Raw genomic sequence first — 111,415 nt, forward strand, 5'->3', positions numbered from 1 at the left:
TTCGGCATCTTGCGCACCCAGATCGGCGCCAGCGTGCAGTTTTCCAGGATTGTCAGATGCGGGAAGAGGTTGAAGTGCTGGAACACCATGCCGACCTCGCGGCGCACCTCGTCGATTTTCTTGAGGTCGTTGGTGAGCTCCACGCCGTCGACGACGATCTGGCCCTTCTGGTGTTCTTCAAGACGGTTGATGCAGCGGATCATCGTTGACTTGCCGGAGCCCGACGGCCCTGCGATGACGATGCGCTCGCCATTCATGACCTTGAGATTGATGTCGCGCAACACGTGGAAATCGCCGTACCACTTGTTCATGTTGACGATGTCGACGGCCACATCGGTCGCGGAAACGGTCAATTTCTTTGGTTTGATCTCAGCCATGCGTGTTCCCTCATTCTTGTTGCTTGCGGCCTATCGTCTATAACCCGTATCGAGATGGCGTTCCATGAAACCTGAATAGCGCGACATTCCGAAGCAGAACAGCCAGAAAACGAAGCCTGCGAAGATTAGGCCCGTCATCGGAGTGACGGCTGTCGCCCAGTTGGCGTCGGAGAAGTTCAGCTTCACGATGCCGAGCAGGTCGAACATGCCGATGATGGTGACCAGCGAGGTATCCTTGAAGGTGCCGATGAAGGTGTTGACGATGCTCGGGATGACCAGCTTGATGGCCTGCGGCAGGATAATCAGCCGTGTCTTCTGCCAATAGCCGAGACCAAGCGAATCCGCACCTTCGGATTGTCCCTTCGGGATGGCCTGCAGGCCGCCGCGGATGACTTCGGCCATGTAGGCCGACGTAAAGATCGACACGCCGATCAATGCGCGCAGCAGCTTGTCCACTGTCCAGCCGGTCGGCAGGAAGAGCGGCAGCATGACGCTTGCCATGAACAGCACGGTGATCAGCGGAACGCCGCGGATGACCTCGATGAAGGTCACGCTCAGCATCCGGATCACGGGCATCTGCGATCGCCGCCCAAGCGCGAGCAAGATCCCGCAGGGAAGCGACACGGCGATGCCAACGAAGGACAGGATCAGCGTCACCATCAATCCGCCCCAGAGCGGTGTATCCACGACTTCGAGACCCAGTCCACCGTGGAGCAGCCAGAAGGCGACGATCGGAAACACGATGAAGAGCAGAATGGCGTTCAGTCCCTTGCGCGGCACCGAGGGGATCAGCATCGGCACAAGAAGGAGAACGAAAAGGATGCCGACGATGGTCGGTCGCCAGCGATCGGCAAGCGGATAGCGCCCGAAGATGAACTGGTCGTATTTGGCACTGACGAACGCCCAGCACGCTCCGCTCCAGCCTTCCGGTTGCACGCCGCCCTGGACGGTCGTTGCGCAGAATGTGCGATCTGGTCCGGTCCAGACGGCCTGGACGAACAGCCAGTTGATCAGGTGCGGCACGCACCATGCAAGCAGGCCAACCGCGAGGATAGTCAGCACCACGTCCTTGGGTGTCGCGAGCAGGTTCTTGCGGATCCATGCGTTTGCCCCTTTTTGGCTCGACGGAGCCGGCTCGGGGGCAATCATGGCCGATCTGACGAAGGAATGATTGGATACGGACATCTATCTCTCCACCAGCGCCATTTTGGCATTGAACCAATTCATGAACAGCGAAGTCAGGATGCTCAGGCCGAGGTAGACGATACCCCAGATACAGACAATCTCGATCGCCTGGCCGCTCTGGTTGAGAATTGTCCCACCGACGGCCACGAGATCCGAAAAGCCGATCGCGATAGCGAGAGACGAGTTTTTTGTCAGGTTCAGATACTGGCTGGTCAGCGGCGGAATGATGATGCGCAGGGCCTGCGGCACGACAACAAGTCGCGTGACGCTCGACGCATGGAGCCCAAGCGCGCCGGCTGCCTCGGACTGCCCCTTCGGCACGCCGCGAATGCCGCCACGAACGATCTCGGCGATGAACGAGGCGGTGTAGAAGGACAGGGCAAGGAAGAGCGACATGAACTCCGGACCGATGACCGAACCGCCCGTCAGGTTGAACTTTCCGGCGATCGGCATGTCGAACGAGAGCGGAAGGCCGGACAGGAGAAAGACCACCAGCGGCAATCCGATGATCAGACCGATCGACGCCCAGACCGTGTGGAACGGCTGGCCGGTGGCGGCCTGGCGTCGGTGAGCCCACCGCGCTATGAAGAACACGGCGACGACGGCGAGCAGCAAAGCGATGCCGACGGCGATCATGCCGGTCCCGAAGATGGCCTTCGGAAATGCGAGACCTCTGTTGTTCAGGAACATGCCGAGCGGCAATGCCACGGATTCGCGAGGCTGCGGCAAAACGGAGAGAACCCCGAGATACCAGAAGAAGATGACCAGCAGCGGCGGGATGTTGCGGAACACTTCGACATAGACCGTGCACAACTTGGCGATCAGCCAGTTGTGCGACAGACGCCCGATGCCGATGATGAAGCCAATGATCGTCGCCGTGATGATGCCGGTGACGGCCACGAGCATGGTATTTAGTATCCCGACCAGCAAGGCGCGACCATAGGTAGCGTCGCTGGAATAGGAAATCAGCGACTGGCCGATTTCGAAGCCGGCACGGCCGCGAAGAAATCCGAAACCCGATGCGGTATTGCTGCGCGCAAGATTTGCCGCGGTGTTATGCGCAATCCACCAAACCAGGCCGACCAGTATCGCCAGCGTCAAGGCCTGAAAGAAGATACTCCGATACTTCGGGTCGTACATGGCCGACCTTAAATTCCAGCCGGTCCCGGGCAAATGTGTCGATTCCACTGCCTCTTGCGTCATGCCGTGCCATTCCCCTAGGTGCCCGTTTTCGGGCTTCTTTTTTGGAAGAGGAAAGGCGATGGCTCGCCTTTCCGGGCTTTCGTTGGTTCGATCAGCGAACCGGTGGGGCGTACTGGATGCCGCCCTTGTTCCACAGGGCGTTCAGGCCGCGTGCTATCTTGAGCGGGCTGCCTTGGCCGATGTTACGCTCGAAGATTTCGCCGTAATTGCCGACGCCCTTGATGATGTTGTAGGCCCATTCGTTGGTGAGGCCGAGGTCGGTGCCGATCTTGGTGTCGGTTTCAGTGCCGAGGAATCGCTTGATGTCGGGGTTCGGAGAATTCTTCAGCTCGTCGACATTGGCCTGTGTGATGCCGAATTCCTCGGCATTGATCAGGGCGTAGAACGTCCACGAAATGATGTCGAACCACTGGTCATCACCCTGGCGGACTGCCGGGCCAAGCGGCTCCTTGGAGATGATTTCCGGAAGGATGACGTGCTCGTCAGGATTCTTGAGCGTTAGGCGCAGCGAATAGAGACCGGACTGGTCGGTCGTGTAGACGTCGCAGCGGCCGGCGTCGTAAGCAGCGTTGACTTCAGGAAGGTTTTCGAAAACCACCGGATTGTACTGCAGATTGTTGGTCTTGAAGTAGTCGGCGAGGTTGAGCTCGGTCGTCGTGCCGGCCTGTACGCAGATTGCGGCGCCGGAGAGTTCGAGAGCCGACTTCACGTTCAGGCTCTTTCGAACCATGAAGCCCTGACCGTCGTAGTACGTGATCGGGCGGAAGTTGAAGCCGAGTGCGGTGTCGCGGTTGATGGTCCACGTCGTGTTGCGCGACAGAACGTCGATTTCGCCCGACTGCAGAGCCGTGAAGCGCTCCTTGGCGTTGGTCGGCGTATACTTGACCTTGGTCGGATCACCGAAGACGGCGGATGCCACGGCCTTGCAGAAATCGACGTCGAAACCGGCCCAGTTGCCGGAGGCGTCAGGCGCGGCGAAGCCGGTGAGGCCGGTGTTGACGCCGCATTGGACGAACCCCTTTGCCTTTACGTCTTCCAGAGTGGTGGCCGAAGCTGCCGAAGCGCCAAGTGCGAAAGCTGCGCCGATTGCGGCCGACAGAAGCTTAATCTTCATTTTTCCCAACCTTTTCCTTTGTCTTATCTTTTCTTGTGGGAGCGTCGGCTGAAGCGCACAAACCTCCCAAGCGACCCGACACCCTCCCGGCGCGAGCGGTTCTATCACAGTCGCAAATGTCACTATGGTCAAGTGTCGCGCCGCAATATTGCGTGATAATTCGGCAATTCGCTTAGCGGGACGCGCAAAACAAGCAGATGACTATCCAATAGGCAGCATTTGGCGAAAAAATCCGCTAAAACGCACTGATATATCTAGTGGATTCATCTTGCCGCGACGTACCCCGCCGTTCGCGCCGGGGTTGACCGCACCGTCGGGCAGGTCCAAGAGTTTGGCAATTGCATCCCACCCCCAAAGGCTACTTCCGACATGAGCGACAGAGTCGGCCTGCTTCAGAACGCAGGCATCAATACCCGCCTTTCCCACCTCGGCAACAATCCCGCCGATTATCATGGCTTCGTCAACCCGCCGGTCGTGCACGCCTCGACGGTGCTTTTTCCGACGGCCAAGGCGATGGAAACGCGCGCGCAGAAATACACCTACGGAACGCGCGGTACGCCGACCACCGACGCGCTCTGCGAAGCGATCGATGCGCTTGAAGGATCGGCCGGTACCATCCTGGTGCCGTCCGGCCTCGCGGCCGTCACCGTTCCGTTCCTCGCGTTTCTGTCGGCGGGCGACCATGCGCTCGTCGTCGATTCGGTCTACGGTCCGACGCGCCATTTCTGCGATACGATGCTGAAGCGTCTTGGCGTGGAGGTCGACTACTACTGCCCGATGGCCGGCGCGGGCATCGAAGCCCTGATCAAATCGAACACGAAGCTCGTTCATACCGAAGCTCCGGGCTCCAACACCTTTGAAATGCAGGACATCCCGGCAATCGCCGCGATCGCGCACAAGCACGGCGCGGTGGTGACGATGGACAATACGTGGGCGACGCCGATCTATTTCAGGCCGCTCGGCTTCGGTGTCGATATCTCGATCCACGCGGCCACGAAATATCCATCCGGTCATTCCGACATTCTCATGGGAACGGTCTCGGCCAACGCCAAGCATTGGGAGCAGCTCCATGAGGCGAATATCACGCTCGGGATCTGTGGCGCGCCCGACGACGCCTACCAGATCCTGCGTGGTCTGCGGACCATGGGCGTGCGTCTCGAACGCCACTACGAGAGTGCTCTGACCATCGCCAAGTGGCTTGAGGGCAGGGAAGACGTCGCCGCAGTTCTGCACCCCGCTCTGCCGAGCTTCCCGGGACATGATCTCTGGAAACGCGACTTCAAGGGCGCGAGCGGGATCTTTTCCTTCGTGCTGAAGGCTGACACGGCCAGCGGTTTCAAGCCCAAGGCGCATGCCTTCCTCGACGCCTTGCAAATATTCGGTCTCGGTTGGTCCTGGGGAGGCTTCGAGAGCCTTGCGGTTCACGTGGGCCTAAATGATCGCCGTGTCGCCAAGGCGCCGACCGAAGGACCTGTTATCCGCCTGCAGATCGGTCTGGAGGATATCGACGATATCAAGGCCGATATCGAGCGGGGCTTTGCCGCCGCAAAAATGGTTTGATCAGTCGACGGCACGGTAGCCATAGATCCAATCGAGATCCGCCGCGAGACTTTGCGGCGGTTTCAGCGACAGCACGATATCACGTCCGATGCGGATCGGGCCGCGGGCGTGATAGGCAAACCTGTTGAAGGCGCCGCGCTGTCGCAGCCGGTTTATGCGCGGCATGCGATGCGCCTCGAAGAGTGGCAGGGCCTCGGCTGCGGGGCGCGTGGCGAGAAATGCGGCCAGTTCATAGGCGTCCTCGATCGCCATTGCGGCCCCCTGCGCTGCAAATGGCATCATCGCGTGCGCCGCATCGCCGATTAGCACGGTATCTCGACCGTTCTGCCAGTTACCGGCCGTCGCTTCGTAGAGCGGCCAGAAGGTCATGTCGTTGGCCGCAGCGAAAAGCGAAACAAGCGCGCCGCTCCAGCGTGAGAACTGCGACATCAGCCGCTGCCGCTGGGCCTCTGTCAGTTGCCCCAGCCAAGCAGGCGTCTCGTCCTGCCCGGCGGTGATCGCCACCATGTTGAAGCTTTCGGTTTCCCTGAGGGGGTAACAGATAAGGTGGGCCGACGGCCCTAGAAAGGCAGATACGCTGTTGCGATCGAGGAATGCAGGCGCACTCGCCGCAGCAATCGTGAAACGGTAGGCAACACAACCGGAAAAGCGCGAGGAGGGGCTGCCGGCGATCAGCCCGCGCGCCTTCGACCAGACGCCGTCTGCGCCGATCAAAACATCCGCCTTGCGGATCGCGCCGGGCAATTCGCCGTTTGCGATGCCTGCGCCGAGATGGAGCGTGCAGTGCGGGTTCTTCTGAACTGCATCGAGCAAGGCTGCCTGCAGGGTCGCGCGATGCAGCACGCCATAGGGGGCGTTCCAGCGCGTGCGCGCAAACTGGCCCGAGGGAACCGCCGCGAGCTCGCGGAGCGATGTGCCTGATATCAGTCGAATTGACTGCGGCTCGAGCCACACTTTGGTCAAGCTCTCGACAATGCCGAGCTTGTCGAGAATTCTTGTCGCGTTGGGCGAGAGCTGAAGGCCTGCGCCAACCTCCGTCAACACTGGTGCCTGTTCGAAAATCTCAGAGCTTCTACCGTGCTTTGCCAGGGCGAGCGCCGCCGTCAGGCCCGCGACGCCAGCGCCAATGATGGCGGCATGTTCGACCGGCATCGCGGGTCCGATCTCCAGGGCGCGGCGGCTTTACGCCGCCTTGACGTGGAAGACGCAGCCGGCAGGGTTGGTCTGGTTTGCCTTGAGCGAGCTGTTGAAGCGGTACAACGTCGAGCAGTAGGAACAGACCTTCTCGTTGTCGTCGCCCATATCGATGAAGATATGCGGGTGATCGAAAGGAGCAGAAGCGCCGGTGCACATGAATTCCTTCACGCCGACTTCGACAACGCGGTGTCCGCCGTCGTTCTGGAAGTGGGGAATGTTGTGACCGGCCATAGTGATCTCCGAATGCTTTGAATTGTGCGCGGACCTTATAATCCTTCGCCGCAAATGTGTAGAGCCAAAGCGACGCACTCCGGACAGTTTTTGGGCGGGGCAGGGGTTCCCGTTCGCCGGTCGATAAAATATGGTCCCGTCGAAAAACAGGACTGCCTCGATGAATTTGAATACGCCTGCCTTTTCCAGCTTCACGCATGATGGGCTAAGACTCGCCTATTTCGATGAAGGCGATCCAAGCGGCGCCCCGGTGCTGCTGATTCACGGCTTCGCGTCGACCTCAAGTGTGAACTGGGTGCATCCCGGGTGGCTGAAGACGCTCGGCGATGCCGGTTACAGGGTGATCGCCATGGACAATAGGGGCCACGGCGCCAGCGACAAGCCGCATGACGCCGAGGCCTACCGGCCGTGGCACATGGCTGGCGACTCGATTGCGCTCCTCGATCATCTCGCTATCCCGGAATCGAACGTCATGGGTTACTCCATGGGCGCACGCATTTCGGTGTTCGCCGCGCTCGCTCGCCCCGATCGAGTGCGCTCGCTGGTGCTCGGAGGGCTCGGCATCGGCATGACCGATGGCGTCGGCGACTGGGATCCAATTGCCGATGCGCTGCTCGCCCCCTCTCTGGATGATGTAAGCCATGAGCGCGGTCGCATGTTCCGTGCCTTCGCCGAACAGACGAAGAGCGACCGCCGGGCGCTTGCTGCCTGCATTCGCGGTTCGCGCGACCTCGTGGCGAGAACCGACATGGGAAAGATCGATGCACCGACACTGATCGGCGTGGGAACCAAGGACGATATTGCGGGATCCGCTGAGGAGCTTGCCGCGCTGATGCCGAATGCCCAGCCGCTCGACATCCCCGGACGCGACCATATGCTGGCTGTAGGTGACAGGGTGTTCAAGAAAACCGTGCTCGAGTTTTACGACGAAGTCGCCAGGGGGTGACATCGCGATCATCGGTTGTGGCGGCCGAAACATCCGGGAAACCATTCTCGCATAAGCCATTTATGTCAGCGGTATTTTGCCGTATATAGAGCCATTCAGACGGCATACGAGGAGGCCTTCCATGGTCGCAAAGACAGACATTCGTCCTCTTGAGACGGCAAGCTCGCTCAAGGTGATGGATCCGATCTGGGACAGCCTGCGCGAGGAAGCGCGCGTCGCCGCCGAAAACGATCCGGTGTTGGCTGCGTTTCTCTATTCGACCGTGCTCAACTATCGCTCGCTGGAAGAATGCGTGATCTACCGCATCTGCGAGCGTCTCGACCATCCCGACATGCAGGCTATCCTGCTTCGCCAGACCTTCGACCAGATGCTGGAAGACTGGCCTGAATGGGGCGCGATCCTGCGCGTCGACATACAGGCGATCTATGATCGCGATCCCGCATGCCTGCGCTTCATGGAAGCCGTACTCTATTTCAAGGGGTTCCATGCGCTGCAAACGCATCGCCTGGCACACTGGCTCCTCAACCGCGGACGCCGCGACCTTGCCCTCTATCTGCAGAGCCGCTCTTCGAGCGTATTTCAGACGGACATCAATCCGGCCGCGCGGATCGGCCGCGGCATCTTCCTCGATCACGCGACCGGCCTCGTCGTCGGCGAGACGGCGGTAATCGGCGACAACGTTTCGATCCTCCATGGCGTGACACTGGGCGGTACCGGCAAGGAAGGTGCAGACCGGCATCCGAAGATCGGCAGTGGCGTACTGATCGGTGCCGGTGCCAAGATCCTCGGCAACATCGAGATCGGCTATTGCTCCCGCATCGCCGCCGGGTCGGTCGTTCTCAAGGCGGTACCACCGAAGACCACGGTCGCGGGCGTGCCTGCCAAGGTGGTCGGAGCGGCAGGGTGTTCGGAACCGTCGCGGATCATGGATCAAGTAATCGGCGCCGACATCTAAGGCTTCAAGCGACCCCCTATATCTAAGGTATTGTATGTCGCTTGCAGCTAGGAGCCTGCGCGGAGAACGGCGGGGATAGCGATGATCATCGATCCCCGCGCCTTTACAGCGCCGTCTTTCCCGTGCAAAAAGCGGCCAATCGAGATCGCTCAGGAGATGCAGTGTGAAGCCCGAAGAAATCAAGAAACTCGACGCGTATTTCAAGCGCACGTTCAACCCGCAGATCGTCGTTAAGGCCCGTCCGCGCAAGAACGATTCCGCTGAGGTGTACCTCGACGAAGAGTTTCTGGGTGTCGTCTATATCGATGACGAGGACGGTGATCGCTCCTACAATTTCTCGATGGCGATCCTTGACGTCGACCTGACATGACATCAGGCGCTGGGCCGTGGCTCATGCGCGGACGAAGATACAAGCCGCAGTACATGCGGCTTGTCGACAGCCGGCCCGGTAGCGTCGGCGTCATCGAAATATCCGACCTCCCCGAAATAGCTGAAACATCACGCTGACCTCCGTTCAAAGGCTTATCGAAAAGGGAATTCGTCTCTGGACCAACTGGCGAACCGCTCCATCTTGAGTGGTGAGCATGTGCTCAATTGCCAGCAAGGGGATGTTGAGAATGGGTATTTTCGACAAGATCAAGCATGCCATTTTCGGGGGCGAGGCACAGGCTGTCCCGGTTACGCAGGCCGCAGCGCCGAAGATAGAGCCGGCACAGGCACCTGTTTCACCTTCTGCCGCGCCGTCGCCGGCGCCGAGTGCAGCGCCCGCGCCTTCAGTGGCTGTGGTCGATATTGTCCCGGTGCTCGATGCGGCGGTGAAGAAAAGCGGGCAGAAGCTCGATTGGCGCCGCTCGATTGTTGACCTCATGAAAGCCGTGGGAATGGATGCGAGCCTTGCGGAGCGCAAGGAACTGGCCGCCGAGCTCGGCTACACCGGAGACACCCACGATACCGCGACGATGAACATGTTTCTGCACAAGGCGCTGATGAAGCGGCTTTCGGAAAACGGCGGCAAGGTGCCGGCCGATCTCCTCGATTAGCCGTTTGGGTGCCGCAAACCGGATTCTTTGCAAAATCTCCGGTTGCGGCTCTCTGATATATTTTAGTGAAATCAATTATCGAGGCGAGTCGCCTGCAGCCATTGGAATTTGAGATGTTCCGAATGCAAGCGGTGATTGTTTTGCGATGCACAAGATCGCTTGATCTTTGGGTGCGGTGCGGCTACCTTTTGGGCTTCCGAGCACAAGGAGGATTTTCATGCTGAACTTTGATGACGCCACTGGAAAGAGCAAGGAAGCCATCGAAACGATATTGAAGAGCTATTCTGAGACGACAAAGGGATTTCAGGCAATCGCCACGGAGGCGACCGAGTATTCCAAGAAATCTTTCCAGGATGCAGTCACGCATTTTGAGACGTTGTCCGGCGCGCGCAGTTTCGAAGCTGTCCTCGAACTGCAGACCGGCTATGTGAAGTCTGCATACGAGAGTTTTGTCGCTGAAGCGACGAAGTTGAGCGAAATGTATGCGGATCTCGCCAAGAGTGCCTACAGGACCTACGAGGCGCCGGCGGCTGCGGCCGTTGCGAAAGCTGCCAAGCCTGCGGTGGTGACGCCCGCCGCGGCATAGGAGCGGGCGGTGCATAAGCTGCATACCTCTTGAAAAACGAAGGCCGGCTACGCATCTGCAGCCGGTCTTTTCGTTTTTCACGAGATGCTTCACGTCCGCGTCGCTAGTTTTTGTGTCTTTGCGTCATGTCCGGTTGAATTGTGATTGCAGTGTGGAGCGAGGGGCTTAAAATCGCTCTACAATGAACTAAGTTAGTAATTCAGATATTCGGCGGGTAAAGCAGGCCTCCCATGCACCGCCGGATTGATCGGGGAATGAATGAATATGATCGTACAGCCGATCCGGATGCAAAATGACAGCGAAAGGAACGGGGACAACGGAAATCGCGGCACCTCGGTCATCACGCGCACAAAGCCTAAGACGAAGAAACCCAATCTGTACCGTGTGCTGATTCTGAATGACGACTACACGCCGATGGAGTTCGTCATCCATATCCTGGAGCGTTTTTTTCAGAAGGACCGTGAAAGTGCCACCCGTATCATGCTTCATGTCCATAATCATGGCGTCGGCGAATGCGGAATATTTACATACGAGGTAGCGGAGACCAAGGTGAGCCAGGTGATGGACTTCGCCCGACAGCACCAGCATCCGCTGCAATGCGTCATGGAAAAGAAGTGAGGATCTGAACGTGCCAACATTTTCGCCTAGTCTTGAGAAGGCGCTCCATCAGGCACTGACCTTTGCCAACGAGCGGCATCACGAATATGCAACGCTCGAGCATCTGCTGCTCGCCCTGATCGACGATGCCGATGCGGCCGCGGTCATGGGCGCCTGCAATGTCAATCTCGACGCGTTGCGCAAAACGCTTATTGAATATGTCGATAACGAACTCTCCAATCTGGTCACGGGTTATGACGAGGACTCCAAGCCGACATCCGGCTTCCAGCGCGTCATTCAGCGTGCGGTCATTCATGTTCAGTCGTCCGGTCGCGAAGAAGTGACGGGAGCAAACGTGCTCGTCGCCATCTTTGCCGAGCGCGAAAGCCATGCTGCTTATTTCCTGCAGGAGCAGGAAATGACCCGTTACGATGCGGTCAACTACATCTCCCATGGGATAGGCAAGCGCGCCGGATCGTCTGAAACTCGGACGCCGCGTGGTGCCGATGATGGCGAGTCGGAGAGCAAGCCGGTATCGCGCGGCAGCGGCGAACAGGAAGAAGGCGGCGCCAAGAAGCAGCAGGACGCCCTTAAGGCCTACTGCGTGAACCTCAACGAGAAGGCCAAGGTCGGCAAGATCGATCCGTTGATCGGGCGTCATGCCGAGGTTAACCGCACGATCCAGATCTTGTGCCGCCGTTCGAAGAACAACCCTCTTTATGTCGGAGATCCCGGCGTCGGCAAGACGGCGATCGCCGAAGGCCTGGCCAAGCGCATCGTCGAAGGCAAGGTGCCGGAAGCACTGGCTGACGCCACCATCTTTTCGCTCGACATGGGCACGCTGCTTGCCGGCACACGTTACCGTGGCGATTTCGAAGAGCGTTTGAAGCAGGTCGTCAAGGAACTCGAGGAGTATCCGGGTGCGGTTCTGTTCATTGACGAGATTCACACGGTCATCGGCGCCGGCGCCACCTCGGGCGGAGCGATGGATGCCTCGAACCTCTTGAAGCCGGCTCTGTCTTCAGGCGCGATCCGTTGCATCGGGTCGACCACCTACAAGGAATACCGTCAGTTCTTCGAGAAGGACCGGGCTCTGGTTCGCCGCTTCCAGAAGATAGACGTCGCCGAACCGTCGATCGATGATGCGATCGAAATCATGAAGGGCCTGAAGCCCTATTTCGAAGAGTATCACCATCTGCGCTACTCGAACGAGGCGATCAAGACAGCCGTCGAGCTGTCGGCACGCTACATCTCCGACCGCAAGCTGCCCGATAAGGCAATCGATGTGATCGACGAGACCGGGGCGGCCCAGATGCTGCTGCCCCCGTCCAAGCGTCGCAAGCTGATCACCGAAAGGGAGATTGAGGCCACGATTGCCACGATGGCCCGCATTCCGCCGAAGACCGTGTCGAAGGACGACGAAGCCGTTCTCGCCAATCTCGAGCAGGAACTGCGTTCGGTCGTCTACGGTCAGGATACGGCGATCGAAGCCCTGTCGACCTCGATCAAGCTGGCGCGTGCCGGCCTTCGCGAGCCGAACAAGCCGATCGGCTCCTACGTCTTCTCAGGCCCTACGGGCGTCGGCAAGACCGAGGTGGCCAAGCAGCTGGCGTCGTCGCTTGGCGTCGAGCTTCTGCGCTTCGACATGTCGGAGTACATGGAGCGCCACACGGTTTCACGTCTGCTGGGTGCGCCTCCCGGCTATGTCGGCTTCGATCAGGGCGGTCTCCTGACCGATGGCGTCGACCAGCATCCGCATTGCGTGGTGCTGCTCGACGAAATCGAGAAGGCACATCCCGACATCTACAATATCCTGTTGCAGGTCATGGATCACGGCACACTGACCGACCACAACGGCAAGAAGATCGACTTCCGCAACGTCATCTTGATCATGACGACCAATGCGGGAGCGTCTGAGATGGCCAAGGCGGCATTCGGCTTCGGTTCGTCCAAGCGGACGGGCGAGGACGAAGAGGCGCTGAACCGCATCTTCACGCCAGAGTTCCGCAACCGTCTCGACGCGATTATTCCGTTCGCGCCGCTGCCGACTGTCGTCATTCACAAGGTCGTGCAGAAGTTCATCATGCAGCTCGAGGCGCAGCTTTCCGAGCGGAACGTTACCTTCGACCTGCACGACGATGCGATCGCCTGGCTGGCTGATAAGGGCTACGACGAAAAGATGGGTGCCCGCCCGCTGGCGCGTGTCATCCAGGACGTCATCAAGAAGCCTCTGGCCAACGAAATTCTCTTTGGCAAGCTGAAGAAGGGTGGCGTCGTCAGCGTTACTGTCGGCCCGAAGGAAGATGGCAAGCCCGGCATCATCCTTGAATCGGTATCGGACAGTGCACCGATCAAGCCGAAGCCAGAAGCCGAGGTCATCCACCCCGAGGGGGACGACCAGGATGACGGCGAGCTGACGACCAAGACGCGTCCGAAGAAGGCGGCGGCCGCTGTGAAGAAAGCGAAGGCGGCAGTCGCCGAGCCCCAGGTCAAGATTCCGCCCAGGAAGGGCAGCGCGGTCCCGCGTGTGCCGAAGAAGTAAAGTAAAGAAAAGCGGCTTTCGGGCCGCTTTTTTTTGTCGTATCGGACCGCGCTTAGGCGAAATTTAAGTGCAATCGACTATGCCAGGCTTCAGCAAGGAGCCGATCCATGGTGTTTCTGCCCGCCGAACGTTTTGTTATCGCTATCTTGGGCACTTTGGCGTTGCTCGATGTTACTCTGCTGTGGTGGAAAGGTGTTGGTGTCGACGTCGCATATGCGACCATGGTGGGCTGCGGCCTGTTCGCAATAGGCCTAGGTCAGCTTTATCGAACAGTTCGGCGCAACGACCGCATCGCGGCGACAACGACCGCCGCCGGTCTTTTCATTCTGTTCACGATCTTGGGATCCGTCTTCAACTATTTGCTGTTGCCGGTGTATTTCAACCCGATCGACGACAGGTTGATGCAGCTGGACCAAGTGTTCGGCTATTCCTGGCCGCATCTGGTTGCATGGACGGCCCGGCGCCCGACCGTCGGTCTGGGATTGCACGTGGTCTACATGAGTTCGCTGTCGCAGTTGCTCGTCGCAATATTCGCCCTAGGCTTCACGGGAAGGCTCCAGGCGCTGCACCATTTTCTGATGACAGGTGTTATCGGTGCGTTGTTGGCGATCGTCATTTGGTTTTTCGCACCATCAATCGGGCCATCTGCCTTCCATCAATTGCCGCAGGAAGTCCTCGACGCGATGCCGCTGGCCGTGGACAATCATTACGGGGCCGAGTTGTCCCGCTTGTTGCGGGAGGGGACGATCTACCTGACGCCGAGAAACGTTCTGGGCCTGATTGCATTTCCATCGTTTCACATGGTCATGGCGTGCATGTCGGTCTGCTTCCTCGCGCGCGTGCGGTTCTTGTTTCTGCCCACGCTCGTGTTGAACGCCGCGATGATCCCTGCCATCCTCGTCCATGGAGGGCATCATCTGGTGGATCTGATCGGTGGTGCAGCAACGTTCGCCATTGCCTATGCGCTCGCGGCGCGCGTGCTTAAAGAGGTGACGCAAGACAGCGCGCGCCAGGATACAGGCGGCGCCCAACATCCGTGATCAAAGCTCGGCTTTGATCTTCTCGGCATTTGCGGCGAGAACGGCGTTGTCCTCCATGGTGCCTGAATGCGGACGCAGCGCCACGCCCTCGTGGCGGGGGATGACGTGGAAGTGCAGGTGGAAGACGGTCTGGCCCGCCGCCGGCTCGTTGAACTGGCAGACGAAGACGCCGTCGGCATCGAAGGCCTCCTTGACCGCATTGGCGATCTTCTGGACGACCGGCAGGGTCCGTGCCAGCGTCGCCGGATCGGCATCGAGAAGGTTGCGCGATGGTGCCTTGGGGACAACGAGAACATGGCCAGACGCCTGTGGCATCACGTCCATGAACGCGACGGTGTTGTCGTCCTCGTAGATGCGGTGCGAGGGAATTTCGCCACGGAGAATCTTTGCGAAAATATTGTTGCTGTCATAAGCGGCGCTGGTCATGCGAACTCTCCTCATTGCTGCCTTGTTCGGGTAGCGCGGCAAAGGCGAGGGCGTCAATCCTCCTGAAGCCGGTCGCCTTTGCGGAATGGGCTGTGCTCTGCCAGAATTTCGTTCATGTGCTCGACGTCGTCGCGCTCGCGCGCGAGATAGTCCGCGATCGCCCGGCGAAGGCCCGCATGGGCGACATAGTGGGCGGAATGCGTTGTCACCGGCAGGTAACCTCGCGCCAGCTTGTGCTCACCCTGCGCTCCGGCCTCGACGCGTTTGAGACCTTTCGCGAGAGCGAAGTCGATCGCCTGATGATAGCAGACCTCGAAATGCAGGAATGGATGATCCTCGATGCAGCCCCAATGCCGGCCATAAAGCGTATCGCCACCGATAAAGTTGATCGCACCGGCGACGTAGCGTCCGTTGCGCTTCGCCATAACCAGCAGGATGTCGTCGGGCATGCGCTCGGCGATCAGCGAATAGAACCGGCGCGTCAGATACGGCCGTCCCCATTTACGGCTGCCGGTATCCATGTAAAAAGCGAAGAACTGGTCCCAGATGCGCTCCGTCAGATCGCTGCCGGTCAGCCAGTCTATGGTGATGCCGTTTTCCAGCGCCGTGCGGCGTTCCTTGCGCAGCGCCTTGCGCTTGCGCGAAGCGAGTGTTTCGAGAAACGCCTCGTGATCGTCATAGCCCTCGTTGATGAAATGGAACTGCTGATCGGTTCGATGCAGATAGCCATCGGTCTCGAAGACGTCAATCTCGTCCTCCGGAACAAAGGTGATGTGCGCTGAAGAGACGCCCAGCCGTCGAACGACCTCCTTGAGGCTTTCGGCCATTGCGTCCTGAATAGGTCGGCGCTCCAAACCCGCTGCCACGAGCAGGCGCGGGCCGGTTGCGGGCGTAAACGGTATCGAGCACTGGAGCTTGGGATAGTAGCGACCGCCCGCGCGTTCGAAGGCATCCGCCCAGCCGTGATCGAAGACATATTCGCCCTGGCTGTGATTTTTCAGATAACCGGGCAAGGCACCGACCAGTCGGCCGTCGGCAGCCTGAAGCAGCATGTGATGCCCGAGCCAGCCCGTCTCGGCGGTGGCCGATCCCGATTCCTCGAGTGAGGACAGGAAGGCGTGCGAGACGAATGGATTGTACGCTAGCGCGTTATCGGCTTTCGTGGCCCCGGAAAGCCGCGACCAGCTCTCCGGAGAAATATCGCTAAAAGACCGCTCGATGCGGATTGAAAGTTCGTCTGTCATGAAGCGAGTGCGAGACCGTTGGGGAGGATAATGGGGCTCCGGTCCAGTCTGCGCATGATCTTGTCCAAAAAGCGAGCCTCAAACCGAAACGCGCGGATCAAATCCCTCGAAGGTCATCTGGTCGGCATTCTCGAAAGTGTGCTTGCGCGCGTTCTCGTCCCGGACAGTCCAGGTGATGACGACGATGTCCTTCTCGCGCTGCGCCGTGATGAAGGGGTTGGGAAGATCGGCGAAGAAGTAGGAGATGAAGTCGAGGCCGAGCTGCATCGCCTGTTCATTCACGTCGAATTCCTCGGGCTTGTTGCCGCCCGCCGTCAGACCGAGCGGGTAGGGGGCATCGATGGCCTTGAGCTCACGCAGCAGCCAGTGGTCGAAGCTCATGAGCGCCACCTTGCCTTCGTAGCCCTCCAGCACTTCCAGAACAGTTTCTACGAAGCCTGCGTCGTCGGCTTCGCGGCCCTTGAGCTCGATCACCAGCGGAACCTTGCCCTGCACGAGATCGAGAAGCTGTCGCAGCGTCGGAATCTTGTCGCTCGTGCCGCCGATCGAAAGCAGCCCCAGTTCCTGGGACGTCCGCTCCCGAACGTCACCCTTCAGATTGCACAGGCGCTCCAGGTCCTCGTCATGGAAAACCACCGGCACGCCATCAGAGGCATAGTGCAGATCGCACTCGATGGCGAAGCCGGCCTCGACGGCACGCGAGAATGCGGAGAGGGTGTTTTCCCATACCTTTTTGTTGAGGTCATGATAACCGCGATGAGCGACGGGCAGTTCCTTGAGCCATGCTGCAGATGTCATGATGCAACTTCCATGACGGCATCGATTTCGACTGCAGCGTTCATCGGTAACGCCGCCATGCCGACGGCGGCACGGGCATGCTTTCCGGCCTCGCCGAGGACTCCCGCGATCAGGTTCGACGCGCCGTTGATCACGAGGTGCTGCTCGACGAAGTCGGGCGTAGATGCGACGAAGCCGTTCAGTTTGATGACCCGCTTGACGCGGCCGAGATCGCCGCCGAGCGCAGCCTTGGCCTGCGCGAGAATATTGATGGCGCACAGCTCCGCTGCTCGTTGGCCCGTCGGCACATCGACATTTTTGCCGAGGTGGCCGGAAACGGCGATCTTGCCGCCTTCAAGCGGCAGCTGTCCGGAAATGTAGAGAAGGTTGCCGTTGATCACGTAGGGAACATAGTTTGCGGCGGGTGCGGCAGCCTCTGGCAGGGATATCCCCATCTCTTTCAGCCGCGCAGCGATTTGATCGGACATTTTCCTCTCCGCTTTTATTGTCAATAGTTCTAAAATTATGCATCAAGGCTTGAATCCATTTTGTGACACGATCGAGCCTCGATTTGGCCGAAAGCGTTCTTATAACATCGCAGGCGAGTCCAACAGGAGATTATCAATGGTCCGATCGAGTCTTGCCGCACTCTTACTAGCAGGCGTTTCGGCAAACGCCTTCGCGGCGGCACCGGTAACCAGCGCGGCAATTGCCACGGGCCTGGTCGCTCATCGCGCCGTCTATGATCTAGAGCTGAAGGATGCATCCGAGCGCTCCGGCATATCAGGCATGTCGGGGCGCATGGTCTACGAGTTCGACGGCGACTATTGCACCGGCTACACCACCAACTTCCGCTTCGTGACCCAGATCGATACCGGCGACGCGGTGCGTCTCAGCGATCAGCAGACGAAAACCTTCGAGAACCTCAAGGACCGGAAGTTCACGTTCGACACGAAGTCGTTCACCGACGAACAGCTCGACAAGGAAGTCAACGGCGCGGCTCAGGATCTGGCTGAGGGCGTGAAGGTCGATTTGAAGCAGCCTGCAAGCAAGGAGCTTCAGTTGGCGGCGAGCCGCTTCCCGACTGAGCACATGCTCGACGTGATCCAGAACGCAAAGGCCGGCAAACGCTTGTTCGAGGCGCGCGTCTTCGACGGCTCCGACGATGGCGACAAGGCGCTTGCCACGACCACGGTCGTCGGCAAGCAGGTGACGCCTTCCAAAGACGAGACGGATGCAAGCAATGCCGGCGCCTTCTCCAAAACGGCTTTCTGGCCGGTGACCATTTCCTACTTCAACGAAAACACCAAGACGGACGCATTGCCCGTCTACCGCATGTCGTTCAAGCTCTACGAGAACGGCATCACACGCGACCTGACGATGGACTACGGCGACTTTGTCCTCTCGGGGAAGCTGTCGAAGCTCGAGCTGCTCGACGCCAAACCTGTCGCCTGTAAGTAATTGCTAGCATTGTACGATCGGCGAGCGATCAGACGATTGCCGATGTATCCAGCAAGACGTCCTCTATGCTAGGAGTCGGTTTGCGATTGATCGATGACCGCGGGATGGAGTGAGGATCTTGGGTGCAAGTTATACTGTGGCATTGATTGCCATGTTGGGTGTGACCGTGGGGGCGATGGCCGCGGCATCCTGCAGTTCTGCCTTTGCCGCGGATTGCGGCGTGACGCCGTCCTCGGGTATCGACTGGGGCGGCTGCAACAAGAAGAACCTGATGCTGGAGGGAGGCGACTTCCAGAATGCCAATCTTGTCGACGCCGACTTCACCTTGACCAATCTGAGCGGAACCAATCTCACCTCGGCAAATCTCGAAAAGGCAACGCTGGTGCGTGCCTGGTTTACAGGTGCGCAGGTGGACAAGGCGAATTTTGCGAAGGTCGAAGCCTATCGTTCCGGCTTCGAGAACGTCTCCGCCCAAGGTGCATCCTTCGCAGGCGCGGAGCTGCAGCGGTCCAATTTCAATGGCGCGAGGCTGACCGGTGCCAATTTCGAAAAGGCTGAACTCGGCCGTGCAACTTTCAGCAAGGCAGTGTTGACAGGGGCAAGCTTTTCACTCGCTAACCTGTCGCGCGCCGATCTCAGCGGTGCGACGTTCGAAGGCCCCATTTCGTTCGACCGCGCCTTCCTGTTTCTGACGCACATAGGCGGTCTGGATCTTTCCAATGCAACTGGCCTGGAGCAGGCGCAGATCGAGCTTGCATGCGGCGATTCGAATACCAAGCTGCCGTCTGGGCTGACGATACCGCAGAGTTGGCCCTGCGATTCCGATTGAGGAGCGCCGTACTCGGCTCTTTTGATCTCTCCGCGGTGAGGAGTTGCGTTATTTTCGCCAAAAGCCTTGCTTTTCCCTCGGAGGAAGGTTAAGGCCACCCGCATTCCACACGTAAGGCATGGGGTTGTCCGGGAGAAATCCGGATTATTCCGCCCGGTGGCATCTTCGAAGAGGATGCTGTTCGCCTTGCGGAGGTTCAACCGGAAAAGGATAACAAGGCATGGCATTGCCCGATTTTTCTATGCGCCAGCTCCTAGAAGCAGGCGTCCACTTCGGCCACCAGACGCACCGCTGGAACCCGAAGATGAAGCCGTACATTTTCGGCGATCGTAACAATATCCACATCATCGACCTAGCGCAGACGGTTCCGTTGCTGTCGCGCGCGCTGCAGGTTGTCAGCGACACCGTTGCCCGTGGCGGCCGCGTTCTGTTCGTAGGCACCAAGCGCCAGGCTTCGGAGCTCATTGCAGACTCTGCAAAGCGCTCTGCCCAGTACTACGTCAACTCGCGCTGGCTCGGCGGCATGATGACCAACTGGAAGACGATCTCCAACTCGATCCAGCGTCTGCGCAAGCTCGACGAGATCCTCAATGGCGATGCCCAGGGCTTCACCAAGAAGGAACGTCTGAACCTTGAGCGCGAGCGCGAAAAGCTCGACAAGGCCCTCGGCGGTATCAAGGACATGGGCGGTACGCCGGACCTGATGTTCATCATCGACACCAACAAGGAAAAGATCGCGATCGACGAAGCCAAGCGCCTCGGCATCCCCGTCGTCGCGATCATCGACTCGAACTGCGATCCGGACCTGATCGACTATCCGATCCCGGGCAACGACGACGCATCGCGTGCAATCGCTCTTTACTGCGACCTGATCTCGCGCGCTGCCATCGACGGCATCGCTCGTCAGCAGAGCTCGTCGGGCCGCGACCTCGGCGCATCGATCGAAGCCCCGGCTGAGCCGGCGCTCGACGAAACCGGCGCCTGATAAAAGAAGCAGGCGGGCTGAATGCCCGTCATGCTTTCCAGAGATTGGGAAAGGCCGCTCGCGACTCTTGGAAGTTCGGCGGCCTTGACCGTTTCAGGCGGGGGCGTTGCGCCCGTCGCCATACGAGTTTCGTTATGACGCGTCTTTCATCACGCCGTCATACATACAGGTACAATTCGTGCCTCAATCCGGTGCCGCGCCGCGTATTGCGGGCCACCGTTTGAACCGACAAGAGGAAGCTTATGACCGAGATTACGGCTGCATTGGTGAAAGAACTGCGCGAAAAGTCCGGCGCAGGTATGATGGACTGCAAGAAGGCGCTGACCGAAAACAACGGCGATATCGAAGCGGCGATCGACTGGCTGCGCGCCAAGGGCATCTCCAAGGCCGACAAAAAGTCGGGCCGTACGGCCGCTGAAGGCCTGATCGGCATTGCCGGCGCCGGCCACAAGGCAGTTGTCGTCGAACTCAACTCGGAAACCGACTTCGTTGCGCGCAACGATGCTTTTCAGGATCTCGTTCGCGGCATTGCCAACGTTGCTCTGGCGACCGACGGCAAGGTTGAGGCCATTTCGGCTGCGACCTATCCGGCATCCGGCAAGCCGGTCGCCGATACCATCAAGGACGCGATCGCGACCATCGGCGAGAACATGACCCTGCGTCGCTCATCCAAGCTGGAAGTCGAGCACGGCGTTGTTGCAACCTACATCCACAACGCCGCAGGCGACGGTATCGGTAAGCTCGGCGTTCTGGTTGCGCTGAAGTCGATTGGCGACAAGGCGGTTCTGACGTCGATCGGCCGCCAGGTCGCCATGCACATCGCTGCGACCAATCCGCTCGCCATTCGCGCCGACGAAGTCGATGCTGCCGTCGCCGAGCGCGAACGCAACGTTTTCATCGAGCAGGCCCGCGAATCCGGCAAGCCGGAAGCCATTATCGAAAAGATGGTGGACGGCCGCATGCGCAAATTCTTTGAAGAAGTTGCCCTTCTCTCGCAGGCTTTCGTGATCAACCCCGATCTGACCGTCGGCGCGGCGATCAAGGAAGCTGAAAAGGAAGCCGGCGCGCCGATCGAAATCACCGGCATGGCCCGCCTCCTGCTCGGCGAAGGCGTCGAAAAGGAAGAGACGGACTTCGCTGCCGAAGTCGCTGCTGCTGCCAAGGGCTGATGGCCGTATACATGTGAAAACCGAAGGGCATCGCGTGACAACGCGATGCCCTTCGTGTATCCGGCAGTCAACGGTCAAAAACGAGGAGCCAAGATGTCGTCAGAACCTGTCTACAAGCGCGTTCTACTCAAGGCTTCCGGCGAAGCCCTCATGGGCAGCCAGGGATTTGGAATCGATGTAGCTGTTGCCGATCGCATCGCGGCTGATATCGCCGAGGCGCGACAGATGGGTGTGGAAGTCGGTGTCGTCGTTGGCGGCGGCAACATTTTCCGCGGCGTGGCCGTTGCCTCAAAAGGCGGCGATCGCGTGACGGGCGACCACATGGGAATGCTCGCCACCATCATCAACGCACTCGCGCTGGCAACGTCGCTGCGCAAGCTCAACATCGATACCGTTGTTCTGTCCGCTATCGCGATGCCCGAGATCTGCGAGAGCTTTTCGCAGCGCGCCACGCTTTATCACCTGTCGCTTGGTCGGGTCGTCATCTTCGCCGGTGGCACGGGCAACCCGTTCTTCACGACGGACTCTGCCGCAGCATTGCGCGCCGCGGAAATGGGCGCCGAAGCGATCTTCAAGGGAACGCAGGTCGATGGTATCTATTCTGCCGATCCGAAGAAGGAACCGGATGCCACGCGCTTCGATCGACTGACACACAAGGAAGTTCTCGACAAGGGGCTTGCCGTCATGGACGTTGCAGCTGTCGCGCTCGCGCGAGAGAATTCCATTCCGATCATCGTCTTCTCGATCCACGAGAAGGGCGGTTTTGCTGAAATCCTCAAAGGCGATGGCCTCAAGACCATCGTCTCCGATAATTGATTTGAGTGCGGCAGCAGTTGGCCGCAGCTTCTACCGAGACGGGAGCTCTGACATGAGTGAAGGCATCGACATCAAGGAACTCAAGCGGCGCATGGATGGCGCCATTTCCTCGTTCAAAAGCGATATTGCATCGCTGCGCACCGGCCGCGCTTCGGCCAATATTCTCGATCCTGTGACGGTCGAGGCTTATGGATCGCGCGTACCGCTGAACCAGGTCGCCAATATCACGGTCCCGGAACCGCGCATGCTGTCGGTTTCGGTGTGGGACAAGTCGATGGTTTCTGCGACTGAGCGTGCGATTCGCGAATCGAGTCTGGGCCTCAACCCCATCATCGATGGGCAGAACCTGCGCATTCCACTGCCGGAATTGAACGAAGAACGTCGCAAGTCTCTCGTCAAGGTTGCGCACGACTATGCCGAGAAGAGCAAGGTCGCGATTCGCCACGTGCGCCGAGACGGCATGGACGGCCTTAAGAAAGCCGAAAAGGACGGTGCCATTGGCCAGGATGTAAGCCGGGCGCAGTCGGATCGTGTGCAGAAGATGACGGACGAGACGATTTCTGAGATCGACCGCTTGCTTGGCGACAAGGAAAAGGAAATCATGCAGGTCTAAGGCGCTGTGCGCCTGCGCCTTGGGCTGGAAGAACCGGACGGGAAATGTCTGAACGAACATTTTTGACAGTGCCAGAACACGTTGCCATCATAATGGATGGCAACGGCCGATGGGCCAAGCAACGCGGATTGCCGCGCACGATGGGCCATCGCAAGGGCGTCGATGCCGTGCGCGAGACAGTGCGCGCGGCTGGTGACGTTGGCGTCAAGTATCTTACGCTGTTCGCCTTCTCATCGGAGAACTGGCGCCGCCCGGAAACGGAAGTTACCGACCTTCTTGGCTTGCTCAAGGCATTCATCCGGCGCGACCTGGCGGAGTTGCACCGCCAGAATGTCCGCGTGAAAGTGATTGGCGACAGATACAGCCTGCAAAGTGACATCCTCGATCTCCTTGTCGATGCCGAAGAGCGGACAAAGGGCAATAGCGCGCTGACGCTGGTGATTGCCTTCAATTATGGTTCCCGCGACGAGATTGCTCGCGCAGTCGCAAGTCTTGCGAGAGAAGTTGAAGCAGGTTCGTTGCGGGCGCAGGACATTACGCCTGCGCTGATCGATGCTCGGCTCGACACCGCAGGAATTCCGGATCCCGACTTGATCATTCGAACGAGCGGGGAAGAGCGCCTGTCGAATTTCCTCCTTTGGCAGGCCGCCTATTCGGAATTTATCTTCGTTCCGGAATATTGGCCGGATTTCAGCCGAGAGATATTGTATTCCGCGCTCGAGACATTCGCGTCGCGCAATCGCCGCTTCGGCGGACTGGTCCCGCAGACGGCCGCGGCAGTTGGCATCTGATGCATCAGGAATTACGGCTTCGAATTGTTTCCGGACTGGTTCTGGCGATCATCGTTCTCGGCGCCACGTGGGTCGGCGGTCTCGCATTCAGCGTTCTAGCGGCGTTGATCGCTCTGTTGATCTACTATGAATGGTCCACTATCACGCGGCTGCGGACGGAGCAGCCCGTTGCCAACGCCGTTGGCTGGATAGGGCAGGCCTCGATTGGCGTGGCGGTCGTCGCGGGCACCGTTGGCTATTCGCTCGTTCTCCTGGTTTTGTTCTTTGCCCTGGCACTTGGCTTTGCAGCCGTGCGCGGCACGCCGCGCTGGTTTCCGGCGGGCACGGTTTATGCCGGGCTAACTGGAATAGCGCTGTCTGGCATCCGCGGCGCAGACACCGCCGGGCTTTATGCCATGCTGTTCGTGTTCGCTGTCGTCTGGGGGACCGACATCCTGGCTTATTTCGTTGGCCGGGCCATCGGCGGCCCGAAGCTTGCACCGAAGATATCACCGGGGAAAACGTGGTCGGGTGCGATTGGGGGCGCCGTGTCTGCTGTCGTCGCCGGTAGCGTGGTTGCCTACCTGACGGTCCCCGAAAGTGTTCTTTTGGCCGCGCCGATCGCGTTCATCCTGTCGGTCTGCAGCCAGGCTGGCGATCTCTTTGAATCGTTTATCAAGCGCCGCTTCGGGGTGAAGGATTCCAGCCGTCTTATTCCGGGACACGGAGGCGTCATGGACCGCGTCGACGGGCTCATTTTCGCCTGCTTTGCGGCGTTCTTGCTAGCAGGACTTTTTTCGCTGATAAAGGGCGGTGAAATGACGTCGCTCGGTGCAGCCCTGTTCGGCGTTTGATGTCTGCACAGGCTGGCGGAAAGAACTTATGGCAGGCTTGACCGGAATTTTTGCGTTTCTGACGGGATATATCGTTCCCTTCGTTCTCGTGCTGTCGTTGCTGGTCTTCGTGCACGAGATGGGCCATTATCTCGTCGGCCGCTGGAGTGGCATCCGGATATTGGCGTTCTCGGTCGGATTCGGACCAGAACTCGTCGGTTTCACCGATCGACATGGAACGCGATGGAAGATTTCGGCAATCCCCCTTGGCGGCTATGTGCGTTTCTTCGGCGACGAGGATGCATCGAGCAAGCCCGATGAGGGCAGGCTTGCTACAATGTCGGACGATGAGCGAGCGCGCTCTTTCGCCGGCGCCAAGCTCTGGAAGCGGGCCGCCACGGTCGCTGCAGGTCCTATCGCAAATTTCATCCTGGCGATCGCGATCTTTACCGTGCTCTTTGCCATCTACGGCCGTTCCGTCGCCGATCCGGTTGTAGCCGAGGTCAAGCCGGGCAGTGTTGCAGCCGAGGCAGGCGTCGTCCCGGGCGACTTGTTGATCGCCATCGACGGCACAAAAGTCGAGACCTTCGACGACGTCCGTCGCTATGTCAGTATTCGCCCTGAGCAGAAGATCGTGGTGTCGATCGAGCGAAACGGCGAGAACCTTGATGTCCCCATGGTTCCGACAAGGACCGACATGACGGACCAGTTCGGCAACAAGATCGAGATCGGCCTGATCGGTATAGTGACAAATCAGGAGGTTGGCCACTTCCGCCTGCAGACATACTCGCCGCTGGAGGCTCTCAAGGAGGGCACGATCCAGACCTGGCACATTGTCACCGGCACTTTCAAATATATCGGCAACCTGGTTTCTGGCTACATGAAGCCCGACCAGCTGGGGGGACCGATCCGGGTCGCGCAGGCTTCGGGGCAGATGGCGACGCTCGGCGTTGCAGCTTTGCTTCAATTGGCTGCCGTCTTGTCGGTTTCTATCGGATTACTCAACCTGATGCCGGTTCCGGTACTTGATGGCGGCCACCTGATGTTCTATGCGATTGAAGCGGTAAGGGGAAAGCCGTTGGGTTCGTCGGCACAGGAGATTGCATTTCGCATCGGACTGGCCATGGTTCTGGGCCTGATGGTTTTTGCTACCTGGAACGATATAAGTGCACTGATTGGCTGATTGCAGGACGAAGGAAAATTACCGTTTATTTACGATGTTTCAAAGCTGTAGTGGCGAATGCGTCACGCTTCGAAATGAAGTAAACAGAAATTAACTTGCTCCCTTGCTTGTATGTCAAAAGCGGGTAAAACGACACACGTGACCGGAATCGGGGGACACCTGAGGCTGGGGACGAGAAAAAAGGTAATGGGTGAAATGAAGGCTGGTTCAAGATTTTTGAACGCAGTATCGGCGGTTGCGCTGTCTGCTGGTATTGTTGCTTCGGGAGCAGGTGCAACTGTATTCGTGTCTGCAACGACAGCTGAAGCTGCGGTCATCCAGCGCGTCGATGTGCGAGGCGCGAGCCGCGTCGGCGCCGAGGCCGTGCGCTCCAACCTGACGATTTCGCCTGGGAAGAGCTTCTCGAACACCGATATCGATGACTCCGTCAAGCAGCTTTACGACACGGGCTATTTCTCCGACGTCAAGATTTCTGTTTCGGGTAGCACGCTGGTCGTCACGGTCGAGGAAGCTCAGCTGGTCAATCAGGTTGTCTTTAACGGGAACCGCAAGATCAAGGACGACAAGCTTGCGGCTGTCGTGAAAACCCAGCCGTCGGGTCCGTACAGCGAAGCGCAGGTCCAGGCTGACATTCAGGCTATCAAGGACGCCTATGCTGCAACCGGCCGCAATGAAATCGAGGTGACGACCCAAGTTGTTCCGCTCGGTGAGGGGCGCGTCAATCTGGCGTTTGTGATCAACGAAGGTGATCGGACCAAGATTGCCGCGATCAATTTTGTCGGCAACAACGCCTACAGCTCCGGACGTCTGGCTTCGGTCATTAATACCAAGCGTTCGAATTTCTTGTCCTTCCTGACTCGCAAGGACGTTTACAGTGACGACAAGCTGCATGCCGATGAGGAAGCGCTTCGTCAGTTCTATTACAATCGCGGTTACGCCGATTTCCGCATCGTTTCGTCGGACGCCGCATTCGATGAGGCGACCAACAAATACACGCTGACCTTCAACGTCGAAGAAGGACCGCGCTACGATTTTGGTGCAATTTCGGTGCAGTCGACCGTTCAAGGTGTTGATGGCGCGCAGTTGCAGAGCCTCGTGCAGACGCAGGAAGGCGATGTCTACAGCGCCAATAAGGTACAGAAGTCGATGGAAGCGATTTCTGAACAGGTGGCGTCTGCCGGCTATCCGTTCGCTCGCGTCACGCCGCGCGGCAACCGCGATCTGAACAGCAACACGATCGGTGTCGAGTACTTGGTCGACCAAGGCGAGCGCGCCTACGTCGAGCGTATCGAGATCCGCGGCAACAGCCGTACGCGTGACTTCGTCATTCGCCGCGAGTTCGACATGAGCGAAGGCGATGCCTTCAACCAGCAGATGATCACCAGAGCCAAGCGTCGCCTTGAAGCTCTCGGATACTTCTCGTCGGTCAGTATCACGACGCAGCCGGGCAGCTCGGCGGATCGTGTCATCATCGTCGTCGATGTTCAGGATCAGTCGACTGGTGCGTTCGGTATCGGCGCGGGTTATGCCGCAGGCGGCGATGGCTTGATGCTCGAAGCGTCGATCGAAGAAAAGAACTTCCTAGGACGCGGTCAGTACATCAAGGTGACGGCCGGCGGCGGTCAGGAAGGTTCGCGGACCTACGGCCTGAACTTCACCGAACCTTACTTCCTCGGCTACCGTCTGGCGGTCGGTTTCGACCTCAATCACAGCGAGACGTCGAGCAACGACAACTATGACTATGAGGAAAACAACGTTGTTCTGCGCGCAACGGCGCCGATCACGGAAGACCTCGCGACGACGTTCCGTTACAACTACAAGCAGATGAAGTACGATCCGGACGGTTCGCTGGATTCGTTGTCTGAGCCTTATCAGAATCTCGTCGAAAACAGCCCCTGGGTGAAGTCTTCTGTCTCGCAGACGCTGACTTACAATACGCTTGATGACATGATTCTGCCGCGCGAAGGTGTTTATGCGAGCGCCACGCAGGAAATCGCCGGCCTTGGCGGTGACTCTCAGTTCTACAAGCTTTACGGCAAGGCGCGTTATTTCCATCTGCTGGCTGACGATGCCGATATCATTGGTTCGGTCAGCGGTTCCGCAGGCTATGTTATTGGATTTAATGATAATCTGAATGTGTTCGATCAGTTTTCGCTGACGAATGGCGATATCCGCGGCTTTGAAAATAAGGGTATCGGTCCACGCGTCGGCGGCGGCCCGGACGATCCTTTGGGCGGTACGACCTATTTCACGGTCTCCGCAGAAGCGTCGTTCCCACTTCCGGTTGTACCGCGTGACTTCGGTCTGCGTGGCGCGGTGTTTGCGGACGCCGGTACGCTGTTCGGGAATAAGGTGTCGGTGAATTCTCCTGAATTTGTGAACGGCGAAGACGCAGCGCTTCGCGCGTCGGTCGGGGTTGGTCTGATCTGGAACTCGCCATTTGGCGCGTTGCGTGTCGACTACGCCCTCCCGGTTCTCAAGGAAGACTTCGACAAGGTTCAGCACTTCAAGTTTGGCATAAACAACCAATTCTGATATCGGCAGTCCGGAACAGTACAATCGAATTCCGTTCTGGAGATTTGCCGATGGAGCAAACTGGTTTTTTTCTGCCCCATGATGGCGTGAAGCTCTGGGAGCTGGCGCAGTATCTTGGGGCGGAACTTGCTGACCCCAAACATGCCGATGTCTTGATTCGTTCGGTTTCGCCCGTTAGCCGGGCGAAACCGGGCGACCTGTGCTATGTCATCTCGAAAAGAAGCAAGGACGAACTTGCGACTTGCGAGGCGTCAGCCGTACTCTGCAGCTCCGCGCTGCAAGCCATTGTGCCCCCTGACGTGCCGGTTCTCGTATCCAAGAACGCGCATGCCGCGTTTGCGATGGCGGGTGGCCTTCTGTATCCCAAGGCGCTTCAGCCGCTGACGCTTCTGTCGGACGGTTCGGGTATATCCGACCGCGCCGTCGTCGATCCGACGGCGAGGCTCGAGAACAACGTCGCCGTCGAGCCCTTCGCAGCCATCGGTGCGCACGCCGAGATAGGCGAGGGTACCCGAATCGGCGCAGGGGCAATTATCGGACCTGGAGTTAAGATCGGCCGCAACTGCTCGATCGCGGCCGGCGCCAGCGTTCTCTGCGCACTCGTTGGAAACGGTGTGATCATCCATAACGGCGCCCGGATCGGGCAGGACGGATTCGGATACGCACCGGGTCCGCGTGGAATGATCAAGATCGTCCAGATCGGGCGCGTCATCATCCAGGACCATGTCGAGATCGGCGCCAATACGACGATCGACCGGGGCACGATGGACGACACGGTTATCGGCGAAGGCACCAAGATCGATAACCTGGTACAGATTGGTCACAACGTTCGCATCGGGCGCCATTGCGCCGTCGTCTCGCAGGTCGGTATCGCCGGTAGTGCCGTGATCGGTGACGGCGTACAGATCGGTGGCCATAGCGGCATAAAGGGCCATATTACGATTGGCGACGGGGTCCAGATCGCCGCAATGAGCGGTGTCATTTCCGATATCCCCGCCGGCGAACGCTATGGAGGCATACCGGCACGGCCGGTACATGATTTCCTGCGCGAAGTTGCGACAGTGATGATGCGGACGACGAGCGCCAAGAAAACAGGAGAAAAGAATGACTGAGGACGTCAAGAAGTCGCTTTCTTCGGCGGATATCGTGGAGATTATGAAGCTTCTGCCTCATCGCTATCCCTTCTTGCTGGTCGACAGGATCATCGATATCGACGGAGACAATTCAGCGATCGGTATCAAGAACGTTACGGCAAACGAGCCGCATTTTACCGGACATTTTCCGGAAAAGCCGATCATGCCGGGTGTTCTTCTTGTCGAGGGCATGGCCCAGACGGCGGGTGCGATCTGTGCGAAGAAGGAAAGCGAAGGCGGCAATCTGGTCTACTTCATGACGATCGACAATGCCCGTTTCCGCAAACCGGTGGTACCTGGCGACCGCGTCGAGTATCATGTGAAGAAGCAAAAGCAGCGCGGGAACATCTGGAAATTCCATTGTGACGCCAAGGTTGACGGAACGCTCGTCGCCGAAGCCGACATTGGTGCGATGATCGTTCGCAAGGAACAAGCATGAGCAGAATTGCAGACAGTGCCAGCATTCATGCCATGGCGGTCGTCGAGGATGGCGCCGTCATCGGTCAAAACGCTAAGATAGGTCCTTTCTGCCACGTTGGACCGCATGTCGTTCTTGGTGACAACGTAGAGCTGCTCGCGCATGCCGTCGTGGCCGGTAGGACGACGATCGGCAACGGCACCCGCATTTTCCCAATGGCCGTCGTTGGTGGTGATCCGCAGAGCGTTCATCATGGCGGCGAAGAGACGACGCTTTCGGTGGGCGACAATTGCACGATCCGCGAGGGCGTCACGATGAATACCGGTACTGCCGATTTCGGCGGCAAGACGATTGTCGGCAACAATAACCTCTTCCTCGCAAATTCGCACGTCGCCCATGATTGCCGCGTTGGCGATAATGTCATCATGTCGAACAACGTCATGCTTGCCGGTCATGTGGTCATCGAAGACCGAGTCATCCTTGGCGGCGGCTCGGCGGTTCATCAGTTCACGCGCGTCGGACGGCACGCGTTTGTCGGCGGTCTTTCCGCCGTCAGCTATGATGTCATACCGTATGGCATGCTGAACGGGAATCCGGGCTTGCTGGGGGGACTCAATGTCGTCGGTATGACGCGCGCCGGCGTCGATCGCGCTACCATCCACACCGTTCGCCGTGCCTACAAAGCAATCTTCGAAGGCTCGGGATCCCTGCGCGAGAACGCCGCCGCCATCCGCGAAGAGTATGCCGATTGCGAGCAGGTCATGCATATCCTCGATTTCATTGCAGTAGAAAGCGACCGCGCTCTTTCCTCTCCGACCAGGGGACAGAAAGGGTGAGTTTTGTCTCTGGTCAGCGATAAGGCGAAAGGCCGCCTGGCAATTATCGCAGGTAGCGGCTTCCTGCCCTCCTATGTCGCCGCGGCGGCGCAGAGCGCGGGCGAGAATCCTCTCATCATAGCGCTAACGAATGAAACGGATCGCTCCTGGGATGGTTTCGAGCACGTTGTCGTCGGCGTGGGGGACTTCGCAGCTATCGACCATTTGCTCGAGGTCAACCGTATCGAGCGTGTTGTAATGTCGGGTGGCGTCAGACGTCGCCCAGAATGGCGCGAGGTCCGTCCGACGCTGAAGACATTGGCCAAGGTTCCTTCCATCGTTCGTACTCTGATGTCTGGTGGCGACGACACCGTACTGCGCATGGTGATCAAGCTGATCGAGAAAGACGGTCGCCGGGTCATCGGGGCGCAAGAAATCGCGCCGGACCTGCTGGCGACTGTGGGGCCGCTCGGTGCCGTTGTGCCGAATGCAGACGACCTGAAGGACATCGCAAAGGCTGGTGAGGCAGCCGATACCCTCGGACGACTCGATGTCGGCCAAGGTGCCGTTTCAGTCGGCGGACGCATCGTCGCGCTCGAGGGCGTGGAAGGCACGGACAGCATGCTGGAACGCGTCGCGGGTCTGCGCGCCGGAGGTCGAATTTCCCAGCGCCGCCGCGGCGTTCTGGTGAAGCTCTGCAAGCCCCAGCAGGATATCCGCGCCGATTTGCCCTCCATCGGAATTTCCACGGTCGAGAATGCCCGTAAGGCGGGGCTCGCGGGTGTCGCCGTTGACGCGGGACGCTCGTTGATCCTCGATCGGGCGGCTGTAATCGCAGCCGCCAACGAGGCCGGTATCTTCGTCTGCGGCCTGGATCGCGGATTGCCTTCCTGGGGACTTGAATGAGTGCTCGCACGTTGAAGGTTGCAATCATAGCCGGTGAGGTCTCGGGCGACCTGCTCGCCGCCGATCTCATCGCAGGCATGAAGCGTCAATATGCGGGTCCGGTGGAAGTGATCGGCGTTGGCGGCGAGGGGATGGAGGCGCAGGGTTTGCGGTCGCTGTTCGAGTTTTCCGAATTGTCGATCATGGGCATCACTCAGGTTCTTAGCAACCTGCCCAACCTTGTCCGTCGCATTCGCCAGACGGCCGCCGCGATCATTGCCGCGAGACCGGACGTCCTGGTGATCGTCGACAGCCCGGACTTCACCCACCGTGTCGCCAAGCGGGTGCGCGCAGCGTTGCCTGATCTGCCCGTGGTGAACTACGTATGCCCGAGCGTGTGGGCCTGGAAGGAATACCGGGCGCAGCGCATGCTACCTTATGTCGACCACGTGCTCGCCGTGCTTCCGTTTGAACCGGAAATCATGAGGACTCTCGGTGGACCGCCGACGACCTATGTCGGTCATCGTCTGACGGCCGAACCGGCGCTTCTGGAAGCGCGGCGCCGCAGGGCCGAGACAAAACCACGCAGCGCTATCGATCGAAAGACGATCATGCTGCTGCCGGGCTCTCGCACCTCCGAAATAACCAAGCTGCTGCCCTATTTCGGCGATGCCGTCAGCGAACTTGCAGGACGCAACTGCGAGACGCGCTTCGTCTTGCCCACGACGTCGCGCAGGGAGGCACTGGTTCGCCAAATGGTCAAGGATTGGGCGATAAAGCCTGATATCGTCACCGGAGCGGATGCGAAATGGCAGGCATTTGCCGAAGCCGATGCGGCCATGGCTGCCTCCGGCACGGTCATCCTTGAGCTGGGGCTGACTGGGGTTCCCTGCGTCTCTGCCTACAAGACTGACTGGATCATCAAGCTGCTGACAGGACGCATCAAGATCTGGACTGCAGCCATCCCCAACCTGATCGCCGACTACGCCGTTGTCCCCGAATACCTCAACGAGGTCGTGCGCGGCGCAAGTTTCACACGGTGGATGGAGAAGCTATCCTCCGATACCCTCCCGCGCAGGGCAATGATGGAAGGCTACGATCTCGTCTGGGAGCGGATGCGAACAGAAAAGCCGCCGGGCGACCACGCCGCCGAGATCGTTCTGGACGTACTTCGAAAGAAGAAACCCGGCCATTTCTGACCGGGTTTTTTGTTGGCTTATGATGCCGAGTGACGCCTTTCGGCCGACTAGCGCTTGGAAACCGGGACGTAGTCGCGCTGCGGCTCACCGATGTAGAGCTGGCGTGGGCGGCCGATGCGCTGCTGGGGATCCTCGATCATTTCGTTCCACTGGGCGATCCAGCCGACGGTGCGGGCAAGAGCGAAGAGGACTGTGAACATGGTCGTGGGGAAGCCTAGAGCCTTCAGGGTGATGCCGGAGTAGAAGTCGATGTTCGGATAGAGCTTCTTCTCGATGAAGTAGGAATCCGTAAGCGCAATGCGCTCCAGTTCCATCGCCACGTCGAGCAGCGGATCGTCCTTGATGCCGAGTTCGCCGAGAACTTCGTGTGTCGTTTTCTGCATGATCTTGGCGCGCGGATCGTAGTTTTTGTAGACGCGGTGACCGAAGCCCATCAGGCGGAACGGATCATTCTTGTCCTTGGCGCGGGCGATATATTCCGGAATACGATCGACCGAGCCGATTTCGGTCAACATGTTGAGTGCTGCTTCGTTAGCGCCGCCGTGAGCCGGACCCCAGAGGCAGGCAATGCCGGCCGCGATGCACGCGAATGGGTTAGCGCCCGAAGAGCCGGCGAGGCGTACGGTGGAGGTCGACGCGTTCTGCTCGTGGTCGGCGTGCAGGATGAAGATACGGTCCATGGCGCGGGCAAGCACCGGATTGACGACATACTCTTCGCATGGAACGGCAAAACACATGCGCAGGAAGTTCGATGCGTAGTCGAGATCGTTTTTCGGATAAACGAAGGGCTGGCCGACATGGTACTTGAAGGCCATTGCAGCGAGCGTCGGCATCTTGGCGATCATGCGCAGGCTGGCAACCATGCGCTGATGCGGATCTGTGATGTCGGTCGAGTCATGATAGAAGGCCGACAGGGCGCCGACACAGCCGCACATGACAGCCATCGGATGCGCATCGCGGCGGAAGCCGGTGAAGAAACGCGACATCTGCTCGTGCACCATTGTGTGGTGCGTAACGCGATAGTCGAAATCCTTTTTCTGTGCAGCGGTCGGCAGTTCGCCATAAAGCAGCAGGTAGCAAACCTCGAGAAAGTCGCCGTGCTCGGCCAGTTGCTCGATCGGATAACCGCGATGGAGCAGGACGCCCTCGTCGCCGTCAATGTACGTGATTTTCGATTCACAAGACGCGGTCGAGGTGAAACCAGGATCATACGTGAAGGAAGCCGTGTTTTTGTAGAGGGCGCCGATATCGATGACGTCAGGGCCAATCGTGCCGCTTTTTACGGCGAGGTCGACCGACTTGTCACCAAGTTTCAGTGTTGCGCTTCGATCCGTCATTATGATCCTCCAAACTGGCGGGTGGCACCATAAAGGCGCCATAGGGTTAAGCGTCGTCAGCGATAGCTATATGATCGCGCGGTTAATGCCAAGTTCTCTTGATGCCATTTTGTGCATTGCAGTATTAACTTTTAAGCAGCGCAGCGATGCCCTTCGCGCATAGCGGAAGCCAATGATTATCCTCGTCTTTTCCGCGTTCCGATTTCTCTTCGGAATTCAATCGATTATTGTTGCGTGAAGCGTCCGAAGCTTGCATTCTGGTTGCGGATGAGGGCGGCGTCCGCGTGCAGGTGTATGCCGGTGTTGCAAACGATTGAAGCGGGTCGACAGCGTCTCAGGCGGCGCACGCGATCTTTATGCGCGCTCTTCCCCATGAAGGCGCCTGTGTCGTAAGGGTACGGTCCCGCGGCAGACGCCAATCGGCATCTCGCTGGACGACAAGAACCGAACGTGCCGCAGATATATTGCCGCCGGCCGCCTCGAGCGGGTCGAGGAATTCGGCCAGGGACGTTACTTCCTGATCTCGCAGGTCCTTCTCGGAGCCGGCGCATTCGTGGTTCACGTTCGAGGCCGCTGTGCCGCGGCTTGGGGTGTGCATCGCAGCTCTGCTGCTGGTCATTCTGGCGGCACGATCCGGCGCATGATCCTCAGGCGACCGCTCTCGCAGGCTTTCTGGTGGCGGTTTATGCGAGTTGCTGAGCGCCTACGGGCTGAAGGCGAACCTGATTGCCGTGCACTCATTTCGTTCGTTGTGTTACCGATGGGGGATGCTCGCCTTGCTGCTGGCGCCGTCCCGGCTCGACGTGCGCTGCCGTGGAAGGTAGCCGGGGTCGGTCTGGACGTGGTCATTGCCATCGCCAAGATGGTGTTGGGATGGGGCGGTACGGTGGACATGGCGCGCCTCCCTGAATGGCGGTTTCCTGCTGACGCGATTTCGCGGTCTCGGCAACCACTAGCCGGCGTGCCGAAAAGGAAGACCGATGGAGAAGCCGCAGCAACAGCAGAAGGCCCGCAGCATGATGCGTCGCGTCGCCAACGCAGCCGAGGATGGTTTTGTCAGCCTGAACATGGCGTGTGGCGATCCACGACAGCGGCTATGTGGTCGCCACGCTTGAAAACGCCGCCTGCCTCGGCCCGCCTGCGACGGAGCCGATATCACAATCACACCGGTTCGTCTCCGCTCAGGATCGATGCTGCTGACGGGCGAAAGCCTGCGTGGTCGGGAGCCTTTGAAATACGCGTATTGACGACCAAGGGACGCCGATCGTCACCGCTGCATATGACCGGCTAGACTTGGCGCAGCGGTCGCTTCGCCGACAGAGCAATTCGGATCAATGATAACGCCGGATAAGGCCGACGAGCTTGCCCTGAACCTTGACGCGGTCCGGCCCGAATATGCGGGTCTCATAGGCGGGGTTCGCAGCTTCGAGCGCGATCGAGGCACCCTTCCGCCGAAAGCGCTTCAGTGTCGCCTCTTCGTCATCGACGAGCGCGACGACGATATCGCCTGGATTTGCGGTGCTGCCGTTGCGGATGATGACAGTGTCGCCGTCGAAGATACCGGCATCGATCATGGAGTCGCCCTTGACCTCCAGCGCGTAGTGTTCGCCGGAACCAAGCATGTCGGCTGGAACCACGATGTCATGGGTGTTGTTCTGGATTGCCGAAATCGGAACGCCGGCTGCGATGCGTCCCATGACAGGGACGGAAGCGGAATTGCCATTGTCGGAATTTGGAGCCGGCTTCGGTCCGGCGGGAGCAACAATCTGCGGCTTTCCGAGGCTGCCTTCGATGACGCTCGGCGAGAAGCCACGTCGCTGTTGAAGGCTCGGATTGTACGCTTCCGGGAGCTTGATCACTTCGAGTGCGCGGGCTCGATTGGGCAACCGGCGAATGAACCCCCGCTCTTCGAGCGCCGTGATCAGCCGGTGGATGCCCGATTTCGACGCCAGGTCGAGCGCATCCTTCATTTCGTCGAAGGAAGGGGGAACGCCGGACTCCTTCATTCGCTCGTGAATGAACAAAAGAAGTTCCTGTTGCTTGCGTGTGAGCATGGAAGTCAACCCCAGAGTCGTGAAACAAAGCCAGAACAGACACTATATGTTCCATATGTGTTCCGCAAGTGCCTAAATTTTCGTGAAACTTGGCCCGTATTTGTTGCGTTTTGCACTTCATTCGACCTATGCCGCTCACACCTCTTGCATTGTCACGAGAGCCAGCGCACACATTTGCGAATTTCGGAAGAGGATTTGCCATGAGTGAAGTCCATCCGCTCGACCATGTTGTCCTGCCTGTCGCCAATGTCGGTTTGGCGAGGGAACGCCTTGGCAAACTCGGCTTCACCGTGGCGGCCGATGCGCGGCACCCGTTTGGAACCGAAAACGCCTGCATTTTCTTCGCCGACAAAACATACCTCGAGCCGCTCGCCGTTGCGAGCGCGGAGGCCTATGAGGCGTCGATCAAGAGGGGTAACGTATTCACGGCGCGCGATCGCGCCTTTCGTTTCCGTTGCGGCGAGAACGGCCTCTCGGCGGTTGTTCTGGCGACGACGGATGCCGATCGCGACCACGCGCGTTTCCATGCCGACAGGATAAGCGGCGGCGACATGCTACAGTTTGAGCGTCCGATGAAGATGCCCGATGGTTACGAGACCACCGCGGCTTTCAGGCTCGCCTTTGCTGCGGACCTTCGTGCACCCGATTTTTTTATCTTCACCTGCCAGCGTATCAATGCGCTTCCCGCAGACCGCAAGACACTGGAAACGCATGCGAATGGGGTGATCGGGATCACCGAGATCGTGCTCGCCGCGCCGGACCCGAAGGCGTTCGGTCTGTTCCTGCGCTTTTCCTCTGCGGCGCCGTTGGTCCGGGACGAAGCGTTCGGTATCAGCCTTGCCACGCCAAATGTTCGGATCAGCATTCTTTCGCCGGATGGACTGAATGCCTATTTTGATCTTGCCGCGCCCGGCACCGATCGTGGCCTGCGCGGCGTCGCCATCGTGTTCAAGGTCGGCGATCTTGCCGTGACAGAAGCGCATTTGGCTGCTAACGGGATCACCTACACCCGCAAGAACAATCGAGTTCTGGTGAAGGCTGCGTCCGGGCAGGGCGCGCTCTTTGCCTTCGAGGAGAAACGATGAGCCAGACAAACTCCGAAGTCGCAATCGGCGAGGGTGCCGGCGCGGTTGTGTTTTCAAATAGCGGCAAGCTGTCGCTGATTGCCGGCCCCTGCCAGATGGAGAGCCGCGATCACGCGTTCATGATCGCCGGCGTCCTCAAGGAGCTGTGTGACAAGCTTGGCATCGGGCTCGTCTACAAATCCTCCTTCGACAAGGCGAACCGCACTTCGCTTTCGGCACAACGCGGCATCGGCCTGGAGACGGCGCTTGAAGTCTTCGCCGATCTCAAGAAGGAATACGGCTTTCCCGTTCTGACCGACATCCACACGGAAGAGCAGTGCACCGAAGTGTCGACCGTTGTCGATATTCTACAGATACCAGCTTTCCTCAGTCGCCAGACGGATCTTTTGGTCGCTGCCGCCAGGACCGGCCGCGCGATCAACGTCAAGAAAGGCCAGTTTCTGGCGCCATGGGATATGAAGAACGTACTCAACAAGCTGAATTCGACGGGCAATCCGAACATTCTGCTGTGCGAACGCGGCGCCTCCTTCGGCTACAACACGCTGGTCTCCGACATGCGTTCGCTGCCGATCATGGCGGCCATGGGCGCACCGGTGATTTTCGATGCGACCCATTCGGTCCAGCAGCCCGGCGGGCAGGGCGGCTCAAGCGGCGGCCAGCGAGAGTTCGTCGAAACGCTGGCTCGCGCGGCCGTTGCCGTCGGCGTTGCCGGCGTGTTCGTCGAGACGCATGAAGATCCTGACAACGCCCCTTCGGACGGTCCGAATATGGTGTTTCTCAAGGACATGCCGCGACTTCTTGAAAAGCTCCTGGCCTTCGACGCGATCGCCAAGAACTGACGTTCAAAAGACTGACATGATCATATAATAGGCCTCGCACGACGATCGTCATTGAGGACGCGCAAACCGCCATTGTATTTTGCGCATCTTCGGCTAATACGAATTTCAAACGATTTATCCACCCTTGAGCAGGAAGAGCCGATGACCGCAATTACCGATATTATCGCCCGCGAAATTCTCGACAGCCGTGGCAACCCCACCGTCGAAGTCGATGTCTATCTTGAAGATGGCAGCATGGGCCGTGCGGCTGTTCCGTCGGGCGCTTCGACAGGCGCGCACGAAGCCGTCGAAGTTCGCGATGGCGGCAAGCGCTACCTAGGCAAGGGGGTCGAAAAGGCAGTCGAGGCAGTCAACACAGAAATCTTCGACGCAATCGGCGGCATCGATGCCGAAAACCAGATCCAGATCGACAATCTGATGATCGAGCTGGACGGAACTGCGAACAAGTCGCGCCTCGGCGCAAACGCAATCCTCGGCGTTTCGCTCGCCGTCGCAAAGGCTGCGGCCGAAGCCTCCGGCCTGCCGCTCTACCGCTACGTCGGCGGCGCCAGCGCCCACCTGCTGCCGGTTCCGATGATGAACATCATCAACGGCGGCGCGCATGCCGACAACCCGATCGATTTCCAGGAATTCATGATCCTCCCGGTTGGCGCCGATTCGATCCGCGAAGCGGTCCGCATGGGTTCGGAAGTCTTCCATGTCCTCAAGAAGGAACTGTCGGCGCAGGGCCACAACACCAATGTCGGCGACGAAGGCGGTTTCGCGCCTGGCCTGAAGAGCGCGCCTGAGGCCCTCGACTTCATCATGAAGTCGATCGAGAAAGCCGGCTACACGCCGGGCGACGACATCGCACTCGGCCTCGACTGCGCCTCGACCGAATTCTTCAAAAACGGCAGGTACGTACTCGAAGGCGAAGGCCGCACGCTGGAGCCGGGCGCCATGGCCGAATACCTGGCCGAACTTGCAGCGAAATACCCGATCATCTCGATCGAAGACGGCATGGCTGAAGACGACTGGGACGGCTGGAAGGCGCTGACCGATCTGGCTGGCAAGAAGGTCCAACTGGTCGGCGACGATCTCTTCGTCACCAATTCCGCCCGTCTGCGCGACGGCATCCGCATGGGCGTTGCCAACTCGATCCTAGTCAAGGTCAACCAGATCGGCTCGCTGACGGAAACGCTGGACGCCGTCAACACCGCCCACAAGGCAGCCTACACCGCCGTCATGTCACACCGTTCGGGCGAAACCGAAGACTCGACGATTGCCGATCTCGCGGTTGCCACCAACTGCGGCCAGATCAAGACCGGCTCGCTCTCTCGCTCGGACCGTCTCGCAAAGTACAACCAGCTGATCCGCATCGAAGAGGGTCTCGGCCCGCAGGCCCGCTACGCCGGCCGGTCGATCATCCGCGGTTAATTCCGCCTGATTTCAACCATCTGCAACCCGCGCCGGCCTGGCGCGGGTTTTTTGGTGCGTCGCGTTCATAGTCAACGGACGGTTAATCTCTCATCGGTAGTCTCACTCGCAAAGGTAATGCGTTTCGAGAATGCGTGTATGTGGACAAAGCATCATAAGAAGAAAAAGATCGGCCGGTTCGTCGTTCCCGCCATGACTGTCGCCTTTCTTTCCTATTTCGGCTACCATTGCATCCATGGCGATTACGGTCTGCGCGCAACCGAAGTGTTCGAGCGCCAGCGTGTCGCGCGGGAGAGGGAGCTGGCGGTTCTGAAGGGTAAGCGCGAGCATCTTGAAAATCAGGTCGCGCTGTTGAGTGACGGTTCGATGGATAAGGATATGCTGGACGAGAAAGCGCGTCTGCAGCTGAATTTTTCGCGTGCCGACGAGATCGTCATATTCAATCATTATTCAAATTAACCGAAAACAAGTTAATTGGAATAAGTGTAAGTTAATCAATCATTTAACACAGAATATGAGCCATGCATTTATGGCATTGCTGTGGCGAAATTTCTTCCCTATGGTACGCGCCACCTAAGAACCGATAAACCCATAGGGAGGGTTGAATGGCGCCGCGAAAGAACGCGACCGTTTCCAGCCGCAAAACCAGCGCGAAACCTGCACGCAAAGACTCGAACGGAGGCCCCATCGCCGACTTCGATCGTGATGACGAGCTGAAGGCCTATCGCGAGATGCTTCTCATCCGCCGCTTCGAGGAGAAGGCGGGTCAGCTTTACGGCATGGGCTTCATCGGCGGTTTCTGTCATCTCTACATCGGCCAGGAAGCTGTCGTCGTCGGCATGCAGATGGCGCAGAAGGAAGGCGATCAGGTCATCACGGCCTATCGCGACCACGGTCATATGCTGGCCACCGGCATGAGCGCCCGCGGCGTCATGGCGGAACTGACCGGACGCATCAGCGGCTATTCCCGGGGAAAGGGCGGCTCGATGCACATGTTCTCCAAGGAGAAGCATTTCTACGGCGGTCACGGTATCGTTGGTGCCCAGGTGTCTCTCGGCACCGGCCTGGCTTTCGCCAATCGCTATCGTGGCAACGACAGCGTTTCGATCGCCTATTTCGGCGACGGTGCCGCTAACCAGGGCCAGGTTTACGAGAGCTTCAATATGGCTGCTCTCTGGAAGCTGCCGATTATCTACATCGTCGAGAACAACCGCTACGCCATGGGTACCTCCACAGCGCGCGCTACGGCTCAATCGAACTACTCGTTGCGTGGCTCGGGCTTCGGAATTCCCGGCATTCAGGTCGACGGCATGGACGTTCGCGCCGTCAAAGCTGCCGCCGACGAGGCACTTGAGCATTGCCGCTCAGGCAAGGGTCCTATCATTCTCGAAATGCTGACCTATCGTTATCGCGGTCACTCCATGTCCGACCCGGCGAAGTACCGCTCGAAGGACGAAGTGCAGAAGATGCGTTCGGAACACGACCCGATCGAGCAGGTGAAGGCGCGCCTCATCGAGAAGGGTTGGGCATCAGAGGACGACCTGAAGGCGATCGACAAGGATGTCCGCGACATCGTCGCCGACAGCGCTGATTTCGCCCAGTCCGCTCCGGAGCCGGATGCGTCCGAGCTTTATACCGACATTCTGCTTTAAGGGGAGGGTTGACCCATGCCAATCGATATTCTCATGCCCGCCCTCTCTCCCACGATGGAAGAAGGCACACTGTCAAAATGGCTCAAGCAGGAAGGTGACAAGGTCACCTCCGGCGACGTCATTGCCGAGATTGAAACCGACAAGGCGACGATGGAAGTCGAAGCCGTAGACGAAGGCGTCATCGGCAAGCTTTTGGTTCCTGCCGGAACGGAAGGCGTGAAGGTGAATGCCAAGATCGCCGTGCTCCTCCAGGACGGTGAATCGGCGTCTGACATTTCCGCATCCGCTCCCGCGGAGGCTCCGGCCGCTGCGCCGCAAGGTGACGAAAAGAAGGTTGCCGGCGCAGCACAGGCTCCGGTGCCGGCCGAACCAAGGGCTTACGTGCCGAACGATCCTGAAATTCCGGCTGGTACTGAAATGGTCTCCATGACTGTTCGCGAAGCACTCCGCGACGCGATGGCTGAAGAAATGCGCGCGGACGAAAATGTTTTTGTCATGGGCGAAGAAGTTGCTGAATACCAGGGCGCCTACAAGGTCACCCAGGGTCTTTTGCAGGAATTCGGACCACGCCGAGTTGTCGATACCCCGATCACCGAGCACGGCTTTGCCGGTGTCGGCGTGGGTGCTGCGATGTCCGGTCTGAAGCCGATCGTCGAGTTTATGACCTTCAACTTCGCCATGCAGGCGATCGACCAGATCATCAACTCCGCTGCCAAGACGCTCTACATGTCGGGCGGCCAGATGGGCGCGCCGATCGTCTTCCGCGGGCCGAACGGCGCTGCGGCCCGCGTTGGTGCCCAGCACAGCCAGGACTACGCTTCGTGGTACAGCCAGATCCCGGGCCTCAAGGTCGTCATGCCCTACACGGCATCCGACGCCAAGGGCCTGCTCAAGGCTGCCATCCGCGATCCGAACCCAGTTGTCTTCCTTGAAAACGAAATTCTCTATGGTCAGCACTTCGACGTGCCGAAGCTCGATAATTTCGTTCTGCCGATCGGCAAGGCCCGCATTCACCGTCCGGGCAAGGACGTCACGGTCGTCTCCTTTGGTATCGGCATGACCTATGCCACCAAGGCTGTTGCCGAACTCGAAAAGCTCGGCATCGACGTCGAACTGATCGACCTTCGCACGATCCGTCCGATGGACCTGCCGACCGTTATCGAATCCGTCAAGAAGACCGGTCGTCTGGTCACCGTCGAGGAAGGATATCCGCAGAACTCGGTTGGCACCGAAATCGCCACCCGCGTCATGCAGCAGGCATTCGATTATCTCGACGCGCCGATTCTGACCATCGCCGGCAAGGACGTTCCGATGCCTTACGCCGCCAACCTCGAGAAGCTAGCGCTTCCGAATGTCGGTGAAGTCGTCGATGCCGTGAAGACCGTTTGCTACAAGTAACAAGGGGAGCGTATTTCGATGCCTATCAACATCACGATGCCTGCCCTCTCTCCGACGATGGAAGAAGGCAATCTGGCCAAGTGGCTCGTCAAGGAAGGCGATACTGTTAAGTCTGGTGATGTGATCGCCGAGATCGAAACCGACAAGGCGACGATGGAGGTCGAGGCCGTCGATGAGGGCACCGTCGCCAAGATCGTCGTTCCGGCCGGCACCGAAGGCGTCAAGGTCAATGCGCTGATCGCGGTTCTGGCTGCCGAAGGCGAAGATGTGGGCGCCGCCGCGAGCGGTGCGGGCGCTGCCGCTCCGGCTCCAAAGGCCGAAGCTGTCGGTGCGCCGAAGGCTGAAGCCGCAACGGCGCCGTCTATGTCCGTCGCTGCGACTAGTCGGGTCAGCACCGGGGCGCCCGTTGAAAACACCAACCGCACCTTCTCCTCGCCTCTCGCGCGTCGTCTGGCGAAGGAAGCCGGTATCGACCTGTCGGCAATCGCTGGTTCGGGTCCGCATGGCCGTGTCGTCAAGAGCGACGTGGAAGCTGCCGCCGCAGGCGGTGGCGCCGAGGCTGTTCCGGCACCTTCAGCCGCTGCCCCCCAGGTTGCTGCTGCTCCGGCCGCCGCAGCGCCGAAGGGCGCTTCGGAAGAGGCCGTTCTCAAGCTGTTCGAACCTGGCTCCTACGAACTCGTGCCGCATGACGGCATGCGCAAGGTCATCGCCAAGCGCCTCGTCGAATCCAAGCAGACCGTCCCGCACTTCTACGTCACCGTTGATTGCGAGCTCGATGCGCTGCTGGCACTGCGCGCCCAGCTCAACGATGCGGCTCCCCGCAAGGATGGCGGCGCCTCCTACAAGCTGTCCGTCAACGACATGGTCATCAAGGCCATGGCGCTTGCGCTGCGCGATGTTCCTGATGCCAACGTCTCCTGGACAGAAAGCAACATGGTCAAGCACAAGCATGTCGACGTCGGCGTTGCCGTCTCGATCCCGGGCGGCCTGATCACCCCGATCATCCGCAAGGCCGAGGAGAAGACGCTGTCGGTCATTTCCAATGAGATGCGCGATCTCGGTAAGCGCGCCAAGGATCGCAAGCTGAAGCCCGAGGAATTCCAGGGCGGCACGACCTCGGTCTCCAACATGGGCATGATGGGCGTGAAGCAGTTTGCAGCAGTCATCAACCCGCCGCATGCTACGATCCTGGCGGTTGGTGCAGGTGAACAGCGCGTCATTGTCCGCAAGGGCGAGATGGCCATCGCAACCGTGATGAGCGTCACGCTGTCGACGGACCATCGCTGCGTCGACGGCGCTCTCGGCGCCGAGCTGCTGCAGGCATTCAAGGGCTATATCGAAAATCCGATGGGCATGCTCGTCTGAGACGGAAGCGGAGACGCAAATGACGAAGACCGTTCTTTGCTACGGCGACTCGCTGACCTGGGGTTATGACGCCGTTTCCATCGGCCGTCACGATTACAAGGACCGTTGGCCGAGCACGCTGCAGGCAGCGCTCGGCAACGAGGTCAGGATCATCGCCGAGGGCCTGAACGGTCGCACGACCGCATTCGACGATCATCTCGCCGATTGCGATCGCAACGGTGCACGCATCCTGCCGACGATCCTGCAGACGCATGCGCCGCTCGATCTCGTTATCCTCCTTCTCGGCACCAACGACATGAAGCCAGTTGTGGCGGGGTCGGCTTTTGCAGCCTGCCAGGGAATCGCTCGGCTGGTCAGGCTGATCCGCAATCATGCCTGGCCTTTCGAATTCGACGCTCCGGACATTCTGATCGTTGCACCGCCGAAGGTCTGCGAGACGGCAAACGTACCGTTCGCGGCGTCCTTCGTCGGAGGCATCGAGGAGTCCGCCAAGCTTGCGACCCTCTACCGCGATCTTGCCGACGAACTGGGCTGCGGCTTCTTCGATGGCAATTCTGTTGCCAAGACGACGCCGCTGGACGGCATACACCTTGATGCGGAGAATACCCGCGCTCTCGGGCGCGGTCTGGAATCGACCGTGAGGATGATGTTGGGGCTTTGACCATGGGGTCTTTCGTGACGCTCCGTCCCGCGGTGCGGGAGGATGCGGCCGAACTGGCGGTTCTCGCGGATATAGCCTCGCATGGCCTTGCTTCGTGGCTCTGGCTGACCGACCTTGGAAACGGCGGCGGTGACACGCCGATGGAGCTGGGCCGGCGGAAAATGCGCAGCGACGAAGGTCATGGCACCTGGGGCGATGCCGTCCTCGCTGAGGCCTATGGCGAGATTGCCGGAGCGGCGATCGGTTACGGTCTCGGCGAAGACATACGGAACATCCAACCGGATCGCCCGGCCCTCAAGCCGGCAATCGATCTGCAGAAGATGGTGATTGGAAGCTGGTTTATCGGGACGCTCGGTGTCTACAGCCACTTGCGCGGCATCGGGATCGGCAACCGGATACTGGAAGATCAGATTGAGCGAGCGGGAGAACTGCCGGTCAGCCTGATCACCGCGAGCGACAACGAAGCGGCACTGGCGCTTTATAAGAGGAATGGATTTTCGGAAAAGGCGCGCGCCGACGCGGTGTCTTTTTTCGAAAGCAGCAGGAAACACGAGTGGGTGCTTCTCACCCGCGACGCCCGATAACAAAGGCAGGAAAATATGGCTGAGAATTACGACGTCATCATCATCGGCTCCGGTCCGGGCGGCTATGTCGCCGCAGTGCGCGCCAGCCAGCTGGGTCTCAAGACCGCGATCGTCGAGCGCGAGCATCTCGGTGGCATCTGCCTGAACTGGGGCTGTATTCCGACCAAGGCGCTGCTTCGCTCGGCCGAGATTCTCGACCATTCCAACCACCTCAAGGACTATGGCCTCGTTCTCGAGGGCAAGGTCAGCGCCGATGTGAAGGCTGTCGTCGCCCGCTCGCGCGACGTCTCCGCCCGCCTCAATACCGGCGTCGGCTTCCTGATGAAGAAGAACAAGGTGGATGTGATCTGGGGCGAAGCCAAGATCACCAAGCCCGGTGAAGTCGTCGTCACAAAGTCCAGCAAGCCCGCCGTCGAGCCGCAGCACCCGCTGCCGAAGAACATCAAGAGCGCCGAGGGAACCTACACTACCAAGCACATTATCGTCGCTACCGGCGCCCGTCCGCGCGCTCTGCCCGGCATCGAGCCGGATGGCAAGCTGATCTGGACCTATTTCGAAGCGCTGAAGCCGGATGGCCTGCCGAAGTCGCTGATCGTCATGGGCTCGGGCGCGATCGGCATCGAGTTTGCAAGTTTCTATCGTTCGATGGGCGTTGACGTCACGGTCGTTGAGGTCATGCCGACCATCATGCCGGTCGAAGACGCGGAAGTTACCGCGATCGCCCGCAAGCAGCTGGAAAAGCGCGGCCTGAAGATCTTCACTAGCGCCAAGGTCACCAAGGTCGAAAAGGCTGCAAACAGCGTAACCGCGCATGTCGAGACCGCGGACGGCGAGGTTCAGCAGATTACGGCGGACCGGATGATTTCGGCCGTGGGCGTACAGGGCAATATCGAAAACCTCGGTCTCGAAGCCCTTGGCGTAAAAACAGACCGCGGCTGCGTCGTGATCGACGGCTATGGGAAGACCAACGTGCCGGGCATCTACGCCATCGGCGACGTCGCCGGCCCGCCGATGCTTGCCCACAAGGCCGAGCATGAAGGCGTCGTCTGCGTCGAAAAGATCGCGGGTCTGCCGAACGTGCATCCAACCGACAAGAGCAGGGTTCCGGGCTGCACCTATTGCAAACCGCAGGTCGCCTCCGTGGGCCTCACCGAAGCCAAGGCCAAGGAGCAGGGCCGCGACATCCGCGTCGGCCGCTTCTCGTTTGCAGCCAACGGCAAGGCGATCGCACTTGGAGAAGACCAGGGTATGGTCAAGGTCATCTTCGACAAGAGGACCGGCGAGCTGCTCGGCGCCCATATGGTCGGCGCGGAAGTGACCGAACTGATCCAGGGATTCGTCGTCGCGATGAACCTCGAGACGACCGAAGAAGAACTGATGCACACGATCTTCCCGCACCCAACGGTGTCCGAAAGCATGAAGGAAGCCGTTCTCGATGCTTACGGCCGTGTTCTGAACGCTTGATAGCTTTCTTCGCCGCCCCTCTATCCGGGGGCGCGAGCATCCCAGGTTGGCGAAAGTCTTACCGGCAGGGGTGGAAAAAGCGAAAGGAAATCGTCATGTACTCAGGCATTGCTTGTCGTTCTCCTGCTTCGGTCTGCTCGCGGGCTTTCTCGCCAGTCTAATCGTCGGTGGAGGCGGATTGATACGATGCCCGCTCAGCGGCATCATCGGCGCGTTCGTCGGAGGGTTCCTCTTCAGCAGGCTCCGGATTTCGCTGGGAATTGAAAATGGGATCGTGGTGCAGATCATTCACGCGACCGTCGGTGCCGTCATCGTGGTGCTGGGCGACAGCGTAAGGGACAGGGACAGGGACAGCATGGAAGGCGTAGGCTGGATTGCCGCAATCATCATCGGCGGTTTTGCAGGTTGGCTCGCGGGCAAGCTGATGGATGCCCGTTACGGCATATTGCTGAACATCGTGCTCGGGATCGTCGGCTCGGTGGTCGCGACCGCCATCTTGGCTCAGTTTCATCTTGAAGTGGCCGGCGGCAGGCTCGACTACTTCATTACGGGTTTCCTTGGTGCCTGCCTGCTGATATTCGTCGCGCGGCTTGCACGCCGATAGGTCCTTGCCGCATGGGGCGGCGGAGAGTTGAACTGCTATGGTAACCATTCTCGACACGATCAATCCCGACGCAAAACGCGTGCGGCATCCGGAAAAGGCGCATCGCCCCGACACGGAAATCCTGCGCAAGCCGGACTGGATCCGCGTCAAGGCGCCGACCTCCAAGGGTTACGCCGAAACCCGCTCGATCGTGAAGGAGCACAAGCTCGTCACCGTCTGCGAGGAAGCCGGGTGCCCCAATATCGGCGAGTGCTGGGACAAGAAGCACGCGACCTTCATGATCATGGGCGAGATCTGTACGCGCGCCTGCGCCTTCTGCAATGTCGCGACAGGCAAGCCCAATGCGCTCGACATGGCCGAGCCCGAAAACGTCGCGAAAGCCGTCAAGCAGATGGGCCTCAGCCACGTCGTCATCACCTCCGTCGATCGCGACGATCTGGCAGATGGCGGCGCCGAGCATTTCGAGAAGGTGATCTTGGCCATCCGCGCTGCGTCACCGGCAACCACGATCGAAATCCTGACGCCGGACTTCCTGAAGAAGCCCGGCGCGCTGGAGCGTGTCGTTGCTGCCAAGCCCGACGTCTTCAACCACAATATGGAAACCGTGCCGGGCAACTACCTGACGGTTCGCCCGGGCGCCCGCTACTTCCACTCCATTCGCCTGCTCCAGCGCGTGAAGGAGCTGGATCCGACGATGTTCACCAAGTCGGGCATCATGGTCGGTCTCGGCGAAGAGCGCAACGAAGTGCTGCAGCTGATGGACGACCTGCGCACCGCAGACGTCGACTTCTTGACGATCGGCCAGTACCTGCAGCCGACCCGCAAGCACCACGCGGTCATGAGCTTCGTCACGCCCGAGGAATTCAAGTCCTACGAGACCGTGGCGTATACCAAGGGCTTCCTGATGGTCGCTTCGAGCCCGCTGACGCGCTCCTCGCACCACGCCGGCGACGACTTCGCCCGCCTCAGGGTCGCGCGCGAGAAGAAACAGTTGATCGCCGCCGAGTAGGCCCGGTTGTTTAATATTTTAAGTTGTGTAAATTGAGCGGCTCCGATTTCTGGAGCTCCCGCATGCCCAACAACATCTCAGCGGTCGAGGATGCTGCTGAAGCCCTGCGGCGGGCGCGCCGAGTTGCCGTCTTCGGGTGCTCCGGCGGCGGCAAGAGCACGTTTTCGCAAAAACTGGCGCCGATTTCTCGGCGTCAGCGACGACCGCGAGGTTTACTGGTTGCCCGGCTGGGCTCCGAGAGCGCGGCCCGAACAGCGGGAGTTGATCGCCGGGATCGTCGACGAAGACAGCTGGATTATCGACGGCAGCACTCCCAAGTCGCTCAATCTACGATTGCCGCGCGCGGATGTCGTTCTCTGGCGCGCATGCCTCGCTGGCTCTGCCTCTGGAGCATCGTCAAGCGCGGCGTCGTATATCGTGGAAAGATCCGGTCCGACATGGCGCCGGGGTGTCCCGAGAGGATGCCGGACCTGGAGTTTCATCACGTATGTCTGGAATTTCGAGAGAGACGAAGTCCCCGAATTCATGGAAGGTATCCGGCTCCACGGTCCCTTTGTTCCCATCTTCCGGCTCACGAGCAGGACTGAGATGAGCCGCCTTCTCAATTTGTTGGGTCCTAAAGCGTGCAGCACTTCGATTCGATAGATGTTTCAGGAATGGAAACATGCCGAATTTTATCACCGATTTTGGTCACGCGGCCGCTCTCCTGAACGGTGCCGACCGAATCCTGGTGATCGGATGCTCCGGTGGCGGAAAATCGACCCTTTCGCAGGCGATCGCTGCACGTTTCCATTTGGCCTATATCTCCATCGACCGCGACATCCGCTGGCTGCCCGGGTGGAATCAACGCAGCAAGGAGGAGCAGCGACAGCGCATTGTCGAGAGGATCGCTCCAGACCGGTGGATCATGGACGGCACCAGCACGTCCAGTTTCGATATTCGCGTCCCGCGCAGCGATATCGTCATCTGGATGCGTATGCCGCGTCTGCTTTGCATATGGGGTGCTGTCACCCGCTGGCTGAAGTTTATCGGACGCACGCGGCCGGAAATGGCGCCGGGTTGCATCGAGAAGGTCGATTGGGAGTTCCTGGAATTCATTTGGACCTTCGAGACCAGGTACACACCGCATATCGTCGCTGGTATGGCGGCTTACGGCCCCCTTAAGCCGGTTATCGAACTAAAATCCCGCCGTCAGATGCGCCGCCTTCTTGATCTTCTCGGCGCTCCCGCTTAATTGCCGATCATGCCTCAGTTCGAAACGCATCGACCCGTTCCCCACTCCGCAGATCAGATGTTCGACCTCGTCGCAGACGTCGAGCGCTATCCGGAGTTCCTGCCTCTTTGTGAAGCCCTTTCCATCCGCAGCCGCAAGGAGCGCGACGGCAAGATACTTCTGATTGCCGACATGACCGTCGGCTACAAGGCGATCCGCGAGACCTTCACGACACAGGTCCTGCTCAACAAGGCCGAGCGTATAATCGACGTCAAATACATCGACGGGCCGTTCAAGTATCTCGACAATCGTTGGCGATTCGAGGACACGGCAACGGGTTCCAACGTGCACTTCTTCATCGACTATGAGTTCAGGAGCCGCATCCTCGGCGCGCTCATGGGCTCGATGTTCGACCGGGCTTTCCGCATGTTTTCCGAAGCATTCGAGACGCGTGCCGGGAAGATCTACACCTGAGTCAGTTGCCTGAGCATGGCGAGTGCCGTTCTGACGGTTGCAAGCCGCACCTGATCGCGGCCGATATCCCCGTAGAGCATCTTTCGATGAGCAAGCCCGGACGTGCGTGACTTAGCCGCAAGGTGAACAAGGCCGACCGGCTTCTCCGCCGATCCTCCGCCTGGACCGGCTACGCCGGTCACCGCGATCGCTATGTCGGCATGTGAGCGGAAGAGGGCGCCGTGCACCATTTGCCGCGCCGTCTCTTCCGAGACCGCACCATAGCGGGCGAGCGTGTCTTCCTGGACGCCTAGCATCTCGGTCTTTGCCTTATTCGTATAGGTGACGAAGCCCCGGTCCACGACCGCCGAAGAGCCAGCGATCTCCGTCAGGGCGCCGGCAATCAGGCCACCGGTGCAGGATTCTGCCGCCGAGATCATCAATCCGGCAGCCGTGAAGTCGCGGATGATTGCTTCGGCCTCCGCGATAATGTCGGCAGGGAACGGGCTCATGGCTTGGCACCTCGATACACGACGGTGGCAGTGGCGATCGCAGCGATGCCCTCGCGGCGGCCGACGAAGCCGATCGTCTCGTTGGTGGTGGCCTTGACCGAGCACCGGTCGATCGAAATGCCGAGAAACTCTGATAGCTTGGCGCGCATTGCATCGCGGTGCGGACCGACCTTCGGTGCTTCGGCGATAAGCGACACGTCGGCGTTCATGATAGTACCGCCGCGCTCCCGCACGATCCTGGCGGCATGCTCGATGAAGATGCGCGACGGGGCACCTTTCCACCTCGGATCCGATGGCGGGAAATGGTCGCCGATATCGCCGGCGCCACAAGTGGCAAGCAGGGCGTCCGTCAGTGCGTGAAGCGCAACATCGGCATCTGAATGTCCCTTCAGCGTCTGGTCGTGCGGAATGAAGACGCCGCACAGCGTCACGCCGTCGCCGGCCTCGAGCTGGTGTACGTCGTAGCCGTTGCCGGTGCGCACATCGGGAAGGTGCGTGCCTGAAAGTCTGTTGTCCGCCATCGCGATGTCACGCCTCATTGTCAGCTTCACGTTGTCCACAGTTCCTTCGACGATGATAACCGGAATGCCCGCCCATTCGGCAATGGCAGCGTCGTCGGTGAAATCGGCACGCCCCGCGCTCGCTGCTTTCTCGTGCGCGGCAAAAATAGGTTCGAAGGCGAAGGATTGCGGCGTCTGTGCGGCATAAAGCTGCGCGCGGGGAACCGTTTCAATCACCGTCCCGCTAGCATCGGCGCGTTTCAGGGTGTCCGCAACGGCCATCGCCGGTAAAACGGCATCCGCGCCGTCCGATAGGGCGTCGGCGATACGAGCGAGGAGGTCGTGCTCGAAGAACGGCCGCACCGCGTCGTGGATCATGACATGCGTAACCGCCTTTGACTTCAGATGACGCAGGCCTGCCAGAACCGACTGCTGGCGCGTGGCACCGCCGTGAACGACATCGACCGGGACACCGGATGCAAGTTCGCCGGCAGCCTTGGCAAAGAGCGCCTCGTCGTCAGGATGAATCACCACGACGATCTGTCGTGCCGCATGCCATGCGATGAATTTTTCGAGCGTATGTGCAATGACCGGCTTGCTGCCGATCAGGCGATACTGTTTCGGCCCGTCTTCAGACGCGCCCGCGCGTTCGCCGCGTCCGGCGGCGACGACGACAATTCCGATCGATATCGGTTGCGTTTGATGCATTTGCGGCATAAATCCCCAAAAAGCAGAATTTGCACTGGTGCTCTAACGGCTTGGCGCACCGAATTCCAGCATTTGCCCGAAAAATATCAATTCGGGCTCTGCCCCCTTGGCAAGCCATTTAAACCTGTCTAAAAATAGTGCACCTGTCCGGCGTGCCTGAAAGATAATCATTTGTCTGAAGTAGACCTCGCATCCCCTTTGCGGATCGGAACCGTCACGGTGCGCAACCGCGTCGTGCTGGCACCGATGTCCGGCGTAACCGATATGCCCTTCCGCCAGTTGGCGTCGCGCCATGGTGCCGGCCTGGTCGTGACGGAAATGGTGGCAAGCCGCGAACTTGTCAACAATACCTCCGAATCCTGGGCGCGACTGGAGGCCGCGGGCTTCCAGCCGCATATGGTGCAGCTTGCGGGGCGTGAGGCGCATTGGATGGCGGAGGCTGCAAAAATTGCCGCAGACCACGGTGCCGACATCATTGACATCAACATGGGCTGTCCTGCCAAGAAGGTGATCGGCGGCTACTCCGGTTCCGCCCTGATGCGCGATCCCGAGCATGCGCTTGGTCTCATCGAAGCGACCGTCAAGGCAGTCAATGTGCCCGTGACGCTGAAGATGCGGCTAGGCTGGGACGAGAATTCCATCAACGCCCCTGAGATCGCCAAGCGCGCCGAGGATGCCGGCGTTCAGCTCGTGACCATTCACGGCCGTACGCGCATGCAGTTTTACGAGGGGCGCGCCGATTGGGATGCGATCCGCGCTGTCCGCGACGTCCTCTCCATTCCGTTGGTCGCCAACGGCGATGTCGAGACCGTTGAGGATGCACATGAAATTCTGCGGCGCTCCTGCGCAGACGCAGTCATGATCGGTCGCGGGTGCCAAGGGCGGCCTTGGCATGCGGGCGTGCTTGCCGGAGGGGAGGCGCCGCAGGGCCGGGAGATCGCCGATATTGCTGCCGAGCACTATCGGACGATGCTTGAGTTCTATGGCGAGGGGGTTGCCGTACGCCATGCGCGCAAGCATCTCGGTTGGTATCTGGAGCGCTTCGCTCCGGCAATCGCGGCGGCCGACAAAGCTGCGATCATGACTGCGCGGGATCCCGCTGAGGTTTCGCAACGATTCTACGATGCCCTGACAGCCGCGGCATCTGACAACGAGACCCGGGAGGCCGCATGACAAACGATATGCCGCTATCGGCCGACCATGCCGGCAGCGCCGTTGCCATGGCGGTGCTCAACGCCATTCAGAATCCGGTTGTCATGGTCAATGAGGCCGGGCTTGTGGTATTTGCCAATTGGGAAGCCGAGGCGTTCTTCGGCGCCAGTGCCTCGCATCTTGCTCGCTACAAGATCTCGACATTCATTCCGTTCGGAAGCCCGCTTCTGGCGCTGATCGATCAAGTGAGGGAACGCCGCGCACCGATCAACGAGTATCGCGTCGACCTGAGTTCGCCCCGGCTTGGCCAGGACAAGCTGGTGGATATTTACGTGGCACCGGTGGTTAGCGAACCCGGCTCCGTCGTGATCGTCTTCCAGGAGCGCTCGATGGCCGACAAAATCGACCGGCAGCTGACCCATCGCGCGGCGGCCCGCTCGGTGACCGGCCTGGCCTCGATGCTTGCGCATGAGATCAAGAATCCGCTCTCGGGGATTCGCGGCGCAGCACAGCTTCTCGAGCAGTCGGCAGACGATGAAGATCGTGCCCTTACGCGTCTTATCTGCGACGAAACCGACCGTATTGTTTCGCTTGTCGATCGCATGGAGGTGTTCTCGGACGAGCGCCCGGTCGATCGCGTGCCGGTCAACATTCATTCTGTTCTCGATCATGTGAAGGCGGTCGCCAAGGCAGGCTTCGCGCGTCATCTCCGGATCACGGAAAGCTACGACCCGTCGTTGCCATCAGTCTATGCCAACCGCGATCAGCTCGTTCAGGTTTTCCTCAACCTCGTCAAGAATGCCGCAGAGGCGGTCGGCGACCGGCCGGACGGCGAGATCGTGCTGACGACCGCCTACCGCCCCGGCATCCGCCTTTCGGTTGCCGGCACGCGGGAGAAGATTTCGCTGCCGCTGGAGTTCTGCGTTCAGGACAACGGACCGGGCGTGCCATCCGATCTACTGCCCCATCTCTTCGATCCGTTCATTACCACGAAGACGAACGGTAGCGGCCTTGGCCTTGCGCTCGTGGCCAAGATCATCGGCGATCACGGTGGCATCATCGAATGCGACAGCCAGAGCAACAAGACAACCTTCCGTGTTCTCATGCCTGCATCCAAGGATGCCTCGCTTGAGGACGCAACGATCATGAACCCCACAGGACCAGGACCTTCTCGATGACAGCAACGATCCTCGTCGCAGATGATGATGCGGCAATTCGTACCGTGCTTAATCAGGCCTTGAGCCGAGCCGGTTATGACGTGCGTATCACCTCCAATGCCGCAACGCTGTGGCGCTGGGTTTCGGCCGGCGAGGGCGATCTCGTCGTGACTGACGTCGTGATGCCGGATGAGAATGCATTCGATCTGCTGCCGCGCATAAAGAAGGCGCGTCCGGACCTCCCGGTCCTCGTCATGAGCGCACAGAACACCTTTATGACTGCCATCAAGGCGTCGGAGAAGGGCGCCTACGACTATCTCCCGAAGCCATTCGACCTGACCGAACTGATCGGCATCATCGGGCGTGCGCTGGCGGAACCGAAACGCAAGCCGGTGAAGCTCGATGAGGACATGCAGGATGGGATGCCGTTGGTGGGCCGTTCGGCGGCGATGCAGGAAATCTACCGTGTGCTCGCGCGCCTGATGCAGACAGATCTGACGCTTATGATCACCGGCGAGTCAGGCACGGGGAAGGAGCTTGTTGCCCGCGCGCTTCACGACTACGGCAAGCGCCGCAACGGCCCGTTCGTGGCCATCAACATGGCCGCCATTCCGCGCGATCTGATCGAATCGGAACTGTTTGGCCACGAAAAAGGAGCCTTCACCGGCGCGCAGACGCGTTCGACCGGCCGCTTCGAACAGGCGGAGGGCGGCACGCTCTTCCTCGACGAAATCGGCGATATGCCGATGGATGCGCAGACGCGCCTGCTTCGCGTCCTGCAGCAGGGCGAATATACGACCGTCGGCGGACGCACGCCGATCCGCACCGATGTCCGCATCGTGGCAGCAACCAACAAGGACCTCAAGCAGGCTATCAACCAGGGCCTGTTCCGCGAAGACCTCTACTACCGCCTCAACGTGGTGCCGTTGCGTCTGCCGCCGCTGCGCGACCGCGCTGAAGACATTCCAGACCTCGTCCGCCACTTCATCCAACAGGCGGAAAAGGAAGGCCTGGGTACCAAGCGCTTCGATCAGGAGGCGCTGGATCTGATGAAGGCCTATGCGTGGCCGGGCAACGTGCGCGAACTCGAGAACCTTATTCGCCGCCTGATGGCGCTTTATCCGCAGGATGTCATCACGCGCGAAATCATCGAATCGGAATTGCGTTCGGACGTCCCGGATAGCCCCATCGAGAAGGGGCCCATCCGCAATGGCAACATGACCATTGCGCAGGCTGTCGAAGAAAACATGCGAACATACTTCGCGAGTTTCGGCGATAACCTACCGCCTCCCGGCCTCTATGACCGCGTGCTGACGGAAATGGAGTATCCGCTCATTCTCGCAGCACTGACGGCCACGCGCGGGAACCAGATCAAGGCGGCCGATCTGCTTGGCCTCAACCGCAATACGCTGCGCAAGAAGATCAGGGAACTAGGTGTATCCGTGTACAGAAGCTCCCGTACAGCTTGACAATGTGACAGGCTGCGTTGCATTTTCGCCACATTGCGTTGCTTATAAGTCACGCAAGGGGTTTGTGTTTTCGTAGCTGTTCTAGACCCATCTGGTCCTCGTTCGACGGTCTCGGGCGGGAAGTGTTGCGGTTTCCAAATCCGATCCACGGGTGTGACGGATCATATGATCCGTTGCGAGGAGATTTATGCGAATGAAGCAGGATGCGGTGCCGCCAGCGGCGGAAGGCGATTCGGTCACGACCGTAACCGATCGCCGCGCGCTGTTTGCTCTGCCCGGACTTGTTCTTGCCGGGGGTGCGCTTCTCTGTGCCACCCTGACGCTTTTTGTGCTTCTCGGACTGACCCCGATCGCGCCGACGTCGCCTGTCGTTATCACCTCCGTAGTGGTGAATTCCTTCTTCGTGCTGGGATTGATAGCCCTGATCGGGCGCGAGGTCTTGCGTCTCTTCAAGGCACGCAAGCGCGGCCGGGCCGCCGCACGACTGCATATCCGCATCGTCCTTTTGTTTTCAATCGTCGCGATAACGCCGGCGATCCTCGTCGCCCTTTTCGCCAGCATCACACTGAACGCCGGCCTCGACCGCTGGTTCGCGTTGCGAACGCAATCGATCGTCAGCTCCTCCCGCAATATCGGGCAGGCTTACATGATGGAGAACGCGAGCTATCTTCAGGGGCAGACCGTCTCCATGGCCAACGATCTGGAGCGCAATCGTCAGCTGTTCACCCTCGACCGCACCGGGTTCGCGGACCTGATGACCCGCCAGGCGCGGGGCCGCGGGCTTCTTGGCGCATTTCTGGTCGAGGCCGACGGTTCGGTCATGACACAGGCGGACATCAAGACGGAGAAGCCGTTGCCGGCAATCCCGACGGATGCCCTCAACAAGGCGTCTGCCGGGCAACCCACCCTCATCCCGCCCGGGGTTACCAATCTCGTCGGCGCCATCATCAAGCTGGAAGCGATAGACGGAGCATTTCTTTACACGGTTCGCGCGGTCGATCCCAAAGTCATGACCGCAATGCGGATGATGGAGGAGAATGCCAACGAATATAAATCGATGGAAGCGGGTCGATTCTCGCTGCAGATCGCGTTCGCCGTTCTGTACATTGGCTTTGCACTGATCGTTCTGCTGGCCGCGATCTGGACGGCGATTGCCGTTGCGGACCGTATCGTGCGACCGATCAGGTTGCTGATTACGGCCGCCGACAGCGTGGCCACCGGCAACATGGATGTCGTGGTGCCGGTGCATGTGGTGGATGGCGATGTTGCCAACCTGTCGCGCACCTTCAACAAGATGATTTCGGAAATTCGTACGCAGCGCGACGAAATCCTCGAAGCCAAGGACGAGGTGGACGATCGCCGCCGCTTCATCGAGGCGGTGCTGTCAGGCGTAACCGCGGCCGTCATCGGCGTCGAACACGACCGTCGCGTGACGATCGTCAACAGCTCGGCGGAAACGCTGATGGCACTGTCGGCCTCCCATATGCTGGGTAAGAACCTCTCCGAGATAGCTCCCGAAGTCGATCAGGTCCTTACGGAGGCGGCTGCGCGCTATCGCGGCGACTTTCGCAAACAGATCGCGCTCGTTCGCGGAGGAACGGTGAGGACGCTGAGCGTGCAGGTGACACGCGAAGAGGTGCGTGACCTGAGCGAATCCTACGTGATCACGCTCGACGACATTACCGATCTCGTGATTGCCCAGCGCTCGACCGCGTGGGGTGACGTTGCGCGGCGCATTGCCCACGAGATCAAAAACCCGTTGACGCCGATCCAGCTCTCGGCTGAGCGCATTCAGCGCCGCTTCGGAAAGCAGATCGATCCGGCGGACCGGGGTGTGTTCGATCAGTGCACCGAAACCATTGTCCGCCAGGTGGGAGACATCGGCCGTATGGTCGACGAGTTCTCATCCTTCGCCCGCATGCCGAAGCCGACCAAGGAGCCGAGCGATCTGCGCAAGATCCTGCACGATGCGGTCTTCCTGCGCGAGATGGGCAACAGCCACGTCACCTTCGCGCAGGAGTTGGGAGATGGTCCGCTGGAGGGTCAGTTCGACAGTCGTATGCTCGGTCAGGCGTTCGGAAACTTGATTAAGAACGCGGTGGAGGCGATCGAGGCCGTGCCGAGCAACGAGCGCGATGAGCGCAAGGTTCTCGTGCGTGCGTCACTCGATCCGGCGCGCGATCGATTTACCGTCGACGTGATCGACAATGGTCGCGGGCTGCCGGTGGAGAACCGCCATAGCATCCTGGAACCCTATATGACGATGCGCGAAAAGGGGACCGGTCTCGGCCTGGCCATCGTCAAGAAGATTATTGAAGAACACGGCGGACAGCTCGAATTGCACGACGCGCCCGCCGATTTTGACCGGGGACGAGGGGCCATGATCCGCGTGCATCTGCCACGCCTGGAAACAATGCCCGGAGTCCCGGCCGCAAGTGACAAGGAAAGCGCATATGGCCTCTGATATTCTGGTCGTCGACGACGAGCACGACATTCGCGAGATTGTTTCCGGCATTCTCTCCGACGAGGGGCACGAGACGCGCACGGCGCACGACAGCGACAGCGCGCTCGCGGCGATCTCCGACCGCGCGCCGCGGCTGATTTTTCTCGATATCTGGATGCAGGGGAGCAAGCTCGATGGCCTCTCGTTGCTAGACGAGATCAAGACGCGTCACCCCGATATCCCTGTCGTGATGATTTCGGGCCACGGCAACATCGAGACTGCCGTTTCGGCGATCAAGCGCGGCGCTTTCGATTTCATCGAGAAGCCGTTCAAGGCCGATCGGCTGATCCTGATCGCCGAGCGCGCGCTGGAAAACTCCAAGCTCAAGCGCGAAGTGTCCGAGCTGAAGCGAAAGGCCGGCGATCCCGTTGAACTGATCGGTACTTCAGTCGCAGTTTCGCAGCTGCGCCAGAACATCGAAAAGGTCTCTCCGACCAATAGTCGCATCATGATTCTCGGCGCCTCCGGTTCTGGCAAGGAACTGGTTGCGCGGATGATCCACAAGAAGTCGGCGCGATCGAACGGCCCGTTTGTCGCCCTCAATGCGGCCAACATCACGCCGGATCGCATGGAGATCGCGCTCTTCGGCACCGAGGGATCGCCAGGGCAGGCCCGCAAGATCGGCGCGCTTGAAGAAGCGCATCGCGGTATTCTCTATCTCGACGAAGTCGGTGAAATGCCGCGCGAGACGCAGAACAAGATCCTGCGCGTGCTTGTCGATCAGCAGTTTGAGCGGGTTGGCGGGTCGAAGCGGGTGAAGGTGGATGTGCGCATCGTCTCATCCACTGCCTATAATCTTGAAAGTCGTATCGCCGAAGGCTGGTTCCGCGAGGATCTCTACCATCGCCTGGCCGTAGTGCCGGTCCGCGTTCCGGCGCTGGCCGAGCGTCGCGAAGACATCCCGTTCCTGGTCGACCAGCTGATGCGGCAGATCTCCGAGCAGGCGGGCATCCGCACGCGTCGCATAGGCGACGATGCCATGGCCGTTCTGCAGGCTCATGACTGGCCAGGCAACATTCGCCAGCTTCGCAACAACATCGAACGTCTGATGATCCTGGCCCGCTCCGATGGACCGGACGCGCCCATTACGGCTGACATGCTGCCGACCGATCTCGGTGACATGCTGCCGAAAGTCTCGGCGAAGAACGACTACCACATCATGACACTGCCGCTCCGCGAGGCGCGTGAGATGTTCGAGAAGGACTATCTCATCGCCCAGATCAACCGCTTCGGCGGCAACATCTCGCGCACTGCCGAGTTCGTCGGCATGGAGCGTTCGGCACTTCATCGCAAGCTGAAGTCGCTCGGCGTTTGACAACAGGCGGCGCTTTTGCGCCGTCCCTCTTTCCTTCTGCGTCTTTCGACAATCAGGTTTTCCATGCCAAGAATAGCTTATGTGAACGGCCGTTACGTCAGGCATTCGAATGCCATGGTGCATATCGAGGATCGCGGGTATCAGTTTGCAGACGGCGTTTACGAGGTCTGCGAAATCAGGCAGGGCTATATCATCGATCTGACACGGCACCTGAACAGGCTGGACCGCTCGCTTGGCGAACTACGGATCGCCTGGCCGATGAGCCGCAACGCTCTGACATCAGTGATCCGCGAGACGCTGCGCCGTAACCGCGTGCGCAATGGGCTGTTTTACATGCAGGTCACCCGAGGCGTTGCGCGGCGCGACCATGTGTTTCCCGCGGAAGGCACGCCGCCCTCGCTGGTGATTACCGCAAAGAGCACCGATCCCGCAATCATCGCGAAGAAGAATGCCAACGGTATCAAGGCGATCACCGTTCGCGACAACCGCTGGGATCGCGTCGATATCAAGTCCGTCGGTCTCCTGCCGAATGCCATGGCCCGCCAGCAGGCAAAGGAGGCTGGAGCCCAGGAAGCGATCTACGTCGATGCGGACGGCATGGTGAAGGAGGGGGCTGCCACAAACATCTGGATCGTCGATCGCAATGGAACTCTCGTCACGCGACCGGCCGAGCATGGAATCCTGCGCGGTATTACACGCACCACGCTAGTGGATATAGCCGCTAAGCTGGGGTTGAAGATTGAGGAGCGAAAGTTCTCGGTTTCGGAGATGATGGGCGCGCGTGAAGTCTTCATTACAGCCGCTACGAGCATCTGCTTCCCGGTCGTTTCTGTAGACGGCCAGACGATCGCCAATGGGCATCCGGGCAGCCTCTCAGCGAAAATTCGAGAAGCATTTTTCGACGTTGCGGAAAAGATTGCGATTTGATACCAAGACGTTCTGGGCAGAGGGGATGAGGGTTGTCGGCTGCCTGCAGGCGAGGATGAATACTATTTCACCGGCGAGACCAAGCCGGCAATAAAGAAAGAATCGGCGCGATGGCGGAACGTTCTCAGAATTTGCAGGACTTGTTTCTCAATACTGTTCGCAAACAAAAGATTTCACTGACAATTTTTCTCATTAACGGTGTTAAGCTGACGGGTGTTGTCACCTCTTTCGACAATTTCTGCGTTTTGCTTCGCCGTGACGGCCACTCGCAACTCGTGTATAAGCACGCGATCTCGACGATAATGCCCGGCCAGCCGATGCAGATGTTCGAGAGCGAAGAAGCCGCTTCCTAACAGGACAACCCGTCATTTCGACACGCGATACCAAGAATGATTCAATAGTCCCGGAAGCGGTAAAGCACCGGGATGACATGCGTGCGACCGTTATCGTGCCTGTGCTCAAGAAGGCGCGCGGCGGACGCAATGCGTCTGATGGACAGGCGACGGTGACGCGGACGCCAGAAAGCCGCCTCGAGGAAGCAATCGGCCTTGCACAGGCGATCGACCTCGATGTTGTGAATGGCGTCATTGTGTCGGTCAATGATCCGCGCCCTGCGACGCTGATGGGCACCGGCAAGCTGGAGGAGATCAAGGCATCACTCGACGAGAACGACTCTGGTCTTGTGATCGTCGACCATCCCTTGACACCCGTCCAGCAGCGCAACCTCGAGAAAGAATGGAACGCCAAGGTCATCGACCGTACGGGCCTCATTCTGGAAATCTTCGGACGCCGCGCCTCCACCAAGGAAGGCACGCTGCAGGTCGATCTTGCGCATCTCAATTATCAGAAGGGACGCCTGGTTCGCAGCTGGACGCACCTTGAACGCCAGCGTGGCGGTGGCGGCTTCATGGGCGGCCCGGGCGAAACCCAGATCGAAGCCGACCGTCGCATGCTGCAGGACCGCATCATCAAGCTCGAGCGCGAGCTTGAGCAGGTAGTGCGCACTCGCCAGCTTCATCGGGCCAAGCGCAAGAAGGTGCCGCATCCGATCGTGGCGCTCGTCGGCTACACGAACGCCGGCAAGTCGACACTGTTCAATCGCATCACCGGCGCCGGCGTGCTTGCCGAAGACATGCTGTTTGCAACGCTCGACCCGACGCTGCGCCGCATGAAGCTGCCGCATGGCCGAACGGTCATTCTATCGGACACGGTCGGCTTCATCTCCGACCTTCCCACGCACCTTGTTGCCGCCTTTCGCGCGACGCTCGAAGAGGTGCTGGAAGCCGATCTCGTTCTGCACGTCCGCGACATGGCCGATGTCGACAATCAGGCGCAGAGCGCCGACGTGCTGCGTATCCTCAAGGACCTTGGCATCGACGAGGCAGAGGGTGAAAAGCGCATCATTGAAGTCTGGAACAAGATCGACCGCCTGGAACCTGAATTCCACGCGGTCCTCGTCCAGAAGGCGCAGGGAACTCCCAATGTCGTCGCAGTATCCGCTGTCAGTGGTGAGGGCATCGACGGTCTGATGGACGAGATCAGCCGCAGGCTGTCTGGCGTGCTGACCGAAACGACGGTAACGCTGCCAGTGGACAGGCTGGCGCTGCTCCCCTGGCTCTACGATCACGCGATCATCGATAGCCGGAACGACAACGAGGACGGATCGATTACACTCGATCTGCGCCTGTCCGAGACCGAGGCCGTCGAACTTGAGCGCCGACTGGGCAATGGTCCGAAGGCGCAGCGCGAAGATTGGGAGTAGAGCAATTCCAGCGCGCTTTCGCGATTCGAATAAAAGCGGATGTTCTCTAGCGGTCAGGCCAGCTGGCGTTCGATAGCCTTCGCTGCCTGCCAGATCTCTTCCATCCGTTCGAGAGTGGCCGCCTCCAACGTTTCGCCTTCTGCTTGAAGAGTTGTTTCAATGTGATTGAAACGGCGTCGAAATTTCGTGTTTGTCCCACGCAGCGCCTGTTCCGGGTCGGCATTAACGTGTCTGCCGATATTGGCGACGGCGAAGATCAGATCGCCGAGTTCGTCGCTGACCTTTTTCTGATCGCCTTCATTCAATGCCACGCGAAGTTCGCCGATCTCTTCCTCGATCTTGTCGAGGATGGGCTCGGGTGCCGACCAGTCGAAGCCGACTTTCGCAGCCTTTTCCTGAAGCTTCAGCGCCTCAGTGAGCGCGGGAAAGCTCCGTTGCACGGAGCCGAGAAAGCCCGCCTTGAAATCCCCGGAGGAGATCCCGCGCCTGGCACGCCGCTCCACGCGCTCGCGTTTCTCCGCCTGCTTGATCTCGTCCCACTGTTTCTTTACCGCGTCGGGCGTACCGGCATCGGAACGGTCGAAGACATGCGGGTGGCGGCGGATCATCTTGGCGGTGATTGCCTCGACGACGTCGCCAAAGGAAAATTCGCCCGCTTCCTCGGCCATGCGCGCGTGGAAAACGACCTGCAGCAATAAATCGCCGAGCTCCTCGCATAGGTCGTCCATATCGTTGCGCTCGATCGCGTCGGAGACCTCGTAAGCCTCCTCGATCGTGTAGGGCTTGATCGTCTCGAACGTCTGGACGATGTCCCACGGGCATCCGGTTTCCGGATTGCGCAGCGCCGCCATGATCTCGATGAGGCGTGAAATGTCTCTTGACTGTTCCATGGTATCTCAGTTCAGCGGAATGTCGTTGTCGCCTTTAGACGATTGATAGGCGTCCGAGAGGGCGTCGTAGCGCGCCTTGATCCGTGCCGTCTGGGTCTTCAATTCGCCCTTCAGGTCGTCGTTTTCGGTTGCCACGAGATCGGCGACGGCAAAACTGTTCCAGAAGGCGTTTCGGCGTCGGTAGGCGCCCGGCTCCAGGCCAAATACTTCCTTGAGAATCTTGAGGTCATGCGGGATCGCAAAGGCATCGCGCGAATCTTCGTGGCTGAAGAAATAGTAGAAATTATCGAAACCGGCCCAGGTGATTGCCGACATGCACATCGTACACGGCTCGTGCGTCGACAGAAAGATAAGATCCTTGGTGGCCGGTTTTTCGTCGAGTTCGTAGAAACGCTTCAGCGTGTGGACTTCGCCATGCCAGAGGGGATTTTCCAGCTCGTTGTTTGTTTCGGCCACGACGAGAGAAAGATCGGATTTACGCAGAATGGCGGCGCCGAAAACCTTGTTACCAAGGGCAACGCCACGTTCCGTCATCGGCAGGATGTCGTGCTCCATGACATTGAGCAGGCGAGCAGCGATTGTGTTATCAGACATGGCGATCTCCTTCGTTAGCGCACTCTATCGTCAGCGGCACAGCAGGCAAATGCCGATTTCGGCCGCCTACCGGATTTGTCACAGCCTTTATATTGCGTTGCGGCAGAAGCGGTGTGTTCCTGAAGCCGCACCGGTGACTTTTGCTCAAATCACTGACAAGCCGAGTAAAAGAATACGCGCCCGCGTGGGCTTTCGAATTTCTGTTTCTTCAATTGGCTGGGCGGACAGTGCATATTCCGGCAACTTCGAAATGGATTGATGATGCCCTCCAAAAGTGAACAGCTGTCGGTGTTTCCTGCTTTCTTCCGCGTTGAGGGCAAGGTTGCGGCCGTCTTCGGCAATGGCGACGAGGCCTTTGCAAAGGTGCGTCTGTTGTTGAACACGAAGGCGTGCATCGTTGCCTATGCTGACAGGCCGGAAGCGGATTATCATGCCTATCTGATCGCGAACCGGATCGAGACGGTGCGAGCGAGCTTTACTGTCGATCAGGTGCGCGGAGCCGTCCTGGTCTTCGCCGCGACCGGCGATGCTGCTCGGGATCGCGCGATCGTGGACGCAGCACGGATCGAGCGCGCGCCTGCAAACGCTGTCGATCAGCCCGATTATTGCGACTTTTTTACGCCGGCTCTCGTCAACCGTGCCCCCGTCGCGGTGGCGATCGGTACGGAAGGTGCCGGCCCAGTACTTGCTCAGATGATCCGCGCTCAGGTCGACCAGTTGCTCGCGCCGTCGCTCGGACGACTGGCGCAGCTTGCGATCAACTACCGCAGGGCCGTCGAGCATCTTGTGCCGAAAGGTGCAGCACGCCGCCTTTTCTGGCACCGTTTCTTTTCCGGTGCGGTTGCCGATGCCGTTGCAAACGAAAACCTGCCAAAGGCGAAACGTATCGCCATCGGTCTGCTGCAGTCCTTGGACGAGGTTCGGGGCCACGTCTGGCTCGTCGGCGCGGGCCCGGGTGCCGTGGATCTGCTGACGCTGCGCGCGCAGCGCGTAATGATGGAAGCAGATGTCATCGTTTACGACGCGTTGGTGCCGCAGGAAATCGTCGACATGGGCCGCCGCGATGCGGAACGTCTGTCTGTCGGCAAGCGCAAAGGCTGCCATTCCAAGTCTCAGGAAGAGATCAACGACCTGCTCGTCAATCTCGGCCGTCAAGGCAAGCGCGTGGCTCGGCTGAAATCCGGAGATCCGCTGGTTTATGGCCGGGCAGGTGAAGAAATGGCGGCCTTGCGTATCGCGGGCATTTCCTACGAGGTCGTTCCCGGTATCACCTCGGCTTTCGCGGCGGCTGCGGATTTCGAACTGCCGCTGACGCTGCGCGGTGTCGCGTCGTCGCTGGTCTTTACAACAGGACACGATCTGACCGGCGATGTCCTCCCGGATTGGGCAAGCCTGGCCGTCTCGGGTGCGACAATTGCCGTCTACATGGGGCGCACCGTCGCGGCCTCCGTCGCCGAGCGCCTGATGCAGGCGGGTCTTCCGCCGGAGACCACTGTCGCCGTCGTCGAAAACGCAAGCCGGCCGGATCGCCGGCTGCTGCACGGTGTACTGCGGGATCTTCCGGATCTTCAGCACCGCGACCAGTTGACTGGACCCGTCATGGTTATCATCGGCGACGCCGTCGCAGGCGCCAATTTCGAACTGTCCGAACCGCTGGTACATGAACGCGCGCGGGTCGAGGAATTTGCAAGGAGTTGAATATGGTAGACAAGGTTCTGACCGCCAACCGGCTGACGGATGGCATTGCCGTATGGCTTGACGCCAACGGCGAATGGGTGACCTCGCTGCAGGACGCGCTCGTTGCCCGTCACACAGAAGCCGTTACCGCACTAGAAGAAATCGGCAAGAAGTCCTATGCCGACAACAAGGTCGTTGACGTCAGTGTCATCGAGGTTCAGGAAACCGACGGGGTTCTTTGGCCGTTGCGACTTCGCGAGCGTATTCGCGCGCAGGGTCCGACCATGGAATATGCGCCGGGCTACAAGCCGGCTGATCCCGAATTCATCGCAGTCTGAGGAAGCAGATGTACCGTTACGACGAATTTGACCACGCCTTTGTCGCCGAGCGCGTCGAGCAGTTTCGCGACCAGGTTCAGCGCCGCCTCTCCGGCGAGCTTGCCGAGGATGCGTTCAAGCCGCTGCGCCTGATGAACGGCGTCTACCTGCAGCTCCATGCCTACATGCTGCGCATCGCCATTCCTTACGGGACGCTGAGCTCGCGCCAGATGCGCATGCTCGCTCACGTCGCACGCACCTACGACCGTGGCTACGGCCACTTCACGACGCGCCAGAACCTGCAGTTCAACTGGCCGAAACTGTCAGACATGCCTGACGTGCTCGCCGAGCTTGCGACAGTCGAGATGCATGCCATCCAGACCTCAGGCAATTGCATCAGAAACGTGACGGCCGATCATTTTGCCGGCGCTGCCGCCGACGAAGTGGCCGATCCGCGTCCCTACGCGGAAATTCTGCGCCAGTGGTCGTCGGTTCACCCGGAGTTCTCGTTCCTGCCGCGCAAGTTCAAGATAGCGGTGACAGGCGCCGAGCGCGACCGCGCCGCCATCCAGGTCCACGATATCGGCCTGCACCTCAAGAAGAACGACAAGGGAGAGATCGGCTTTGCCGTTTACGTCGGCGGTGGCCAGGGCCGCACGCCGATGATCGCCAAGCTGATCCGCGACTTTCTGCCGGAAGAGGATCTGCTGTCCTACACGACCGCCGTCATGCGCGTGTACAACCTGCATGGCCGCCGCGACAACAAGTACAAGGCGCGCATCAAGATCCTCGTGCACGAAACCGGCGCCGAAGAACTGGCCCGTCAGGTCGAGGTCGAGTTCGCGCAACTGAAGGACTCGGATCTCAAGCTGCCGGAATCCGACGTTCAGGCGATCAGCGCCTACTTCGCACCGCCGGCTCTGCCCGAGCGCGCCGAAGGCTGGGAAAACCTCGCCCGCTGGAAGAAGGCCGATCCGGACTTCGCCCGCTGGGTGCAGCAGAACGTGCAGCCGCACAAAAATCCCGACTACGGCATGGTGACCATCTCGCTGAAGCCGATCGGCGGCATCCCGGGCGATGCATCGGACGGCCAGATGGAGGCGGTCGCAGACATAGCCGAAGAATACGCCTTCGACGAAATCCGCGTCAGCCACGAGCAGAACCTAATCCTGCCGCACGTTGCGCTCGCCGACCTCGAGGTCGTTTATCGCGGTCTGGTGGCAATCGGTCTTGCCGAAGCCAATGCCGGCCTGATCACCGACATTATTGCCTGTCCCGGGCTGGACTACTGCGCACTCGCCAATGCGCGCTCCATTCCGATTGCGCAGGAAATCTCGACCCGCTTCGGCGCGGCCGAGCGCCAGGCTGAGATCGGTGAGCTGAAGATCAAGATCTCCGGCTGCATCAACGCCTGCGGCCACCATCATGTTGGACACATCGGCCTGCTCGGCGTTGAGAAGAAGGGAGCGGAACTCTACCAGATCACGCTCGGCGGCTCCGGTGACGAACACACCTCGATCGGCGAGATCATCGGCCGTGGATTCGAGCCGGGTAAGGTGACGGACGCGATCGAGACCATTGTCGATACCTATCTGGGGCTCCGCAAAGATCCGTCGGAGATCTTCCTCGAAGCCTATCGCCGCGTCGGCGCGCAGCCGTTCAAGGACGCGCTCTATGGCTCGGCAGCGGAAGCGGCATAAGGAGAAGACGATGATAAAGATCTGGAGAGAAACAGGCTTCGTCGAGAACGATCCGTGGGTGATCGAAACGGAAGAACTGAAGGCAGGCGAGGGGCAGAAACCCCTTTTCAGCCTGGACGAGCTAATCGCCTGGGCGGAGGAAAGCAACGAAGTCAGCTTTGGCGTGCTTATCAAGCCAGCGGACGACGTCCACAGGCTCGGTCCTTATCTGGACCGGCTCGAACTTGTCGCGGTCGCATTCCCGGCATTCAACGACGGCCGCGCCTTCAGCCACGCAACGCTGCTGCGTGATCGGCTGGGCTATACCAACGAGCTGCGCGCCGTCGGCGACGTTCTGATCGACCAGGTGCCGCTGATGCTGCGCGTCGGCATCGACAGCTTCGCAGTCACCAACGAGACTGCGCTGAAGCGCCTTGCCGAGAAGCGTCTTCCGGCAATTCCGCATTATTATCAGCCCGCTGCCCGTGACGCCGACGCCGGCAAGAGCTATAGTTGGCGCCGTCAGGCGAAGCCGGCGGCATAAGGCCGGCTCGCCGTCATCAGTTGACGGAACGGTGCAATGAAGACATTCGAAGTAGCGGTAATCGGCGGCGGCCTGGCAGGCATGATCGCCGCCTTCGCTTTGGCGCGCGGCGGACGCAATGTAGCACTCATCGCGCCGCCGGCTCCAAGGGAGGACCGGCGCACGACCGCGCTGATGGATCAGTCGATCCGCTTTCTCGACCGGCTGACGCTTTGGGAAAAGCTGAAGCCCTCGGCAGCGCCGCTTGCCACCATGCGCATCATCGACGGCACGAATCGCCTGCTGCGCGCGCCGACTACAACGTTCCGTGCGGCCGAAGTAGGGCTCGAAGCATTCGGCTACAATTTTCCGAACAAGGCGCTGACGGAAGTGCTGGAAGCCGCGATTGCCGCGGAGAGCAACATCACGCGCTTCAGTGCATTGGCTGTCGCGATTGAGCTTACCTCTGATGCAGTCGCAATAACGCTGGCTGATGGCGATGTGCTCGTCGCCGGCTTTGCCGTGGGCGCCGACGGCCGCCGGTCGAAGCTGCGGGAAACGGTCGGGATCGGCGTACGCAACTGGTCCTATCCGCAAACGGCGATGGTCCTGAATTTCGCCCATTCGCTGCCGCACGAGAACATCTCGACCGAATTCCATACCGAGAGCGGCCCGTTCACGCAGGTGCCGCTGCCGGGCAACCGTTCGAGTCTCGTCTGGGTCCAGAACCCGTCGGATGCCGAAGCCCGCAACGAACTCTCGCCTGCCGAGTTAAGCAACGTCGTCGAGGAGCGGATGCAGTCGCTGCTCGGCAAGGTCAGCGTCGAGACTGGCGTCCAGGTCTGGCCGCTCTCCGGCATGATGGCGCACTGCTCCGGCAGGGGCCGCACGGCGCTGATCGGCGAAGCGGCGCACGTCTTCCCGCCAATCGGCGCACAGGGACTGAATCTGAGCCTGCGCGATGTGATGGTGCTGACTGAGGTTCTCTGCGCGCGTCCAGAATTGCAGATTGCCGCCGATGCCGGCGACCAGTTCGACCGCAAGCGCCGTACCGATATCATGACGCGCACTGCGAGCGTCGATCTCCTCAACCGCTCGCTGCTCTCTGATTTCCTCCCAATGCAGGTGCTGCGTGCGGCGGGCCTGCATATCCTGTCGGCGCTCGCGCCACTCCGCAGCATCGTCATGCGCGAGGGGCTCGAACCCGGTCGCGGTTTTCGGGGTATTCCGGCTGCGATCAGGGTGAGCCTAAGCCGGAAGAAAGCCTGATTTTATTGCGATCAGGAAGATCGACACGGTCGCGACCGAGAGTAGCGTGGTGATCAGGATCGTCGCCGAGGCGCGCTCCTGCCAGACGCCGTATTGCTGGCCGATGATGAAGACATTCGTTGCCGTCGGCAGTGCGGCGAGCAGGATGGCGGCATGGATCCATACCGGCTCGAACCCCCCGACTGCCGTGAGAGCCAAAAACACGACAATCGGGTGAATGATCAGCTTTGCGGGAACGATGTAGCCGATTTCGGCCGGTATACGTTTCAGCGGGCGGAGCGCCAGTGTGACACCCATCGCAAACAGTGCGCACGGAGCGGCTGCCTGCGCGAGGTAGTCGACAAACCGTTGGAAAGCGAGCGGCTGATCGACATGGAGGGCTGCTGCCACGAAGCCCAGCGTCGTCGACAGAATGAACGGATGGAGGGCCACTTTCCGGGCGATGTCGAAGACGAGTTGCGCAGGTGAACGTCTGTCGTCGCCCGCGGCTGCCATCAGGGCCGGCGCGACGATGAAGTGAAGCGCATTTTCCAGGCAGACGATCAGGGCGACCGGGACGGCGGCCTCTTCTCCGAGCGCCAGCAACGCCAGACCTGGCCCCATGTAGCCGATATTGCCGTATGCGCCGGCAAACGACTGGATCGTGCAGTCGGCAAGCGCGTTCCCGCGGATCCATCGTCCGATCGCAAAGAGGGCGATGAAGACCGAATAGGTAGCCGCCAAGTCCGTAACGATGAAATCGATCCGCGTCAGATCTTCGAAAGGCGTACGCGAGACGAGCTTGAAGAAAAGCGCGGGCAGGGCGGCGTAGATGATGAAGGTGTTCAGCCACCCGAGCGCGTCCGCCGGCTGTTTTGTGGCTTTTGCTGCGATGCAACCGATGAAAATCAAGCCGAAGAACGGCAACAGAAGACTGACGATATCGGCCAATTGCTGGTCCAGTGCGGATGGTCGGCGGAGTGCGAGGTATCCGCTTAGCCGATTTTCATCAGGATTGGAAAGGTCTGTTGGAACCAGATTGCGGCACCGCTGACGAATCCGAACATGAAGGCAAGGCCGGTCAGGATCAGGAACACGCCCATGACCTTCTCGACGGCACCGAGATGCCTCCGGAAGCGCACAAGGAAACCCATGAAGGCACTCGAGAAACCTGCCGCGATCCAAAATGGGATGGCAAGCCCCAGCGAATAGACGGCAAGCAAACCGGCACCGGAGCCGACCGTTTCGCGCGAGGCGGCGACGCCGAGGATCGCGCCGAGAACTGGACCGATGCAGGGCGTCCAGCCAAAGGCGAAGGCAAGCCCCATGACATAGGCCCCCGTCAGCGTCGCCGGCTTGCCGCCTCCCTGGAAGCGGGCTTCACGCGCGAGCAGCCCGATTCGGAAGAGGCCGAGGAAGTTGAGGCCCATGATGATGATGATAATGCCTCCAATCTTCGCCAAGAGATCGAGATGCTGGCGAAGTGCCATGCCGATGCTCGAAGCACCCGCGCCAAGCGCCACGAAGACGGTGGCAAAGCCAAGGGTAAAGAACAGCGCTGAAAGCAGAACGCCGCGCCGTACGTCAGGTGCGACCGTCACGGCGCCGCCGCCGCGGAACTGCTCGACGGAGATGCCAGCCATGTAGCAGAGATAAGGCGGTACAAGGGGCAGGACGCAGGGCGACAAAAATGAAAGCGCACCGGCAATCAAAGCGCTCAGCAAGGAAATATCGGCAATCGACACTCGGTATTCTCCGGAGGCAGGCAATATTGCGGGAAGTCCTACCGCAGCCGACCCGGTCCCGCCAATCACCTTTTCGCGCTTGGGCTGGCGCACGCATCATCGTCAGCGGCGCGTCGATCCCAGGCGCGCCAGCACCTCGTCCGGTATGCCGTAGCGCTGGATGACATCGCGGCTGTTTCGCAATCCGCAAATTTCGCGCTGCACGAACAACGCCCAAACGGCATCCGACGCTTCGTTTAGGAGGCTTTCCCTTGCGTTGTCGACTTGGCGTCCTGCGTCCCATGCCTTCAATCTGTGGAGCGCCGATTCGACCTTGCGCCCGTGGCGCCCAAGGGAGTTCGCGCGCTCTGCCATGAGCTCGTATTCAACGACATTGAACCCGCTTTCAACCGAAAAAGGTTGCCTTAGCGATTGCGGCGGACGAAAGCTCATTGAAACCCTCCACGGTCGCCCTGCGTCAAGGTGGCCAGCCATCACCAGAATTCCCACCCTTTCGGGCATCAATAGACGTATGAAAGTCTATTGCCGTCGTCGGTTTTCGTAAAGTGAGGCAATCATGAGATACGAGAGTGATGCCGCTGCCTGTCGGCAGCTCGACGAGCCAGGAGAAAGGGACGGCCACGTGATCTCGTGGCAGCAGCGTGACGTCAATCTGCCACCCGACCCCGTTCTAAAGCTAACGGCAGTCGCGCCCGATCGGGCTTTTGGCAGGTTTCTGGCGAAATTGGAACTGGATACCGACAGTTGGAGTGCGAAAATCAATAGCCAGCCGCGGGAGGCGCGTTGACCGCCCAAAATGTTCTTTGGCGAAGATCGAAGGCAAGATTACCGCCGCCGGCGGCAGTCCGCGAAGCAGCTGAGGAGAAGTATCGACTTCGGAAACCCCAAAATCCTTTCCCAATAAAGTTTTCCTTCAGGGAAGTAGGGTCGCATTTCCTTAGCCGTAAGCAATTGTGTCGACAAAATTTCTTCTAGCGCCGGGTTCTTCGGCCACCCCGAGGTGTGGCCCAGCGGCCGGGTGGGGGCGATTTTGGAGCGGAACTGCAGCGGTAGAAATTGTATTCCCGGGGACAACCAGTGGAGCCTCATCAGAATGTAACGGTATGGCGTTTGCACCAGGTATCTTGGCGCAAGCGATCGAATTGCGGGTGAGAGCATTGACCACGCCCTGTGGCCGCCGACATACTCGACATGGCTGTTGGAAAATACAAGATCAATGCTCTGGCCGGCCAGCAGCGTATCGGCATAGCAAGCATCGCGTTCGATCTTCGTAAGCCAACCGGATTGTTCTCCGGCGTCAAGATTGACAACGGCTAATCACGAGGGCGAATGGGACCCCTTAGGCGTCATTCCCTCGTTAAGCCGAGATCCAAGACCCTCATTACCGAAAGGACCGGAAAAAGCTTGTGAGTCAGCGCCAATAGCGCAAAATTGCCATGGCACGGAGACACCGATGAGCAGAATTCTAGCACTTACATTAACCGCGTCGTTGATCGGGCTGGCTACGGTTACTTCGGCGTGTATGCCTACGCACAATTCGAATCGCGCCGATTTCCAATAACCAACCAAGGACTTCCGTGAATCCGGCTTGTGCGGATGGTTTCAGACCGAGTAACGCCCGCTCCTGCAGCTACTGACGCTTGATGCCGCGTGCTACCTGGCTGAGGCGAGCGCTATTCTGGATCGACGTTGGGCGCTGCAGTCACCTCGGCCAACTTCTCCCGAGCAACGCGTTCAAGCTCGCCAGTCTCGTGCATGCCTTGCTTCCAGAGCGACAACAATAGCGTAGCGACCTGCAATACGGCCCTTCGATCTCGCTCAATTCGGTTCTCCCGGCACAGGACTTTTAGAACGAAATTGATGACAGAAAGATCGAGACGGCGATCCACTCAGCCACCCGCACCGCGAGGAGCACCGTTCTCTAAGGCGTCGCGGTATTGGATTGTCTCAGCTTCGTTGGTGCCGATTGATACACCAGAAGGTGAGGTAAGACGCACACCAGGTCCGCCGGATCCCGAATCGTTGCCGTCGACGAAGGTGATGCCGGCTGCCTCCAGGGCGGCGACTACTGATGCGACATTGTTCTTCATTCCCTCTGCCGCTCCCAAGCTGGCTTCCATGCGACGCAGCGTCGGCGCAGAGACATTCGCCTTGGTGGCCAATTCAACCTGGCCCATGCCTAACAGCGCACGGGCTGCTGCAAGCTGCTTGCCGATAACATGATTAAAATCGCTCATGCTGATGAAACTCGCTTGATCCACTCAATTGATGCTACTAGTTATCGTAATGAGCGAATTTAATCAATGGGAGGAGCCACCGGTGACCATCCATTCAACGACAAAGGCCTTCGACAGAACTTTGTTGCCGCGCGGCTTGATAGCGAGCCGACGTATCATGACATACAGCAATCTGGAAGTTTGATCGGTCAGATCATCGAGGTTTTATCTAAGTGGAAGAAGAGCGCCAGCGGCCGTCAAGGACGGTCTGGTCAAGCGGAACTCCGAAGTGACCACACGCCATCACAAAGCGTCCCGAATTTCGGAAATCTACTTCCGGCGGCGATCTCCCAATGCATCGATCAACCGGTGTACCTTTTCGGTGGCATAGACGATGTCTTCCCTGGGCAGATGCACCGTTATTTCGATCTCCTGCCATCGCCCGCCTTGATCTTTTGCATAGCGGACAGCGGCCTTGAGAGAATTAAATTCGACAGCGGGAGCGTCGGCAACCCAGAACTGCACGGTGCATTTAGCTTCTGCGTAATCCGAAAGTGATTTGATTGCATCTAGGGCCATGCGTGAGCTTTACACTGCAGGCAGTTCGTTGGCTACTGCGGGCTGCGGGCAAATAAGATTCATCTGCATCGACCTGTCGGGACCGCCCTTAAGCCTGAAGCGGAATGCACCAGCGTCGGCCTGCCAGTCGTCTCTTGTTGTTAGTGGCGAGCCTTTTCGTGATGGGAGACTAATTTGCCGCTGCGTTACCGACACGTTTTCCGGCGTTCTGCGTGGCGTTTACTGTGTTTGCTGCATCACGACCGACCCCCTTTATAGTGTTTGCACAGGAGGCGAGGGCGAGCAAAACGAAGCAGGTGGACGTCAGCGTCGATACGAATTACATCTCTAGGTCCTTTGTTTAGGCGGCTTCTCGGTCTTGAAAAAGCTGGCAGGCGGGGTGCGCCTCGTGGGAAGAACCTAGAGGCCGGAAAGTTCCCAGCGCCAATAACTGTAGTCGTTTGCCGTCGACAAGCGTCCCATCGGTACCCGAGACAAAACGCCAAGGCGCCTATGGTCACAACAATGGTCGTCGCGGTGTTTGGATGCTCGACCACGCCAGCGACGACGGCCGTTGACTCACGCACAATGGCGTCCGTAGCCGTTTCCGTTTCCTGATGCCTGTCGGATCTTACGTGGGCGTTCCGGTGAAGCCGGCGTTCAGATCGCTTTTGGGCATAGCTTTTCTCCTTGCCGATGAAGGGAAAACCGGTGGAAAGCGAACTGGCGCTCAGATCAAGCAAAAGCCCGATGCGGAGGGAACTGACACCGGGTCTTGTGGGCTGCAAGTGGGCTAGCAGCCCGCGCGCAACGTTCGTCTGAGCGTACGTTGCTAGCGACATGCTGGCCCGCTAACGACAACGTGCTGGTTGCAGTGAATGACAATCGCGGCCCAGCTGAAGACTGGGAGATGGACGACGAGATTCCTTTCTGGCAGAGGACGGCGATCTCACGATCAGCTGCCGTGCGATGGCGCAAACGATAGAGAACATAAATCGTGGCATTCGGAAGATTTAGAAACGAAGAAGGTCCTTCAGAAATTGAGCCGCACGCCAACGACATTTGCATTAGAGCCGCCATGCATGTCGCCGAGCGTCCCCCAGGCTCCGGACCGGTGGTGAACCCGCCAGAAGAAATCGACGTCGGGCATGGCGTCGAAGGAAAGGTTCAACTCGGGGCCGAGATAGAACAGCGTTCTGGCGTTCCCGTCGCGTTCAAGCTCGTTCTCACGCTCCCGTCCCTCCTGGGTATGCGTGACATAGCTGATGCCAAACGTAAAGGCTGGCGAGATACGGACAGCATCGCCAATCTCGAAACCGTCGTAGCGACCGACGACGCCGCCCCAGAATTCCGCATTCGGATGCCCGCCGAATCTTCCGGCGAGCCCTGCTTCCAGTCCGAACCTGAAGGAGCCCATCCTTGCCGGGAAGTACTGGTAGCCGAGGCCGCCGATCGGGAGGTTGTCGTATGTGACACCGAAAGGATTGGCTGTGTGGAGCATGTCCGCGTCGACCATAATGCCGCCGAAGGCGAATACCGATTGATCGACGTCGAGGTTCTGTGCCTGCGCGTCGGTTGTTCCCAAGAGCGGCATCGTGGCAGCGCCGAGCAGCAGAGCAACCGGGATGGCAGTTGAAGCCTTTATATTGGATCTATTCCTGGACTTCATGTTTTCTCCAGCGCGCGTGTGCATCCACTTTACGGAAGTCCGCCTAATATTTCTTGAACAGGCAGGTTCGAAAGGTCGAAGTCGATTTTTGCGGCATTAGGTATGCAACGACCACCAAAAACAGACTAACCAGTGGTGCGGTCTCGGCAAGCGCCTGCCGCGACGAACGAGGTTTTAAATCCCTAGCCCGTCGCGGCCGTGTAGCGGCATCTCCGGTTGTAGAGCGCCAGCGTTGTGCGATCGAGGTCATGGCCGACTTTCCGTGGTTCTCAATTGAGGGTCGGATCATCGAAGATGACGAATTTTCCCGCCCCATTGAGCCGGCAGAACTGATCATCACGATAGCGCCGTCCCTAGCACCCACCGATACGGCCGGCCAAAGCTGCCGCGCGTGAGCCACACCTGATAGAGTTCCCGCCCTCGAGCGCTCCTCTGCCGTCACAGGAAAATCCCCGGCAACCCGGCATAACGCACGGACTGGCCGATCCGGAATTTCCAGTCCGCTTGATATACGCGCCGTCTTCTGGTTTCACAGGCGCGCTCAACTTCCTGTAACGACCCGTGAGAGGCGAGCCACTCAACACGCGGTTGCGGACGAAAGAACGCTTTGAGAACGCGTTTTGCAAACTGCCAGTAAACTATGCAAACCGGCGTTGTCGCCACAAATCTCTAATATTGAAATTTCGTCTTTGAGATCAACGCCTTACGGTGGTGAGAGCGTCGGGGTTCGAACCCGAGACCTACTGATTAAAAGTCAGTTGCTCTACCAGCTGAGCTACGCTCTCCCTTGTTCCAAGGCTCAATGGCGCCCCGGCTGGAAGTGCGCGGAACATATGCAGCGACACCATCGCGGTCAACCGAAAATTCTCCCTATTCAGTGCATTAGACACATTTCTTGCGGTGAGCCTAAAAAAGCGTGATGGCCGGTCCGTAAACGAAAGCCCGCGCCTGAGCGCGGGCCGAGGTATTGTGGGCCTATCGAACGGTGTCTCAAGTCGGCGCTAGTGCTTGCCTTTTAGGCTTTGCTGGCCTCCCTTCATCTGCTTTTCTTTCTTGCTGTCAGCCTGCTGGTCGCGGGAACCTGAAGACATGTTGCGCTCGCTTGCGGAGGCGCCGGCGTTTTTCTGGCTCTGTTTGCCCGCCTTGACGTGCTGATCGTGGGTTCCACCTTGGTTTGCCATTTCGGTCTCCTTGGACTTTGAAGCTGAGGCCACGTCGGACCTCAAGCTGCTTAACCCCAATGGGGCACAGGGGTTCCCCGGTTTAATATTTCGTGATGGCACAGGCGCGACTGGTTGGTTCGGACGCTTGGCCGATGTCGTTTGCCAAACCTGTTGCGAGAATGTTCTTTCCGCCGTGGAACCGACGATAGGCACTCCCACCATTGTGCCACAATGCACGACAAGACAGAATGTTCCGAAAAATATTTAAGTAAATCAAACTCTTCGGCGCGGTCTATATGCTTCACAAATGCGTGTAGCGCCCTATTTATCCTTATCATCAAAAGGAGATTGCTATGACCAACGTGATCGAACACCCCACCACGCGAAAGGTTTTGCGCGGGCGTCCCTACAGTCTCATCGAGTTCGCGCTGAAGTATCGACTGGATGAGGACGAAGCGACGCGCCTCTTTGACAAGTTTGGTCCATCGGCGACCGAGCTTGACCTTCTGATGGCTGCCAAGCGTCGTCCGCCTGTTTTCCTGGCCGCACTCGGTGCCTGATACCCCCCGCTGCGGGATAGGAAGGAGCTAAGTAAAACCAGACTTTCATTACCAAGATTTCATTTCCTTTTCGAGCGCCTCCATGCCAATGCGGTCGCTGATAATCGTACGTTCAGCTTCACGTTGCTATTCGAGGACGGACGGCCGGCGTGGTCGAGATTGATCGAGGCGGGAATGAACGATACTGGGAACGTCAGCAAGGCGAAGACAACCGGAAGTGCGGATCTGGCCGCGATTCTTGCGGCGTCCGGCCGCCAGAAGAGTAGGCGCTGGTTCAAGCGCTCGCTGGTGCTGCTGCTGCTGATCCTGGTCGCCGCGGGCGCAGCCTATGTCTATTCGCGGCAGGGTGCCAGCCAGTTGAGCTACACCACCCAGGCGGCGAAGCGAGGCGATCTGACCGTGCTGGTGACAGCGACCGGATCGGTGCAACCGACCGAGCAGGTGGACATTTCCAGCGAGCTGTCCGGCACCGTTCGCGACGTCAACGTCGACTACAACAGCGAGGTCAAATCAGGCGAGGTTTTGGCCGTGCTGGACACCAACAAGCTGGAGGCGGACGTCAAGAGCACGCGCGCCAAGCTTGATTCGGCCAAGGCCAATGTGGTCAAGGCCAATGCTGATCTTGAATCCGCTCAGAGTTCACACGGGCGAATCCGCAATCTGGTCCAGAGCAGCGTCTCCACCCAGCAGAGCCTGGAGGACGCACGGTACAAGCTTGATTCGGCCGTTGCCGCAAAGGAAATTAACGAAGCCGCGGTGCTGTCGGCGGAAGCCGATCTACAGCTCGCGGAGATGAACCTTGCAAAGGCAAAAATCGTGTCGCCGATCAACGGCGTGATTCTGACGCGCTCTGTCGATCCAGGGGCGACGGTTGCCGCATCTCTCTCGGCGCCCGTGTTATTTGTTATCGGCGGCGACCTCAGAAAGATGGAGCTGCAGGTCGATGTCGATGAGGCCGATGTCGGCCAGATCGCGGTTGGCCAGAGGGCAGTATTTACCGTCGATGCCTATCCTGATCGCACGTTCCCGGCCGAGATCAAGCAGATACGTTTCGCGTCGGAGACGACGAACAACGTGGTGACCTACAAGGCGATCCTGTCGGTCGACAATGCCGATCTGCTACTGCGTCCCGGCATGACGGCGACAGCTGATGTTACGGTCGAGGCGGTCAAGGACACGCTGATGGTTCCGAATCAGGCGCTTCGCTATGCGCCGCCTGCTGTCGAATCATCCCGCGGACGGGGACTTTTCGGGTTGTTTAGACCGCCGCGGATGGGACCGCGCAGCGGCGGCAATCAGGGCGGCGAGGCTTTGACCGGCGCCAAACGTCGGGTCTGGGTGCTGAGGGCCGGAAAGCCTGTTCCTGTCGTCGTCCAGGTTGGCTCGTCGGACGGGCAGTTCACCCAGGTCGTTTCCGGCGAATTGAAGGAGAACGACGCCCTGGTCACCGACTCGACCGAGCAGTCGAAATAGGCGGCCGGAACATGACGATGCCGAACCCGCCACTCATCGAATTCAGGCATGTGTCCAAGATCTATGGTCAGGGAGAGGCGGCAATTCGCGCGCTCGATGCTGTCGATCTGTCGATCCGCACGCATGAGTTCGTCGCTATCATGGGGCCGTCCGGCTCCGGCAAGTCGACGGCGATGAACATTCTCGGCTGTCTCGACGTGCCGACCGCGGGGGACTATCTTTTTCAAGGGATTTCCACGCGCGGCTTCGATCGCGCGCAGCTGACGATGCTGCGCCGTCACATGCTGGGGTTCGTTTTCCAGGGTTTCAATCTGCTTCCGAGGACGTCGGCGGTGGAGAATGTCGAGTTGCCGCTGATCTACCGCGGCATGCACGCCGGCGAGCGTCATCGGCTGGCCCGAGAAGCCCTGGGCCTTGTCGGCCTGTCCGGGCGCGAGCATCACAAGACGCAAGAGCTCTCGGGTGGTCAACAACAGCGCGTCGCCATCGCGCGGGCGATCGTCACGCGGCCGTCGCTGCTGCTTGCCGACGAACCGACCGGCAATCTCGATACCAAGACCAGTGTGGAAATCATGGATCTGATGACGCGTCTCAACCGAGAGCAGGGCATTACGATCGTCATGGTGACCCATGAGCCAGACATTGCGGCCTATGCGCAGCGGCTCCTGCGCTTTGTCGACGGGAAGCTTGAAACGGAGGGTGCCGAGAGCGGGAGGGCAGAGCATGTTCTTCGAGACGCTTAAACTCGCGCTGCGGGCGATCAGCCGCAACATGCTGCGTTCCTTCCTCACCGTTCTCGGCGTCGTCATCGGCGTTGCAGCCGTCATTGCGTTGGTGACGATCGGCAATGGCACGACAGCCCAGGTGACATCCGAGCTGTCGCGCCTTGGAACGAACATGCTGTTTGCGCGCCCCGGCCAGTTCGGCCCCGGCCGCGCGAGTTCCGAGGCACGGCGCTTCACCGTTGCCGATGTAGATGCCATCCGCGATCAGGTCCGCGGTCTGCGCGCAGTCGCGCCGCTGAACCAGACAACCGCGACTGTCATCTACGGCGGTCAGAGCCATTCGACGACCGTCATGGGAACGACAAACGATTACCTTATCGCCCAGGACTGGGACATGGCGGTCGGTCGCACCTTCGAGGCCGCCGAAGAGCGGGGTCGCGCTCGCTGCATCCTGGGGGAGACGGTCCGCTCGCAGCTCTTCGGTGCCGCCGATCCCACCGGACAGCAGATCAGGGTCGGCAAGGTGTCTTGCGGCGTGATCGGAGTGCTCGCCAAGCGCGGCCAGTCCGGCATGGGCAACGACCAAGATGATGTCGTCGTGATGCCTGTCAAAGTCTATCAGCGCCGGATCGGCGGCAAAGCCAACGCAAACGTCTCGATGGTGGTGATCTCGGCGCGCGACGGCGTTTCGACGTCGAAGGTGCAATCGGAAACGGAAAACCTCCTGCGCGAGCGGCGCAAGATCGTTCCCGGCCGCGACGACGATTTCAACGTCAACGACATGACGCAGATTGCCGAAGCCATGACCGGCACGACCATGCTACTGACCAGCCTGCTGGGCGCGGTTGCGGCGATCAGCCTGCTCGTGGGCGGTATCGGCATCATGAACATCATGCTGGTCTCGGTCACCGAACGCACGCGCGAGATTGGCATCAGACTGGCGATCGGAGCTTTGGAGAAGCAGGTTCTGCTGCAGTTCCTCGTGGAGGCAGTCGCCCTCTCCATCTTCGGTGGGATCACCGGCATTTTGCTCGGGCTGGGCCTCGGCTTCGGCGCTGTGACGCTGTTGAAAGTGCCCTTTGTCGTAAGCCCCATGATGATTGCTGTGGCATTCGTCTTCTCGGCCGCGATCGGCATGATATTCGGTTACTTTCCGGCGCGGCGCGCAGCACAGCTCAATCCGATCGAAGCGTTGCGCCACGAATAACCGGTTGGCCGCGGCGCCGGTATATTACTCTGATATATCAAAGCAACTTACCATTGCATTCAAGGCGCGGCTCGTTAAGATATATCAGAGCGAATACGGATCCGCGATGCAGAATTCACAGAGCCACCTTGCCTACCTGGCGCTGGAGCACGCGATCGTGACCCTGGCCTTGCTGCCCGGCGCGCTTGTGACCGAGAAACAGCTTATCGATCTTTCGGGTCATGGTCGCACGCCGGTGAGGGAGGCTATCCAGAAACTCGCCTGGCAGCGCCTGATTGTCGTGAAACCGCGTGTCGGTCTGCAGATCGCCGAGATCAAGCCGAGTGACCACCGCCACGTCATGCAGGTTCGCCGCGAACTCGAACCGATTGCTGCAGCGCTTGTGGCGGAACATGCGAGCGATGAGCAGCGAAATCAGCTTGTAGACTGCGCGCGTACGATGGGAGACAGCGCGGTCAGCGGTGATTTGGCTGCGTTTTTTGCCGCCGACAAGACGTTTGACGAAATTCTTGAAGAAGCATGTCCGAACGCCTTCATCATTTCGGCGCTTGCGCCCGTTCAGACGCATTCGCGCAGGCTATGGTACTCGACGGCAAACCCCGATCGCATGGACCGGTCTATCTCGCTGCACGTCGCCGTTATCCGTGCCATTCAGCAAAGCAAGGCAGCCGACGCCCGCAAGGCGATGACGTCGCTCATCGATTACCTCAGTTACCAATGAAAAGCGGCCCTGTTTCCAGGGCCGCGATCTCAGTCCGTGTGCCCTTGGGCTTAGCCGACGAAAGCCCGTTCGATCACGAATTCCGCGGGCTTGCTGTTGGCACCTTCGTTGAGGCCCGCGTTTTCCAGGAGTGCCTTGGTGTCCTTGAGCATCGCGGAGGAGCCGCAAATCATGCCGCGATCGATCGCCGGATCGAGAGGCGGCACGCCGAGGTCGGCAAACAGCTTGCCCGATGAGATCAGGTCGGTGATGCGGCCACGATATTCAAAATCCTCGCGGGTAACGGTCGCGTAGTGGCGCAGCTTGTCGCCGACGACTTCCTTGAGCAGTTCGTCCTGCTGAATCTCCTGCATGAGGTCGAAGCCGTATTTCAGTTCGGCGACGTCGCGCGTCGTATGGGTGAGGATGACTTCCTCGTACTTCTCGTAGGTCTCGGGATCGCGGATCAGGCTCGCGAAAGGTGCGATGCCGGTACCGGTCGAGAACATGTAGAGACGACGGCCTGGGGTAAGCGCATCGAGCACCAGCGTGCCGGTGGGCTTCTTGCGCATCAGAACCTGGTCGCCCGGCTTGATTGCCTGCAGGTGCGAGGTTAGCGGACCGTCCGGAACCTTGATCGAGAAAAACTCCAATTCCTCGGCCCAGGCCGGGCTGGCGATGGAATAGGCGCGGAACACCGGCTTCCCTTCGACCATAAGACCGATCATCGCGAATTCGCCGGAGCGGAAGCGGAAGCCCTGCGGACGCGTCATCGTGAAACGGAACAGGTGATCCGTGTAGTGCGTGACGCTGAGCACGGTTTCGGCATAAACGCCGGCAGGAATCGGTGAGGCGAAGTCTTCGGTCTTGGCAGGGGCGTTCATTGCGGTTTCGGATCCCGTAGTTCGTCGAATGATCTTTTCGATGCGAGCGAGATATTACAAATAGGCCTTCGGATAAAGGTATTCCATTCTTTCTCTGGGGACTTGCACGAAATATGCATGTCATTGTCAGGATTCGAACGCCCTGTGTCCATCCGTCGCTTTTGCGCTGGCGAACCGATGCAAAGGATGCATATTAAGCAAAAAATCGCGCCTGCCGGGTGCGAATGGCTTGGGCTGCTCGGGGAAACATGAAGATTTTCAAGTACAAGCGCGTACCTTATGCGGAGATGCGCGCCTTTTCCGTCCATATTTTGACGGCCTCCGGCTCATTTTTGGCATTTCTCGGTGTGGTGGCGGCCGCAGAACATCGTTTTATCGACATGTTCTGGTGGCTCGGCCTTGCGCTCCTTGTCGATGGTATCGATGGGCCGATCGCGCGCAAGGTTAAGGTCAAGGAAGTTCTGCCGAACTGGTCCGGTGATACGCTCGACAACATAATCGACTACGTGACCTATGTGCTGTTGCCGGCCTTTGCCCTTTACCAGAGCGGTATGATAGGCGAGCCTTGGTCGTTCGTTTCGGCGGGAATGATCGTCGTGTCAAGCGCCATCTATTACGCCGACATGGGCATGAAGACCGACGAGTATTTCTTCTCCGGGTTCCCGGTTGTCTGGAACATGATCGTCTTCACGCTCTTCGTCATCGATGCGAGCGCGGTCACGGCGCTGGTCGTCGTCACCGTATCGGTGGTCCTGACGTTCCTGCCAATTAACTTTCTGCACCCGGTCCGCGTTCAACGCCTGCGGCCCCTGAACCTCGGTATCTTTCTGTTGTGGTCAGCACTGGGGATGTACGCGCTTCTGATGCACTTCAGTATCCCGCATTGGGCGCTTGTCCTCTTCGTTGTGAGCGGCATCTATCTCTACTGCATCGGTGCCGTTCTGCAGTTTTTCCCGGCGCTGGGACGGAACGCATAGGAGGCGGACTATGGCCACGACCAAAGCGATATTGCTGAACAGGACCGGGGGGCCCGAGGTTCTGGAATATGCGGACATCGACCTGCCGCCGCCGTCTGCCGGTGAAGTGCAGATCAGGCACGCCGCGATCGGCCTGAATTTCATCGATGTCTATTTCCGCACGGGCCTCTATAGGGCACCACACATGCCCTTCGTGCCGGGAAAGGAGGCTGCGGGCACAGTCATTGCACTCGGCCTCGGGGTGGACGATTTCAAGCTCGGGGATCGCGTTGCCTATGCCGGTTCGGACGGCGCCTACAGCGTCGAGCGGAATATCGAGACGAAGCATCTCGTAAAGGTGCCGGATGGTATCTCGCTGGAGACCGCCGCGTCGATGATGCTGAAGGGCATGACTGCAGAATATTTGCTGAACCGTACGTTCAAGGTCGGCCCCGGCACGACGATCCTGTTCCACGCGGCTGCGGGCGGCGTCGGCCAAATTGCCGGCCAATGGGCGAAGGCGCTCGGGGCTGCGGTGATCGGCACCGCGGGCTCGGACAGCAAGGTGCGCATGGCGCTCGAGCATGGCTACGATCACGTCGTCAACTACAACACAGAGAATTTTGTAAACCGGGTTCGGGAGATCACGGGCGGCAGGGGAGTTGATGTCGTCTACGACTCTATCGGCCGCGATACCTTTCCACAGTCCCTCGACTGTTTGAAGCGGCTCGGCATGTTCGTTTCCTTCGGGCAGTCTTCCGGGCCAGTCGAAAACTTCACGCTGGCGATGCTCGCGCAGAAGGGCTCGCTCTTTGCGACGCGCCCCACGCTTTTCTCCTACATCGCCACGCACGATGAGCTAACTGATTGTGCAAACGCGCTATTTGATGTTGTTTTGAGGAACAAAGTGCGTATCAATATCAACCAAACCTATCCGTTGCGTGAGGTTGGGCAGGCCCACACGGATTTGGAGTCAAGAAAAACGACCGGAACTACACTGCTGATCCCAGAATGATCCATAACGGGCAGGTCGGCAGAGGGAAATGAGGGGAACGTGTCTTCATCGGATGTGCCGGTTTCCGGCGCGTTATTGTCGGTTCAGAAGCTGACTAAGCTCTTTGGCAGCTTTGCTGCCTGCAGCCACATCGATCTCGATATCGCGCAGGGTGAAATCCACGCTCTTCTCGGTGAGAACGGCGCCGGAAAATCCACGCTGGTGAAGATGCTTTTCGGCGTTCTCGAGCCGACGGATGGACAAGTGGTGTGGGAAGGGCGACCCGTCTCGATCACATCGCCGGGCGCCGCCCGAAAGCTCGGCATAGGTATGGTCTTTCAGCATTTCTCGCTTTTCGAGGCGCTGACCGTTGCCGAGAATATCGCGCTTTCCCTGGACGACAGCATTCCGATCGGCAAGATCGCCGAGGAGGCGCGCGCGCTTTCACGCACCTACGGCCTGCCGCTCGATCCGCACGCCCATGTCGCAGATCTGTCTGTCGGCGAGCGCCAGCGCATCGAGATCGTGCGGGCGCTTCTGCAAAACCCCAAGCTCATCATTCTCGACGAGCCGACCTCGGTGCTGACGCCGCAGGAGGCCGACAGGCTTTTTGAAACCCTGTTCAAGCTGAAGGCTGAAGGCCGTTCCGTCCTCTATATTAGCCATCGGCTGGAAGAGGTGCAGCGCATCTGTGATCGCGCCACCGTTCTTCGGCATGGCAATGTGACGGGCGCGTGCGACCCTCGTCGCGAGACCCCGGCCTCGCTCGCCCGCATGATGGTAGGCAACGACGTCGCCGTCGTCACGCACCCGGATCGCGGCAACAAGGGCGATGTCCAGCTCGCGGTGTCAAACCTGTCTGTCGCGGCTCGCACGCCCTTCGCCGTGCCGCTCAGGAACGTGTCGCTGGCCGTGCGTTCGGGTGAAATCCTGGCGATCGCCGGTGTTGCCGGGAACGGCCAGGGTGAGCTTTTCGATGCCCTGTCCGGCGAATATCCGGTCTCGACACCCGCAGCCGTGACCATCCGTAGCAAGCCGGTCGGGACGCTCGGAATTACCGCCCGTCGTCTGCTCGGCGCCGGCTTTGTGCCCGAAGAACGCCACGGCCACGCTGCCGTCTCTGCCATGAAGCTCTCGGACAATCTGGTCCTGGCGCGCAGCCAATCCGATCGCAAGGCGTTCCTCGGCGGCGGCTTTCTGAAGGTCATTCGCCGCAGTGCAGTGAAGAGTGCGACCAAGCGCATTTCCGAGGTGATGGACGTGCGAAAGAGCGGCGAGGATCCTGCCGCGGGCTCGCTTTCAGGGGGCAACCTGCAGAAATTCATCGTCGGCCGCGAGCTCGACCGCCAGCCCATGGTTCTGGTCGTCAACCAGCCGACGTGGGGTGTCGACGCAGGGGCGGCCAGCCGCATTCGACAAGCGCTCGTCGATCTGGCGCGCAAGGGTTCCGCAGTGGTGGTCATCAGCCAGGACCTCGACGAGATATTCGAGGTTGCGACTGAAATCGCGGTCATCTCCGAGGGTCGACTGTCGCAGCCCTTCGCCGCCGGCGAATTGTCGCGTGAAAAGATCGGCCTCTTGATGGGCGGCCTGCATGATAGCACGACCGCACCGGAGACGGCCCATGCGCATTGAACTCGAAAAGCGGCCTCAGGCTTCCCGGCTATACGGTTTCGTATCGCCGCTGTTGGCGTTGGCGCTGACGCTGATCGCCGGTGCCGTCATGTTTGGGATTCTCGGCAAGGATCCGGTCGAGGCGCTGGACGCCTTCTTCCTCGAGCCGCTGCTCGAAGTCTGGTCGCTGCACGAATTGGCTGTCAAGGCAGCACCTTTGATCCTGATCGCGGTTGGGCTCGCCGTCTGTTATCGCTCGAACAACTGGAATATCGGCGCCGAAGGCCAGTTTACGATGGGCGCGATTGCCGGCTCCATTCTGCCGATCCTGTTTACCGAGTGGCACTCGCCGATGGTGCTGCCGCTGATGCTGGTCATGGGGGCAATAGGAGGCGCGTTTTTCGCTGCCATCCCGGCACTTCTGAAGGCGCACTTCAACACCAATGAGATCCTGACGAGCCTCATGCTGGTCTACATCGCGCAGCTTTTCCTCGATTGGCTGATCCGCGGCGCCTGGCGCAACCCGCAGGGCTTCAATTTTCCCGAAAGCGTGCCGTTCGCCCCTGAGGCGACGTTGCCTGCGATCTGGGAGGAGTCCGGCCGCGCGCACTGGGCATTCGTTTTCGCCATCGTCGCTGCCATCCTCGTCTGGTTCATGCTGAAATACACGCTGCGTGGGTTCGAGATCGTGGTGCTTGGCCAATCCGAGCGGGCAGGGCGCTTCGCCGGGTTTTCGTCGAAGAAGATGATCTGGTTCAGTTTTCTCTTTTCAGGCGCGCTCGCTGGGCTTGCCGGCATTTCCGAAGTGTCCGGCTCGATCGGTCACCTGCAACCGGCCATCTCTCCCGGTTATGGCTTCACCGCGATCATCGTTGCGTTTCTCGGGCGTCTCAATCCTCTCGGCATCGTCGCGTCTGGACTGGTGCTTGCGCTGACCTATCTCGGCGGCGAAGCAGCGCAGCTTTCGATCGGCGTCTCCGACAAGGTCACCCGCGTCTTCCAGGGCCTGCTGCTCTTCTTCGTGCTCTCCTGCGATACGTTGATCTACTACAAGATCCGGATTGTCTGGTCGCGACTGCGGGGAGGCGTTGCATGAGTATTTTCGAAGCAATCCTCCTGACCGTCATCACTGCGTCGACACCGCTCGTCATCGCAGCACTCGGCGAGTTGGTGGTCGAGCGATCCGGCGTGCTCAATCTCGGCGTCGAAGGCATGATGATCATGGGGGCCGTCGCAGCCTTTGCCGGCGCGCAAGTGACGGGCTCGCCGTACATTGGGCTGTTTGCCGGGATCGGTGCCGGCGCACTCTTCTCGCTGCTCTTCGGGTTTCTGACTCTGACGCTCGTCGCCAACCAGGTGGCGACCGGCCTGGCGCTGACGATCCTCGGTCTCGGAGTATCCGGCATGCTGGGCGAGGGGTACGTCAGCGTGCCCGGCGTTCGGCTTGCGCCGATTGTCGTCCCTTATCTATCGGATATCCCGCTTCTGGGCTCCGTGCTGTTCAGGCAGGATCTGACTGTCTATCTGTCGCTTGCGCTACTCTTCGGCGTCAGGTGGTTCCTGTTCCGCAGCCGCACGGGTCTCAAGCTCCGCGCGATCGGAGACAGCCACGGCTCTGCCCATGCGCTCGGCATCAACGTCATTCGCACCCGCTATCTCGCCGTGATGTTCGGCGGCGCATGTGCGGGCCTCGCGGGCGCGCAGCTATCGCTGGTGTATACACCGCAGTGGGTTGAGAATATGTCGTCTGGTCGCGGCTGGATCACGCTGGCGCTGGTGGTTTTCGCCTCCTGGCGTCCATTGCGCGTCTTCGCCGGCGGTTACCTCTTCGGCGCCGTCACGATCCTGCAGCTGCACGCGCAGGCTTTTGGCGTCGGCATCCCGGCGCAGTTCCTGTCGATGCTGCCCTATGCGGCGACTATTGTGGTTCTCGTCATCATTTCTCATAATCGGCGCACGACGTTGATCAATACGCCTGCGTCGCTGGGAAAGCCTTTCGTCCCGGAACGCTAAGCACAAAAATGAGACGGGCTTCCGGAAACTCAAACCAACAGGGGTTATCATGAAAAAACTAGCACTCGCGTTCGCCGCATCGGCCGCTACGATCCTGACCGTCGGGTCCGCCGCCCTGGCCGCGGACAAGACGAAGATCTGCTTCGTTTACGTGGGCTCACATACGGACGGCGGCTATTCGCAGGCGCACGATCTCGGACGTCAGCAGATCCAGAAGGAATTCGGCGACAAGATCGATACGCCATATCTTGAAAACGTGCCGGAAGGCCCCGATGCCGAGCGCGCCATCGAACGTCTGGCCCGCTCTGGCTGCAAGCTTATCTTCACCACATCCTTCGGCTTCATGGACGCGACCGTGAAGGTTGCCGCCAAGTTCCCGAACGTGAAGTTCGAGCACGGCACCGGCTACAAGTCCGGTCCGAATCTCGCGACCTACAACTCGCGATTCTATGAAGGCCGCTACATCCTCGGCCAGATCGCAGCAAAGACGTCCAAGAACCACGGCGCTGCCTACATCGCCTCCTTCCCGATTCCGGAAGTCGTCATGGGGATCAACTCCTTCGAGCAGGGCGCCAAGTCGATCGACCCTGACTTCAAGCTCAAGGTCATCTGGGTGAACACTTGGTTTGACCCAGGCAAGGAAGCCGATGCCGCAAAGGCGATGGTCGACCAGGGCGTCGACGTTCTGACGCAGCACACCGATACGACGGCACCGATGCAGGTTGCCGAGGAGCGCGGCATCCACGCGTTCGGCCAGGCTTCAGACATGATCGCAGCCGGCCCGAAGGCTCAACTGACGGCGATCGTCGACACCTGGGGTAACTACTACTCCAAGCGCGTTCACGCGCTCCTGGACGGCACCTGGAAGTCCGAGCAGAGCTGGGATGGTCTGAAGGACGGCATCCTCAAGATGGCGGACTACACCAACATGCCTGACGACGTGAAGAAGATGGCCCAGGAAACCGAAGCCAAGATCAAGTCGGGCGAACTGCATCCCTTCACCGGCCCGATCAACAAGCAGGATGGGACGCCTTGGCTGAAGGCTGGCGAGAAGGCCGATGACGGTACCCTGCTCGGCATGAACTTCTACGTCGACGGCGTTGACGACAAGTTGCCGAAGTAAGCCGGTCGCCTCAATTAGCAGATGCGAAAGGGCGCCCCCGTCGGGCGCCCTTTTTGCTGCACTGCATGCAATAATGTGCATTTACAAAAGTAATACTATATGATTTTCCTAGTGCGTGCCGCTAGGAGGCGGCTTTGGGAGGAAATCATGAAATTGAAGACTGCACTCTTGAGTGCTACGATTCTTGCTGCCTGCATGTTCGGTTCGGCGTCAGCTGCCGAGCTCGTCGTAGGATTCTCGCAAATCGGCTCGGAATCCGGATGGCGTGCCGCTGAAACGACCGTCACCAAAGAGCAAGCCAAAAAGCGCGGCATCGATCTGAAGTTCGCCGATGCCCAACAAAAGCAGGAAAACCAGATCAAGGCGATCCGATCCTTCATCGCTCAGGGCGTCAATGCCATCCTACTCGCCCCCGTCGTCGAGACCGGCTGGGACGCAGTCCTGAAGGAAGCCAAGGAAGCCGATATCCCTGTCATCCTGCTTGACCGCAACATCAAGGCTCCTGAAGACCTTTACCTCACCGCCGTCACCTCCGATCAGGTTCATGAAGGCAAGGTTGCCGGCGACTGGCTCGTGAAGACGGTCGGCGACAAGAAGTGCGATATCGTCGAGCTTCAGGGCACCACCGGCTCGTCGCCGGCGATCGCCCGCAAGAAGGGCTTCGAGGAAGCCATTGCAGGCAAGTCGAACTTTAAGATCGTTCGTAGCCAGACCGGCGACTTCACCCGCACCAAAGGCAAGGAAGTCATGGAAAGCTTCCTGAAGGCTGAGAACGGGGGCAAGGACATCTGCGCTCTCTATGCGCATAACGACGACATGGCCGTCGGCGGCATCCAGGCAATCAAGGAAGCTGGCCTGAAACCAGGTAAGGATATCCTTGTCGTCTCGATCGACTCCGTTCCTGACATCTTCAAGGCTATGGAAGCCGGCGAGGCCAACGCCACCGTCGAACTGACGCCGAATATGGCTGGTCCGGCGTTCGACGCTCTCGACGCTTACCTGAAGGACAAGAAGGCTCCGCCGAAGTGGATCCAGACGGAATCGAAGCTCTACACCCAGGCTGACGATCCGAAGAAGGTCTACGAGTCCAAGAAGGGCCTCGGCTACTGATCTGATGTTGGAACCGCACCGGCCCGTCATGGGCAGGTGCGGAACTGCCTGACCTTTGCCGGGCATCATGTCCGGCCGCGGCGCGGCAATATGGGTCAATATCAGGAAAAAGCGCCTTCATGATTCACGATTTCGAGAACGTCCTTGCCGCATCCGGGGTGTCTAAATTCTTCCCCGGCGCGGTTGCGCTCGACAAGGTCGACTTCACCCTGCGCAAGGGCGAGGTTCACGCGTTGCTCGGTGAAAACGGTGCCGGCAAATCGACGCTGATCAAGTGCATAACCGGTGCCTATCGCCGCGACGAGGGCAGCCTCATGCTGGAGGGTGCCGAGATCGATCCTGCCGATACTCTCGCTGCCCAGAAGCTCGGCATCGGCACGGTCTACCAGGAAGTCAACCTCCTACCGAATCTCAGTGTCGCCGAAAACCTCTTCATCGGGCGCCAGCCGAAGCGGTTCGGCATGATCGACGTTCGCGCCATGAACAGGCAGGCCCGCGCTCTGCTTGAAGAATACGGCGTCGATATCGATGTGACCGCGCAACTCGACCGTTTTTCGGTCGCCGTCCAACAGGTCGTTGCCATAGCCCGCGCAGTCGATCTGTCCGGCAAGGTTCTCATTCTCGACGAGCCGACTGCAAGTCTCGATGCTCAGGAAGTGGCCATGCTGTTTCGCATCATGCACGACCTGAAGAAACGCGGATTAGGAATTGTGTTTATTACGCATTTCTTGGAGCAAGTATCCGAAATTAGCGACCGGATCACTGTCCTCAGAAATGGCAAGTTGGTGGGCACCCACGACACGGCAGAATTGCCGCGTCAGGGGCTGATCTCAATGATGCTGGGTCACGAGCTGGCGCACGCCGAGGCCGCCGTCAAGGAGCGCTCGATTGCCGCCGGGCCTGTGAGATACAGCTTCGAGGGCTACGGCAAGCGCGGCAAGGTGAAGCCGTTCGACCTCAAGGTTCGTGTCGGAGAAGTTGTCGGTGTCGCCGGGCTGCTCGGCTCCGGACGGACCGAGACAGCGGAGCTTTTGTTCGGCATCGAGCATGCCGACAGCGGTACGGCGAAGGTGGATGGGAAGCCGGTCTCATTGTCTAGCCCCCGGGCAGCGATCCGCAATGGCTTTGGCTTCTGCCCGGAAGACCGCAAGACCGACGGGATCATTGGCGACTTGTCGATCCGCGAAAACATCGCGCTGGCGCTGCAGGCCCGCAGGGGGTGGGCCAGACCTCTGTCGCGCGGCGAGCAGAACGCACTGGCGGACCAATACATCAAGGCGCTGGACATCCGTACGACGGATAGGGAAAAGCCAATCCGCCTGCTTTCCGGAGGCAACCAGCAGAAGGCTATCCTCGCCCGGTGGCTGGCAACCAATCCGGAATTTCTTATCCTGGACGAGCCCACGCGCGGCATCGATGTCGGCGCTCACGCGGAGATCATTCGCCTGATCGAGCAACTGTGTGAAAAAGGCATGTCATTGATCGTGATTTCATCGGAATTAGAAGAGCTTATAGCCTATAGCTCACGTATCTTGGTATTGCGGGATAGAGAGCATGTAGCGGAACTTGCCGGCGACAGCTTAAGCACCGCGCGGATCGTGCAGGCGATCGCCGCTGTGCAGAAGAAGACGGAGGACGCATGACTTCGTCACAAAAGGCACTGCTCGTACGTCTTGCTCCTCAGCTGATTGCACTGGCTGTCATTCTTCTTTTGAATTTCATCATGTTTTCGCAGTTCTTTAATGTGACTATTCAGAATGGCCGGCTGTATGGCAGCGTGATCGATGTGCTGAACCGCGGCGCGCCCGTTGCCCTGTTGGCGATCGGCATGACACTTGTGATCGCGACGAAAGGCATCGACCTGTCGGTCGGCGCTGTTGTCGCGATCTGCGGAGCGGTGTCTGCATCGTCAATTGTCTCGGGCAACTCGCTCGGCTGGACATTGTTCGTGACCATACTCGTGGGGCTCGCCTGCGGAGCGTGGAACGGGTTTCTGGTGGCCATCCTCAACATTCAGCCGATCATTGCGACGCTGGTTCTGATGGTTGCCGGCCGCGGCATTGCCCAGCTGATCACCGAGGGTGTGATCATGACCTTCAACGACGACGGGTTGATCTTCTTCGGCAGCGGATCCTTTGCCTTCATGCCCATGCCCGTGGTGATCTGGTTGGTTGTAGGAGCGCTTGTCACGCTGTTGGTACGGCGAACCGCGCTTGGGATGCTGATCGAGGCAACCGGCATCAACCGGCATGCGAGCACACTGTCCGGTGTGAGAACGCCGGTGCTGCTGATGGCGGTCTATATTCTGAGCGGGCTCTGTGCTGCTATCGCCGGCATCATCGTCGCCGCCGACATCAAGGGAGCGGACGCAAACAATGCCGGCCTGTGGCTGGAGCTCGACGCCATCCTTGCGGTGGTCGTCGGCGGCAATTCTCTGCTTGGCGGTCGGTTCAGCATCATCGGCTCGTTGATCGGTGCGATGATCATCCAGGCGGTCAACACCGGCATCCTGCTGTCGGGTTTCCCGCCCGAGTTCAACCTGATCATCAAGGCGGTGATCGTGCTTGTCATTCTGGTGATCCAGTCGCCTGCGGTGCAATCAGCTGCTGTCTTCCTTGGACGTCGGCCGAGTCTGAGAGGGGAGCTTCAGAAATGAACTCAAAATACCTGCCCCTGCTGGCCACAATCGTGATCTTCGTTCTGTCCTATGCAGTCTGCGCGCTGCAGTATCCTAACATGCTGTCGACGCGCGTGATCGGCAACCTTCTGACCGACAACGCCTTCCTCGGCATTGCGGCCGTCGGCATGACCTTTGTGATCATCTCGGGTGGCATCGATCTGTCGATCGGCTCGGTGATTGCCTTTACCGGCGTATTTCTGGCGGTCGTCTTGCAGAACACCACGATCCATCCGCTACTGGCCTTCGCGCTTGTGCTCGTCATCACCACGGCATTCGGCGGCGCGATGGGCGCGGTGATCCACTATCTCCAGATGCCGGCATTCATCGTCACGCTCGCGGGCATGTTCCTGGCCCGTGGCATGGCCTTCGTCCTGTCGATCGACAGCATCCCGATCAACCACGACTACTACACGACGCTGTCGGGGCTTTACTACAAGCTGCCTGGCGCAGGTCGCTTGACGCTGGTTGGGATTGTCATGCTGCTTGTTTTTGCCGCCGGTATATTCATCGCGCACAGAACCCGCTTTGGAGCCAATGTCTACGCGCTTGGGGGCGGTGCGCAGACGGCACAGCTGATGGGCGTTCCTGTCGGACGCACCACGATCCTGATATACGCCCTGTCCGGCTTCCTCGCTGGTCTATCAGGAATCGTTTTTTCGCTTTATACGTCCGCCGGCTATTCCTTGGCGGCGGTTGGCGTCGAACTCGATGCTATCGCGGCAGTGGTCATTGGGGGGACACTGCTGACGGGAGGAGCGGGATTTGTGGCGGGAACCTTCATCGGGCTTCTCATTCAGGGGCTTATTCAGACTTACATTACCTTCGACGGAACACTTTCCAGCTGGTGGACGAAGATACTGATCGGCCTGCTGCTCTTCGCATTCATTCTAATGCAGAAGGGCATCCTGTTCCTATCACGCTTGAACAAGAGGTATGCCTGACGGAGGGGTGTTGTTTGCGCAATCGAATGCTTGATACGGGAAAGATGCTGCGGAGATCTCGCACCAGCCATGCGCAGGTGGTGGATGAGCTCGGGCGGGCGATCGTCGCAGGAACCTATCCCGTGGGAAGCATTCTGCCCGGCGATCTCGAACTTGCGCAGCGCTTCAAGGTGTCGCGGACAGTCCTTCGCGAGACGATGAAGACGCTGGCTGCCAAGGGCATGATCGTCGCCAAGGCGCGCGTCGGCACGCGGGTGACGGAGAAAAACCAATGGAACATGTTCGACAGCGAGGTCATTGCCTGGCATTTTGACAATGGCGTCACCGAAGAGTTCCTATTGCAGCTCTATGACATCCGTCTCGCGGTCGAGCCCTTTGCGGCGGGCCTTGCGGCGGAGCGGGCGAGCGGGATCGATATCGAGCAGCTCACCAGTCTCGCTCTGGAAATGGCGCAGCCTGGCCATACGACGGAAAGTCTCGCTCTTGCAGACTTGCGCTTTCATCTGGCGATTGCCGATGCTGCCCACAACCCGTTCATGCACACGCTGGGAAGTCTGATTGAAGCCGCCCTTGTCGGCATGTTCCGGATCAGCACGCCGCCCTCGCAGAACGGTTTCTCCAATATCGCAAATACGCACATGCGAATCGTCAAGGCGGTCGTGAGCGGTGACGTCCAGGGGGCCCGAAAGGCAATGGAAGCGGTCATCGTCGAGGGTCGTAATCACGTGCGCGAATCCTACGCATCGATTGCCAAGACTCCAGCCTAATCAATTTTGACCTTTGTCCCTCGTTTGTCTTGCTGCTATGAGGCTGCAAAACGCCGCCCTCAACGGATTCTTGGAGCAAACCATGGAACGCACGTGCCTTGCCGTCATTCTCGCCGCAGGCGACAGCACGCGAATGAAGTCGTCGAAGTCGAAGGTTCTGCATTCCGTTGCGAACCGTCCGATGATCGCGCATGTTGTCGACGCTGTGGCAAAGACCGACATCGCGTCCGTGGCGCTTGTCGTTGGACGCGACGCGGTCGAGGTGGCAAAAGCGGCAAGTGTCAGCGGCGTCGCAATCGAGGCGTACCTTCAAAAGGAACGCCTGGGAACCGGCCATGCAGTTCTTGCGGCAAAGGATGCGATTGCCCGCGGCTATGACGACATCATCGTCACCTACGGAGATGTGCCGCTGCAGACGGATGGCCCGCTGAAGGCCGCGCGTCAGGGCCTTGCGGATGGAAGTGACATCGTAGTTATCGGGTTTCACACGGACAGGCCAACCGGCTACGGTCGCCTGCTTGTCAAGGACGGAGAGCTCATCGCCATCCGCGAGGAGAAGGACGCGACCGACGCCGAGCGCGCCGTCACCTGGTGCAACAGCGGCCTGATGGCGATCAACGGTCACAAGGCGCTCGATCTCCTCTCTCGCATCGGTAACAGCAATGCAAAGCGCGAGTACTATCTGACTGATCTCGTCGAGATCGCCCGTTCGCTCGGCGGGCGCGTGACGGCAGTCGATGCGCCGGAAGTCGAAATGACCGGTTGCAACAACCGTGCCGAACTCGCCGTGATCGAACGCTTGTGGCAGGAACGCCGCCGGCATGAACTGATGATATCGGGCGTCACCATGATTGCGCCTGAAACAGTCTTCCTTTCATACGACACGGTCATAGGTCAGGACGCGCTGATTGAGCCGAACGTCGTGTTCGGAGCCGGCAGCGTTATCGAGGGCGGTGCAGTCATCCATGCCTTCTCCCATATCGAAGGCGCGCATGTCAGCGCCGGCGCAACGGTCGGTCCATTCGCGCGGCTTCGGCCGGGCGCCGATTTGGCAACGGGTGCGAAAGTGGGCAATTTCTGCGAAGTCAAGAACGGCAAGATCGGCGAGGGCGCCAAGGTCAATCACTTGACCTATATAGGCGATGCGAAAATCGGCGCCGGTGCAAACATTGGCGCAGGCACGGTCACGTGCAACTATGACGGCGTCAACAAGAGCGAGACGCTGATCGGCGAGAATGCCTTTGTCGGCTCGAACTCGTCGCTCGTCGCGCCCGTCAGCATCGGCGACAACGCCTATGTCGCATCTGGCAGCGTCATCACTTCGGATGTGCCGGCCGACGCGTTGGCACTCGGGCGCGCGCGTCAGGAAGTAAAGCCGGGGCGCGCAACCGTCCTGCGCGAGCGCGCGCTTGTCGTCAAGGCAGCGAAGAAAGCTAGGGGTTGACGGACTTTCGTAACGGCTGGAAATCGAAAGTGACCGCCGAGCCGATTGAGAAACAAGAGAAAATTGCTACGACTTGCCTCCGAAACGGAAGGCTCTGGGGATTTGCATGTGCGGAATTGTTGGGATCGTTGGAAACAGTCCGGTCGCGGAGCGTCTTGTCGATGCGCTGAAGCGGCTTGAGTATCGCGGCTATGATTCTGCCGGCATTGCGACCGTTCATGACGGCGCACTGGAGCGCCGCCGCGCGGAAGGCAAGCTATTCAACCTCGAGAAGCGCCTTGATGCCGAACCGCTGCCAGGCACGACAGGGATAGCGCATACGCGCTGGGCGACGCATGGCGTGCCCAACGAGACCAACGCACACCCGCATTTCGTGCAAGGCGTCGCGGTCGTCCACAACGGCATCATCGAGAATTTCTCCGAGCTGCGCGACGAGCTGACGGCGGAAGGCGCGATCTTCCACACGCAGACCGACACCGAGGTCGTCGCCCACCTGATCGCGAAATACCTGCAAGATGGGCTTGAACCCCGCGCGGCGATGATGAAGATGCTCAATCGTGTGAGCGGTGCCTACGCGCTCGCCGTGATGCTGCAGAGCGATCCCGGTACGATCATGGCGGCCCGCTCCGGCCCGCCGCTTGCCATCGGCTATGGCAAGGGCGAAATGTTCCTTGGTTCCGATGCGATCGCTCTTTCGCCCTTCACCAATGAAATCACCTACCTCGTCGACGGCGACTGGGCTGTCCTGACGAAGGACGGTGCGTCGATCCTCGACTATACGGGCAAGGTGATCGAGCGACCGCGGCAGATTTCTCAGACGACGGCCTATGTTGTTGACAAGGGCAATCACCGGCATTTCATGGAGAAGGAAATCTATGAGCAGCCGGAAGTCATCTCTCATGCCCTCAGCCACTACGTGGACTTTGCCAGCAACACCGTAGGCACCAACGCGGCAGCGATTGACTTCAAGGCGACCACGGGCCTCGCCATTTCGGCCTGCGGCACTGCCTATTTGGCCGGCCTCGTCGGAAAATACTGGTTCGAGCGCTACGCGCGCTTGCCCGTCGAGATTGATGTTGCCTCGGAGTTCCGCTACCGCGAAATGCCGCTGTCGCCAAGGCAGGCAGCGCTTTTCATCTCCCAGTCAGGCGAAACCGCCGATACGCTTGCATCGTTGCGCTATTGCAAGGAGCGCGGGCTGAAGATCGGCGCGGTGGTCAACGTCAGGGAATCGACGATCGCCCGTGAGGCGGATGCCGTTTTCCCGATCATGGCCGGGCCGGAGATCGGCGTTGCCTCGACAAAGGCCTTCACCTGCCAGCTTGCTGTTCTCGCATCGCTGGCGCTTGGTGCCGGCAAGGCGAGGGGAACGATCAGCGCCGTGCAGGAAAGGGAACTCGTTCGCCATCTGGCGGAAATGCCGCGCATCATGAGCCGCGTGCTGAATTCGATCCAGCCGCAGATGGAAAGCCTTTCGCGCGAACTTTCGAAATGCCGCGACGTTCTCTACCTCGGCCGTGGCACGAGCTTCCCGCTCGCCATGGAAGGCGCTCTCAAGCTCAAGGAAATCTCCTACATTCATGCTGAGGGCTATGCCGCCGGTGAGCTGAAGCACGGGCCGATTGCGCTGATCGACGAGAATATGCCGGTTATCGTGATCGCGCCTTATGACCGGTTCTTCGATAAGACGGTCTCCAACATGCAGGAAGTCGCAGCCCGCGGCGGCCGTATCATTTTCATCACCGACGAGGCGGGGGCGGCGGCTTCGAAGCTGCCGACCATGGCAACGATCACCTTGCCGAACGTCGACGAGATTATTGCGCCGATGATTTTCTCGCTGCCGATTCAGCTACTTGCTTATCATACGGCAGTGTTTTTGGGGACGGATGTCGATCAGCCGCGCAATCTCGCGAAATCGGTCACGGTAGAGTGAGGCCAGCCGCAAAGGCTTGTGCGTCACGGCAAATTCTGGCAGCTTCGCCGTGGAGATCACGGGGGCACTGATTTCCGATTGCCGGTATGCTCAACGGAGTTCATCAGCAAACGATGACGGATAAAATGCCCCGATTGTCGGTCGCCGCACGGATCAGAAACAATTTTCTGGCCGGTGTGATCATTTGCGCCCCTATTGCGATCACGCTGTGGCTCACCTGGTCGGTCGTCCGCTGGGCGGATAGCTGGGTGAAGCCTTATCTGCCGGCCCGCTACGACCCGGACAACTACCTGAATTTCGCCGTTCCGGGTTCGGGGCTTCTGATCGCGCTGATTATGATCACGCTCATCGGATTCCTCGGCAAGAACCTTATCGGTCAATCCATCGTTCAGTTCAGCGAATCTCTGGTGCGCCGCGTGCCGCTGGTCCGCGTCATCTACAAGAGCGTGAAGCAGATTTTCGAGACAGTGCTGAAGGAGCGAAGCAATTCCTTCAAGAAGGTCGGCCTTATCGAGTATCCAAGCGCGGGACTGTGGTCACTTGTCTTTGTCGCAACGGATGCGAAGGGCGAGATCGCGTCGAAGTTCAATGCGATGGGCCACGACATGGTCAGCGTCTTTCTGCCGCCAACGCCGGTGCCCACGGCCGGATTTCTGATCTTCGTGCCGCGCGATAAGATCGTATTTCTCGATATGTCGCCTGAGGATGCTGCAAAGCTTCTGATCTCGGGCGGTCTCGTGACGCCCGAGGAGCTCGTGTCGCGCATACCGAAGCCGGAGCGCCCCCGGCTGCCGGAACCCGCGCCGGTTGAGATGTAAGCGGGGCAGTTCAGGCGCCTGCCTTTTCCCACTTCTTGATAAGCCTATCGCGTTTCAGCTTGGAGAGACGCTGCAGCCAGAAGATCCCGTCAAGCTGGTCGATTTCGTGCTGAATGCAGACGGCGAGAAAGTCATCGGCCTCTTCCTCGTGCGGCAGTCCGTCGAGGTCGTGGTAGCGAAACCGGATCGCTTTTGCTCGTGTTACGCCTTCCGTCATTCCCGGCATGGAAACGCTGCCTTCGGTATGGCGGATCGTCTCTTGCGAAGACGAAACGATCTCCGGGTTTATATAGCAGCGCACGCCGTGCTCGCGGCTGAGCTCGATTACCGTCACGCGTTTGAACACCCCGATATGGGCGGCTGTGATCCCGACGCCGGGGGCTGCGCGCATCGTATCGAGCAGATCGGTGACAAATAGGCGGAGGTTATCGTCAAACACGGTCACGGGCTCGCACATGGCTTTCAGGCCGACATTAGGATAGCGCAGGATGGGGCGGACGGGCACGAAAGATGCTCCTGATTCACGATGGGCGGAAACTATCGATAGACTGGCAGATTGTCATCCCGGCGAACTGTTTGCGGCTGGACGCGCTAGCGGCTTTCGGCTAGCACGAAACTAATTTTCGGCGTTTCGAAGGTGTCGAGCTTCGAAACAGATGCGAGGGCGGCAAAGGATGACGAACGAAGGAGAAGAGCTCGTCCGCACGCGTCCGGAGGACAGCGAAGCCGACATCTACGATGAGAACGGTCACGTCCGAGGTGACTTCCTGGCGCTCGTTGGCGCCGCAATCGCAGACCGCGATACCATCTTCCTGCGCCAGCACGTTGCGCGCCTGCACGAATCCGAAATAGGCGACCTCCTCGAATCGATCCAGCCGGATCAGCGCCTGGCGCTTGTGCGCCTGCTAGGCGACCAGTTCGACATGACGGCGCTGACCGAGGTTGATGAGGCGATCCGTCGCGAGATCGTCGATCAGATGCCGAACGATCAGATCGCAGCAGCGATCGGCGAGCTAGATTCGGACGACGCGGTCTACATTCTCGAGGATCTCGACAAGGAAGACCGCGAAGAGATCCTGGCGCAGCTGCCGTTTACCGAACGCGTGCGCCTGCGCCGTGCACTCGATTATCCCGAAAGTTCGGCCGGCCGCCGAATGCAGACCGAATTCGTCGCCGTTCCGCCCTTCTGGACCGTTGGCCAGACCATCGACTACATGCGCGACGAAGAAAACCTGCCATATTCCTTCTCGCAGATCTTCGTCATTGATCCGACGTTCAAGCTGCTCGGCGCCGTCGATCTCGACAAGATCCTACGCACCAAGCGACAGTCGAAGATCGAAACCATCATGCGGGAGACGAATCATCCGATTCCCGCCGAGATGGACCAGGAAGAGGCTGCCCAGCTTTTCGAGCAGTACGACCTTCTGTCAGCCGCGGTCGTCGACGAGAACGACAGGCTCGTGGGCGTGCTCACCATCGACGACGTGGTGGACGTCATTCATGAAGAGGCTGACGAGGATATCAAACGCCTCGGCGGTGTCGGTGACGAAGAGCTTTCCGACAATGTCATCTCGACAGTGCGCTCACGCTTTCTCTGGTTGCTGATCAATCTTGGAACGGCGCTACTGTCGGCAAGCGTGATTGGGTTGTTCGACGAGTCGATCGAGAAGATGATTGCGCTTGCCGTGCTGATGCCGATCGTCGCCTCTATGGGCGGCAACGCCGGCACGCAGACGATGACGGTGACGGTCCGTGCTCTCGCGACCGGGGACATCGACATCTACAACGCCGGTCGAATCATTCGACGAGAGGCAGGGGTCGGCATTGCCAATGGGGCGATGTTCTCGGTCATCATGGGGGTGATCGCAGCGACCTGGTTCCACGACTATCAGCTCGGCTTAGTCATCGGAGCGGCAATGATCATCAATTTGTTCGCGGCCGCTCTTGCAGGGATACTTCTGCCGCTGCTCCTGGACAAGCTCGGAGCCGATCCGGCGATTGCCTCGTCCGTCTTCGTCACCACCGTCACGGACTGTACCGGCTTTTTCGCATTCCTCGGAATAGCCACATGGTGGTTCGGAATTTAGCCGGCTTGGATCGATGTGCACAAATTGACTATTACGTAAAAGTCAATATTATGGATTCCTCACAGTTGGGGGATCCATGCCGGTTAGCAAATACTATAGCATAACGGAGTTGACGCGCGAGTTCGGCGTCTCGACCCGCACGCTCAGATTTTATGAAGACGAGGGATTAATCCACCCGGAGCGTCGGGGGCGTACGCGACTGTTCCGCCCGGCGGACCGGCGCCTCATTCAGGAAATATTACGCGGCCGCCGCATCGGCTTCACAATCGCTGAGATCCGCGAGATCATTCAGGTTTACAAGGAGCCTCCGGGCGAACTCGGACAGCTCAAGCTTTTGATGTCGCGCGTCGACGAAAAGCGCGACGAGTTGCGCCAGAAGCGCAAGGATATCGACGACACGCTGGCAGAACTCAACAACATAGAGGAAGCCTGTCTCGGCCGCCTCGCCGAAATCGGCGTTGGTACCTGATCTACTGCCCCCTGGCGCTGCACTCGTCGGCAAGCGCCATGATCCGTCCATCACCCGCCTTGATCGAACCGGCTTGGAATGACGTGAAGAGATTTTGTGCCTGCAGCTTTTCGAGCGTGCACTGACAAAAGCTGCGGCACAGCGCTTCGCCCTCCTGCTGGGTGCAGGACACGTTGCATTGCCGGAGATAGCCGTCGATCGGCTCGGGCTTGGCTGGCGGTACGATGATCGATAATCCGTAGGCGAGCGAGATCAATACGGGCTGGTGGATGAGGTAGAAGGCCAGGCTGTGGCGTCCTGCCTTGGCGAGAAGGGTTGAACCGGTCCCCAGACGCGCAAGCCGAGCGGGAACCTCGGTCTTCACAGCAATCATGGCCGACGTGAGGCCAAGCATGAACGGCACCGCCCATGGGAACACGGGAACATAGTCGTTCGACCGCTGCGGCATCTCCGCAAATCCGATCCACGCCAAATAGCGCGGGTTGAAGAACGCCGAACGCAGGACGCCTGGCGCGATCCAAGTGTCGACGAACCAGGCAAGCGTCGCCAGTGCCGTGACGGCGATTGTCGCTGGCGAAGGAATCCGCAACAGCAAAACGCCGAACAGACTGACGACTCCGATGCAGTGGAGGATCCCGAAGAATATCCATTCGCCTGGCATGAAGAACCATGTGGCGACGGAGATCGTGGCCGCCGCTGCGACGATTATCGAAAATCGCTTCCAGAACTGTCGCCAACGAACCTCCGGCATATTAGCGAGCACCAGGCTGATGCCGACGATGAAGAGGAATGTCGAGGCAATGGCGCGGGCATAGATCTTCAGCCACCCCGTTTCCGCCGTTCCCGGAGTAAGATACCCCATGAACTCCATGTCCCAGGTGAAGTGATAGGTCGCCATCGCGATTAGTGCGGCGCCGCGGACCGAATCCAGCAAGCCGATCCGAGGTGGCCTGGCACTCGCTTCCATTTCCGTCGCCAGAGCAGTCATTTACAATCCCCCGGATGAGTCGTTGCCGTCTTCTGACGGACTACCGCCGGGAATAGGATAAAGGTGGAGATTTGATGGCGGCCCGGTATCTAGGATCGCCAGCCTTGCTTCGGAAAAGAACTGCCGCCGCGTCAGCACGATGATCACGATGGCTGTCGTCAGCATGAAGACATACGGATTGATGAACCAGCCGAGATATCCGATCGAAAGAAAGATCGCCCGCAGGCCCTCGTTGAAATGGCCGCCGGCGATGATATTCATCCTGATGACGCGCTCGGCGGCGCGTTCGGCCGCGATGATGTCTCGCTCGGTATCGCGCATCATCGGAATGGACCCGAAGAGAATGGTGCAGTAGTTGAATAGCCGGTACGACCAGCCGAATTTGAAGAAGGCATAGCCGAACAAGGCAGCCAGTCCTCCGACCTTCATCTCGAATACGGCATGTCCGCTATGGAAGACGAATGGCAGATCGGCGAAAACGGCATCCACCTTCTCCGTTGCGCCGAGTAGGGCAAAGCAGCTGCCGATCGCGAAGATCGAGGTTGAGGCGAAAAACGCCGTGCCGTTCTGCAGACCCGCCATGATCTGGGTGTCGATCATCTTAAGGTCGCGGCGCAGCGAGTTGTATATCCACTCGCGCCGTCGTTCCCCCATCGCATGGGTAAGGCTTGTCCTGCCGAAGAGGCTGGCGCCGCGCAAGAGCCGTGAGTAACCGAACCAAAGGATCGCAAAAAAGACCAGTGCGATGTAATCCGCTGTCGTCATCATTATATTAATTCAGTTCCCCGTCGAACGGCGTCACTCTACAGATGCGGGCGCCGGCCGCAATAACCAGGAACTTCCGGCGTTTCATTTTGATGATGTCGCACGTGTGAAATGCTATGTCGGTGCATCGAACGGGTCGCGGGCGACTCTGTCGTAGCTTTTGTGAGCCAATTTCAACAGGACGCACTCATGTTCCTTTCCGTCTTCGACGTATTCAAGATCGGCGTCGGCCCTTCAAGCTCGCATACGATGGGCCCGATGACGGCGGCCAACCGCTTTCTCGATCTGTTACTGTCGGACGAATGGCCGCGCCCGTCGTCGGGCGCGCAGGTCGCCGCCATAAAGGTCAGCTTGCATGGCTCACTGGCGCACACCGGCATCGGTCACGGAACGGGCAGGGCCGTAATTCTCGGTTTGTTGGGTGAACAGCCGGACAGCGTTGATCCGGACAAGATGGACGACATCATCGACCGCGTCGAGCGTTCTGGACGCATCACGCCGCCGAACCACCCGAGCTATCAGTTCCAGCCTAAGAAAGACCTGGTTTTCGACAAGAAGCAGCCGCTGCCCGGCCATGCGAACGGCATGTCGTTTTCCGCATACGACAAGGATGGGCGCATGCTGCTGCGGCGCGTCTACTACTCCGTCGGCGGCGGCTTCGTGGTAACCGACACCGAGCTGGAGACGATGCGCGCAAAGAAGAAGGCGCCTTCGGATTCCGCCAAAGTGCCGTATCCGTTTTCTACCGCCAGGCAGATGCTCGACATGGCGGCGCGCTCTGGACTTTCCATCGCCCAGATGAAGCGTGCAAACGAAGAAAGCCAGAGGAGCCCCGAGGAGCTCGACGTCGGCCTGGACCGCATATGGGAGGCCATGCGCTCCTGCATCGAGCGCGGTCTCAAGGTCGACGGCATCATGCCGGGTGGCCTCAACGTCCGCAGGCGAGCCCGCGCCATACACGACAAGCTCCAGGAGGAGTGGCGCAGCAACCGCATCAATCCGCTGCTCGCCAATGACTGGCTGAGCGTTTATGCGATGGCGGTCAATGAAGAGAATGCGGCCGGCGGTCGTGTCGTCACCGCGCCGACGAACGGTGCTGCCGGCGTCATCCCCGCCACTATCCGCTACTACGAGCATTTCCACGACGACTGGGATCAGAACGGCATCCGAGACTATCTGCTGACGGCTGCTGCCATCGGCGGCATCATCAAGCACAATGCTTCGATTTCAGGCGCTGAGGTCGGCTGTCAAGGTGAGGTGGGGTCTGCTGCTGCCATGGCGGCCGCCGGACTTGCCGCCGTTATGGGCGGCTCGCCCGAGCAGATCGAGAACGCCGCAGAGATCGCACTTGAACATCATCTCGGCATGAGCTGCGATCCGGTCGCGGGTCTCGTACAAGTTCCGTGCATCGAGCGAAACGCGCTTGGTGCAGTAAAGGCGGTCACAGCGGCCTCGCTTGCGATCAAGGGCGACGGCAAGCATTTTGTGCCGCTCGATGCCTGCATCGAAACCATGCGCCAGACCGGCCACGACATGAGCGAGAAGTACAAGGAAACGTCGACAGGCGGCCTCGCTGTGAACGTCGTCGAGTGCTGACGTGCCAGGGCGCGGTGCTACCCTCATCGTAAGATGATTGAACACCGTGCTCAAAATTGCTGCACATCTGCGCAGGCCATACGCTAGCCGCTTGACGCTGACAGGTAAAAGGATTTCAACGGCGCCATGGTTTTGCATCTGATAAAATTATGCGTTGGCGCCGACTCGATTGACGATCTGCGCGAATGGGTGGCGGAGCGCTCGCTGCGCGCGATTGCCGCCGGGCTCCAGCCGCATTCCGTCCACACGACGAGAATGGTCCCGAAACGCGTTGACGAGCTGCTGAATGGCGGCTCGCTTTACTGGGTCATCAAGGGACAGGTGCAGGCGCGCCAGAAGCTGCTGGACATCCAGACATTCACGGACGGCGAGGGAATAGTCCGCTGCCACCTGATGCTCGGCCCGGAGGTTATCGAAACCTCGGTGCAGCCGAAGCGTGCTTTCCAGGGGTGGCGCTACTACCCCGAAGAAGATACGCCGCGCGATCTTCACAGCCTCGGCGAGGGTATCGCTGAAATGCCCGCGGATCTGCGCCGCGAGCTTTCCGAGCTAGGACTTCTCTAGGCGCTCAATCAGCGAAGTCGCAGGGTCACCGGGGCGCGACCGCCTGGGCAGGTGACGTGCAAATGGATGCTCGCTTCGGGTTGAGAATAGCGCCACGCGCGCGCGCCGTGGCACAGCAGAAGATTGATCAGATCCTTTGTCTTTGCCGTCTTTGGCTTCTGCCGCTGAAGGCCAATTTCCGCCAGGCGAAGCGCCGCTTCATGAAGCGGATGCAGCACCGAGCGCGGATTTTTCCCCGTGATTTGGCCTTGAGGCGGAAATTCCGGAACGTTCTCGTTGATCGCCATTGTCATCCCTCGTACGCAATACACATCGAGCCTAAGAACTTCGGCCGGATCGCGAACACCGATCGCGGCCGTATTCCTGTCGCCATGAAGGGCGACAGTCCTTGTCACTACTGAGCCGAGGCCCAGCACTTCACGCCGGCGCGTTTCAGTGCGTTGCAGGCGTTCACAGCGTCTCGCTGTTCATCGAAGCCGCCAAAGCGGGCGCGATAGCTTCCGGCATAGGCGACGGCGAAAGGCTTGGCCGAACGCAGCGTCTTGCCGCCCTTGATGCGGGCTACATCGAGCAGGTCCATGGCGCCTTCCTTGCTCGACGAAACGCCGATCTGAACGACCCAACCGCTTGGCTGCGGCTCCTTCGTCGACGCTGTCGTCAGCGTATCGACCGAGGTGTCTCCCTGTTCCGGCGGAACGTAGGAAGTAGCAGGCGCAGGGACGGCCAGGGAAGCCTGCTTGATGGGCTGCGTCCTGACCTTGGCCGGCGCGGGCATATCCTGCTGCAGAAGCGGGTTGTCGGATTTCTCCGTGGACGCCGCAGCGTAGGCGGCGATCTGAGTGGAGGCACTCTGATCCCGAACATCCGGCGTCGGGCCCTTGTGTGGCAGGCCGACGTCTGTTGCCGCGGAGGCAACTTCAGTCTTCGCAGCCGTGACCGGGATGACAGGTTGCGTCGAAATCTTTGGCGCCTGCGCGATGAGATTGGACGAAACACCGCGGTTGGATGCTTTCGGCAGATAGGAGGCAATCAGATTGCGCATCTGATTGTCACGGGCAGGGGTGGACGCTCCGCCGAGAACGACGCCGACGATGGACTTGCCGTCAACCTGAACCGAGCTCACGAGATTGAAGCCTGCCGCGCGCGTGTAGCCCGTCTTGATGCCATCAACGCCGCGCACGGAACCGACGAGGCGGTTGTGGCTGCGGATGATGCGGTTGCCGAACTTGAAGCTCTGTGTGGAGAAGTAACCGTAATACTGCGGGAAATGCTGGCGCAGCGCGATGCCCAGACGAGCCTGGTCGCGTGCGGTGGTCATCTGCGCCGTGTTTGGCAGGCCGTTGGCGTTGCGGTAGGTCGTGCGAGTCATGCCGAGCGCGTGCGCCTTGGCAGTCATGATCTGTGCAAACCGGTCCTCGCTGCCGCCGAGCAATTCGCCGAGCGCCGTCGAGGCGTCGTTGGCGGACAGGGTCACGAGGCCGAGAATGGCCTGCTCCACGGAGATGGTGCCGCCCGGGCGCACGCCGAGCTTGGTCGGTGCCTGGCCGGATGCGTGAGCCGAGAAGGGGACGGCGCTATCGAGGCGGATGCGGCCCTGTTCCAACGCTTCGAAGGTGAGATAGAGCGTCATCATCTTTGTCAGCGAAGCCGGATACTGCAAGCGGTCGGCGTTTTCGCTGTAGAGAACGTTTCCGGTATTGGCGTCAACGACGATCCCTGCATATTTGGAATTTGCAGCCTCGGCATCGGCGCTCACCGAGTCGATCGCCACGATGCCGACTGCCATTGACAGCGCCAGGATCGCCTTGATCAAGAAATTGCTGGAACGGGATGGAGATGCGGAAGCTGACCTTGACACTATTTCACTCTTCGCTTGCAGTTCACATATTCGCGGGACCGCGCGCCCTCCCGCACGATCGACCTATTCGAAATTAGCGCTCCGGGGTTACCAATCCGTTTATGATTAATCGTTTCTTTCGCCATGCCGGAGTAATCTACGGGCCTGTCGCGGAACGGGTCATGAGGCGCACTTCCACAAAATGGCGAATAGCGGCATCAATATGGTCCCAGTCGGGCAAATGCCGACTCGAGAAGCGGTAAAGCACACTTAAATCGCGGCCCATTTTGATATCGCGCTGGCAATCGCCGCTGGTCGCCATCTCCAGCGCGGAGGGGAGTACGCAGCGAACGACATAATCCGGCCCACCAGACCTCTGCGCGGTCAATAGCACCTCGCCGGCGTAGCCCGCATCCGGGCGAAGGCGATGCAACATCATGCCGTTCGCAAACGGCGCTGGATCGCCCTCGACGAGATGGGAATAGATCGGTTCCATCCGGCCCGACATGTCGCGGGACATGGTGCTCTGGGTGATCTGCAGAAAAATGAGATCGGAAGACTGGGCAACGTCGTCGAAACGCTGTCGGTTGTCCTTGGTGTAGCCCTGCATTTGCGGCCATGTGAAGTAGAGATCGGCACGCTCGGACGCGCCCTCGTGCCGTTGGCTCGGAAAGCGCAGCGTATTCTCCGGCACTTGCAGCGTATCGCGACCGATCGTCAGCGCGACCAACGCTGTGCTCTCGGTATTGCCGGCAAGGGAGACGCGCGCGCCGAACCAGCGGCCGCCGATGCTTATTCCCACCGTGAGCGCTGCGAGCAAGGCGACAACCGCCGTCGTCCGGACGAGAAAGCCTGTCGACAGAACCGGCGTTTCTTCGATGCTCTCGGCACCGCGCGCAAGATCGTTCATTGCGGCCCTCGGATATCGACCGCAGCAGGAAAGGACATGAGCCGCCGGTTGGATAATTGTCGCACTGATAATCTGGCGGGCTTGGTTAATTAATAGTTAAGATTGCGTGGTGGTGCGGATAAAAAATGAGCCGCTCCTGGGGCAGCAGGAGCGGCTCTCGAGCGCCGATCAGGACGATATGCGGGGACGGACCGGAGCGCCAGGCCATTGCCACCGGTTAGCCGGCGGCCTGATTGTTACTTGACGCTGCCGACTGCAACCGCGCGGCCGTCCTGAAGCTTGACCCAGCGGGTCGGATCACCTGCCGACTGACGCTTGAGGAAGGTGTATTCGGTATCGGCCCAGAGCATCACCTTGTTGCGCATGTTGTCGAGGATGAAATCGCCTCGGTCCGTACGGACGGTCAGCACCGCATGACCTTCGCCGTTCGGCTGCAGGACGACCGTCATCAGTAGATCGGAAGGCGAGAAACCGGCGTCGATTAGCATCTTGCGCTTGAGCAGCGCATAGTCTTCGCAGTCACCGACGGTGCGCGGGTAGGCCCAACGCTCTTCGACGCCATAGATCTCCTTGTCGGTCATCGGCGTGATCGACGAATTGACCTGATAGTTGATCTTGAGGATGGTCTTCCAGCGTTCCTCTGTCAGGAGGAGAGCGCCCTCGTCACCGGCAGGATTGCTGCAGTCGGCCGGAATTTCCTTGCAGAATTGATAGGCTCCGATTGGTGGGCTCGAATTGCCTGCCACGGTCATGTTCAGGTAGGTCGCCTGGCCCGCGCCCGCCATTACGATCAGCATCACGCCGGCTGCAAAGCCGCCTTTGATGAAAGTCGTTATTGTCATTTGTCGTCTCCCCGTTTGTGAGGAGACCTTGACATATGCGCTTTTACTCGACGCAAAATTGCGTAGTTAAATTAAAGGCTTAGTTGATTCAAAAGCACGCTGAATTCGACTAAAAACAAAATCGAATTCGCCTAAAATTCGAGATGCTTTCGCGCTAAATTTGATTCAAATTGTAGCGTCTCCAGAAAGTTCTCGGCGCATCAAACGGTCCATTTCGCGGTGAAGGATTAACGTCGCTGGCCGGAAGCGGCTCCTGATAACGGTTTCTTCACCATGGGATCGGCATCGCGTGCGCGCTGCGTGCGTGCCAGATCAGTGCGTTCGACTTAAAAACGAGCAGAATCCTGCCCGATTCCGGTCGTCTGCGCCTGGAATTATTTTGAGGAAATCTCGGAAAACCGTTGGTTCGCGGCGATGATTGCGCACGCCATGCCCTCGTTTGCTGGAGAGTGCGCGGCGTTCCCGATGATCACCAGCTCGCTCTCCGGCCTTGCATTCGTCAGTTCCCAGGCTGTCGTCAGCTGCCTCAAGGTCGAGTGGCACTTCGATCAGCACTCCAGGGATCGCTTTCATCCTATCGGCGTTGCGCAACAGGCGACTGTCTTAAGCCAGCCGCCCAGCGAAAAGTAGTGGGTGATGATCCACGCACGAGTAAGAAGGTGTCGTGGGTCCTTCCAGCGACGTGGAAATCCGGTGGGATCGGCAAGGAGAATGGAGGCCGCTTTCACGCGGGGTTGCATATCAGGCGCATCGAGCAGCCGGCGATAGCCTTCGGTGACGCCGATCGACCGGTGATCTTCCGCAATGCTGCGATGAGGCGGCGTTCCTCGGGAGAGAGGACTGCCATTCCGCGTGTCAGCCAATCGATCTCGGGTCGGCAACGCGGGCATGCACCATGGCCGCCACGCGGGCTGGATGGGTCTGCGCATAGGCAAGGGCGAGCGTCGACCCCCGGAGGTTTCGAACAGGAGCCAGTCCGTCACCTGTAGGTGGCGCCGGAGATTCTCGATATCGTCGATGAGATGCCACGTCGTGTTTTCGCTAAGATCAGTCTCCATGTGGGCCGCGCACGGCAGACTGCGTCCGCAGTTGTGCTGGTCGAAGAGGATGATGCGTCAAGCGGAAGGATCGAAATAGCGCGCAGCAGACGGTGTGAGCCTGTTCCCGGGCCACCGTGAAGAAAAAGCGCCGGCCGACTGCGCGGATTGCCGTACGCCTCCCAGCTGCCCACTACCGACATCCAGGAAGCCGTGCTCGTAGGGCTCTATCTCAGGCTAAGAACTACCATGCGCCACCTTTTCGCGGCGACGTCCATGCGTCAGCCGCATGACACCCTGATGACGGCAATCAGAGAAATTCGCGAAGCGTCTCGCGGGACTGTACCGAGAGGAACTCGATCGCCACGCCTTCCGAGAAATGGCGCACGACGCGTCCGCGCATGTTTCCAAGCCGCACGGGCGTGCCGATCGGCGGGCGCATCTCGACGTCGACGGCAGCCCCGGAGAGCGACAAATCCATGATACGGCAGCTGTAACGCGTGCCGTCCTCGAGGGTGATCTGCGTCTGCGATTCGCGCGTCATCAAGCGGTCGTGACGACGATCTTCGGGGAGGCCGAGTTCATGCTTGTTTGCAAGCCACGTCAACTGAGCTGCAAGTTTTTCGCGCTTTCGCTCGGTCGCGTGGATCGACATCGAGAAGCCGCGGCCGTCGACGGCTTGGACATAGCCTTCGACGCGTCCGAGATGATCGATGTAGGCGACAACACGCTCGTTGGCGCGAGGACGACCGGGGCAGGTCACATACATGTCGCCGGGCGACATGTCGATGACGACGCACTCGTATTCCTCGTAGTTCGCCAGCATCAGCCTGCCCTGCATATTGATGGGCACGCGCTGAAATGCACCCTGTTCAAGGCGAGGCGCAGTCCGTTGCGTCTGAGCTTGCTGGAACGCGTGCATTAATACGGCTTCTTTATATAAATCTTGCCGTCGATCTTTACCCACAATCCCTTAACAGAAGGTTGTATCAGCGACGTTTTCACGCGCGGTCACGAGTGCCGGAATGGTCCCTCGGTCTTGGACGGCTCGTTGGGCAGGCTGGACATCGTCAGGTGCAGGATTTCCGTGATGGAGGGAGCGCGCGCGTTCGCCGGCGTAGCATCTTGCGCGCCCTCGACCGGCTTTGCCAATTGCTCATAGACAAGGCGGCTGCGGTCGAGCGCCAGGAATTGAAGCGGCACGATTTCCAGCCAGCTTGCCGCCGTGGCCGGCGCGATGCAGCCGAGCACCTTGTTGCGGTGTCCCTCGTTGGAACGAAGCGGCAGAAGGATGATTTCGAAGCCTGTGCGGTGACCGGCGGTGCTGTAGCCGGTCACGTTGAGCAGGGTGGGGATGGCGTGCTCCATGACGCCCATGGCGGTCCGCTCGATGTCTTCATGGCCGTGCGCCCAAAGTTCCGACAGGCTGGAGCCGCCAAGATCGCGGCCGAACAGATCACAGATCCGGGTACCCGCAAGGCGAAACGTGACGTGGCCAGAGTTGCTGAGCTCAAGCATGAAGAGACTGGCGAGAATATGGCGGACTTCGTTCGGCTCTATCTGAGTTCGCAATGGCGCGATTTCAGCACCACGAATCCTGTTCCAATAGTCGAAGATGTCGATGGTGGCTGCGAGGCGCATAGCGATGCCGATCTGTTTCATTCTGGTTCAAACTGCGGCCGTCATGGTCGCCCTACAGTGGTCCATGCGTTTTTCATGCCAGACGGCGGCAGTTAAGGTTAAGGAATGGTTTCGGTTGAGAGGGGTCAGCCACCGTGCAAGTATCAACTCATCGCTTCCTGATGGGGAAGTTCAGCACAAATTGTTCGGGCACGAGGTCATTCTCGGGGAGTGCCCGGCAGGCCGTTCGGCTCAATGCCGAACGGCTTTTTTTTTGATCATTCGTCCTGTAAGCCTGTCGCCTAATCAAGTGAGGATCGACATGGACGATTCGCTCGAGCCTGAAGCGGCCATGGGCCCCCAGGCGAAGCCGCCGAGAACGCCCGTTTTCAATCTTCCCGGCGTCGTGCTGGCATCCCTTGGGTTGCTGGCGGCCATCTATGTCGCGCAGGCTCTCCTGCTTTCGGAAAACGCCATCGACTGGCTGTTTTTCAATTTCGGCTTCATTCCGCTGCGCTACGTAACCTTGCTATCCGAGCAGGGACCGCAGCTATTCTGGTCGCCGATCACCTATTCGCTGCTGCATGGCAGCCTCGAACATATACTCTTCAACGGCCTCTGGCTGATGGCGTTCGGCGCACCGGTTGCCCGCAGGATCGGAACGCTCCGCTATCTT

114 protein-coding genes, 1 tRNA gene and 3 pseudogenes (1 of these 118 cut by a window edge) are annotated in these 111,415 nt (G+C 59.5%); 81 read left to right on the plus strand and 37 right to left on the minus strand.

Annotation, left to right across the window (positions count from 1 at the left end; translation table 11 throughout):
- The 4 genes from AC1D2R_RS03060 to AC1D2R_RS03075 form a co-directional block, all read right to left on the minus strand.
- On the minus strand, nt 1-377 hold a 377-nt coding region (locus AC1D2R_RS03060; protein ID WP_477964659.1), incomplete at its 3' end, for an ATP-binding cassette domain-containing protein.
- Nucleotides 378-407: 30 nt separating this feature from the next.
- Nucleotides 408-1,562 carry an amino acid ABC transporter permease gene (locus tag AC1D2R_RS03065; RefSeq protein WP_477964661.1) on the minus strand — a complete coding sequence of 385 codons (1,155 nt, stop codon included), beginning with the start codon at nt 1,560-1,562 and terminating at the stop codon, nt 408-410.
- A complete protein-coding gene (locus AC1D2R_RS03070; protein WP_477964663.1) occupies nt 1,563-2,765 on the minus strand; it encodes an amino acid ABC transporter permease in 1,203 nt (400 codons plus the stop codon). It abuts the gene before it with no gap.
- Between the two features lie 91 nt (nt 2,766-2,856).
- Nucleotides 2,857-3,879: an amino acid ABC transporter substrate-binding protein gene (locus tag AC1D2R_RS03075; RefSeq protein ID WP_477964665.1), complete on the minus strand. Its 1,023-nt coding sequence runs from the start codon at nt 3,877-3,879 to the stop codon at nt 2,857-2,859.
- Between the two features lie 369 nt (nt 3,880-4,248).
- Between AC1D2R_RS03075 and AC1D2R_RS03080 the strand changes: the two genes are divergently transcribed.
- Nucleotides 4,249-5,439, plus strand: coding sequence for a cystathionine beta-lyase (locus AC1D2R_RS03080; protein WP_477964667.1), 1,191 nt, complete (start codon nt 4,249-4,251; stop codon nt 5,437-5,439).
- Here the strand turns inward: AC1D2R_RS03080 and AC1D2R_RS03085 are convergent, their stop codons facing one another.
- The gene (locus tag AC1D2R_RS03085; RefSeq protein ID WP_477964669.1) at nt 5,440-6,591 is read right to left on the minus strand and encodes an FAD-dependent monooxygenase; all 1,152 of its coding nucleotides are present in this window, start codon (nt 6,589-6,591) and stop codon (nt 5,440-5,442) included. It abuts the gene before it with no gap.
- Nucleotides 6,592-6,621: 30 nt separating this feature from the next.
- Complete coding sequence (locus AC1D2R_RS03090; RefSeq protein ID WP_037061456.1) at nt 6,622-6,867, minus strand: zinc-finger domain-containing protein; 246 nt, start codon at nt 6,865-6,867, stop codon at nt 6,622-6,624.
- A gap of 160 nt (nt 6,868-7,027) precedes the next feature.
- On the opposite strand from AC1D2R_RS03090, the gene AC1D2R_RS03095 reads away from it, so the two are divergent.
- From AC1D2R_RS03095 to AC1D2R_RS03130, 8 genes are all read left to right on the plus strand, one after another.
- Complete coding sequence (locus AC1D2R_RS03095) at nt 7,028-7,813, plus strand: alpha/beta fold hydrolase (protein WP_477964671.1); 786 nt, start codon at nt 7,028-7,030, stop codon at nt 7,811-7,813.
- Between the two features lie 121 nt (nt 7,814-7,934).
- The gene (gene cysE, locus AC1D2R_RS03100; protein WP_477964673.1) at nt 7,935-8,768 is read left to right on the plus strand and encodes a serine O-acetyltransferase; all 834 of its coding nucleotides are present in this window, start codon (nt 7,935-7,937) and stop codon (nt 8,766-8,768) included.
- Between the two features lie 163 nt (nt 8,769-8,931).
- On the plus strand, nt 8,932-9,138 hold the full coding sequence (locus tag AC1D2R_RS03105) for a DUF3126 family protein (RefSeq protein WP_477964675.1): 207 nt from the start codon (nt 8,932-8,934) through the stop codon (nt 9,136-9,138).
- A gap of 247 nt (nt 9,139-9,385) precedes the next feature.
- A complete protein-coding gene (locus AC1D2R_RS03110; protein ID WP_477964677.1) occupies nt 9,386-9,808 on the plus strand; it encodes a DUF3597 domain-containing protein in 423 nt (140 codons plus the stop codon).
- Nucleotides 9,809-10,025: 217 nt separating this feature from the next.
- A complete protein-coding gene (locus AC1D2R_RS03115) occupies nt 10,026-10,394 on the plus strand; it encodes a phasin family protein (RefSeq protein WP_477964679.1) in 369 nt (122 codons plus the stop codon).
- Between the two features lie 264 nt (nt 10,395-10,658).
- Nucleotides 10,659-11,012, plus strand: coding sequence for an ATP-dependent Clp protease adapter ClpS (gene clpS / locus AC1D2R_RS03120; protein WP_037061466.1), 354 nt, complete (start codon nt 10,659-10,661; stop codon nt 11,010-11,012).
- Between the two features lie 10 nt (nt 11,013-11,022).
- Nucleotides 11,023-13,533 carry an ATP-dependent Clp protease ATP-binding subunit ClpA gene (gene clpA, locus AC1D2R_RS03125; protein WP_477964681.1) on the plus strand — a complete coding sequence of 837 codons (2,511 nt, stop codon included), beginning with the start codon at nt 11,023-11,025 and terminating at the stop codon, nt 13,531-13,533.
- A gap of 107 nt (nt 13,534-13,640) precedes the next feature.
- Entirely contained in the window at nt 13,641-14,573 is a 933-nt protein-coding gene (locus AC1D2R_RS03130; RefSeq protein ID WP_477964683.1) for a phosphatase PAP2 family protein, read from the plus strand.
- On the opposite strand, the gene AC1D2R_RS03135 is transcribed toward AC1D2R_RS03130, so the two are convergent.
- From AC1D2R_RS03135 to AC1D2R_RS03150, 4 genes are all read right to left on the minus strand, one after another.
- Nucleotides 14,574-14,999, minus strand: a complete 426-nt coding sequence (locus tag AC1D2R_RS03135) for an HIT family protein (protein ID WP_477964685.1) — start codon at nt 14,997-14,999, stop codon at nt 14,574-14,576.
- A 53-nt stretch (nt 15,000-15,052) separates the two neighbouring features.
- A complete protein-coding gene (locus AC1D2R_RS03140) occupies nt 15,053-16,243 on the minus strand; it encodes a GNAT family N-acetyltransferase (protein WP_477964687.1) in 1,191 nt (396 codons plus the stop codon).
- 78 nt (nt 16,244-16,321) lie between these two features.
- The gene (locus AC1D2R_RS03145; protein ID WP_477964689.1) at nt 16,322-17,041 is read right to left on the minus strand and encodes a glycerophosphodiester phosphodiesterase; all 720 of its coding nucleotides are present in this window, start codon (nt 17,039-17,041) and stop codon (nt 16,322-16,324) included.
- Complete coding sequence (locus AC1D2R_RS03150; RefSeq protein WP_477964691.1) at nt 17,038-17,508, minus strand: RidA family protein; 471 nt, start codon at nt 17,506-17,508, stop codon at nt 17,038-17,040. Before AC1D2R_RS03150 ends, AC1D2R_RS03145 begins: the two co-directional genes overlap by 4 nt.
- Before the next feature lie 136 nt (nt 17,509-17,644).
- Here AC1D2R_RS03150 and AC1D2R_RS03155 point away from each other — a divergent pair, with 136 nt between their 5' ends.
- The 15 genes from AC1D2R_RS03155 (at nt 17,645) to lpxB (ending at nt 32,664) form a co-directional block, all read left to right on the plus strand.
- On the plus strand, nt 17,645-18,481 hold the full coding sequence (locus tag AC1D2R_RS03155) for a cell envelope integrity EipB family protein (RefSeq protein WP_477964693.1): 837 nt from the start codon (nt 17,645-17,647) through the stop codon (nt 18,479-18,481).
- Between the two features lie 175 nt (nt 18,482-18,656).
- A complete protein-coding gene (locus AC1D2R_RS03160; protein WP_477965377.1) occupies nt 18,657-19,310 on the plus strand; it encodes a pentapeptide repeat-containing protein in 654 nt (217 codons plus the stop codon).
- Nucleotides 19,311-19,530: 220 nt separating this feature from the next.
- Nucleotides 19,531-20,295 (plus strand): 30S ribosomal protein S2, encoded by a 765-nt coding sequence (rpsB, locus tag AC1D2R_RS03165; protein WP_115108939.1) that lies wholly within the window; start codon nt 19,531-19,533, stop codon nt 20,293-20,295.
- Between the two features lie 242 nt (nt 20,296-20,537).
- Nucleotides 20,538-21,464: a translation elongation factor Ts gene (gene tsf / locus AC1D2R_RS03170; protein ID WP_477964696.1), complete on the plus strand. Its 927-nt coding sequence runs from the start codon at nt 20,538-20,540 to the stop codon at nt 21,462-21,464.
- 93 nt (nt 21,465-21,557) lie between these two features.
- Nucleotides 21,558-22,280 (plus strand): UMP kinase, encoded by a 723-nt coding sequence (gene pyrH / locus AC1D2R_RS03175; protein WP_477964698.1) that lies wholly within the window; start codon nt 21,558-21,560, stop codon nt 22,278-22,280.
- Between the two features lie 52 nt (nt 22,281-22,332).
- On the plus strand, nt 22,333-22,893 hold the full coding sequence (frr, locus tag AC1D2R_RS03180; RefSeq protein ID WP_477964700.1) for a ribosome recycling factor: 561 nt from the start codon (nt 22,333-22,335) through the stop codon (nt 22,891-22,893).
- Nucleotides 22,894-22,937: 44 nt separating this feature from the next.
- Nucleotides 22,938-23,684, plus strand: a complete 747-nt coding sequence (locus AC1D2R_RS03185) for an isoprenyl transferase (RefSeq protein ID WP_477964702.1) — start codon at nt 22,938-22,940, stop codon at nt 23,682-23,684.
- Nucleotides 23,684-24,517 carry a phosphatidate cytidylyltransferase gene (locus AC1D2R_RS03190; protein WP_477964704.1) on the plus strand — a complete coding sequence of 278 codons (834 nt, stop codon included), beginning with the start codon at nt 23,684-23,686 and terminating at the stop codon, nt 24,515-24,517. The genes AC1D2R_RS03185 and AC1D2R_RS03190 overlap by 1 nt, the downstream gene beginning before the upstream one ends.
- 28 nt (nt 24,518-24,545) lie before the next feature.
- Nucleotides 24,546-25,679 (plus strand): RIP metalloprotease RseP, encoded by a 1,134-nt coding sequence (rseP, locus tag AC1D2R_RS03195; protein ID WP_477964706.1) that lies wholly within the window; start codon nt 24,546-24,548, stop codon nt 25,677-25,679.
- Between the two features lie 195 nt (nt 25,680-25,874).
- Nucleotides 25,875-28,214 carry an outer membrane protein assembly factor BamA gene (gene bamA, locus AC1D2R_RS03200; RefSeq protein ID WP_477964708.1) on the plus strand — a complete coding sequence of 780 codons (2,340 nt, stop codon included), beginning with the start codon at nt 25,875-25,877 and terminating at the stop codon, nt 28,212-28,214.
- A gap of 50 nt (nt 28,215-28,264) precedes the next feature.
- The gene (lpxD, locus tag AC1D2R_RS03205) at nt 28,265-29,326 is read left to right on the plus strand and encodes a UDP-3-O-(3-hydroxymyristoyl)glucosamine N-acyltransferase (protein ID WP_477964710.1); all 1,062 of its coding nucleotides are present in this window, start codon (nt 28,265-28,267) and stop codon (nt 29,324-29,326) included.
- Entirely contained in the window at nt 29,319-29,786 is a 468-nt protein-coding gene (gene fabZ / locus AC1D2R_RS03210; RefSeq protein ID WP_477964712.1) for a 3-hydroxyacyl-ACP dehydratase FabZ, read from the plus strand. Before lpxD ends, fabZ begins: the two co-directional genes overlap by 8 nt.
- Nucleotides 29,783-30,601 carry an acyl-ACP--UDP-N-acetylglucosamine O-acyltransferase gene (lpxA, locus tag AC1D2R_RS03215; protein ID WP_477964714.1) on the plus strand — a complete coding sequence of 273 codons (819 nt, stop codon included), beginning with the start codon at nt 29,783-29,785 and terminating at the stop codon, nt 30,599-30,601. Before fabZ ends, lpxA begins: the two co-directional genes overlap by 4 nt.
- 3 nt (nt 30,602-30,604) lie before the next feature.
- Nucleotides 30,605-31,486 carry an LpxI family protein gene (locus tag AC1D2R_RS03220; protein ID WP_477964716.1) on the plus strand — a complete coding sequence of 294 codons (882 nt, stop codon included), beginning with the start codon at nt 30,605-30,607 and terminating at the stop codon, nt 31,484-31,486.
- The gene (lpxB, locus tag AC1D2R_RS03225) at nt 31,483-32,664 is read left to right on the plus strand and encodes a lipid-A-disaccharide synthase (protein ID WP_477964718.1); all 1,182 of its coding nucleotides are present in this window, start codon (nt 31,483-31,485) and stop codon (nt 32,662-32,664) included. Before AC1D2R_RS03220 ends, lpxB begins: the two co-directional genes overlap by 4 nt.
- A gap of 47 nt (nt 32,665-32,711) precedes the next feature.
- Here lpxB and gltA read toward each other — a convergent pair whose 3' ends face one another.
- Complete coding sequence (gene gltA / locus AC1D2R_RS03230; protein WP_477964720.1) at nt 32,712-34,001, minus strand: citrate synthase; 1,290 nt, start codon at nt 33,999-34,001, stop codon at nt 32,712-32,714.
- Nucleotides 34,002-34,335: 334 nt separating this feature from the next.
- Nucleotides 34,336-34,620, minus strand: coding sequence for a hypothetical protein (locus tag AC1D2R_RS03235; protein ID WP_477964722.1), 285 nt, complete (start codon nt 34,618-34,620; stop codon nt 34,336-34,338).
- A 361-nt stretch (nt 34,621-34,981) separates the two neighbouring features.
- Between AC1D2R_RS03235 and AC1D2R_RS03240 the strand changes: the two genes are divergently transcribed.
- Nucleotides 34,982-35,116: a hypothetical protein gene (locus tag AC1D2R_RS03240; protein ID WP_477964724.1), complete on the plus strand. Its 135-nt coding sequence runs from the start codon at nt 34,982-34,984 to the stop codon at nt 35,114-35,116.
- Nucleotides 35,117-35,332: 216 nt separating this feature from the next.
- On the opposite strand, the gene lexA is transcribed toward AC1D2R_RS03240, so the two are convergent.
- A complete protein-coding gene (gene lexA, locus AC1D2R_RS03245; RefSeq protein ID WP_477964726.1) occupies nt 35,333-36,055 on the minus strand; it encodes a transcriptional repressor LexA in 723 nt (240 codons plus the stop codon).
- Between the two features lie 200 nt (nt 36,056-36,255).
- Here lexA and AC1D2R_RS03250 point away from each other — a divergent pair, with 200 nt between their 5' ends.
- The 16 genes and pseudogenes from AC1D2R_RS03250 to AC1D2R_RS03325 all read left to right on the plus strand — a co-directional run bounded on the left by AC1D2R_RS03250 (nt 36,256) and on the right by AC1D2R_RS03325 (nt 49,819).
- A complete protein-coding gene (locus AC1D2R_RS03250) occupies nt 36,256-37,140 on the plus strand; it encodes a VOC family protein (protein ID WP_477964728.1) in 885 nt (294 codons plus the stop codon).
- Complete coding sequence (gene kdsA, locus AC1D2R_RS03255) at nt 37,137-37,979, plus strand: 3-deoxy-8-phosphooctulonate synthase (protein WP_477964730.1); 843 nt, start codon at nt 37,137-37,139, stop codon at nt 37,977-37,979. Before AC1D2R_RS03250 ends, kdsA begins: the two co-directional genes overlap by 4 nt.
- Before the next feature lie 141 nt (nt 37,980-38,120).
- Entirely contained in the window at nt 38,121-39,395 is a 1,275-nt protein-coding gene (eno, locus tag AC1D2R_RS03260; protein WP_477964732.1) for a phosphopyruvate hydratase, read from the plus strand.
- Between the two features lie 138 nt (nt 39,396-39,533).
- The gene (locus tag AC1D2R_RS03265) at nt 39,534-39,854 is read left to right on the plus strand and encodes an FtsB family cell division protein (RefSeq protein WP_477964734.1); all 321 of its coding nucleotides are present in this window, start codon (nt 39,534-39,536) and stop codon (nt 39,852-39,854) included.
- 146 nt (nt 39,855-40,000) lie between these two features.
- The gene (gene pdhA, locus AC1D2R_RS03270) at nt 40,001-41,047 is read left to right on the plus strand and encodes a pyruvate dehydrogenase (acetyl-transferring) E1 component subunit alpha (RefSeq protein ID WP_477964736.1); all 1,047 of its coding nucleotides are present in this window, start codon (nt 40,001-40,003) and stop codon (nt 41,045-41,047) included.
- Nucleotides 41,048-41,062: 15 nt separating this feature from the next.
- Nucleotides 41,063-42,445, plus strand: a complete 1,383-nt coding sequence (locus tag AC1D2R_RS03275) for a pyruvate dehydrogenase complex E1 component subunit beta (RefSeq protein WP_477964738.1) — start codon at nt 41,063-41,065, stop codon at nt 42,443-42,445.
- An 18-nt stretch (nt 42,446-42,463) separates the two neighbouring features.
- Nucleotides 42,464-43,810, plus strand: coding sequence for a pyruvate dehydrogenase complex dihydrolipoamide acetyltransferase (locus AC1D2R_RS03280; RefSeq protein WP_477964740.1), 1,347 nt, complete (start codon nt 42,464-42,466; stop codon nt 43,808-43,810).
- Nucleotides 43,811-43,829: 19 nt separating this feature from the next.
- The gene (locus tag AC1D2R_RS03285; RefSeq protein ID WP_477964742.1) at nt 43,830-44,471 is read left to right on the plus strand and encodes an SGNH/GDSL hydrolase family protein; all 642 of its coding nucleotides are present in this window, start codon (nt 43,830-43,832) and stop codon (nt 44,469-44,471) included.
- A gap of 2 nt (nt 44,472-44,473) precedes the next feature.
- The gene (locus AC1D2R_RS03290) at nt 44,474-45,055 is read left to right on the plus strand and encodes a GNAT family N-acetyltransferase (RefSeq protein ID WP_477964744.1); all 582 of its coding nucleotides are present in this window, start codon (nt 44,474-44,476) and stop codon (nt 45,053-45,055) included.
- A gap of 15 nt (nt 45,056-45,070) precedes the next feature.
- Nucleotides 45,071-46,519, plus strand: a complete 1,449-nt coding sequence (lpdA, locus tag AC1D2R_RS03295) for a dihydrolipoyl dehydrogenase (protein WP_477964746.1) — start codon at nt 45,071-45,073, stop codon at nt 46,517-46,519.
- Nucleotides 46,520-46,627: 108 nt separating this feature from the next.
- Nucleotides 46,628-46,841, plus strand: a pseudogene (locus AC1D2R_RS03300) (GlsB/YeaQ/YmgE family stress response membrane protein); the annotation flags it as partial.
- 33 nt (nt 46,842-46,874) lie between these two features.
- A complete protein-coding gene (locus AC1D2R_RS03305) occupies nt 46,875-47,123 on the plus strand; it encodes a GlsB/YeaQ/YmgE family stress response membrane protein (protein ID WP_477965379.1) in 249 nt (82 codons plus the stop codon).
- 37 nt (nt 47,124-47,160) lie between these two features.
- The gene (lipA, locus tag AC1D2R_RS03310) at nt 47,161-48,132 is read left to right on the plus strand and encodes a lipoyl synthase (protein ID WP_477964748.1); all 972 of its coding nucleotides are present in this window, start codon (nt 47,161-47,163) and stop codon (nt 48,130-48,132) included.
- Between the two features lie 62 nt (nt 48,133-48,194).
- A pseudogene (locus AC1D2R_RS03315) lies at nt 48,195-48,777 on the plus strand (P-loop NTPase family protein).
- A 19-nt stretch (nt 48,778-48,796) separates the two neighbouring features.
- Nucleotides 48,797-49,366: a P-loop NTPase family protein gene (locus AC1D2R_RS03320; RefSeq protein WP_477964750.1), complete on the plus strand. Its 570-nt coding sequence runs from the start codon at nt 48,797-48,799 to the stop codon at nt 49,364-49,366.
- A 9-nt stretch (nt 49,367-49,375) separates the two neighbouring features.
- On the plus strand, nt 49,376-49,819 hold the full coding sequence (locus AC1D2R_RS03325) for a type II toxin-antitoxin system RatA family toxin (RefSeq protein WP_477964752.1): 444 nt from the start codon (nt 49,376-49,378) through the stop codon (nt 49,817-49,819).
- On the opposite strand, the gene AC1D2R_RS03330 is transcribed toward AC1D2R_RS03325, so the two are convergent.
- Nucleotides 49,810-50,310: a CinA family protein gene (locus tag AC1D2R_RS03330; RefSeq protein ID WP_477964754.1), complete on the minus strand. Its 501-nt coding sequence runs from the start codon at nt 50,308-50,310 to the stop codon at nt 49,810-49,812. The genes AC1D2R_RS03325 and AC1D2R_RS03330 overlap by 10 nt on opposite strands.
- Nucleotides 50,307-51,527, minus strand: a complete 1,221-nt coding sequence (locus AC1D2R_RS03335; RefSeq protein ID WP_477964756.1) for a bifunctional 2-C-methyl-D-erythritol 4-phosphate cytidylyltransferase/2-C-methyl-D-erythritol 2,4-cyclodiphosphate synthase — start codon at nt 51,525-51,527, stop codon at nt 50,307-50,309. Before AC1D2R_RS03335 ends, AC1D2R_RS03330 begins: the two co-directional genes overlap by 4 nt.
- Nucleotides 51,528-51,689: 162 nt before the next feature.
- On the opposite strand from AC1D2R_RS03335, the gene dusB reads away from it, so the two are divergent.
- The 8 genes from dusB (at nt 51,690) to hflX (ending at nt 61,803) form a co-directional block, all read left to right on the plus strand.
- A complete protein-coding gene (gene dusB, locus AC1D2R_RS03340; protein ID WP_477964758.1) occupies nt 51,690-52,691 on the plus strand; it encodes a tRNA dihydrouridine synthase DusB in 1,002 nt (333 codons plus the stop codon).
- Complete coding sequence (locus AC1D2R_RS03345) at nt 52,688-53,848, plus strand: two-component system sensor histidine kinase NtrB (RefSeq protein ID WP_477964760.1); 1,161 nt, start codon at nt 52,688-52,690, stop codon at nt 53,846-53,848. The genes dusB and AC1D2R_RS03345 overlap by 4 nt, the downstream gene beginning before the upstream one ends.
- Nucleotides 53,845-55,296 (plus strand): nitrogen regulation protein NR(I), encoded by a 1,452-nt coding sequence (gene ntrC, locus AC1D2R_RS03350; protein ID WP_477964762.1) that lies wholly within the window; start codon nt 53,845-53,847, stop codon nt 55,294-55,296. Before AC1D2R_RS03345 ends, ntrC begins: the two co-directional genes overlap by 4 nt.
- 193 nt (nt 55,297-55,489) lie before the next feature.
- Nucleotides 55,490-57,760 (plus strand): sensor histidine kinase NtrY-like, encoded by a 2,271-nt coding sequence (locus AC1D2R_RS03355; RefSeq protein WP_477964764.1) that lies wholly within the window; start codon nt 55,490-55,492, stop codon nt 57,758-57,760.
- Nucleotides 57,750-59,114, plus strand: a complete 1,365-nt coding sequence (gene ntrX, locus AC1D2R_RS03360; RefSeq protein WP_477964766.1) for a nitrogen assimilation response regulator NtrX — start codon at nt 57,750-57,752, stop codon at nt 59,112-59,114. The genes AC1D2R_RS03355 and ntrX overlap by 11 nt, the downstream gene beginning before the upstream one ends.
- A gap of 63 nt (nt 59,115-59,177) precedes the next feature.
- On the plus strand, nt 59,178-60,041 hold the full coding sequence (locus AC1D2R_RS03365; protein ID WP_477964768.1) for a D-amino-acid transaminase: 864 nt from the start codon (nt 59,178-59,180) through the stop codon (nt 60,039-60,041).
- Between the two features lie 110 nt (nt 60,042-60,151).
- Nucleotides 60,152-60,394, plus strand: a complete 243-nt coding sequence (gene hfq / locus AC1D2R_RS03370) for an RNA chaperone Hfq (protein WP_003539403.1) — start codon at nt 60,152-60,154, stop codon at nt 60,392-60,394.
- Nucleotides 60,395-60,471: 77 nt separating this feature from the next.
- Complete coding sequence (hflX, locus tag AC1D2R_RS03375; protein WP_477964770.1) at nt 60,472-61,803, plus strand: GTPase HflX; 1,332 nt, start codon at nt 60,472-60,474, stop codon at nt 61,801-61,803.
- A gap of 53 nt (nt 61,804-61,856) precedes the next feature.
- On the opposite strand, the gene mazG is transcribed toward hflX, so the two are convergent.
- Nucleotides 61,857-62,693, minus strand: coding sequence for a nucleoside triphosphate pyrophosphohydrolase (gene mazG / locus AC1D2R_RS03380; RefSeq protein WP_477964772.1), 837 nt, complete (start codon nt 62,691-62,693; stop codon nt 61,857-61,859).
- 6 nt (nt 62,694-62,699) lie between these two features.
- Nucleotides 62,700-63,287 carry a nucleoside deaminase gene (locus tag AC1D2R_RS03385; RefSeq protein ID WP_477964774.1) on the minus strand — a complete coding sequence of 196 codons (588 nt, stop codon included), beginning with the start codon at nt 63,285-63,287 and terminating at the stop codon, nt 62,700-62,702.
- Here AC1D2R_RS03385 and AC1D2R_RS03390 point away from each other — a divergent pair.
- Genes AC1D2R_RS03390 through AC1D2R_RS03415 form a run of 6 tightly spaced genes read left to right on the plus strand, consistent with a single transcriptional unit; the run spans nt 63,286 to nt 68,752 of the window.
- Nucleotides 63,286-63,546, plus strand: a complete 261-nt coding sequence (locus tag AC1D2R_RS03390; protein ID WP_477964776.1) for a hypothetical protein — start codon at nt 63,286-63,288, stop codon at nt 63,544-63,546. The two genes, AC1D2R_RS03385 and AC1D2R_RS03390, sit on opposite strands and share 2 nt — an antisense overlap.
- A gap of 2 nt (nt 63,547-63,548) precedes the next feature.
- Nucleotides 63,549-64,985, plus strand: coding sequence for a siroheme synthase CysG (gene cysG / locus AC1D2R_RS03395; protein WP_477964778.1), 1,437 nt, complete (start codon nt 63,549-63,551; stop codon nt 64,983-64,985).
- A gap of 2 nt (nt 64,986-64,987) precedes the next feature.
- Nucleotides 64,988-65,302: a DUF2849 domain-containing protein gene (locus AC1D2R_RS03400; RefSeq protein ID WP_477964780.1), complete on the plus strand. Its 315-nt coding sequence runs from the start codon at nt 64,988-64,990 to the stop codon at nt 65,300-65,302.
- 8 nt (nt 65,303-65,310) lie between these two features.
- A complete protein-coding gene (locus tag AC1D2R_RS03405; RefSeq protein WP_477964782.1) occupies nt 65,311-66,981 on the plus strand; it encodes a nitrite/sulfite reductase in 1,671 nt (556 codons plus the stop codon).
- Nucleotides 66,982-66,991: 10 nt separating this feature from the next.
- The gene (locus tag AC1D2R_RS03410; RefSeq protein ID WP_477964784.1) at nt 66,992-67,504 is read left to right on the plus strand and encodes a DUF934 domain-containing protein; all 513 of its coding nucleotides are present in this window, start codon (nt 66,992-66,994) and stop codon (nt 67,502-67,504) included.
- Between the two features lie 36 nt (nt 67,505-67,540).
- Nucleotides 67,541-68,752, plus strand: a complete 1,212-nt coding sequence (locus AC1D2R_RS03415; RefSeq protein WP_477964786.1) for a UbiH/UbiF family hydroxylase — start codon at nt 67,541-67,543, stop codon at nt 68,750-68,752.
- Here the strand turns inward: AC1D2R_RS03415 and AC1D2R_RS03420 are convergent.
- From AC1D2R_RS03420 to AC1D2R_RS03430, 3 genes are all read right to left on the minus strand, one after another.
- The gene (locus tag AC1D2R_RS03420) at nt 68,732-69,682 is read right to left on the minus strand and encodes an AEC family transporter (RefSeq protein ID WP_477964788.1); all 951 of its coding nucleotides are present in this window, start codon (nt 69,680-69,682) and stop codon (nt 68,732-68,734) included. The two genes, AC1D2R_RS03415 and AC1D2R_RS03420, sit on opposite strands and share 21 nt — an antisense overlap.
- A 44-nt stretch (nt 69,683-69,726) precedes the next feature.
- A complete protein-coding gene (locus tag AC1D2R_RS03425) occupies nt 69,727-70,476 on the minus strand; it encodes a cytochrome c biogenesis CcdA family protein (RefSeq protein ID WP_477964790.1) in 750 nt (249 codons plus the stop codon).
- A 102-nt stretch (nt 70,477-70,578) separates the two neighbouring features.
- A complete protein-coding gene (locus AC1D2R_RS03430) occupies nt 70,579-70,908 on the minus strand; it encodes a DUF6665 family protein (RefSeq protein WP_477964792.1) in 330 nt (109 codons plus the stop codon).
- Between the two features lie 124 nt (nt 70,909-71,032).
- On the opposite strand from AC1D2R_RS03430, the gene AC1D2R_RS03435 reads away from it, so the two are divergent.
- Together AC1D2R_RS03435 and AC1D2R_RS03440 are read left to right on the plus strand one after the other, a co-directional pair.
- Nucleotides 71,033-71,263: a hypothetical protein gene (locus AC1D2R_RS03435; RefSeq protein ID WP_477964794.1), complete on the plus strand. Its 231-nt coding sequence runs from the start codon at nt 71,033-71,035 to the stop codon at nt 71,261-71,263.
- A gap of 383 nt (nt 71,264-71,646) precedes the next feature.
- Nucleotides 71,647-71,793 (plus strand): hypothetical protein, encoded by a 147-nt coding sequence (locus AC1D2R_RS03440; RefSeq protein WP_477964796.1) that lies wholly within the window; start codon nt 71,647-71,649, stop codon nt 71,791-71,793.
- 572 nt (nt 71,794-72,365) lie between these two features.
- On the opposite strand, the gene AC1D2R_RS03445 is transcribed toward AC1D2R_RS03440, so the two are convergent.
- From AC1D2R_RS03445 to AC1D2R_RS03470, 6 genes are all read right to left on the minus strand, one after another.
- Nucleotides 72,366-72,713, minus strand: coding sequence for a helix-turn-helix domain-containing protein (locus tag AC1D2R_RS03445; protein ID WP_477964798.1), 348 nt, complete (start codon nt 72,711-72,713; stop codon nt 72,366-72,368).
- Between the two features lie 309 nt (nt 72,714-73,022).
- Complete coding sequence (locus AC1D2R_RS03450; RefSeq protein WP_477964800.1) at nt 73,023-73,271, minus strand: hypothetical protein; 249 nt, start codon at nt 73,269-73,271, stop codon at nt 73,023-73,025.
- Nucleotides 73,272-73,440: 169 nt separating this feature from the next.
- The gene (locus AC1D2R_RS03455; RefSeq protein WP_477965381.1) at nt 73,441-73,578 is read right to left on the minus strand and encodes an entericidin domain-containing protein; all 138 of its coding nucleotides are present in this window, start codon (nt 73,576-73,578) and stop codon (nt 73,441-73,443) included.
- A gap of 705 nt (nt 73,579-74,283) precedes the next feature.
- Nucleotides 74,284-74,919 carry a hypothetical protein gene (locus AC1D2R_RS03460; RefSeq protein ID WP_477964802.1) on the minus strand — a complete coding sequence of 212 codons (636 nt, stop codon included), beginning with the start codon at nt 74,917-74,919 and terminating at the stop codon, nt 74,284-74,286.
- Nucleotides 74,920-75,628: 709 nt separating this feature from the next.
- A tRNA-Lys gene (locus tag AC1D2R_RS03465) sits at nt 75,629-75,704 on the minus strand.
- 216 nt (nt 75,705-75,920) lie between these two features.
- Nucleotides 75,921-76,100 (minus strand): hypothetical protein, encoded by a 180-nt coding sequence (locus AC1D2R_RS03470; protein WP_477964804.1) that lies wholly within the window; start codon nt 76,098-76,100, stop codon nt 75,921-75,923.
- Between the two features lie 335 nt (nt 76,101-76,435).
- Here AC1D2R_RS03470 and AC1D2R_RS03475 point away from each other — a divergent pair, with 335 nt between their 5' ends.
- The 5 genes from AC1D2R_RS03475 to AC1D2R_RS03495 all read left to right on the plus strand — a co-directional run bounded on the left by AC1D2R_RS03475 (nt 76,436) and on the right by AC1D2R_RS03495 (nt 80,768).
- The gene (locus tag AC1D2R_RS03475; protein ID WP_477964806.1) at nt 76,436-76,642 is read left to right on the plus strand and encodes a hypothetical protein; all 207 of its coding nucleotides are present in this window, start codon (nt 76,436-76,438) and stop codon (nt 76,640-76,642) included.
- A 174-nt stretch (nt 76,643-76,816) separates the two neighbouring features.
- A complete protein-coding gene (locus AC1D2R_RS03480) occupies nt 76,817-78,115 on the plus strand; it encodes an efflux RND transporter periplasmic adaptor subunit (RefSeq protein ID WP_477964808.1) in 1,299 nt (432 codons plus the stop codon).
- 17 nt (nt 78,116-78,132) lie between these two features.
- Entirely contained in the window at nt 78,133-78,858 is a 726-nt protein-coding gene (locus tag AC1D2R_RS03485) for an ABC transporter ATP-binding protein (RefSeq protein WP_477965383.1), read from the plus strand.
- Entirely contained in the window at nt 78,839-80,047 is a 1,209-nt protein-coding gene (locus AC1D2R_RS03490; protein ID WP_477964810.1) for an ABC transporter permease, read from the plus strand. The genes AC1D2R_RS03485 and AC1D2R_RS03490 overlap by 20 nt, the downstream gene beginning before the upstream one ends.
- 106 nt (nt 80,048-80,153) lie before the next feature.
- A complete protein-coding gene (locus AC1D2R_RS03495; protein WP_477964812.1) occupies nt 80,154-80,768 on the plus strand; it encodes a GntR family transcriptional regulator in 615 nt (204 codons plus the stop codon).
- A 50-nt stretch (nt 80,769-80,818) separates the two neighbouring features.
- Here the strand turns inward: AC1D2R_RS03495 and AC1D2R_RS03500 are convergent, their stop codons facing one another.
- Complete coding sequence (locus AC1D2R_RS03500; RefSeq protein ID WP_477964814.1) at nt 80,819-81,631, minus strand: ferredoxin--NADP reductase; 813 nt, start codon at nt 81,629-81,631, stop codon at nt 80,819-80,821.
- Between the two features lie 248 nt (nt 81,632-81,879).
- On the opposite strand from AC1D2R_RS03500, the gene pcsA reads away from it, so the two are divergent.
- The 14 genes from pcsA to AC1D2R_RS03570 all read left to right on the plus strand — a co-directional run bounded on the left by pcsA (nt 81,880) and on the right by AC1D2R_RS03570 (nt 98,024).
- Complete coding sequence (pcsA, locus tag AC1D2R_RS03505; RefSeq protein WP_477964816.1) at nt 81,880-82,608, plus strand: phosphatidylcholine synthase; 729 nt, start codon at nt 81,880-81,882, stop codon at nt 82,606-82,608.
- A gap of 10 nt (nt 82,609-82,618) precedes the next feature.
- Complete coding sequence (locus AC1D2R_RS03510; protein WP_477964818.1) at nt 82,619-83,602, plus strand: quinone oxidoreductase family protein; 984 nt, start codon at nt 82,619-82,621, stop codon at nt 83,600-83,602.
- 39 nt (nt 83,603-83,641) lie between these two features.
- Complete coding sequence (locus tag AC1D2R_RS03515; protein ID WP_477964820.1) at nt 83,642-85,216, plus strand: ABC transporter ATP-binding protein; 1,575 nt, start codon at nt 83,642-83,644, stop codon at nt 85,214-85,216.
- Nucleotides 85,206-86,291, plus strand: coding sequence for an ABC transporter permease (locus AC1D2R_RS03520; protein ID WP_477964822.1), 1,086 nt, complete (start codon nt 85,206-85,208; stop codon nt 86,289-86,291). Before AC1D2R_RS03515 ends, AC1D2R_RS03520 begins: the two co-directional genes overlap by 11 nt.
- On the plus strand, nt 86,288-87,208 hold the full coding sequence (locus AC1D2R_RS03525) for an ABC transporter permease (RefSeq protein ID WP_477964824.1): 921 nt from the start codon (nt 86,288-86,290) through the stop codon (nt 87,206-87,208). Before AC1D2R_RS03520 ends, AC1D2R_RS03525 begins: the two co-directional genes overlap by 4 nt.
- Before the next feature lie 49 nt (nt 87,209-87,257).
- A complete protein-coding gene (locus tag AC1D2R_RS03530; protein WP_477964826.1) occupies nt 87,258-88,331 on the plus strand; it encodes a BMP family ABC transporter substrate-binding protein in 1,074 nt (357 codons plus the stop codon).
- A 147-nt stretch (nt 88,332-88,478) separates the two neighbouring features.
- Nucleotides 88,479-89,441, plus strand: coding sequence for a galactofuranose ABC transporter, galactofuranose-binding protein YtfQ (gene ytfQ / locus AC1D2R_RS03535; RefSeq protein ID WP_037061626.1), 963 nt, complete (start codon nt 88,479-88,481; stop codon nt 89,439-89,441).
- 119 nt (nt 89,442-89,560) lie between these two features.
- The gene (gene ytfR, locus AC1D2R_RS03540; RefSeq protein WP_477964828.1) at nt 89,561-91,084 is read left to right on the plus strand and encodes a galactofuranose ABC transporter, ATP-binding protein YtfR; all 1,524 of its coding nucleotides are present in this window, start codon (nt 89,561-89,563) and stop codon (nt 91,082-91,084) included.
- A complete protein-coding gene (locus tag AC1D2R_RS03545; protein WP_477964830.1) occupies nt 91,081-92,097 on the plus strand; it encodes an ABC transporter permease in 1,017 nt (338 codons plus the stop codon). Before ytfR ends, AC1D2R_RS03545 begins: the two co-directional genes overlap by 4 nt.
- A complete protein-coding gene (gene yjfF / locus AC1D2R_RS03550; protein WP_477964832.1) occupies nt 92,094-93,062 on the plus strand; it encodes a galactofuranose ABC transporter, permease protein YjfF in 969 nt (322 codons plus the stop codon). The genes AC1D2R_RS03545 and yjfF overlap by 4 nt, the downstream gene beginning before the upstream one ends.
- Before the next feature lie 26 nt (nt 93,063-93,088).
- A complete protein-coding gene (locus AC1D2R_RS03555; RefSeq protein WP_477964834.1) occupies nt 93,089-93,829 on the plus strand; it encodes a FadR/GntR family transcriptional regulator in 741 nt (246 codons plus the stop codon).
- 82 nt (nt 93,830-93,911) lie between these two features.
- Nucleotides 93,912-95,273, plus strand: coding sequence for a bifunctional UDP-N-acetylglucosamine diphosphorylase/glucosamine-1-phosphate N-acetyltransferase GlmU (gene glmU, locus AC1D2R_RS03560; RefSeq protein ID WP_477964836.1), 1,362 nt, complete (start codon nt 93,912-93,914; stop codon nt 95,271-95,273).
- Between the two features lie 106 nt (nt 95,274-95,379).
- On the plus strand, nt 95,380-97,206 hold the full coding sequence (gene glmS / locus AC1D2R_RS03565) for a glutamine--fructose-6-phosphate transaminase (isomerizing) (RefSeq protein ID WP_477964838.1): 1,827 nt from the start codon (nt 95,380-95,382) through the stop codon (nt 97,204-97,206).
- 113 nt (nt 97,207-97,319) lie between these two features.
- On the plus strand, nt 97,320-98,024 hold the full coding sequence (locus AC1D2R_RS03570; RefSeq protein WP_477964840.1) for a DUF502 domain-containing protein: 705 nt from the start codon (nt 97,320-97,322) through the stop codon (nt 98,022-98,024).
- 10 nt (nt 98,025-98,034) lie between these two features.
- Here the strand turns inward: AC1D2R_RS03570 and AC1D2R_RS03575 are convergent, their stop codons facing one another.
- Nucleotides 98,035-98,529 carry a peptide deformylase gene (locus tag AC1D2R_RS03575; protein ID WP_477964842.1) on the minus strand — a complete coding sequence of 165 codons (495 nt, stop codon included), beginning with the start codon at nt 98,527-98,529 and terminating at the stop codon, nt 98,035-98,037.
- Nucleotides 98,530-98,698: 169 nt separating this feature from the next.
- Here AC1D2R_RS03575 and mgtE point away from each other — a divergent pair, with 169 nt between their 5' ends.
- Both mgtE and AC1D2R_RS03585 read left to right on the plus strand, forming a co-directional pair.
- Nucleotides 98,699-100,111, plus strand: coding sequence for a magnesium transporter (gene mgtE / locus AC1D2R_RS03580; protein ID WP_477964844.1), 1,413 nt, complete (start codon nt 98,699-98,701; stop codon nt 100,109-100,111).
- 76 nt (nt 100,112-100,187) lie between these two features.
- Nucleotides 100,188-100,580: a MerR family transcriptional regulator gene (locus AC1D2R_RS03585; protein WP_057468743.1), complete on the plus strand. Its 393-nt coding sequence runs from the start codon at nt 100,188-100,190 to the stop codon at nt 100,578-100,580.
- A gap of 1 nt (nt 100,581) precedes the next feature.
- Here AC1D2R_RS03585 and AC1D2R_RS03590 read toward each other — a convergent pair whose 3' ends face one another.
- Both AC1D2R_RS03590 and AC1D2R_RS03595 read right to left on the minus strand, forming a co-directional pair.
- Nucleotides 100,582-101,568, minus strand: coding sequence for a heparan-alpha-glucosaminide N-acetyltransferase (locus AC1D2R_RS03590; RefSeq protein WP_477964847.1), 987 nt, complete (start codon nt 101,566-101,568; stop codon nt 100,582-100,584).
- Complete coding sequence (locus AC1D2R_RS03595) at nt 101,569-102,333, minus strand: DUF599 domain-containing protein (RefSeq protein ID WP_477964849.1); 765 nt, start codon at nt 102,331-102,333, stop codon at nt 101,569-101,571. It lies immediately after the preceding gene.
- Nucleotides 102,334-102,522: 189 nt separating this feature from the next.
- Here AC1D2R_RS03595 and AC1D2R_RS03600 point away from each other — a divergent pair, with 189 nt between their 5' ends.
- On the plus strand, nt 102,523-103,929 hold the full coding sequence (locus AC1D2R_RS03600; RefSeq protein WP_477964851.1) for an L-serine ammonia-lyase: 1,407 nt from the start codon (nt 102,523-102,525) through the stop codon (nt 103,927-103,929).
- 126 nt (nt 103,930-104,055) lie between these two features.
- Nucleotides 104,056-104,493: a DUF1489 family protein gene (locus AC1D2R_RS03605; RefSeq protein WP_477964853.1), complete on the plus strand. Its 438-nt coding sequence runs from the start codon at nt 104,056-104,058 to the stop codon at nt 104,491-104,493.
- An 8-nt stretch (nt 104,494-104,501) separates the two neighbouring features.
- On the opposite strand, the gene AC1D2R_RS03610 is transcribed toward AC1D2R_RS03605, so the two are convergent.
- From AC1D2R_RS03610 to AC1D2R_RS03640, 7 genes and pseudogenes are all read right to left on the minus strand, one after another.
- Nucleotides 104,502-104,780, minus strand: a complete 279-nt coding sequence (locus AC1D2R_RS03610) for a hypothetical protein (protein ID WP_477964855.1) — start codon at nt 104,778-104,780, stop codon at nt 104,502-104,504.
- A gap of 107 nt (nt 104,781-104,887) precedes the next feature.
- A complete protein-coding gene (locus tag AC1D2R_RS03615; protein WP_477965385.1) occupies nt 104,888-106,372 on the minus strand; it encodes a D-alanyl-D-alanine carboxypeptidase in 1,485 nt (494 codons plus the stop codon).
- 115 nt (nt 106,373-106,487) lie between these two features.
- Entirely contained in the window at nt 106,488-107,240 is a 753-nt protein-coding gene (locus AC1D2R_RS03620; RefSeq protein ID WP_477964857.1) for a hypothetical protein, read from the minus strand.
- Between the two features lie 236 nt (nt 107,241-107,476).
- Complete coding sequence (locus tag AC1D2R_RS03625; protein ID WP_477964859.1) at nt 107,477-108,082, minus strand: transglutaminase-like cysteine peptidase; 606 nt, start codon at nt 108,080-108,082, stop codon at nt 107,477-107,479.
- A 374-nt stretch (nt 108,083-108,456) separates the two neighbouring features.
- Nucleotides 108,457-109,350: pseudogene (locus tag AC1D2R_RS03630) on the minus strand (alpha/beta fold hydrolase).
- 79 nt (nt 109,351-109,429) lie between these two features.
- Nucleotides 109,430-110,041 carry a PilZ domain-containing protein gene (locus AC1D2R_RS03635; RefSeq protein WP_477964861.1) on the minus strand — a complete coding sequence of 204 codons (612 nt, stop codon included), beginning with the start codon at nt 110,039-110,041 and terminating at the stop codon, nt 109,430-109,432.
- An 89-nt stretch (nt 110,042-110,130) separates the two neighbouring features.
- Entirely contained in the window at nt 110,131-110,781 is a 651-nt protein-coding gene (locus AC1D2R_RS03640; RefSeq protein ID WP_477964863.1) for a PAS domain-containing protein, read from the minus strand.
- A 280-nt stretch (nt 110,782-111,061) separates the two neighbouring features.
- Between AC1D2R_RS03640 and AC1D2R_RS03645 the strand changes: the two genes are divergently transcribed.
- Nucleotides 111,062-111,415, plus strand: partial view of a rhomboid family intramembrane serine protease gene (locus tag AC1D2R_RS03645; protein WP_477964865.1) — the beginning only. Its footprint extends 414 nt past the window's final position; only the first 354 of its 768 coding nucleotides appear in the window; the start codon lies at nt 111,062-111,064; its stop codon lies beyond the right edge, outside the window.

The sequence above is a fragment of the Rhizobium sp. P1_C7 genome (assembly GCF_056406295.1).

What these genes read in the sequence shown, in the direction of transcription:
- AC1D2R_RS03065 (WP_477964661.1), bottom strand. Translation starts at nt 1,562, where the DNA reads ATGTCCGTATCCAATCATTCCTTCGTCAGATCGGCCATGATTGCCCCC.
- AC1D2R_RS03070 (WP_477964663.1), bottom strand. Translation starts at nt 2,765, where the DNA reads ATGACGCAAGAGGCAGTGGAATCGACACATTTGCCCGGGACCGGCTGG.
- AC1D2R_RS03075 (WP_477964665.1), bottom strand. Translation starts at nt 3,879, where the DNA reads ATGAAGATTAAGCTTCTGTCGGCCGCAATCGGCGCAGCTTTCGCACTT.
- AC1D2R_RS03080 (WP_477964667.1), top strand. Translation starts at nt 4,249, where the DNA reads ATGAGCGACAGAGTCGGCCTGCTTCAGAACGCAGGCATCAATACCCGC.
- AC1D2R_RS03085 (WP_477964669.1), bottom strand. Translation starts at nt 6,591, where the DNA reads ATGCCGGTCGAACATGCCGCCATCATTGGCGCTGGCGTCGCGGGCCTG.
- AC1D2R_RS03090 (WP_037061456.1), bottom strand. Translation starts at nt 6,867, where the DNA reads ATGGCCGGTCACAACATTCCCCACTTCCAGAACGACGGCGGACACCGC.
- AC1D2R_RS03095 (WP_477964671.1), top strand. Translation starts at nt 7,028, where the DNA reads ATGAATTTGAATACGCCTGCCTTTTCCAGCTTCACGCATGATGGGCTA.
- cysE (WP_477964673.1), top strand. Translation starts at nt 7,935, where the DNA reads ATGGTCGCAAAGACAGACATTCGTCCTCTTGAGACGGCAAGCTCGCTC.
- AC1D2R_RS03110 (WP_477964677.1), top strand. Translation starts at nt 9,386, where the DNA reads ATGGGTATTTTCGACAAGATCAAGCATGCCATTTTCGGGGGCGAGGCA.
- AC1D2R_RS03115 (WP_477964679.1), top strand. Translation starts at nt 10,026, where the DNA reads ATGCTGAACTTTGATGACGCCACTGGAAAGAGCAAGGAAGCCATCGAA.
- clpS (WP_037061466.1), top strand. Translation starts at nt 10,659, where the DNA reads ATGATCGTACAGCCGATCCGGATGCAAAATGACAGCGAAAGGAACGGG.
- AC1D2R_RS03130 (WP_477964683.1), top strand. Translation starts at nt 13,641, where the DNA reads ATGGTGTTTCTGCCCGCCGAACGTTTTGTTATCGCTATCTTGGGCACT.
- AC1D2R_RS03135 (WP_477964685.1), bottom strand. Translation starts at nt 14,999, where the DNA reads ATGACCAGCGCCGCTTATGACAGCAACAATATTTTCGCAAAGATTCTC.
- AC1D2R_RS03140 (WP_477964687.1), bottom strand. Translation starts at nt 16,243, where the DNA reads ATGACAGACGAACTTTCAATCCGCATCGAGCGGTCTTTTAGCGATATT.
- AC1D2R_RS03145 (WP_477964689.1), bottom strand. Translation starts at nt 17,041, where the DNA reads ATGACATCTGCAGCATGGCTCAAGGAACTGCCCGTCGCTCATCGCGGT.
- AC1D2R_RS03150 (WP_477964691.1), bottom strand. Translation starts at nt 17,508, where the DNA reads ATGTCCGATCAAATCGCTGCGCGGCTGAAAGAGATGGGGATATCCCTG.
- AC1D2R_RS03155 (WP_477964693.1), top strand. Translation starts at nt 17,645, where the DNA reads ATGGTCCGATCGAGTCTTGCCGCACTCTTACTAGCAGGCGTTTCGGCA.
- AC1D2R_RS03160 (WP_477965377.1), top strand. Translation starts at nt 18,657, where the DNA reads ATGGCCGCGGCATCCTGCAGTTCTGCCTTTGCCGCGGATTGCGGCGTG.
- rpsB (WP_115108939.1), top strand. Translation starts at nt 19,531, where the DNA reads ATGGCATTGCCCGATTTTTCTATGCGCCAGCTCCTAGAAGCAGGCGTC.
- tsf (WP_477964696.1), top strand. Translation starts at nt 20,538, where the DNA reads ATGACCGAGATTACGGCTGCATTGGTGAAAGAACTGCGCGAAAAGTCC.
- pyrH (WP_477964698.1), top strand. Translation starts at nt 21,558, where the DNA reads ATGTCGTCAGAACCTGTCTACAAGCGCGTTCTACTCAAGGCTTCCGGC.
- frr (WP_477964700.1), top strand. Translation starts at nt 22,333, where the DNA reads ATGAGTGAAGGCATCGACATCAAGGAACTCAAGCGGCGCATGGATGGC.
- AC1D2R_RS03185 (WP_477964702.1), top strand. Translation starts at nt 22,938, where the DNA reads ATGTCTGAACGAACATTTTTGACAGTGCCAGAACACGTTGCCATCATA.
- AC1D2R_RS03190 (WP_477964704.1), top strand. Translation starts at nt 23,684, where the DNA reads ATGCATCAGGAATTACGGCTTCGAATTGTTTCCGGACTGGTTCTGGCG.
- rseP (WP_477964706.1), top strand. Translation starts at nt 24,546, where the DNA reads ATGGCAGGCTTGACCGGAATTTTTGCGTTTCTGACGGGATATATCGTT.
- bamA (WP_477964708.1), top strand. Translation starts at nt 25,875, where the DNA reads ATGAAGGCTGGTTCAAGATTTTTGAACGCAGTATCGGCGGTTGCGCTG.
- lpxD (WP_477964710.1), top strand. Translation starts at nt 28,265, where the DNA reads ATGGAGCAAACTGGTTTTTTTCTGCCCCATGATGGCGTGAAGCTCTGG.
- fabZ (WP_477964712.1), top strand. Translation starts at nt 29,319, where the DNA reads ATGACTGAGGACGTCAAGAAGTCGCTTTCTTCGGCGGATATCGTGGAG.
- lpxA (WP_477964714.1), top strand. Translation starts at nt 29,783, where the DNA reads ATGAGCAGAATTGCAGACAGTGCCAGCATTCATGCCATGGCGGTCGTC.
- lpxB (WP_477964718.1), top strand. Translation starts at nt 31,483, where the DNA reads ATGAGTGCTCGCACGTTGAAGGTTGCAATCATAGCCGGTGAGGTCTCG.
- gltA (WP_477964720.1), bottom strand. Translation starts at nt 34,001, where the DNA reads ATGACGGATCGAAGCGCAACACTGAAACTTGGTGACAAGTCGGTCGAC.
- AC1D2R_RS03235 (WP_477964722.1), bottom strand. Translation starts at nt 34,620, where the DNA reads ATGACCAGCAGCAGAGCTGCGATGCACACCCCAAGCCGCGGCACAGCG.
- AC1D2R_RS03240 (WP_477964724.1), top strand. Translation starts at nt 34,982, where the DNA reads ATGGAGAAGCCGCAGCAACAGCAGAAGGCCCGCAGCATGATGCGTCGC.
- lexA (WP_477964726.1), bottom strand. Translation starts at nt 36,055, where the DNA reads ATGCTCACACGCAAGCAACAGGAACTTCTTTTGTTCATTCACGAGCGA.
- AC1D2R_RS03250 (WP_477964728.1), top strand. Translation starts at nt 36,256, where the DNA reads ATGAGTGAAGTCCATCCGCTCGACCATGTTGTCCTGCCTGTCGCCAAT.
- kdsA (WP_477964730.1), top strand. Translation starts at nt 37,137, where the DNA reads ATGAGCCAGACAAACTCCGAAGTCGCAATCGGCGAGGGTGCCGGCGCG.
- eno (WP_477964732.1), top strand. Translation starts at nt 38,121, where the DNA reads ATGACCGCAATTACCGATATTATCGCCCGCGAAATTCTCGACAGCCGT.
- AC1D2R_RS03265 (WP_477964734.1), top strand. Translation starts at nt 39,534, where the DNA reads ATGTGGACAAAGCATCATAAGAAGAAAAAGATCGGCCGGTTCGTCGTT.
- pdhA (WP_477964736.1), top strand. Translation starts at nt 40,001, where the DNA reads ATGGCGCCGCGAAAGAACGCGACCGTTTCCAGCCGCAAAACCAGCGCG.
- AC1D2R_RS03275 (WP_477964738.1), top strand. Translation starts at nt 41,063, where the DNA reads ATGCCAATCGATATTCTCATGCCCGCCCTCTCTCCCACGATGGAAGAA.
- AC1D2R_RS03280 (WP_477964740.1), top strand. Translation starts at nt 42,464, where the DNA reads ATGCCTATCAACATCACGATGCCTGCCCTCTCTCCGACGATGGAAGAA.
- AC1D2R_RS03285 (WP_477964742.1), top strand. Translation starts at nt 43,830, where the DNA reads ATGACGAAGACCGTTCTTTGCTACGGCGACTCGCTGACCTGGGGTTAT.
- AC1D2R_RS03290 (WP_477964744.1), top strand. Translation starts at nt 44,474, where the DNA reads ATGGGGTCTTTCGTGACGCTCCGTCCCGCGGTGCGGGAGGATGCGGCC.
- lpdA (WP_477964746.1), top strand. Translation starts at nt 45,071, where the DNA reads ATGGCTGAGAATTACGACGTCATCATCATCGGCTCCGGTCCGGGCGGC.
- AC1D2R_RS03305 (WP_477965379.1), top strand. Translation starts at nt 46,875, where the DNA reads ATGGAAGGCGTAGGCTGGATTGCCGCAATCATCATCGGCGGTTTTGCA.
- lipA (WP_477964748.1), top strand. Translation starts at nt 47,161, where the DNA reads ATGGTAACCATTCTCGACACGATCAATCCCGACGCAAAACGCGTGCGG.
- AC1D2R_RS03320 (WP_477964750.1), top strand. Translation starts at nt 48,797, where the DNA reads ATGCCGAATTTTATCACCGATTTTGGTCACGCGGCCGCTCTCCTGAAC.
- AC1D2R_RS03325 (WP_477964752.1), top strand. Translation starts at nt 49,376, where the DNA reads ATGCCTCAGTTCGAAACGCATCGACCCGTTCCCCACTCCGCAGATCAG.
- AC1D2R_RS03330 (WP_477964754.1), bottom strand. Translation starts at nt 50,310, where the DNA reads ATGAGCCCGTTCCCTGCCGACATTATCGCGGAGGCCGAAGCAATCATC.
- AC1D2R_RS03335 (WP_477964756.1), bottom strand. Translation starts at nt 51,527, where the DNA reads ATGCCGCAAATGCATCAAACGCAACCGATATCGATCGGAATTGTCGTC.
- AC1D2R_RS03345 (WP_477964760.1), top strand. Translation starts at nt 52,688, where the DNA reads ATGACAAACGATATGCCGCTATCGGCCGACCATGCCGGCAGCGCCGTT.
- ntrC (WP_477964762.1), top strand. Translation starts at nt 53,845, where the DNA reads ATGACAGCAACGATCCTCGTCGCAGATGATGATGCGGCAATTCGTACC.
- AC1D2R_RS03355 (WP_477964764.1), top strand. Translation starts at nt 55,490, where the DNA reads ATGAAGCAGGATGCGGTGCCGCCAGCGGCGGAAGGCGATTCGGTCACG.
- ntrX (WP_477964766.1), top strand. Translation starts at nt 57,750, where the DNA reads ATGGCCTCTGATATTCTGGTCGTCGACGACGAGCACGACATTCGCGAG.
- AC1D2R_RS03365 (WP_477964768.1), top strand. Translation starts at nt 59,178, where the DNA reads ATGCCAAGAATAGCTTATGTGAACGGCCGTTACGTCAGGCATTCGAAT.
- hfq (WP_003539403.1), top strand. Translation starts at nt 60,152, where the DNA reads ATGGCGGAACGTTCTCAGAATTTGCAGGACTTGTTTCTCAATACTGTT.
- hflX (WP_477964770.1), top strand. Translation starts at nt 60,472, where the DNA reads ATGCGTGCGACCGTTATCGTGCCTGTGCTCAAGAAGGCGCGCGGCGGA.
- mazG (WP_477964772.1), bottom strand. Translation starts at nt 62,693, where the DNA reads ATGGAACAGTCAAGAGACATTTCACGCCTCATCGAGATCATGGCGGCG.
- AC1D2R_RS03390 (WP_477964776.1), top strand. Translation starts at nt 63,286, where the DNA reads ATGGCGATCTCCTTCGTTAGCGCACTCTATCGTCAGCGGCACAGCAGG.
- AC1D2R_RS03385 (WP_477964774.1), bottom strand. Translation starts at nt 63,287, where the DNA reads ATGTCTGATAACACAATCGCTGCTCGCCTGCTCAATGTCATGGAGCAC.
- cysG (WP_477964778.1), top strand. Translation starts at nt 63,549, where the DNA reads ATGCCCTCCAAAAGTGAACAGCTGTCGGTGTTTCCTGCTTTCTTCCGC.
- AC1D2R_RS03400 (WP_477964780.1), top strand. Translation starts at nt 64,988, where the DNA reads ATGGTAGACAAGGTTCTGACCGCCAACCGGCTGACGGATGGCATTGCC.
- AC1D2R_RS03405 (WP_477964782.1), top strand. Translation starts at nt 65,311, where the DNA reads ATGTACCGTTACGACGAATTTGACCACGCCTTTGTCGCCGAGCGCGTC.
- AC1D2R_RS03410 (WP_477964784.1), top strand. Translation starts at nt 66,992, where the DNA reads ATGATAAAGATCTGGAGAGAAACAGGCTTCGTCGAGAACGATCCGTGG.
- AC1D2R_RS03415 (WP_477964786.1), top strand. Translation starts at nt 67,541, where the DNA reads ATGAAGACATTCGAAGTAGCGGTAATCGGCGGCGGCCTGGCAGGCATG.
- AC1D2R_RS03430 (WP_477964792.1), bottom strand. Translation starts at nt 70,908, where the DNA reads ATGAGCTTTCGTCCGCCGCAATCGCTAAGGCAACCTTTTTCGGTTGAA.
- AC1D2R_RS03435 (WP_477964794.1), top strand. Translation starts at nt 71,033, where the DNA reads ATGAGATACGAGAGTGATGCCGCTGCCTGTCGGCAGCTCGACGAGCCA.
- AC1D2R_RS03445 (WP_477964798.1), bottom strand. Translation starts at nt 72,713, where the DNA reads ATGAGCGATTTTAATCATGTTATCGGCAAGCAGCTTGCAGCAGCCCGT.
- AC1D2R_RS03450 (WP_477964800.1), bottom strand. Translation starts at nt 73,271, where the DNA reads ATGGCCCTAGATGCAATCAAATCACTTTCGGATTACGCAGAAGCTAAA.
- AC1D2R_RS03460 (WP_477964802.1), bottom strand. Translation starts at nt 74,919, where the DNA reads ATGAAGTCCAGGAATAGATCCAATATAAAGGCTTCAACTGCCATCCCG.
- AC1D2R_RS03470 (WP_477964804.1), bottom strand. Translation starts at nt 76,100, where the DNA reads ATGGCAAACCAAGGTGGAACCCACGATCAGCACGTCAAGGCGGGCAAA.
- AC1D2R_RS03475 (WP_477964806.1), top strand. Translation starts at nt 76,436, where the DNA reads ATGACCAACGTGATCGAACACCCCACCACGCGAAAGGTTTTGCGCGGG.
- AC1D2R_RS03480 (WP_477964808.1), top strand. Translation starts at nt 76,817, where the DNA reads ATGAACGATACTGGGAACGTCAGCAAGGCGAAGACAACCGGAAGTGCG.
- AC1D2R_RS03485 (WP_477965383.1), top strand. Translation starts at nt 78,133, where the DNA reads ATGCCGAACCCGCCACTCATCGAATTCAGGCATGTGTCCAAGATCTAT.
- AC1D2R_RS03490 (WP_477964810.1), top strand. Translation starts at nt 78,839, where the DNA reads ATGTTCTTCGAGACGCTTAAACTCGCGCTGCGGGCGATCAGCCGCAAC.
- AC1D2R_RS03495 (WP_477964812.1), top strand. Translation starts at nt 80,154, where the DNA reads ATGCAGAATTCACAGAGCCACCTTGCCTACCTGGCGCTGGAGCACGCG.
- AC1D2R_RS03500 (WP_477964814.1), bottom strand. Translation starts at nt 81,631, where the DNA reads ATGAACGCCCCTGCCAAGACCGAAGACTTCGCCTCACCGATTCCTGCC.
- pcsA (WP_477964816.1), top strand. Translation starts at nt 81,880, where the DNA reads ATGAAGATTTTCAAGTACAAGCGCGTACCTTATGCGGAGATGCGCGCC.
- AC1D2R_RS03510 (WP_477964818.1), top strand. Translation starts at nt 82,619, where the DNA reads ATGGCCACGACCAAAGCGATATTGCTGAACAGGACCGGGGGGCCCGAG.
- AC1D2R_RS03520 (WP_477964822.1), top strand. Translation starts at nt 85,206, where the DNA reads ATGCGCATTGAACTCGAAAAGCGGCCTCAGGCTTCCCGGCTATACGGT.
- AC1D2R_RS03525 (WP_477964824.1), top strand. Translation starts at nt 86,288, where the DNA reads ATGAGTATTTTCGAAGCAATCCTCCTGACCGTCATCACTGCGTCGACA.
- AC1D2R_RS03530 (WP_477964826.1), top strand. Translation starts at nt 87,258, where the DNA reads ATGAAAAAACTAGCACTCGCGTTCGCCGCATCGGCCGCTACGATCCTG.
- ytfQ (WP_037061626.1), top strand. Translation starts at nt 88,479, where the DNA reads ATGAAATTGAAGACTGCACTCTTGAGTGCTACGATTCTTGCTGCCTGC.
- ytfR (WP_477964828.1), top strand. Translation starts at nt 89,561, where the DNA reads ATGATTCACGATTTCGAGAACGTCCTTGCCGCATCCGGGGTGTCTAAA.
- AC1D2R_RS03545 (WP_477964830.1), top strand. Translation starts at nt 91,081, where the DNA reads ATGACTTCGTCACAAAAGGCACTGCTCGTACGTCTTGCTCCTCAGCTG.
- yjfF (WP_477964832.1), top strand. Translation starts at nt 92,094, where the DNA reads ATGAACTCAAAATACCTGCCCCTGCTGGCCACAATCGTGATCTTCGTT.
- AC1D2R_RS03555 (WP_477964834.1), top strand. Translation starts at nt 93,089, where the DNA reads ATGCTTGATACGGGAAAGATGCTGCGGAGATCTCGCACCAGCCATGCG.
- glmU (WP_477964836.1), top strand. Translation starts at nt 93,912, where the DNA reads ATGGAACGCACGTGCCTTGCCGTCATTCTCGCCGCAGGCGACAGCACG.
- glmS (WP_477964838.1), top strand. Translation starts at nt 95,380, where the DNA reads ATGTGCGGAATTGTTGGGATCGTTGGAAACAGTCCGGTCGCGGAGCGT.
- AC1D2R_RS03570 (WP_477964840.1), top strand. Translation starts at nt 97,320, where the DNA reads ATGACGGATAAAATGCCCCGATTGTCGGTCGCCGCACGGATCAGAAAC.
- mgtE (WP_477964844.1), top strand. Translation starts at nt 98,699, where the DNA reads ATGACGAACGAAGGAGAAGAGCTCGTCCGCACGCGTCCGGAGGACAGC.
- AC1D2R_RS03585 (WP_057468743.1), top strand. Translation starts at nt 100,188, where the DNA reads ATGCCGGTTAGCAAATACTATAGCATAACGGAGTTGACGCGCGAGTTC.
- AC1D2R_RS03590 (WP_477964847.1), bottom strand. Translation starts at nt 101,568, where the DNA reads ATGACTGCTCTGGCGACGGAAATGGAAGCGAGTGCCAGGCCACCTCGG.
- AC1D2R_RS03595 (WP_477964849.1), bottom strand. Translation starts at nt 102,333, where the DNA reads ATGACGACAGCGGATTACATCGCACTGGTCTTTTTTGCGATCCTTTGG.
- AC1D2R_RS03600 (WP_477964851.1), top strand. Translation starts at nt 102,523, where the DNA reads ATGTTCCTTTCCGTCTTCGACGTATTCAAGATCGGCGTCGGCCCTTCA.
- AC1D2R_RS03605 (WP_477964853.1), top strand. Translation starts at nt 104,056, where the DNA reads ATGGTTTTGCATCTGATAAAATTATGCGTTGGCGCCGACTCGATTGAC.
- AC1D2R_RS03610 (WP_477964855.1), bottom strand. Translation starts at nt 104,780, where the DNA reads ATGGCGATCAACGAGAACGTTCCGGAATTTCCGCCTCAAGGCCAAATC.
- AC1D2R_RS03620 (WP_477964857.1), bottom strand. Translation starts at nt 107,240, where the DNA reads ATGAACGATCTTGCGCGCGGTGCCGAGAGCATCGAAGAAACGCCGGTT.
- AC1D2R_RS03625 (WP_477964859.1), bottom strand. Translation starts at nt 108,082, where the DNA reads ATGACAATAACGACTTTCATCAAAGGCGGCTTTGCAGCCGGCGTGATG.
- AC1D2R_RS03635 (WP_477964861.1), bottom strand. Translation starts at nt 110,041, where the DNA reads ATGCACGCGTTCCAGCAAGCTCAGACGCAACGGACTGCGCCTCGCCTT.
- AC1D2R_RS03640 (WP_477964863.1), bottom strand. Translation starts at nt 110,781, where the DNA reads ATGAAACAGATCGGCATCGCTATGCGCCTCGCAGCCACCATCGACATC.